Source organism: Rhodococcus erythropolis NBRC 15567, assembly GCF_001552595.1.
In the GTDB taxonomy this organism is placed as follows: Bacteria; Actinomycetota; Actinomycetes; order Mycobacteriales; family Mycobacteriaceae; genus Rhodococcus_F; species Rhodococcus_F erythropolis.
Genome location: NZ_BCRM01000016.1, coordinates 57,672 through 173,014, shown reverse-complemented (window position 1 = coordinate 173,014; position 115,343 = coordinate 57,672). Strand labels below are relative to the sequence as shown.

Annotated in this window: 109 protein-coding genes, 2 tRNA genes and 1 riboswitch (2 of these 112 cut by a window edge); of the genes, 41 read left to right on the top strand and 70 right to left on the bottom strand. The window is 63.2% G+C overall.

Going from position 1 to position 115,343, the window contains the following annotated elements:
- Positions 1 to 333 carry the final stretch of a mannitol dehydrogenase family protein gene (locus RE4_RS19970; protein ID WP_021334178.1) on the top strand. Its footprint begins 1,140 nt before the window's first position, so the window shows 333 of its 1,473 coding nt (coding positions 1,141-1,473); the start codon falls outside the window, past its left edge; the stop codon is at positions 331 to 333.
- Here RE4_RS19970 and RE4_RS19965 read toward each other — a convergent pair whose 3' ends face one another.
- From RE4_RS19965 to RE4_RS19940, 3 genes are all read right to left on the bottom strand, one after another.
- Positions 334 to 852, bottom strand: a complete 519-nt coding sequence (locus RE4_RS19965; RefSeq protein ID WP_060939194.1) for a DinB family protein — start codon at positions 850 to 852, stop codon at positions 334 to 336.
- Positions 853 to 1,615: 763 nt separating this feature from the next.
- A complete protein-coding gene (locus tag RE4_RS19950) occupies positions 1,616 to 1,963 on the bottom strand; it encodes a hypothetical protein (RefSeq protein ID WP_060939211.1) in 348 nt (115 codons plus the stop codon).
- A 1,316-nt stretch (positions 1,964 to 3,279) separates the two neighbouring features.
- Positions 3,280 to 3,353 (bottom strand) — tRNA-Ile (locus RE4_RS19940).
- Positions 3,354 to 3,530: 177 nt separating this feature from the next.
- Here RE4_RS19940 and RE4_RS31660 point away from each other — a divergent pair.
- A complete protein-coding gene (locus tag RE4_RS31660; RefSeq protein ID WP_003941659.1) occupies positions 3,531 to 3,728 on the top strand; it encodes a hypothetical protein in 198 nt (65 codons plus the stop codon).
- A gap of 131 nt (positions 3,729 to 3,859) precedes the next feature.
- Entirely contained in the window at positions 3,860 to 4,483 is a 624-nt protein-coding gene (locus RE4_RS19930; protein ID WP_238076751.1) for an HAD family hydrolase, read from the top strand.
- Between the two features lie 56 nt (positions 4,484 to 4,539).
- Here the strand turns inward: RE4_RS19930 and RE4_RS19925 are convergent.
- Positions 4,540 to 4,612, bottom strand: a tRNA-Asn gene (locus tag RE4_RS19925).
- A 136-nt stretch (positions 4,613 to 4,748) separates the two neighbouring features.
- Here RE4_RS19925 and RE4_RS19920 point away from each other — a divergent pair.
- Positions 4,749 to 5,000 carry a hypothetical protein gene (locus RE4_RS19920; protein WP_003941570.1) on the top strand — a complete coding sequence of 84 codons (252 nt, stop codon included), beginning with the start codon at positions 4,749 to 4,751 and terminating at the stop codon, positions 4,998 to 5,000.
- Between the two features lies 1 nt (position 5,001).
- Here the strand turns inward: RE4_RS19920 and dnaG are convergent, their stop codons facing one another.
- Positions 5,002 to 6,921 carry a DNA primase gene (gene dnaG, locus RE4_RS19915; protein WP_003941578.1) on the bottom strand — a complete coding sequence of 640 codons (1,920 nt, stop codon included), beginning with the start codon at positions 6,919 to 6,921 and terminating at the stop codon, positions 5,002 to 5,004.
- 84 nt (positions 6,922 to 7,005) lie between these two features.
- Between dnaG and RE4_RS19910 the strand changes: the two genes are divergently transcribed.
- Positions 7,006 to 8,544, top strand: a complete 1,539-nt coding sequence (locus RE4_RS19910; RefSeq protein ID WP_436799926.1) for a serine/threonine-protein kinase — start codon at positions 7,006 to 7,008, stop codon at positions 8,542 to 8,544.
- Positions 8,545 to 8,557: 13 nt separating this feature from the next.
- On the opposite strand, the gene RE4_RS19905 is transcribed toward RE4_RS19910, so the two are convergent.
- On the bottom strand, positions 8,558 to 9,856 hold the full coding sequence (locus RE4_RS19905; RefSeq protein ID WP_060939190.1) for a deoxyguanosinetriphosphate triphosphohydrolase: 1,299 nt from the start codon (positions 9,854 to 9,856) through the stop codon (positions 8,558 to 8,560).
- Between the two features lie 5 nt (positions 9,857 to 9,861).
- On the bottom strand, positions 9,862 to 10,551 hold the full coding sequence (locus tag RE4_RS19900; RefSeq protein ID WP_007731109.1) for a YdcF family protein: 690 nt from the start codon (positions 10,549 to 10,551) through the stop codon (positions 9,862 to 9,864).
- Between the two features lie 69 nt (positions 10,552 to 10,620).
- Here RE4_RS19900 and RE4_RS19895 point away from each other — a divergent pair, with 69 nt between their 5' ends.
- Both RE4_RS19895 and RE4_RS19890 read left to right on the top strand, forming a co-directional pair.
- On the top strand, positions 10,621 to 12,687 hold the full coding sequence (locus RE4_RS19895; protein ID WP_060939189.1) for a TPM domain-containing protein: 2,067 nt from the start codon (positions 10,621 to 10,623) through the stop codon (positions 12,685 to 12,687).
- Between the two features lie 99 nt (positions 12,688 to 12,786).
- The gene (locus RE4_RS19890; protein ID WP_003944487.1) at positions 12,787 to 13,524 is read left to right on the top strand and encodes a polyprenol monophosphomannose synthase; all 738 of its coding nucleotides are present in this window, start codon (positions 12,787 to 12,789) and stop codon (positions 13,522 to 13,524) included.
- Here RE4_RS19890 and RE4_RS19885 read toward each other — a convergent pair.
- Complete coding sequence (locus tag RE4_RS19885; RefSeq protein ID WP_060939188.1) at positions 13,499 to 14,305, bottom strand: helix-turn-helix domain-containing protein; 807 nt, start codon at positions 14,303 to 14,305, stop codon at positions 13,499 to 13,501. The genes RE4_RS19890 and RE4_RS19885 overlap by 26 nt on opposite strands.
- A 137-nt stretch (positions 14,306 to 14,442) precedes the next feature.
- Here RE4_RS19885 and RE4_RS19880 point away from each other — a divergent pair, with 137 nt between their 5' ends.
- Positions 14,443 to 14,808 (top strand): nuclear transport factor 2 family protein, encoded by a 366-nt coding sequence (locus tag RE4_RS19880; RefSeq protein WP_024487641.1) that lies wholly within the window; start codon positions 14,443 to 14,445, stop codon positions 14,806 to 14,808.
- A 48-nt stretch (positions 14,809 to 14,856) separates the two neighbouring features.
- Positions 14,857 to 15,318, top strand: coding sequence for a MepB family protein (locus RE4_RS19875; RefSeq protein ID WP_060939187.1), 462 nt, complete (start codon positions 14,857 to 14,859; stop codon positions 15,316 to 15,318).
- On the opposite strand, the gene RE4_RS19870 is transcribed toward RE4_RS19875, so the two are convergent.
- Entirely contained in the window at positions 15,293 to 15,874 is a 582-nt protein-coding gene (locus RE4_RS19870; protein WP_019748997.1) for a dihydrofolate reductase family protein, read from the bottom strand. The genes RE4_RS19875 and RE4_RS19870 overlap by 26 nt on opposite strands.
- Positions 15,875 to 15,966: 92 nt before the next feature.
- Positions 15,967 to 17,358 carry a glycine--tRNA ligase gene (locus tag RE4_RS19865; RefSeq protein ID WP_003944491.1) on the bottom strand — a complete coding sequence of 464 codons (1,392 nt, stop codon included), beginning with the start codon at positions 17,356 to 17,358 and terminating at the stop codon, positions 15,967 to 15,969.
- A 198-nt stretch (positions 17,359 to 17,556) separates the two neighbouring features.
- Here RE4_RS19865 and RE4_RS19860 point away from each other — a divergent pair, with 198 nt between their 5' ends.
- Positions 17,557 to 17,940: an ArsR/SmtB family transcription factor gene (locus tag RE4_RS19860; RefSeq protein WP_003944457.1), complete on the top strand. Its 384-nt coding sequence runs from the start codon at positions 17,557 to 17,559 to the stop codon at positions 17,938 to 17,940.
- 11 nt (positions 17,941 to 17,951) lie between these two features.
- Entirely contained in the window at positions 17,952 to 18,383 is a 432-nt protein-coding gene (locus RE4_RS19855) for a Fur family transcriptional regulator (RefSeq protein WP_020908177.1), read from the top strand.
- 40 nt (positions 18,384 to 18,423) lie between these two features.
- Here the strand turns inward: RE4_RS19855 and RE4_RS19850 are convergent, their stop codons facing one another.
- Genes RE4_RS19850 through recO form a run of 3 tightly spaced genes read right to left on the bottom strand, consistent with a single transcriptional unit; the run spans position 18,424 to position 20,433 of the window.
- Positions 18,424 to 18,846 carry a YbjN domain-containing protein gene (locus RE4_RS19850; RefSeq protein ID WP_019749000.1) on the bottom strand — a complete coding sequence of 141 codons (423 nt, stop codon included), beginning with the start codon at positions 18,844 to 18,846 and terminating at the stop codon, positions 18,424 to 18,426.
- Positions 18,843 to 19,661 (bottom strand): isoprenyl transferase, encoded by an 819-nt coding sequence (locus tag RE4_RS19845; RefSeq protein ID WP_019749001.1) that lies wholly within the window; start codon positions 19,659 to 19,661, stop codon positions 18,843 to 18,845. Before RE4_RS19845 ends, RE4_RS19850 begins: the two co-directional genes overlap by 4 nt.
- Positions 19,618 to 20,433 (bottom strand): DNA repair protein RecO, encoded by an 816-nt coding sequence (gene recO / locus RE4_RS19840; protein WP_019749002.1) that lies wholly within the window; start codon positions 20,431 to 20,433, stop codon positions 19,618 to 19,620. Before recO ends, RE4_RS19845 begins: the two co-directional genes overlap by 44 nt.
- Before the next feature lie 96 nt (positions 20,434 to 20,529).
- Here recO and RE4_RS19835 point away from each other — a divergent pair, with 96 nt between their 5' ends.
- Positions 20,530 to 21,279: a TetR/AcrR family transcriptional regulator gene (locus RE4_RS19835; RefSeq protein ID WP_019749003.1), complete on the top strand. Its 750-nt coding sequence runs from the start codon at positions 20,530 to 20,532 to the stop codon at positions 21,277 to 21,279.
- On the opposite strand, the gene RE4_RS19830 is transcribed toward RE4_RS19835, so the two are convergent.
- Together RE4_RS19830 and RE4_RS19825 are read right to left on the bottom strand one after the other, a co-directional pair.
- Positions 21,276 to 22,265: an AurF N-oxygenase family protein gene (locus tag RE4_RS19830; protein WP_019749004.1), complete on the bottom strand. Its 990-nt coding sequence runs from the start codon at positions 22,263 to 22,265 to the stop codon at positions 21,276 to 21,278. The two genes, RE4_RS19835 and RE4_RS19830, sit on opposite strands and share 4 nt — an antisense overlap.
- 104 nt (positions 22,266 to 22,369) lie before the next feature.
- Positions 22,370 to 22,810 (bottom strand): DoxX family protein, encoded by a 441-nt coding sequence (locus tag RE4_RS19825; RefSeq protein WP_060939209.1) that lies wholly within the window; start codon positions 22,808 to 22,810, stop codon positions 22,370 to 22,372.
- A 138-nt stretch (positions 22,811 to 22,948) separates the two neighbouring features.
- Positions 22,949 to 23,042: riboswitch (TPP riboswitch) on the top strand.
- Between the two features lie 17 nt (positions 23,043 to 23,059).
- On the opposite strand from RE4_RS19825, the gene RE4_RS19820 reads away from it, so the two are divergent.
- Entirely contained in the window at positions 23,060 to 23,824 is a 765-nt protein-coding gene (locus RE4_RS19820; RefSeq protein ID WP_436799927.1) for a 3-oxoacyl-ACP reductase, read from the top strand.
- Positions 23,824 to 25,104, top strand: a complete 1,281-nt coding sequence (locus RE4_RS19815; protein ID WP_060939186.1) for an LLM class flavin-dependent oxidoreductase — start codon at positions 23,824 to 23,826, stop codon at positions 25,102 to 25,104. Before RE4_RS19820 ends, RE4_RS19815 begins: the two co-directional genes overlap by 1 nt.
- On the opposite strand, the gene dinB is transcribed toward RE4_RS19815, so the two are convergent.
- Positions 25,101 to 26,399 carry a DNA polymerase IV gene (gene dinB, locus RE4_RS19810; protein ID WP_081098403.1) on the bottom strand — a complete coding sequence of 433 codons (1,299 nt, stop codon included), beginning with the start codon at positions 26,397 to 26,399 and terminating at the stop codon, positions 25,101 to 25,103. The genes RE4_RS19815 and dinB overlap by 4 nt on opposite strands.
- 121 nt (positions 26,400 to 26,520) lie before the next feature.
- On the opposite strand from dinB, the gene RE4_RS19805 reads away from it, so the two are divergent.
- The gene (locus tag RE4_RS19805) at positions 26,521 to 26,982 is read left to right on the top strand and encodes a MarR family winged helix-turn-helix transcriptional regulator (protein WP_046378750.1); all 462 of its coding nucleotides are present in this window, start codon (positions 26,521 to 26,523) and stop codon (positions 26,980 to 26,982) included.
- Positions 26,979 to 27,959 (top strand): zinc-binding alcohol dehydrogenase family protein, encoded by a 981-nt coding sequence (locus RE4_RS19800; protein ID WP_127159995.1) that lies wholly within the window; start codon positions 26,979 to 26,981, stop codon positions 27,957 to 27,959. Before RE4_RS19805 ends, RE4_RS19800 begins: the two co-directional genes overlap by 4 nt.
- Before the next feature lie 23 nt (positions 27,960 to 27,982).
- Here the strand turns inward: RE4_RS19800 and RE4_RS19795 are convergent, their stop codons facing one another.
- From RE4_RS19795 to kdpF, 6 genes are read right to left on the bottom strand one after another with little or no spacing between them, the layout of a single operon-like run.
- Positions 27,983 to 28,663: a response regulator gene (locus RE4_RS19795; RefSeq protein WP_019749011.1), complete on the bottom strand. Its 681-nt coding sequence runs from the start codon at positions 28,661 to 28,663 to the stop codon at positions 27,983 to 27,985.
- On the bottom strand, positions 28,660 to 31,200 hold the full coding sequence (locus tag RE4_RS19790; RefSeq protein ID WP_020969962.1) for a sensor histidine kinase: 2,541 nt from the start codon (positions 31,198 to 31,200) through the stop codon (positions 28,660 to 28,662). Before RE4_RS19790 ends, RE4_RS19795 begins: the two co-directional genes overlap by 4 nt.
- Before the next feature lie 7 nt (positions 31,201 to 31,207).
- The gene (locus tag RE4_RS19785) at positions 31,208 to 31,858 is read right to left on the bottom strand and encodes a potassium-transporting ATPase subunit C (protein WP_019749013.1); all 651 of its coding nucleotides are present in this window, start codon (positions 31,856 to 31,858) and stop codon (positions 31,208 to 31,210) included.
- Positions 31,859 to 31,864: 6 nt separating this feature from the next.
- Positions 31,865 to 33,970: a potassium-transporting ATPase subunit KdpB gene (gene kdpB, locus RE4_RS19780; RefSeq protein ID WP_060939185.1), complete on the bottom strand. Its 2,106-nt coding sequence runs from the start codon at positions 33,968 to 33,970 to the stop codon at positions 31,865 to 31,867.
- Positions 33,967 to 35,652, bottom strand: coding sequence for a potassium-transporting ATPase subunit KdpA (kdpA, locus tag RE4_RS19775; RefSeq protein ID WP_060939184.1), 1,686 nt, complete (start codon positions 35,650 to 35,652; stop codon positions 33,967 to 33,969). Before kdpA ends, kdpB begins: the two co-directional genes overlap by 4 nt.
- Complete coding sequence (gene kdpF, locus RE4_RS19770) at positions 35,652 to 35,750, bottom strand: K(+)-transporting ATPase subunit F (RefSeq protein WP_007731078.1); 99 nt, start codon at positions 35,748 to 35,750, stop codon at positions 35,652 to 35,654. Before kdpF ends, kdpA begins: the two co-directional genes overlap by 1 nt.
- 329 nt (positions 35,751 to 36,079) lie before the next feature.
- Here kdpF and RE4_RS19765 point away from each other — a divergent pair, with 329 nt between their 5' ends.
- Together RE4_RS19765 and RE4_RS19760 are read left to right on the top strand one after the other, a co-directional pair.
- Positions 36,080 to 37,498: an amidase gene (locus tag RE4_RS19765; protein WP_019749016.1), complete on the top strand. Its 1,419-nt coding sequence runs from the start codon at positions 36,080 to 36,082 to the stop codon at positions 37,496 to 37,498.
- 4 nt (positions 37,499 to 37,502) lie between these two features.
- The gene (locus RE4_RS19760) at positions 37,503 to 38,057 is read left to right on the top strand and encodes a TetR/AcrR family transcriptional regulator (protein WP_060939183.1); all 555 of its coding nucleotides are present in this window, start codon (positions 37,503 to 37,505) and stop codon (positions 38,055 to 38,057) included.
- 49 nt (positions 38,058 to 38,106) lie between these two features.
- Here the strand turns inward: RE4_RS19760 and era are convergent, their stop codons facing one another.
- The 5 genes from era to RE4_RS19735 form a co-directional block, all read right to left on the bottom strand.
- The gene (gene era / locus RE4_RS19755) at positions 38,107 to 39,024 is read right to left on the bottom strand and encodes a GTPase Era (RefSeq protein WP_019749018.1); all 918 of its coding nucleotides are present in this window, start codon (positions 39,022 to 39,024) and stop codon (positions 38,107 to 38,109) included.
- Between the two features lie 24 nt (positions 39,025 to 39,048).
- A complete protein-coding gene (locus RE4_RS19750; RefSeq protein ID WP_019749019.1) occupies positions 39,049 to 40,353 on the bottom strand; it encodes a hemolysin family protein in 1,305 nt (434 codons plus the stop codon).
- Between the two features lie 21 nt (positions 40,354 to 40,374).
- Entirely contained in the window at positions 40,375 to 40,917 is a 543-nt protein-coding gene (gene ybeY / locus RE4_RS19745; RefSeq protein WP_003944525.1) for an rRNA maturation RNase YbeY, read from the bottom strand.
- 48 nt (positions 40,918 to 40,965) lie between these two features.
- On the bottom strand, positions 40,966 to 42,054 hold the full coding sequence (locus RE4_RS19740) for a PhoH family protein (RefSeq protein ID WP_060939182.1): 1,089 nt from the start codon (positions 42,052 to 42,054) through the stop codon (positions 40,966 to 40,968).
- 112 nt (positions 42,055 to 42,166) lie between these two features.
- Positions 42,167 to 42,862, bottom strand: coding sequence for a TetR/AcrR family transcriptional regulator (locus RE4_RS19735; RefSeq protein ID WP_081098402.1), 696 nt, complete (start codon positions 42,860 to 42,862; stop codon positions 42,167 to 42,169).
- A 128-nt stretch (positions 42,863 to 42,990) separates the two neighbouring features.
- On the opposite strand from RE4_RS19735, the gene RE4_RS19730 reads away from it, so the two are divergent.
- On the top strand, positions 42,991 to 44,595 hold the full coding sequence (locus RE4_RS19730; protein ID WP_060939181.1) for an MFS transporter: 1,605 nt from the start codon (positions 42,991 to 42,993) through the stop codon (positions 44,593 to 44,595).
- Here RE4_RS19730 and RE4_RS19725 read toward each other — a convergent pair.
- The 5 genes from RE4_RS19725 to hrcA all read right to left on the bottom strand — a co-directional run bounded on the left by RE4_RS19725 (position 44,587) and on the right by hrcA (position 49,799).
- Positions 44,587 to 45,363: an alpha/beta hydrolase family protein gene (locus RE4_RS19725; RefSeq protein WP_060939180.1), complete on the bottom strand. Its 777-nt coding sequence runs from the start codon at positions 45,361 to 45,363 to the stop codon at positions 44,587 to 44,589. The genes RE4_RS19730 and RE4_RS19725 overlap by 9 nt on opposite strands.
- 14 nt (positions 45,364 to 45,377) lie before the next feature.
- The gene (locus RE4_RS19720) at positions 45,378 to 46,616 is read right to left on the bottom strand and encodes a L,D-transpeptidase (RefSeq protein ID WP_060939179.1); all 1,239 of its coding nucleotides are present in this window, start codon (positions 46,614 to 46,616) and stop codon (positions 45,378 to 45,380) included.
- 142 nt (positions 46,617 to 46,758) lie between these two features.
- Positions 46,759 to 47,520, bottom strand: coding sequence for a 16S rRNA (uracil(1498)-N(3))-methyltransferase (locus tag RE4_RS19715; RefSeq protein ID WP_021333396.1), 762 nt, complete (start codon positions 47,518 to 47,520; stop codon positions 46,759 to 46,761).
- A 2-nt stretch (positions 47,521 to 47,522) separates the two neighbouring features.
- Positions 47,523 to 48,674 carry a molecular chaperone DnaJ gene (gene dnaJ, locus RE4_RS19710; RefSeq protein WP_019749026.1) on the bottom strand — a complete coding sequence of 384 codons (1,152 nt, stop codon included), beginning with the start codon at positions 48,672 to 48,674 and terminating at the stop codon, positions 47,523 to 47,525.
- Positions 48,675 to 48,755: 81 nt separating this feature from the next.
- Positions 48,756 to 49,799, bottom strand: coding sequence for a heat-inducible transcriptional repressor HrcA (hrcA, locus tag RE4_RS19705; RefSeq protein WP_019749027.1), 1,044 nt, complete (start codon positions 49,797 to 49,799; stop codon positions 48,756 to 48,758).
- Between the two features lie 157 nt (positions 49,800 to 49,956).
- Between hrcA and RE4_RS19700 the strand changes: the two genes are divergently transcribed.
- Positions 49,957 to 50,280 carry a type II toxin-antitoxin system VapB family antitoxin gene (locus tag RE4_RS19700; RefSeq protein WP_003944521.1) on the top strand — a complete coding sequence of 108 codons (324 nt, stop codon included), beginning with the start codon at positions 49,957 to 49,959 and terminating at the stop codon, positions 50,278 to 50,280.
- Positions 50,281 to 50,306: 26 nt separating this feature from the next.
- On the opposite strand, the gene RE4_RS19695 is transcribed toward RE4_RS19700, so the two are convergent.
- Together RE4_RS19695 and hemW are read right to left on the bottom strand one after the other, a co-directional pair.
- Entirely contained in the window at positions 50,307 to 50,927 is a 621-nt protein-coding gene (locus tag RE4_RS19695) for a CG0192-related protein (protein WP_060939204.1), read from the bottom strand.
- Between the two features lie 35 nt (positions 50,928 to 50,962).
- Complete coding sequence (gene hemW, locus RE4_RS19690) at positions 50,963 to 52,189, bottom strand: radical SAM family heme chaperone HemW (protein ID WP_060939178.1); 1,227 nt, start codon at positions 52,187 to 52,189, stop codon at positions 50,963 to 50,965.
- Between the two features lie 503 nt (positions 52,190 to 52,692).
- Here hemW and RE4_RS19680 point away from each other — a divergent pair.
- The 7 genes from RE4_RS19680 to RE4_RS19650 all read left to right on the top strand — a co-directional run bounded on the left by RE4_RS19680 (position 52,693) and on the right by RE4_RS19650 (position 59,964).
- Complete coding sequence (locus tag RE4_RS19680; RefSeq protein WP_020908197.1) at positions 52,693 to 54,423, top strand: nitrite/sulfite reductase; 1,731 nt, start codon at positions 52,693 to 52,695, stop codon at positions 54,421 to 54,423.
- Complete coding sequence (locus RE4_RS19675) at positions 54,420 to 55,163, top strand: phosphoadenylyl-sulfate reductase (RefSeq protein ID WP_042952234.1); 744 nt, start codon at positions 54,420 to 54,422, stop codon at positions 55,161 to 55,163. Before RE4_RS19680 ends, RE4_RS19675 begins: the two co-directional genes overlap by 4 nt.
- The gene (gene cysD, locus RE4_RS19670; RefSeq protein ID WP_020908199.1) at positions 55,160 to 56,095 is read left to right on the top strand and encodes a sulfate adenylyltransferase subunit CysD; all 936 of its coding nucleotides are present in this window, start codon (positions 55,160 to 55,162) and stop codon (positions 56,093 to 56,095) included. The genes RE4_RS19675 and cysD overlap by 4 nt, the downstream gene beginning before the upstream one ends.
- The gene (locus RE4_RS19665; RefSeq protein WP_020969973.1) at positions 56,095 to 57,381 is read left to right on the top strand and encodes a sulfate adenylyltransferase subunit 1; all 1,287 of its coding nucleotides are present in this window, start codon (positions 56,095 to 56,097) and stop codon (positions 57,379 to 57,381) included. Before cysD ends, RE4_RS19665 begins: the two co-directional genes overlap by 1 nt.
- 4 nt (positions 57,382 to 57,385) lie before the next feature.
- Positions 57,386 to 58,141: a sirohydrochlorin chelatase gene (locus tag RE4_RS19660; protein WP_060939177.1), complete on the top strand. Its 756-nt coding sequence runs from the start codon at positions 57,386 to 57,388 to the stop codon at positions 58,139 to 58,141.
- A 94-nt stretch (positions 58,142 to 58,235) separates the two neighbouring features.
- Complete coding sequence (locus RE4_RS19655; RefSeq protein ID WP_020908202.1) at positions 58,236 to 59,012, top strand: DUF998 domain-containing protein; 777 nt, start codon at positions 58,236 to 58,238, stop codon at positions 59,010 to 59,012.
- Positions 59,013 to 59,067: 55 nt separating this feature from the next.
- Complete coding sequence (locus tag RE4_RS19650; RefSeq protein ID WP_019749037.1) at positions 59,068 to 59,964, top strand: universal stress protein; 897 nt, start codon at positions 59,068 to 59,070, stop codon at positions 59,962 to 59,964.
- A 125-nt stretch (positions 59,965 to 60,089) separates the two neighbouring features.
- Here RE4_RS19650 and RE4_RS19645 read toward each other — a convergent pair whose 3' ends face one another.
- The 6 genes from RE4_RS19645 to RE4_RS19625 all read right to left on the bottom strand — a co-directional run bounded on the left by RE4_RS19645 (position 60,090) and on the right by RE4_RS19625 (position 64,442).
- Positions 60,090 to 61,139, bottom strand: coding sequence for a sulfate/molybdate ABC transporter ATP-binding protein (locus RE4_RS19645; protein WP_020908203.1), 1,050 nt, complete (start codon positions 61,137 to 61,139; stop codon positions 60,090 to 60,092).
- Complete coding sequence (cysW, locus tag RE4_RS19640; protein WP_003944503.1) at positions 61,136 to 61,942, bottom strand: sulfate ABC transporter permease subunit CysW; 807 nt, start codon at positions 61,940 to 61,942, stop codon at positions 61,136 to 61,138. Before cysW ends, RE4_RS19645 begins: the two co-directional genes overlap by 4 nt.
- Positions 61,939 to 62,787: a sulfate ABC transporter permease subunit CysT gene (gene cysT, locus RE4_RS19635; RefSeq protein WP_003944556.1), complete on the bottom strand. Its 849-nt coding sequence runs from the start codon at positions 62,785 to 62,787 to the stop codon at positions 61,939 to 61,941. Before cysT ends, cysW begins: the two co-directional genes overlap by 4 nt.
- A gap of 7 nt (positions 62,788 to 62,794) precedes the next feature.
- Positions 62,795 to 63,826, bottom strand: coding sequence for a sulfate ABC transporter substrate-binding protein (locus RE4_RS19630; RefSeq protein ID WP_003944569.1), 1,032 nt, complete (start codon positions 63,824 to 63,826; stop codon positions 62,795 to 62,797).
- A gap of 196 nt (positions 63,827 to 64,022) precedes the next feature.
- Complete coding sequence (locus tag RE4_RS31860; RefSeq protein WP_309599318.1) at positions 64,023 to 64,112, bottom strand: Ms4533A family Cys-rich leader peptide; 90 nt, start codon at positions 64,110 to 64,112, stop codon at positions 64,023 to 64,025.
- Positions 64,113 to 64,235: 123 nt separating this feature from the next.
- Positions 64,236 to 64,442 (bottom strand): hypothetical protein, encoded by a 207-nt coding sequence (locus RE4_RS19625; protein ID WP_003944489.1) that lies wholly within the window; start codon positions 64,440 to 64,442, stop codon positions 64,236 to 64,238.
- An 82-nt stretch (positions 64,443 to 64,524) separates the two neighbouring features.
- On the opposite strand from RE4_RS19625, the gene RE4_RS19620 reads away from it, so the two are divergent.
- Positions 64,525 to 66,483: a glycoside hydrolase family 15 protein gene (locus tag RE4_RS19620; protein ID WP_003944557.1), complete on the top strand. Its 1,959-nt coding sequence runs from the start codon at positions 64,525 to 64,527 to the stop codon at positions 66,481 to 66,483.
- Between the two features lie 57 nt (positions 66,484 to 66,540).
- On the opposite strand, the gene RE4_RS19615 is transcribed toward RE4_RS19620, so the two are convergent.
- The 3 genes from RE4_RS19615 to lepA all read right to left on the bottom strand — a co-directional run bounded on the left by RE4_RS19615 (position 66,541) and on the right by lepA (position 70,430).
- Positions 66,541 to 67,521, bottom strand: coding sequence for an ABC transporter substrate-binding protein (locus tag RE4_RS19615; RefSeq protein WP_238076838.1), 981 nt, complete (start codon positions 67,519 to 67,521; stop codon positions 66,541 to 66,543).
- An 80-nt stretch (positions 67,522 to 67,601) separates the two neighbouring features.
- Positions 67,602 to 68,531, bottom strand: a complete 930-nt coding sequence (locus tag RE4_RS19610; protein ID WP_060939175.1) for an NAD(P)H-dependent flavin oxidoreductase — start codon at positions 68,529 to 68,531, stop codon at positions 67,602 to 67,604.
- Between the two features lie 6 nt (positions 68,532 to 68,537).
- A complete protein-coding gene (gene lepA, locus RE4_RS19605) occupies positions 68,538 to 70,430 on the bottom strand; it encodes a translation elongation factor 4 (protein ID WP_003944564.1) in 1,893 nt (630 codons plus the stop codon).
- A gap of 72 nt (positions 70,431 to 70,502) precedes the next feature.
- Here lepA and RE4_RS19600 point away from each other — a divergent pair, with 72 nt between their 5' ends.
- The gene (locus tag RE4_RS19600) at positions 70,503 to 71,036 is read left to right on the top strand and encodes a type II toxin-antitoxin system PemK/MazF family toxin (RefSeq protein ID WP_020969977.1); all 534 of its coding nucleotides are present in this window, start codon (positions 70,503 to 70,505) and stop codon (positions 71,034 to 71,036) included.
- Positions 71,037 to 71,066: 30 nt separating this feature from the next.
- Here RE4_RS19600 and RE4_RS19595 read toward each other — a convergent pair whose 3' ends face one another.
- Genes RE4_RS19595 through RE4_RS19580 form a run of 4 tightly spaced genes read right to left on the bottom strand, consistent with a single transcriptional unit; the run spans position 71,067 to position 75,389 of the window.
- Positions 71,067 to 71,840 carry an aquaporin gene (locus RE4_RS19595; protein WP_019749045.1) on the bottom strand — a complete coding sequence of 258 codons (774 nt, stop codon included), beginning with the start codon at positions 71,838 to 71,840 and terminating at the stop codon, positions 71,067 to 71,069.
- Between the two features lie 59 nt (positions 71,841 to 71,899).
- Positions 71,900 to 72,730 carry a transglutaminase family protein gene (locus RE4_RS19590; protein WP_007731033.1) on the bottom strand — a complete coding sequence of 277 codons (831 nt, stop codon included), beginning with the start codon at positions 72,728 to 72,730 and terminating at the stop codon, positions 71,900 to 71,902.
- Positions 72,731 to 72,738: 8 nt separating this feature from the next.
- Positions 72,739 to 73,710 (bottom strand): alpha-E domain-containing protein, encoded by a 972-nt coding sequence (locus RE4_RS19585; RefSeq protein WP_019749046.1) that lies wholly within the window; start codon positions 73,708 to 73,710, stop codon positions 72,739 to 72,741.
- A gap of 56 nt (positions 73,711 to 73,766) precedes the next feature.
- Entirely contained in the window at positions 73,767 to 75,389 is a 1,623-nt protein-coding gene (locus RE4_RS19580; protein WP_019749047.1) for a circularly permuted type 2 ATP-grasp protein, read from the bottom strand.
- Positions 75,390 to 75,586: 197 nt separating this feature from the next.
- Here RE4_RS19580 and rpsT point away from each other — a divergent pair, with 197 nt between their 5' ends.
- On the top strand, positions 75,587 to 75,847 hold the full coding sequence (gene rpsT, locus RE4_RS19575; RefSeq protein ID WP_003944567.1) for a 30S ribosomal protein S20: 261 nt from the start codon (positions 75,587 to 75,589) through the stop codon (positions 75,845 to 75,847).
- A gap of 666 nt (positions 75,848 to 76,513) precedes the next feature.
- On the opposite strand, the gene holA is transcribed toward rpsT, so the two are convergent.
- The 11 genes from holA to RE4_RS19515 all read right to left on the bottom strand — a co-directional run bounded on the left by holA (position 76,514) and on the right by RE4_RS19515 (position 88,085).
- Positions 76,514 to 77,491 carry a DNA polymerase III subunit delta gene (gene holA, locus RE4_RS19565; RefSeq protein ID WP_003944476.1) on the bottom strand — a complete coding sequence of 326 codons (978 nt, stop codon included), beginning with the start codon at positions 77,489 to 77,491 and terminating at the stop codon, positions 76,514 to 76,516.
- Positions 77,488 to 79,848, bottom strand: a complete 2,361-nt coding sequence (locus RE4_RS19560) for a ComEC/Rec2 family competence protein (RefSeq protein WP_060939173.1) — start codon at positions 79,846 to 79,848, stop codon at positions 77,488 to 77,490. The genes holA and RE4_RS19560 overlap by 4 nt, the downstream gene beginning before the upstream one ends.
- Positions 79,845 to 80,765: a ComEA family DNA-binding protein gene (locus tag RE4_RS19555; RefSeq protein ID WP_060939172.1), complete on the bottom strand. Its 921-nt coding sequence runs from the start codon at positions 80,763 to 80,765 to the stop codon at positions 79,845 to 79,847. The genes RE4_RS19560 and RE4_RS19555 overlap by 4 nt, the downstream gene beginning before the upstream one ends.
- Positions 80,766 to 80,846: 81 nt before the next feature.
- Positions 80,847 to 81,701 carry a DegV family protein gene (locus RE4_RS19550; protein ID WP_019749051.1) on the bottom strand — a complete coding sequence of 285 codons (855 nt, stop codon included), beginning with the start codon at positions 81,699 to 81,701 and terminating at the stop codon, positions 80,847 to 80,849.
- Positions 81,702 to 81,705: 4 nt separating this feature from the next.
- On the bottom strand, positions 81,706 to 82,488 hold the full coding sequence (octT, locus tag RE4_RS19545) for a diglucosylglycerate octanoyltransferase (RefSeq protein ID WP_019749052.1): 783 nt from the start codon (positions 82,486 to 82,488) through the stop codon (positions 81,706 to 81,708).
- Entirely contained in the window at positions 82,475 to 83,149 is a 675-nt protein-coding gene (locus RE4_RS19540; RefSeq protein WP_019749053.1) for a histidine phosphatase family protein, read from the bottom strand. The genes octT and RE4_RS19540 overlap by 14 nt, the downstream gene beginning before the upstream one ends.
- On the bottom strand, positions 83,146 to 83,592 hold the full coding sequence (rsfS, locus tag RE4_RS19535) for a ribosome silencing factor (protein WP_003944502.1): 447 nt from the start codon (positions 83,590 to 83,592) through the stop codon (positions 83,146 to 83,148). The genes RE4_RS19540 and rsfS overlap by 4 nt, the downstream gene beginning before the upstream one ends.
- 46 nt (positions 83,593 to 83,638) lie before the next feature.
- Complete coding sequence (gene nadD, locus RE4_RS19530; RefSeq protein ID WP_003944462.1) at positions 83,639 to 84,355, bottom strand: nicotinate-nucleotide adenylyltransferase; 717 nt, start codon at positions 84,353 to 84,355, stop codon at positions 83,639 to 83,641.
- A gap of 18 nt (positions 84,356 to 84,373) precedes the next feature.
- Positions 84,374 to 85,837: a vWA domain-containing protein gene (locus RE4_RS19525; RefSeq protein WP_020908216.1), complete on the bottom strand. Its 1,464-nt coding sequence runs from the start codon at positions 85,835 to 85,837 to the stop codon at positions 84,374 to 84,376.
- A gap of 8 nt (positions 85,838 to 85,845) precedes the next feature.
- On the bottom strand, positions 85,846 to 86,757 hold the full coding sequence (locus tag RE4_RS19520; RefSeq protein ID WP_019749056.1) for an AAA family ATPase: 912 nt from the start codon (positions 86,755 to 86,757) through the stop codon (positions 85,846 to 85,848).
- A gap of 41 nt (positions 86,758 to 86,798) precedes the next feature.
- The gene (locus tag RE4_RS19515) at positions 86,799 to 88,085 is read right to left on the bottom strand and encodes a glutamate-5-semialdehyde dehydrogenase (protein WP_060939171.1); all 1,287 of its coding nucleotides are present in this window, start codon (positions 88,083 to 88,085) and stop codon (positions 86,799 to 86,801) included.
- Positions 88,086 to 88,280: 195 nt separating this feature from the next.
- On the opposite strand from RE4_RS19515, the gene RE4_RS19510 reads away from it, so the two are divergent.
- The 9 genes from RE4_RS19510 to RE4_RS19470 all read left to right on the top strand — a co-directional run bounded on the left by RE4_RS19510 (position 88,281) and on the right by RE4_RS19470 (position 98,306).
- Positions 88,281 to 89,384 carry an NADH:flavin oxidoreductase/NADH oxidase gene (locus tag RE4_RS19510; protein WP_020908218.1) on the top strand — a complete coding sequence of 368 codons (1,104 nt, stop codon included), beginning with the start codon at positions 88,281 to 88,283 and terminating at the stop codon, positions 89,382 to 89,384.
- A 243-nt stretch (positions 89,385 to 89,627) separates the two neighbouring features.
- Positions 89,628 to 91,070, top strand: a complete 1,443-nt coding sequence (locus tag RE4_RS19505; RefSeq protein ID WP_060939170.1) for an MFS transporter — start codon at positions 89,628 to 89,630, stop codon at positions 91,068 to 91,070.
- On the top strand, positions 91,067 to 91,933 hold the full coding sequence (locus RE4_RS19500) for a ribokinase (protein WP_060939169.1): 867 nt from the start codon (positions 91,067 to 91,069) through the stop codon (positions 91,931 to 91,933). The genes RE4_RS19505 and RE4_RS19500 overlap by 4 nt, the downstream gene beginning before the upstream one ends.
- A gap of 69 nt (positions 91,934 to 92,002) precedes the next feature.
- Positions 92,003 to 92,824 carry a MerR family transcriptional regulator gene (locus RE4_RS19495; protein ID WP_021333411.1) on the top strand — a complete coding sequence of 274 codons (822 nt, stop codon included), beginning with the start codon at positions 92,003 to 92,005 and terminating at the stop codon, positions 92,822 to 92,824.
- A 39-nt stretch (positions 92,825 to 92,863) separates the two neighbouring features.
- Positions 92,864 to 94,963 carry a RecQ family ATP-dependent DNA helicase gene (locus RE4_RS19490; RefSeq protein WP_060939168.1) on the top strand — a complete coding sequence of 700 codons (2,100 nt, stop codon included), beginning with the start codon at positions 92,864 to 92,866 and terminating at the stop codon, positions 94,961 to 94,963.
- A gap of 160 nt (positions 94,964 to 95,123) precedes the next feature.
- On the top strand, positions 95,124 to 95,639 hold the full coding sequence (gene ectA / locus RE4_RS19485; protein WP_019749063.1) for a diaminobutyrate acetyltransferase: 516 nt from the start codon (positions 95,124 to 95,126) through the stop codon (positions 95,637 to 95,639).
- 48 nt (positions 95,640 to 95,687) lie between these two features.
- Positions 95,688 to 96,950, top strand: a complete 1,263-nt coding sequence (ectB, locus tag RE4_RS19480) for a diaminobutyrate--2-oxoglutarate transaminase (RefSeq protein WP_020969986.1) — start codon at positions 95,688 to 95,690, stop codon at positions 96,948 to 96,950.
- Positions 96,951 to 96,965: 15 nt separating this feature from the next.
- Positions 96,966 to 97,364, top strand: coding sequence for an ectoine synthase (locus RE4_RS19475; RefSeq protein ID WP_003944463.1), 399 nt, complete (start codon positions 96,966 to 96,968; stop codon positions 97,362 to 97,364).
- A gap of 9 nt (positions 97,365 to 97,373) precedes the next feature.
- Positions 97,374 to 98,306, top strand: coding sequence for a D-isomer specific 2-hydroxyacid dehydrogenase family protein (locus tag RE4_RS19470; protein WP_060939167.1), 933 nt, complete (start codon positions 97,374 to 97,376; stop codon positions 98,304 to 98,306).
- 44 nt (positions 98,307 to 98,350) lie between these two features.
- Here RE4_RS19470 and RE4_RS19465 read toward each other — a convergent pair whose 3' ends face one another.
- Positions 98,351 to 98,872, bottom strand: a complete 522-nt coding sequence (locus RE4_RS19465) for a VOC family protein (RefSeq protein ID WP_081098401.1) — start codon at positions 98,870 to 98,872, stop codon at positions 98,351 to 98,353.
- Positions 98,873 to 98,922: 50 nt separating this feature from the next.
- Here RE4_RS19465 and RE4_RS19460 point away from each other — a divergent pair, with 50 nt between their 5' ends.
- Positions 98,923 to 99,780, top strand: a complete 858-nt coding sequence (locus tag RE4_RS19460) for an NAD-dependent protein deacetylase (RefSeq protein WP_060939165.1) — start codon at positions 98,923 to 98,925, stop codon at positions 99,778 to 99,780.
- Here RE4_RS19460 and proB read toward each other — a convergent pair.
- From proB to RE4_RS19415, 9 genes are all read right to left on the bottom strand, one after another.
- Positions 99,753 to 100,856 (bottom strand): glutamate 5-kinase, encoded by a 1,104-nt coding sequence (proB, locus tag RE4_RS19455; protein ID WP_060939164.1) that lies wholly within the window; start codon positions 100,854 to 100,856, stop codon positions 99,753 to 99,755. The two genes, RE4_RS19460 and proB, sit on opposite strands and share 28 nt — an antisense overlap.
- 44 nt (positions 100,857 to 100,900) lie before the next feature.
- Positions 100,901 to 102,352, bottom strand: a complete 1,452-nt coding sequence (obgE, locus tag RE4_RS19450) for a GTPase ObgE (RefSeq protein WP_019749068.1) — start codon at positions 102,350 to 102,352, stop codon at positions 100,901 to 100,903.
- A gap of 212 nt (positions 102,353 to 102,564) precedes the next feature.
- Positions 102,565 to 102,834, bottom strand: coding sequence for a 50S ribosomal protein L27 (rpmA, locus tag RE4_RS19445; protein ID WP_003944532.1), 270 nt, complete (start codon positions 102,832 to 102,834; stop codon positions 102,565 to 102,567).
- 42 nt (positions 102,835 to 102,876) lie between these two features.
- The gene (gene rplU, locus RE4_RS19440; protein ID WP_003944533.1) at positions 102,877 to 103,188 is read right to left on the bottom strand and encodes a 50S ribosomal protein L21; all 312 of its coding nucleotides are present in this window, start codon (positions 103,186 to 103,188) and stop codon (positions 102,877 to 102,879) included.
- Between the two features lie 319 nt (positions 103,189 to 103,507).
- The gene (locus RE4_RS19435) at positions 103,508 to 106,756 is read right to left on the bottom strand and encodes a translation initiation factor IF-2 N-terminal domain-containing protein (RefSeq protein WP_060939163.1); all 3,249 of its coding nucleotides are present in this window, start codon (positions 106,754 to 106,756) and stop codon (positions 103,508 to 103,510) included.
- A 515-nt stretch (positions 106,757 to 107,271) separates the two neighbouring features.
- Complete coding sequence (gene ndk, locus RE4_RS19430) at positions 107,272 to 107,691, bottom strand: nucleoside-diphosphate kinase (protein WP_019749070.1); 420 nt, start codon at positions 107,689 to 107,691, stop codon at positions 107,272 to 107,274.
- Between the two features lie 18 nt (positions 107,692 to 107,709).
- Positions 107,710 to 108,165 (bottom strand): DUF4233 domain-containing protein, encoded by a 456-nt coding sequence (locus RE4_RS19425; RefSeq protein ID WP_019749071.1) that lies wholly within the window; start codon positions 108,163 to 108,165, stop codon positions 107,710 to 107,712.
- The gene (gene folC, locus RE4_RS19420) at positions 108,162 to 109,601 is read right to left on the bottom strand and encodes a bifunctional tetrahydrofolate synthase/dihydrofolate synthase (RefSeq protein WP_060939162.1); all 1,440 of its coding nucleotides are present in this window, start codon (positions 109,599 to 109,601) and stop codon (positions 108,162 to 108,164) included. Before folC ends, RE4_RS19425 begins: the two co-directional genes overlap by 4 nt.
- On the bottom strand, positions 109,598 to 112,279 hold the full coding sequence (locus RE4_RS19415; protein ID WP_060939203.1) for a valine--tRNA ligase: 2,682 nt from the start codon (positions 112,277 to 112,279) through the stop codon (positions 109,598 to 109,600). Before RE4_RS19415 ends, folC begins: the two co-directional genes overlap by 4 nt.
- Before the next feature lie 172 nt (positions 112,280 to 112,451).
- On the opposite strand from RE4_RS19415, the gene RE4_RS19410 reads away from it, so the two are divergent.
- Positions 112,452 to 113,153, top strand: a complete 702-nt coding sequence (locus tag RE4_RS19410; protein WP_019749074.1) for a hypothetical protein — start codon at positions 112,452 to 112,454, stop codon at positions 113,151 to 113,153.
- A gap of 72 nt (positions 113,154 to 113,225) precedes the next feature.
- Here the strand turns inward: RE4_RS19410 and RE4_RS19405 are convergent, their stop codons facing one another.
- Positions 113,226 to 115,259, bottom strand: coding sequence for a S9 family peptidase (locus tag RE4_RS19405; RefSeq protein WP_060939202.1), 2,034 nt, complete (start codon positions 115,257 to 115,259; stop codon positions 113,226 to 113,228).
- 12 nt (positions 115,260 to 115,271) lie between these two features.
- Positions 115,272 to 115,343: the end of a GNAT family N-acetyltransferase gene (locus RE4_RS19400; protein ID WP_003944518.1), read on the bottom strand. Its footprint extends 543 nt past the window's final position; 72 of the gene's 615 nt are visible here — the last part of the coding sequence; its start codon lies off the right edge, out of view; it ends in the stop codon at positions 115,272 to 115,274.

Here is a 115,343-nt window from a genome sequence, read left to right as displayed (position 1 = left end):
CGAATTCCCAAGTGGCTGTTGCCCGTCATCCGGACCCAACTCGACACCGGTGGGTCGATCAACCTGTCCACCGCAATTGTCGCCAGCTGGGCCCGCTACGCCGAGGGCACAGACGAGAACGGAGATCCCATCACCGTCGTCGATCAGCTGTCGGACGCTCTGGTGCCGCTCGCCCAGAAACAGTCGAGCGACCCGTTGGCCTTCATCGGGTACCGCCAAGTGTTCGGCGATCTCGTGGACGATCGCCGATTTGTCGCAAGCTTCCGAAAGACCCTCGACTCGTTGCACTCCGTCGGAGCCAGAAGAACCCTCGAGGAGGTGCGCGGGCTCTGACTACGCCGAGACGTCGTGCAGGTGATGGATCGGATCGTGAATGAAGTAGGCCGCCAACGATTCGACGGTGAACGCCGATCCGTCACTGCAGAGACCCCGTCGTTGGCGGCTACCCTCTGGCACGGTTTCGAAGGCATTCGCGACCTCCGCGGCGGCGTCGGACAATTCCGATGCCACCGTTGCCGGATCTTGGTCGTTGTACCGCTCGGCCTCAGCTGTTGCGTCTTGATCCCAGTTCTCGAATCGCGGATCGTCGAATTCGAGCATCTGTTCCAACCGCACCTTGAAGATCCGGAACACGTCGCGTACGTGGGCGGAATACTCCAGCGCTGACCATGTTTCGCTGTCCGGTCGCTCCGTCACATTCTCGCGCTCCAGTACCTCGGCCCACGAGACGGCATTGCTACGCACAAGATCTGGAACATCCGCGAACGCAACAGCGGACGAATCAAACCCGCACTCGCCGCATGGGCGTTCGAGGACCCAGGTCCAGTTCTTTGTATCCGGGGTGATCGGCATGGATCGAGAATAGTCCGCCAGGGCGGGGTCAGTCTGCTTCGATTGGCCGATGAAGCGAATTATGATCGGTATTGCGATTCCATTCGTGCTGATGCTTACTTCGTGTGACGGGGACGGGGGCGACGCCGAACCACACGAACTCGCCTTCACATGCGACGACGCACATGCGTACCTCGAAGTTTTCGGGACGGTCGAGGCGGCGTTGGCCCGGCTACAGAGCCCTGGATGGAACGATGTCCCTGAACTCGTGGGTTCCGCCAGCGCCTGGGCAGCGTTCACACCGCAACAGCAGACTGCGATAGTCAATTCACTTCATGCGGCTTCCCGAGGTGAATGTTGATCCGTACTTCTGTGCCGGTATCGGCATCTGACTCCGTCGACAAGATTTGCCGGTCGATACTCGGATCGGCCGAAGAACTGGGACATACTCCGACCGATTCCACGTCGCCGATCGATCGAGTCCGCGATTACATGAGCGGACCGCACGACGACTGGAGACGATTCGACGCTGAGGCGCGTCAGCGCATCCAAGAAGCCTCCGAAGCACCGGAATCGGGATCTTGCGGTTGAGCAACGCGGGGCGTCTGGTTCGCTTATCGCACAACGGAATTCCGGACAACGACGTATCAACGTCATTCCGTTGGTGACAAATTTTCGTTCGTCTGCGACGGCCGGTCACTTGAAATTCCCCAGAGCTTTCAGTTCAACGTCAAAGATCCTGTGACGCGACTCTGGCCGAGACTTCAACTGGTCTCGTCGTCCCTCAGGTGAAAGGCGTCGAGTCGACATGTACCCCCTCCGAACGCAGCAAATGCTCGGCCGCACGAATCAACAAGGAGAGGGATTCGTACGAGAGTCCCTCGGTTGCATGCATCAACCTGTCAGGCGTCGGAATCGACCGGTCGCCCGGCGAACCCTCGGATCTCCGCGCAGAAAGCACGGTCGCGAGTTCTCGTTGATTCACCACCTGACCTGTGCTGTTCGCTCGCTCGAACATGGCATTCAGCCGCTGGACGAGTTCCTCACCTTCAGCCGATCGAATAGTGTTGCCGAACAGCCTGTTTCCATGATCGGCTATGACACCAGGCGGGATCGAGTTCTTGATTGTCACAGTACGTTCTCCGTTACGTTGGTCTGTCAGGTTGATCAGGGGTGCGACCGGGAGCAACTCGCAGAGCCTTGATCTGTGCCACCCAACGGCATCGCGTCCATCGACAGCAGACCAATCTCCCCCGGCGCCCATCGGCTTCCGGTAGCGCGACCTTGAAGTTGCGGTTCTTCGTTACACTTTAACAATAGTTGTAACGACTCGACAAGTGTTTTGTTCCGATTGCCCGGTTTTGCATCCGATCGGGGCAACTACTGAGCACTCGCGGGCTGCGGATTCTGCGATTCACGAAGCACGGCAAATGGACCTGCAGAGGATGACGGCGAGACAGCCCTCGACGGCTTTCGTACCCCATATTTCCCATCACCCCTGATCAGACAACTAAACGTGATCGAGCGCGAAGTCCTCGACGCTGATGACCCAAGTCCGACAGCGCCTTTCAGACAAGGGAAGCGCCCCGCAGTTGCGGGGCCACTTCCGTTTCCAGTCCTCGAGTAGCGTCGTTCGTCGACAGTCGGCTGCCGGTCAGCGCGTCAACGAATGGCGGCGCGCATTGCTCAGCAGTGGAACGGATTTCGACTGTTCACGTTGGCCACCATCTCGTAGCTGCGCATACGATCCCGAGTCGCATTCCTCCCCGAATCGGTACGGAACTTTCAGTCGCCAGTTCTAACGCGTCCAATCGGGCCCCACCTCGCCTGTTTGGGGGCAGCCGAGCCGCGGGGGGTCGGCTCGACTGCCTGCACCTACACCAGGCGAAGATGGTTTCGTGCCAGCTATCTGCTTAACCAGCGTGCGTCGACGCTCAGGGGGGCACTGGAACGCATCGTCGTCACCTGTGGGCCGGGCTCGCGCCGGCAGGTACAGACAATTGTTCAGTGACCCCTGAGTTCGATCGTCGAAATCACCTCCGATCGCCGTGCGTAGGTACATCTAGAGCGTGACACTTCGGCTGGTTGAGCACATACGCTGAAATACCTGGAAAGGTACCTACTTTTCCTTCGTCTTCCGAGTGGTCGCCATCTCGGTCACGTCCAGAAGCGTTGCACATCCGACACTGTCGGGAAATTGGTCATCTGGATCCGAGACTTTCACCTCATCTGCGATCGACGATCATGATGCGACGATTCGTTGTGTGACCACGAACGCTCGACTCAGACGCAACCGCAGGCGCATTGCCAGGCGATTCAATCCCAACAACGTGTGGGCAACTGTCCTGGTGATTGCACTTTGCGCACTAGTCGCCTTGGCGATCGTCTGCAGCATGATCTTCGACAAAAGTCATTGGGGCTGACCCGCGGGCTCACGGCACCTGAACGTGGGGCGGGCGGGGCTCGAACCCGCGACCAATGGATTATGAGTCCACGGCTCTAACCGACTGAGCTACCGCCCCATCCGGATGCGATGCATCGCGGCGAATCCGAATGTTACCGGCACATCCGACGCGGATCACAATCGGGCAGGCGGTGACGCGTTGCACTCTTTCGAGTCGAGTCTTCCAAGGTTGGTCGGCGCAGGAGCGATGAGCCGATACCGTGGGAGTGCACACCCCACGGAACAGGATCACCACATGAAGCTTGCACTGACCGAATTCAAGAACTCGAAGGCCACGATCCGGATCATCATGTCCGACGGCGCGAAGCTGAACGGCACCGTCACCGATTTCACCGAAGACACTCTCGTCCTCAATTCTCCGAATGGTGTCTATTACATCAACCCCAGCCACATCATCCGGCTGTTCGAGCCGTCGGATCGCGCAGCGAAGTAAGCGCACCCGTCAAACAGTTCGACGGTTCCACCGAAAGCCCGACGCAGACACTTGCGTCGGGCTTTGGTGTATCTGTCGCCAATATCTACGCGTCGCGTTCACGGGTGCTGATGACGCCTATCCTCTGCGACATGGCGAACGACAGCGGACCACCTGAACTCGTGTTGTTCGACCTGGGCGGCGTGCTGTGTCGATTCGAGCCTGAACTTCGCGCCGCAGAACTGGCAGCGGCCATCGGCGTCACTGAAGAAGAGATTCACGCCCTCGTGTTCGCGTCCGGGTTCGACCATGAATGCGACCTCGGCCTTCACTCCGAAACCGCGATCCTGGAACGCTTTCGACGGCTCGGGTTTCCCGGTGACCGCGACGACCTTCGCCGAGCCTGGGCCAAGGCCTTCATCCCGGACCGCGCAGTCATCGATCTCGCAATCGCGCTTCGAAGCGAGGGCGTCGCGGTCGCCACACTCTCCGACAATGGACCTGTCCTGTTGGCCGCCATCGAAAGTGTTGTAACTCCAGTGGCAATCGACGAGCATGTTTTCTCCTGCATGCTCGGAGCTACCAAACCCGACCCTGCGGCCTTCCTGGCTGCGCTGGAGTTTCTCGATGCGCGTCCACAGCAGACCTTCTTCGTCGACGACAACCCGGTGAACGTCCTCAGCGCTCGACGGCTGGGAATTCGCGCAGAACAAGCAAACAAGGCGGCAGACGTCGAATCGGCACTTCGATCGGTGGACCTGCTGCGAGCGCACTAGGTCAGACGAATACAAGAAAGCCCCTCACCTGATTGCTCAGGTGAGGGGCTTTGCTGCTCCCCCGGCTGGACTCGAACCAGCAACCGTCCGATTAACAGTCGGAAGCTCTGCCAATTGAGCTACAGGGGATTGTCTTGCTCGCTTCGCCCGTTCCGGCGTTGCCTGAGAAACTGTAGCGAATCCTCCACCGAAGTACCAAATCGCCTGCCCAGCGAGTCATCAGGCAGGATGGAGTCAGGACGATCGGTGCTGGAGGGAAGCAGGAATGATGCGTTTGTTGATCGGTGTTGCAGCTGGGTACGTCCTGGGAACCAAAGCGGGCCGCGCACGATACGAGCAGATCAGCCGGGCCGCGAAGGCGGTGGCCACTAGTCCGGCCACCAAGAAGGTGTTGGACGCGTCACGGCAGAAGCTGGCCGACTCACTGAGTACTCAGCCCAAGCTCGAGCCGATGAAGCCGATCAACGAGGAGACCACGATTCTGGTCCCCCACGACCAGTTGAAGAAAAACCGCTAGGTCAGACGCTTTGGTCGCCGACAGCCTGCTCACGCAGCTGTCGGCGATACTGCTCCAGCGCCACGAGGTCTCCGAACAGTGAGTTGTACTCCTCGGGGGCCGCAGCAGGTGAAACGCGCTGAAGCTTGGATTTGAGGTCGGCAACCTGCTCGCCCACCCACGCTTCCTGCAGTCGTGCGAGCACTCCGTTGATGTAGCGCGGAACCGTGTCTTCGTCGCACGGCATCGGTTCGACGGCCAGCTCAGATACAACCGAGGCCACCGTCATGTCCTCGACGCCCTTGGTGACGACTTCGATCCACTCGGCGCCACCGAGCCCCTTGCTCGTTCCACCGGCGTCAGCCATTGCCTGTCTGATGACAACGTAGGCGGGGTGGGTGAATGTCTCGGGAGGCAACGAGTCGAAGACACTGCCGGCGATGCCAGGGTGCTGCAATGCGGCCTTGAGGACAGCTCGCTGCGTCGAGAGCGCCGGATCGTTGGGCCGTGGCCTGGAAATTCCGATCGGCAGCGCAAGCGCATCGGCGGCAGGTGCCTCGACAACCTGACGACGCTTGGGCGCCGGTGAAGATCCGCGCGTCGACGCCCGTTTGCGAGCTTCGTCACGCACGCGTCGTCGAACCGACGGAAGATCGTCCCAACCGACCCATCCGCACAACAGATTCGCGTAGCTGTCGCGCAGAGTTGATTCCTTGATCTGCGCAACGACGGGGACGGTACGACGCAGTGCCTCGACGCGACCTTCAGCGGTCTCCAGATCGTGTTCGGTGAGGATGGACTTCACCACGAACTCGAACATCGGAGTGCGCCGTGCCACGAGGTCGCGAACGGCGGCGTCACCAGACTTCAGACGCAGATCGCACGGGTCCATTCCGTCGGGCGCGACGGCGACGAACGTCTGCCCGGCCATCTTCTGATCACCCTCGAACGCCTTCATCGCAGCGGCCTGCCCCGCGGCATCACCGTCGAAGGTGTAGATGATCTCACCGCGAAAGTAGCTGTCGTCCATCAGGAGTCGGCGGAGCATCGCAAGGTGCTCCTCACCGAAGGCGGTTCCACACGAAGCGACGGCGGTCTTGACGCCAGCCAAGTGCATCGCCATGACGTCGGTGTAGCCCTCGACGACTACCGCCTGGTGCCCCTTGGCGATGTCGCGCTTGGCGAGGTCCAAGCCGAACAGGACCTGAGACTTCTTGTAGAGGATCGTTTCCGGCGTGTTGACGTACTTACCCGGCATGGTGTCGTCGTCGAAAAGCTTGCGGGCACCGAAGCCGATGACGTCACCGGCGACGCTGCGGATCGGCCACAGAAGACGGCGATGGAACCGGTCGATCGGACCTCGTCGCCCCTCTTTGGACAGCCCGGCTGCTTCGAGTTCCTTGAATTCGAAGCCCTTGGACATCAAGTGTTTTGTGAGAGTGTCCCAACCTTCGGGCGCGTATCCACACCCGAACTGCAGTGCTGCGGCACCGTCGAAGTTTCTCTCGGTGAGGTAGTCGCGAGCCGCCTGGGCATCGGGTTCGCGCAGACGAGCGGCGTAGAACTCCTGAGCCGCCGCGTTTGCCGCGATCAAGCGTGCACGAGTGCCGCGATCGCGCTGAACGGAAGGCCCACCGCCCTCATACGAAATCGTGTAGCTGAGCCGATCCGCCAACTGCTCGACAGCCTCGACAAAGCTGATGTGATCCATCTTCTGCAGGAACGAGTACACGTCCCCGCCCTCACCGCAGCCGAAGCAGTGGTAGAGGCCGTGGTTGGGTCGCACGTGGAACGACGGCGACTTCTCGTCGTGAAAGGGACACAGACCTTTGATCGAATCGCCACCGGCACGCTTGAGTGAAACGTATTCACCGACGATGTCCTCGATGCGAGTGCGTTCGCGAATGGCCGCGATGTCTCTGTCAGAAATTCGGCCCGCCACGTACATCAGTCTAGGCGGTCCCCCGGCACCTCCTGACAACGATATGTTGATGGCCGACTCTGCACCGCAGCGATGGGACCGACGATGACTGAAAACGCCTCGAGCTCGCACGAAGGGCGATCAGGAACCCGATTCGGCGTGTACGAGTTGCGTCGCCTCCTCGGCCGAGGCGGAATGGGTGAAGTGTACGAGGCGTACGACACCTCGAAGGATCGCCTGGTCGCACTCAAGTTGCTCCATCGCGAACTTGCGGCCGACCCGTCATTCCAAGCTCGTTTCCGCCGAGAATCTCGCACCACCGCCGCCTTGAACGAACCGCACGTGATCCCGGTACACGACTGGGGCGAAATCGACGGAGTCCTCTTCATCGACATGCGTTTGGTCGAAGGTCATACGTTGCGCGCCGAGTTGGCCGAATTCGGCCGACTCACGCCTATACGAGCCGTCGACATCGTCTCGCAAATCGCCTCGGCGTTGGACGCCGCACATGCCCGCGGGCTCATCCATCGCGACGTCAAACCAGACAACATCATTCTCACGAACAACGGCTTCGCCTACCTCGTCGACTTCGGAATCGCATACTCACAGACGGACACGAAGATCACCACCGAGGGAAGCGCAGTCGGTTCCTATGCGTACATGGCGCCGGAGCGGTTCGGAATCGAAACGCCGACGGCCGCAGCGGATGTCTATTCCCTGGCTTGTGTCCTCTACCAATCACTTACCGGAACAACACCTTTCAACACCACAAGCATCGAGCATCTGGTCAATTCGCACCTGAACGCTCCGCCGCCACGCCCCACGCTGACGGTTCCATCGCTCCCGCAAGGTTTTGACGCCATCGTGGCTCGCGGCATGGCAAAGGATCCCGCACACCGCTATCCGACTACGGGAGCGCTCGCACTCCAAGCGCAGCAGGCCCTCTCGACGACCGACACCCCCGGCGCCGCCGGCAAATTGCACCCCACGATCGTCGCGCCGCCCATCTACACCACGGCGAATCCCGCTCACGGGAACTACACGCACATCGCGACAAAGACCAAGCGAAACCGAGCCCCGATCGCGATCGGTGCGGCTGGAGTTGCATTCGTTCTGGCCGCAGGAGGCACGGCGGCCTGGGTGATGCGGGGGAACTCGGGACCCGAATCACCCACCACTGCAGCAGCTTCCATCGCCACGTCGGCACCGGCACCCACTCAGGAGCCGGCCAGAACGCCGAAGCTCGAGCCGCTACCCACCGCCGGACTGCAGGCGACCACGACCACCCGGGCGTCGAACCCGGGCGCGAGAAATGGCGACCTCGGGGTCAGCAAGCCGATCACCGTCCCCTCATGCAAAGGAACCGGAATCGTGGTGTTGGCCAATGCCACCGATCCGGCAACGTACGCCAGCGAGATCCAGAACTACCTCGACGCGTTCCCCGGCTCGAAATACCTACGCACAGACCAGTCCTGCCCGTCACTGCGTCAAGTCTCCGATTCGGGGACGGCGATCTACACGGTGTATCGCGAATCCGGGAACACCGAGTCGAAGATCTGCAAGGACGTTCGCGCAGCAGGCGGCGACGCTTACGGCAAGTGGCTCGATACCACTACCGACCCGTCGACGCGGATGACCTGCTGAAGGCGTAAGCGGCTCAGCCCCAGCTGGCCTGCGCGCCCAGGCTCGCTTTGTCCACCCGTTCCAGCCGACTCTCCGTGTACGACGCGATCTGATCCACCACTACCCGGACCCGAGCACCGTCGTCCGCGGCGTGTTCCCACGCGGGCAGCAGGATCGGATCGAGCCCGGCCGGCGCAGTCGCCAGCAGCCATTCCGCGACGCGATGAACACGATCACGCTGCCGATCCTGACGCGCCTTGTGTCCGGCGTCGGACATCACGTAGTACAGCGCCACGGTCTTGAGCAACGCCACCTCGGATGCGACGGCCTCGGGTATGTCGAGGTCGGCTTGATACCGCGAGAGGGGTCGGTCACCGTGTGTCAGCCGGGTGCTGGCGATCGCTGCGGTGGCGAAGCGACCCACCAATTCACTCGTGAGATTCTTCAACGCGACGGAACTTCCGAGTGTGCCGTCGAAACTTCCGACCCCGCGTACGACGGGGAGTTCGGACAACCGTTGAGCGGCGTCGATCAGATCGTCGACTACCAATCCCCGAAACTCGGAGGCCCCCAGTTCTGCCAGTGCGCGCTGCTCGGACGGATCGGCAAGCGAGCGAAGGTCGATACGGCCTGCGATCACCCCGTCCTCCACGTCGTGCACGGAATACGCGATGTCGTCGGCCCAGTCCATGACCTGAGCTTCCAGACATTGCCGACGCTCGGGCGCCCCCTCGCGCACCCAGGCGAGCACCTCTGCGTCGTCGTCGTATGCCCCGAACTTCGCGCCGGGCTGCGGCCGGGTCCAGGGGTACTTGATGGCTGCGTCGAGTGATGCCCTGGTGAGATTGAGGCCGGCACTCAGACCGTCGGGGCGCAGGATCTTGGGTTCGAGGCTGGTCAATATACGCAGATTCTGCGCGTTGCCCTCGAAACCTCCGCAGTCCTTGGCGACTTCGTCCAGGGCCTTCTCGCCGTTGTGACCGTACGGCGGGTGCCCGATGTCGTGCGCGAGACCGGCGAGGTCCACCAGGTCCGGATCGCAACCGAGTCCGTCGGCGATCCCTCGCCCGATCTGTGCGACCTCCATCGAGTGCGTCAACCGCGTACGAGGTGTGTCACCGTCGCGCGGGCCGACAACCTGGGTCTTGTCGGCCAAGCGCCGCAAAGCCGCGGAGTGTTGGACACGCGCCCGATCTCGCGAGAAGTCCGAACGATGCTGCGCCGCTGCGATCTGCGAACCCGGCAACCCCGCACGCTTCGGCGCCTCGACGACACGACGTTCGAGGTCGTGTTCGGAGTAGGTGCCGCCTCCGTAGGTGGTGTGAGCTGTCATGGTCGCTATTGCCCTGCCGTGTAGGGGAAGTCTGCGGAGAAGTGCGTGAGCTGATACCAGAGCAGCGCGCCGGTTTCGCGAGCGATTCCGTGCAACTGGGATTCGCGAGTGAAGACAGCCGGGCCCTGACGAGTAGGTGCGGTCCACGCCTGGAGTCCTGTGTCGCGGGCCATCGTCCGCGTTCGCAAGGAGTGCCACGGGTCACTGACCAGGACAGCGGAATTGATTCCCTGCGAGGACATCTCGGCGCTCACCGCGTCGATACTGAGAAGTGTGTCCGAACCGGTCTCCACTGCGGTGATCGCACTCGACGGAATTCCGCGATCGGTCAGATACATCTTTCCCGACGCCGCTTCGGTGTACTCGTCACCTTCTTGTTTACCGCCGACAGTAATGATCTGCGGCGCCACTCCGCGCTTGTACAGCTTGTACGCCTGCTCGAGTCGGGCCTCGAAGACGGACGACGGAGTGCCGGAATACTGAGCCGCGCCCAGAACGACTATCGCGTCGGCCGGCCGCGTATCGTCGATGCGCGCCACCTGCCACACCCGGAACGCAGTACCCCCGACCAGAACCACGGCCATCAACACGGCACCGGCGATCAGTCGGCGCGTCCAACGAGCCAATCCTGCCCCGAAGCCGCCCGCCCGTGAGGGTGATGGGTCGTGGGGGCGGTTACCGAAAGCAGGTTTCACTCCCGCAATTCTGCCAGTTCGCGGCGATCACCTCCGATGCCGACGCGCCACAACGGATAGATTTGCGTCATGGCCCTCGCACCACACTTCGCGCAGTTGTCCTCGGTAGAGCAGAGTCGGACAATCACCCGACCCGTTCGCCGTCGGGGAAGCGCCGCCGCCGCCGCTGCGATTTTCGCTCTGCTGGCGCTCGTCTTCAGTCCTGCGCTCGCCTCGGCAGACGCCCCGATGGTGTTGCCGAATCACATCACCGACACCTCCGGGGTTCTCGACGCCGGGCAACGCAGCGACATACAAGCCGCGATCGATCAACTCAGCGAGGACCACCAGATCGATCTGTGGGTCGCGTTCGTCCCCGATTTCAACAACCTGGGTGGCCAGGCGTGGGCACAGCAGACAGCCACGAAGTCGACGCTGAGTACCAAGTCCGTCCTGCTTGCAGTTGCCACGGCGGAGCGTGCTTACTACCTCGACGTCCCCGCTGAGCTGAGCAACATCACCGATTCCGACATCGAATCGATCAATTCCGACGCGGTGGAACCGGCTCTCGCCGAGGATGATTGGACCGGCGCGGCAATTGCCGCAGCTGGAGCACTCGGCGACGCGAACAACACGAGCGGCGGAATGGGAGTCGGAACACTCCTCATCGCGGGCGGCGCTGTGGTGGTCGGGACGGGTGGTGTGGTCCTGTACTCACGTAAGCGCAAGAACGACAAGAACAAGGCAAGCGTCGAAGCCGCGAAGAACATCTCCCCCGACGACATCGCCAGCCTCAACGCACTCCCGCTGCCGACGCTCGACGAACGCGCGAAGGAGATCCTCGTCGAGACGGATAACGCGATCGCCGGCAGCCAGGAGGAGCTCGATCTGGCCCGCAGCGAGTTCGGAGATTCCGCCGTCGCACCCTTCTCGGCAGCATTCGACAAGGCCAAGGCCACCCTCGCCGAAGCCTTCGCGATCAGGCAGCGACTCGACGACGCCATCCCGGAAACTCCCGATCAACGCCGCCAGATGCTGATCGACATCATTTCCTCGTGCGGTCGAGCCGACCAAGAACTCGAAGCTCGCGTCGAGGAGTTCGACGGGCTTCGCGACCTTCTCATCAACGCCCCCGCACGTCTCGATGCGTTGACGCAGAGTGTTGTTTCTCTCAGCGTGCGCTTGCCCGAATCCGAGGCGATTCTGACCAAATTGAAGGATCAGTTCCCCGCGCCGACGCTGGCATCTGTCGTGAACAACGTCACGATGGCCAGCGAACGCCTGACGCTCGCCGAGAAGTCGATCGAGGAAGGCCGCGATGCCACCGCGCTGCCGGCCGGTAAGCAAGGCGCTGCCGTCACCGCGATTCGCACTGCCGAAGCGGCTCTCGATCAGGCACGCAAACTGCTCGACGGCGTCGATCACGCCGCCGACGACATCCGAAACGCCATCGCGACTCTTCCGTCCGCGATGGACGACGTCCAGCAGGGCATCACTGCTGCGGACGCTTACCTGGCGCAGGGCGGGCAGAAGTTGGCGGACGCGAAGGCCGCAGCCCAGGCAGCGTTGGCGAATGCTCAGACGTCGAAGGACAGCGATCCGCTGACAGCCTTCAACCAGATCGTCGCGGCCGACGCCCAACTCGACGCGCTGCTTGCCGACGCTCAGGAGCAGAAGCAGCAACTCGAACGTGCACAGCAGCGCCTCGCCCAGGACATTCTGGCCGCACAGGCTCAGGTGACCGCTGCAGGCGACTTCCTCGGAACCAGGCGCGGCGCGATCGGGGCGGAGGCGCGCACTCGCTACGCGGAGGCTCAGCGGCACCTGCAGGCGGCCCAGCAATTGCAGGCTTCGGATCCGTCGAAGGCACTGCAACACGCCCAGGCCGCGACCACCTTGGCGACGCACTCACTTCGCGCCGCGCAGAACGACGTCAACACCTGGGAAGCAAACCAACGACCCCGCGGTGGCGGCGGCGATGCGACGGGAGCGATCCTCGGCGGCATCCTGATCAACAGCATTCTGCGAGGTGGCGGCGGGCCCCGCTCGTACGGCGGACCGAGCAGCAGCGGACGCTCCGGTCGCGGTGGCGGCGGCGGTGGTTTCGGCGGTGGCGGCGGCGGCCGAACCAGTCGAGGCGGCGGCGGCCGGTTCTGACGGATCCCGTCGAGGTAGTAAAATCCCTACTTTGTTCACGACCGCACTCGTCGTACGCTTCATCCGGCAAGTCGGGATCACAGATCATACGAAGGTGTTATGGAAAGCGTCGCCCCGCAGATAACCGTCGTTGTACCTACATACAACGAGCGTGAGAACCTGCCAAAGCTCGTCGATCGCCTCGCCGCGTTGAAGATCCCGAACCTGCACGTCCTCGTGGTCGATGACAACTCCCCCGACGGCACGGGCGAGGTTGCGGACAAGTTGGGTATCGATGGACCCATCCCGGTCGGAGTGCTTCACCGCACGGTCAAGGACGGACTCGGCCGTGCTTATGTCGCGGGCATGAGCCGGGCTCTGGCGGAGAACGCCGACATCGTCATTCAGATGGACGCGGATCTCTCCCATCCGTCCGAAGCGATCCCCGCCATGATCGAGATCCTCACCACGACCGATGCGGCAGTCGTTCTCGGCTCCCGTTACGTCGAGGGTGGCGCAGTTGCCGGCGACTGGCCGTGGCATCGCAAGGCTTTGTCCGCCTGGGCGAACTTCTACGTCAACGCTATTCTGCGACTGCACGTCAAGGATGCAACTGCAGGCTTCAAGGCGTGGCATGCAAAGACCTTGCGCGACATCGACGTCGAATCGGTGCAGAGCAACGGCTACGCGTTCCAGGTCGAGATGAACTACCGAGTTGTTCAGCGCGGCATGAAGATCGCCGAAACGCCAATCCGCTTCGAGGAACGCACCGAAGGTGTCTCCAAGATGAGCCTCTCGGTTCAGTTGGAGTCCGCTCTGGTGCCGTGGAAGCTCAAGTTCGGCAAGAAGTCTCTCTGACCTGCGCGGCTGATCGAAAATAATCGGCGGTCTGCGTGTCCGACGGGTAGAACGACTCAATCGCGATCTCTGCGAGCGTGACGTCGCGCGGCGTACCGAACACGGTGGTGGTGCTGAACATCGCCAATTCGGTATCGCCCGCGCGTACGCGCAACGGAACCAGCAGGGAATTCGCGCGGTCGTCGTGCCAGTCTCCGCCGCTCGGATAGGTGCGCAACTCGTCGAGCAACGACGCCAACTGCGCATCCGCACAGACCTCCACTTCCCGCGCCAACCTGGCGAGCAGGTGGGTCCGCCACTGCGCGAGGTTCACGATCCGCGGCGCCATGCCCTCGGGATGCAAACTCAAACGCAATACGTTCACCGGTGGTTCCAGGAGGAATTCAGCGGCCCCCTCGGTCAGGATTCTCACGGCCTGGTTCCCGGCGATCATCTCCCATTGCTGATCGACCACCACGGCCGGATAAGGGTCATGCGCGTCGATGATGCGATCGATGGCCTCGCTCACCGCTGACATCGGCGCTTCCGCCAACGATTTTTGCGAGTACTCCGGCGAGTGGCCACTTGCCAGCAGAAGCGTATTCTGTTGCCGTAGAGGAACATCCAGACATTCGGACAGGTGAAGGACCATGTCCCGGCTGGGTTTGGAGCGGCCGGTTTCGATGAAGCTCAGGTGCCTGGTCGACACTCCTGCCGCTGCCGAGAGACCCAACTGAGTGAGCCTTCGCCGCTCCCGCCACCGCTTGAGTTCGGTGCCAACGTCCATCGTCTCGAAGGTCATTCTTTCAAGTTAGCGACCCGAGGTAGCCGAGACCATGACCTCGGAGGTAATCGACCCGAAGCAGTTTCGGAGGAACAGTGGTCTCAGCCGGCGAGACCGCCGGATGTTCACCACAGGAACTGATCAAGGGAGCGACCATGAGCGACTTCGACGCAATCGCCGACGCCTATATCGACATGTGGAACGAAACAGATACCACCGCCCGTAGAGCACGGATCGAGCAATTGTTCGCACCCGGCGGCCGCTACACCGATCCGCTCGCGGACGTCACCGGACACGATCAGATCGACGCGATGATCAACGCTGTGCAGCAACAGTTTCCGGGCATGCACTTCACCCTCATCGGACCGGTGGACGCGCACCACCGACAGGCTCGATTCGGTTGGGCTCTCGGCCCGGCGGGGGCCGAGTCACTGATCGACGGGTTCGACGTACTCGAACGCGACGACGACGGCCGGGTGACGCTTGTCCTCGGGTTTCTCGACAAGGTACCTACGGCCTGAAGTGCGTCTACCACCGACAGCCTTCGCCACGAAGGCTGTCGGTGGTCCGTGGAATCATCGTTGCCGATGAACGCCGACGGATTTACCTGGTCCACACCGATTCCCGAGTCCGAGGGTGCTGAGTACGGCGCTCACACGCTGACCGTCAACGGCCTTCCCTCCGTCTATCGATCCGCCAAGACGACGCCGACCAAGCTCGGTCAGTTCGTCACGCTGTGGCGCCGTTCCGAGGCCGGGCCCATCCGCCCCTTCGACACCAGCGACGGCGTCGCGCTGTTTGTGGTGAAGGTCTACGACGAAGAACATCTGGGTCACTTCGTCTTTCCCACCGAAACCCTCGTCGAACACGACATCGTGTCGACGAACTTCTCGGGCGGCAAGCGCGCTATCCGGGTCTATCCGCCCTGGGTCACGCCGACCAGTGTGCAAGCCGTCAGAACCCAGCGTTGGCAGAAGCAGCATTTCGGCGAGTTCCCTGATGTATTCAACTCACCTGATACGTCGCGATGATGACGCCTGTTGTCGTAGGAACACTTTCGGTGAGGGTGAACTGAGCGAGCGCAGCACCGTCGGGGAACAATCTGCGCCCGGTTCCGAGAACCAGCGGATGAATCAGCAGAGTGTAGGTGTCGACGAGACGCCGTTCGGCCAATGACGTGATCAGGTCGCCACTGCCCAGAATCACCAGATCCGGGCCATCGCTTTCCTTCAGCGCGGCGACCGCGTCGGCGGCATCGCCTTTCAACACAGTCGAGTTCTTCCACGGCAGCGGTTCACCCAAAGTCCTTGACGCTACGTACTTCTGCGTGTTGTCGAGCACCTCGGTAAACGGATTGTCGGTCTGAAACGGCCAGTACGAGGCGAAGTTCTCATAGGTTCGGCGTCCGAAGAGCAACTCTGATTTCTTCGCCATCCCCTCCCCCATTTTCTGTGCCATGACGGAATCGTTGAAGGGTGCCGCCCATCCACCGTGCTCGAATCCGCCACGACGATCTTCGTCCGGCCCGCCAGGTGCCTGCATGACACCGTCGAGAGTCACGCTGTTGGTCACGCTGAGTTTTCTCATAACTTCGATCCTGCGCCTGAAGATCCACCATGGAAAGAGAAAACGGGCGGTCCTTCTCGAATGAGAAGAACCGCCCGTCAGCTTCGAACGAATCAGGAACCGATCAGCCGCGCAGCCAGGTAGCTTTCCACCTGATCGAGGGCGACGCGTTCCTGCGCCATGGAGTCACGCTCACGCACCGTCACAGCCTGATCTTCGAGAGTGTCGAAGTCGACCGTGATGCAGAACGGTGTGCCGATCTCGTCCTGGCGACGGTAACGACGACCGATGGCACCGGCGTCGTCGAACTCGACGTTCCAGTTCTGACGCAACTGCGCCGCAAGATCTTTTGCCTTCGGCGTCAGATCCGCATTGCGCGAGAGCGGCAGCACTGCGGCCTTGACGGGAGCGAGTCGACGATCCAGTCGCAGCACCGTGCGCTTGTCGACGCCGCCCTTGGAGTTGGGTGCCTCGTCCTCGGTGTACGCGTCGACCAGGAAGGCCATCAGCGAACGCGTGAGACCTGCCGCCGGCTCGATGACGTACGGCGTGTACCGCTCGCCCGTCGTCTGGTCGTAGTAGTTCAGCTCGGTGCCCGAGTGCTTGGAGTGCGTCGAGAGATCGAAGTCGGTACGGTTCGCGATACCTTCGAGCTCGCCCCATTCGCTGCCCTGGAAGTGGAAGCGGTACTCGATGTCGGTCGTGCCCTTCGAGTAGTGCGAAAGCTTTTCCGGCGCATGCTCGTACAGCCGCAGGTTGTCCTTGTTGATGCCGAGGCCGGTGTACCAGTCCAGGCGGTAGTCGATCCAGTACTGATGCCACTGCTCGTCCTCGCCCGGCTTGACGAAGAATTCCATCTCCATCTGCTCGAACTCGCGGGTGCGGAAGATGAAGTTGCCCGGGGTGATCTCGTTACGGAAGCTCTTGCCGATCTGACCGATGCCGAACGGCGGCTTCTTACGCGAGGTGGTCAGCACGTTGGCGAAGTTGACGAAGATGCCCTGTGCGGTCTCGGGGCGAAGGTAGTGCATGCCCTCTTCGCTCTCGACAGGGCCGAGGTACGTCTTGAGCATCATGTTGAAGTCGCGCGGCTCGGTCCACTGGCCGACGGTGCCGCAATCGGGGCAACCGATGACATCCATCGAGACGTCGTCCGGGTTGTCGAGCTTCTTCTTCTCCGCGTACGCCTCCTGCAGGTGATCCTGACGGTGACGCTTGTGACAGTTGAGGCACTCGACGAGCGGGTCGTTGAAGACACCGACGTGACCGGATGCGACCCACACCTCGCGGGGCAGGATCACCGAGGAGTCGAGGCCGACGACGTCCTCGCGGCTGGTGACCATGTTGCGCCACCACTGACGCTTGATGTTCTCCTTGAGCTCGACACCCAATGGGCCGTAGTCCCATGCGGACTTGGTACCGCCGTAGATCTCACCGCACGGGTAGACCAGGCCTCGCCGCTTGGCGAGATTGACAACGGCTTCGATCTTGGACTTGGGTGCCACTCGATTGCTCTCCATCTGGGTAATAGATGCATGATTTTCGTGCGCTTTTCGCACCATCAGCCTATCTGGCGGCTGCCACGCACTTCCGTCCAAGGTTGACATGCATACTTGTGCATATCAAAATGAAAGTGATTTGCAATAATGTGGTGAGATGGCTATGCCCGGACATCATGATCTACCCCTCGAAGGAGCCTCGCTGTGAGCATTGCGGATACCGGCGATCTCCACAAAAGCCATGATCATTCCGACCTCGGACACACGCACGACCCGTTCGAAGCCGCACCCCCCGCGCCCGTGCCGCCCAAGGAAACTTTGGCGGCCGCCGGCGAAATTCTGCGGGCGCTGGCTGCACCCGTTCGCATCGCGATCGTGCTTCAGCTCCACGAGTCGGAGCGTTGCGTTCACGAACTCGTCGGCGCTCTCGGCGTCACTCAGCCACTCATCAGCCAGCATTTGCGCGTTCTCAAAGCAGCGGGCGTCGTCCGCGGCGAACGCAACGGACGAGAAGTTCTCTATCGACTCGTCGACGATCACCTCGCACACATCGTCGTCGACGCTGTCGCCCACGCCGAAGAAGGATGAGATTCCACCGCATGAACACCCCGGGCAGTACGACCTCGAAACGTGGACCGGCCACCGTCGGCGTTCGTTCCACGAAACAGCGCAGCGCCATCTCCGCCCTGCTCGACGACATCGACGAATTCAAGTCGGCACAGGAACTGCACGACGAACTGCGCAAGCGCGGTGAAGGGATCGGCCTGACCACCGTCTACCGCACGCTGCAGGCACTGTCCGACGCCGGAACCATCGACGTCCTGCGCACCGACACAGGTGAGTCCGTCTACCGACGCTGCTCCTCCGGACACCACCATCACCTGGTGTGCCGCAACTGCGGATTCACCGTCGAGGTCGAGGGCCCGACGGTCGAGCAGTGGTCACAGACCATCGCCGAGGACAACGGTTTCACCGAAGTGAGTCACACCGTCGAGATCTTCGGCACCTGCCGCGACTGCGCCGCCAGCTGACAGCTGACAGCTGACAGCTGACAGCTGACAGCTGACAGCGTCAGGGAATCAAACCCTGACGCGCGGTATCGGCGCCGGTCAGCGCGAGTAGCAACATCGTGGTCAGTGCTTCGTCGTCCAGTCCGGCCGCCGGGAACGTGTATCGCAGGATCACGTCCGCCAGACTGCCGTGGCCGAATACCGCGATCGAACCGAATTGAATGGTCCGGTTCCGCTCGGCCACCTTGCGATGCAGTGCCGCGCTGACCGGTCGGTCCCACGCGAGGACACACGTCATGGACAGCACGTCCAGACCCTCGGACAAATTCATCGCCTGGATCGAGCACAGCGCGCCGGAGTACTGGAAACCAAGCGAGCCGTCCGCAGCCACATCGACCGTCACGAAATGCGCCAGCGAGGCGGCCGCGCGTTCTTGCAGGCGGGCTGCTTCGTCGGTGGTGTCGGTCATGTTCTCCCCTGTCATTTGACGCCACCGAATCTACGGTCGCGTGAGGCGTATTCGACGCAGGCGGCCCAGAGATCGCGGCGGTCGAAATCGGGAAACAGCTTCTCCTGGTACACCATTTCGGCGTAGGCGGATTGCCAGATCAAGAAATTGGACGTCCGCTGTTCCCCCGACGGACGCAGGAAGAGATCGACGTCGGGCATGTCGGGTTCGTCGAGGTACTTGGCAACCGTCGCCTCGGTGATCTTGTCCGGATTGATCTCACCGGCCGCGACACGCTTCGCGATTTCCTTTACCGCATCGGCAATTTCGGCCCGCCCGCCATAATTCACACACATGGTCAAGTTCATGACTGTGTTGTTCTTGGTCAGTTCTTCGGCGATCTCGAGTTCCTTGATCACACTGGCCCACAGGCGCGGCTTACGACCGGCCCAGCGAACACGCACACCCATTTCGTTCATCTCGTCGCGTCGGCGGCGGATGACGTCACGGTTGAAGCCCATCAGGAATCGAACCTCGTCGGGACTGCGCTTCCAGTTCTCGGTGGAGAAGGCGTAGGCGGAGAGCCACTCGACACCCATCTCGATGCAACCGCAGACGGTATCCATCAGGACAGCTTCACCGCGTTCGTGCCCGGCGGTTCGCGGCAGACCGCGCTCCTGCGCCCACCGTCCGTTGCCGTCCATCACCAACGCGACGTGGCGCGGGATGAGTTCGGTTTGCAGGATCGGCGGGGTCGCCCCGGACGGATGTGGGTCCGGTGGCCGGATCACCCGTTCAGCAGCAGGATCAAGCGGAGTTCGCGGTTCGCGTCGTCGAATCACGGGTTCCATCCTGCCTCACGGACAAGTCGACCTCGACGGCTGCATGCGGCCTCGAACGCTCGATCAGCGGCAACGTCCGCAATTGACGCTCGAGATGCCACTGCAGGTGTGCCGCGACCAGTCCGCTGGCTTGCGTCCGCAGCGTCGCGGGCGCCGAATCGGTGCCCTCCCACTCCCCTCGGAGCAGGGCTTCCATCAAGTCGAGCACTCCGGGCGACGGCGTCGCAGCACCCGCCGGGCGGCAGTAGGTACAGACGGCTCCGCCTGCGGCGACATGAAATGCACGGTGCGGTCCCGGAGCGCTGCAGCGGGCGCACTCTTCGAGGGCAGGCGCCCAACCCGCGTACCCCATGGCTCGCAACAAGAACGCGTCGAGCACGAACTCGACCGGCCGCGCCTGCTCGGCGATCGCACGCAGTGCTCCCACCGTCAATCGCTGAAGCTGCGGGGCCGGCGCGCGTTCCTCGCCGGCCAACCGCTCGGCAGTTTCGAGTACGGCGCAGGCCGTGGTGTACCGACTGTAGTCGTCGACGATGTCAGTGGCGAAGGCATCGACCGTCTGCACCTGAGTGATGATGTCGAGATTCTTGCCCGGAAGTAGTTGCACGTCGATGTGAGCAAACGGTTCGAGTCTGGCACCGAATTTGGAGGTGGTCCGGCGGACACCTTTGGCCACGGCACGTACCAACCCGAACTGACGGGTGAGCAACGTGACGATGTGGTCGGCTTCGCCCAGTTTGTGCAGGCGCAGCACCACCGCCGTGTCTCGATACAACCTCACTCGACCAGTGTCCCACGTTGTACCGACGACCGATCCCGATGCCGCGCCCGATGACAAGTCGGAAATACGGCGGGTCCGTCCGGATAGACTGGCCCGATGCCGAGCGACGCAATTGCGCAACCTGTCACTGCAGAGTTGACCGGTCGCGAAGCGCGGTGGGAGCGACACAACTCCGAGCGTCAGAAACGGATACTCACCTCGGCTGTCGAACTGATCGAAGAGCGCGCGGCAGGTGCCGAGGTGTCCGTCCAGCAGATCGCCGACCGTGCAGGCCTCGCCAAGTCGGTGGTGTACCGACAATTCAGCGGCCGAGACGACCTCGATCGACGAGTCCGAGCGTTTGTGCTCGGCCAATTTGCGGCGGCCCTGGATGCGTCGATGAGCATTTCGGTAGGCACTCTCGACCAGATCCTGACCCGAACCATCAGCGCCGTCGCCGAGTGGATCACCGAGCATCCACGGATTCACGAGTTCATGGGTACCGGCCCCACCGACTACGACGACGAGAGCATCGACGCGATCAGCAGCCTGAAGGCGACAATCGCCGACTCGGCCCTCACCACTATCACCGAAGTCGGTCGATCCGTGGGGATCGACTCCTCACCCTTCGATTCACTACCGTTCGCAGTGGTGACAATGGTCGAGGGCACGCTCACCCACTGGGTCCGAAGCACCGATCCGAAACCGAGCCGCGAAGAGATCGTCGCCGACCTCGCGAAATACACCTGGTACATGTTCGACGGCGTCGCCCGCTCGAGCGGGCTACAGATCGATCCCCATGTCGAATTGTCCACGCTCATAGCCGAGCTGGTGTCCTCCGACGGAGGAACTTCGCGGCCGGACTAGATCCGGGTCTTGTCGGAACGCTTCGGCTCGCCGCGGTAGCGGGCGTAGTCGCCGTCGATGCGCAGCTTTCGCCACGCACGCTTCGACACCGGATTCATCAATCCGAGTTCGTCTGCCAGGGCTCGCATTTCACCGAAGTAGTTACCCAGGATGCGGCGTGAATGTGGGCTCCCCCAGAAGGCGCTCTTCATCACCTCGTCCGGGATTCCGAATTCTTCGGCGAATTCCTTTGGCGGTGACATGATTTCGCCCGCAAGCCAACGCATCGTGCCGGGGAAGGCGACCGATGTGATGGCGCGACTCGTACGACTGAGTCTGGGGACGTGATTACGCAGGAACTCGTGAGCAAACGAGATGTGTCTCGCTTCTTCGGCGATGTGAATCTCCATGGTGCGGAGCATCGCCGGCGGCGTGTCCTTACCCTCGCGGATGAGATCCTTCTGGAAGTGGTCGATCGGTTCTTCACCAGCCAGAATGCCGATGAAGAAGATGACCGGGAACTTTGCTCCCAGCACTCCGATGATCGGCGACAGCCGCCGGAACATCGGACGCATACCCGGTACGTCGATGTCCATACGATTGACGAGCTCTTGGAACATCTGGATGTGATTGCACTCTTCGGTCATCTCGTGCAGGCAGTACCGGAACTCAGGCGACTGGTTGGGTAGCGCCATGATGTATTGCAGCATTCCCCGGATCAAGATGCTCTCGAATGCCGAACCCACCTTGGTCACATTCGCCTGACGCCACATTCCCATGGCGATTCGACGCTCCAACGACTGATCCTGGTACCACTGCGTCGCTCCGAGCGGATCCGACACGGATGAGAGTACCCACCTCGGATCATGCGGATCGATCGCGAACTCTGGTGAATCCCAGTCGATGTCGAGATAGGGATCGAAACTGCGGGCAACTGAGCCCTCGGACAAAGTCTGCAGTACCTGGCGGTACGGCTTTTCCACTTCGATCGACGCTGACCGAGCCATCGGTGTCTCCTCACGGCCAGTCCGTCGATTGGAGTCGACGGACTTGAATGAGGTCAAACATAATGGGACACCGCGTCCCACGCAACCCCTTCAGGGGCCTGATTTCAGGCCCGCCGCACCGGGATGATCTCGCGAACCTTCTCGTCTCGGAGATACAGACCCGCCCACATGACGATTCCGGTATAGACGGCAAACAATGTCGTGCTCAGCAGAGGCTGTTCCGCTCGAAGGTTGGTCAACACGGCTCCACCCAGGTAACCGGTGAGCAGAATCGCGCCGAGTATCGACGTTCGCGGAATCACGTACAGCGCAAGGCAGATCAGTTGCACCACCCCGGCCGTCAATGCCAGCGAGTCCGGCAACCCAAGTTCGGCGGAGGCATCCTTGACGGTCTGAAGGTTGAGAATGTGGATGATGCCGTCGAAGAGCATGAAAACGACGAACAGCCCACTCAGGACAAATCCGACCTTGCGAGCCGTGGCCGAAGGTGTCGTCGTCGTGGCGTTACCGGAAACAGTTTCGTTGTGGACGGGCTGGGTGGTCATCGGAATCTCCTGGGGCGAAGGCGAGCGGCCGGTTGCCACTTCGCTTGCAATTACGACTCCCGAGCGATCGAAAACTCATCGCGCCGGCCGTTACTACGCACCCGGCGTTCAGGACGATTCACCTCACGTGGTCTGATGGACGGTGACACGGGGTGCCGAAAAAGTCGGCTGAGATCAGACCCGATGAACCTGACCAGTTAGCACTGGCGGAGGGATGTCGACATGACCGAACAGCAATTTCAGCGCGCATTGAACCTCGACGAGCAGATCGTTCTGATCACCGGTGGCGCCCGCGGGCTCGGCGCCGCACTGAGCCGAGCATTCTCCCGCTCGGGCGCCCGCGTAATCGTGAACTACAACAAGAGCCGCGATGCCGCCGAGGCCCTGGTCGCCGAACTGGGTGAGAATCGCACCTTCGCAGTCCAGGCGGACGTGACGGACCGCAGTTCCGTCGACCAGTTGTTCTCCGCTGCACGCGAGAGATTCGACGCACCGATCTCGACCGTGGTCGACAATGCACTGGTCGACTTCTCGTTCAACGGCGATGCCCGGCCGAACGCGGACACGATCACCTGGGCCGACTTCGACTCTCAACTACGCGGAGCTGTTGCCGGAACACTCAATACCACCCAGGCAGCGCTACCAGGCATGCGCGAACTCGGCTTCGGCCGAATCATCACTGTCGGAACCAATCTGGTCCAGAATCCGGTAGTTCCGTACCACGACTACACCGCTGCCAAGGCCGCACTGCTGGCACTGACACGGACGCTGTCCGCCGACCTCGGTCCGGACGGGATCACAGTCAACATGGTCTCCGGCGGCTTGCTCCGCACCACCGATGCGAGTGCCGCGACACCGGAAGCCGTGTTCGACATGATCGCGGCAAGCACTCCCCTGCGCCGAGTCACGACGCCGGACGAATTTGCCGACGCTGCACTCTTTTTCGCCTCCCCATGGTCGCGGGCCGTGACCGGCCAGAATCTGGTTGTCGACGGCGGACTCGTCAAGAACTGATGGGCGCACAGCTACGGATAGGTGCGTTCCTGCTCGGTTGCGGGCATCACAGTGCGGCGTGGCGACACCGCGACTCACCGGTCGAAAGTCTCGGTGACATCACGTATTACGAGTCGCTCGCGCAGATCGCCGAACGCGGCAAGCTGGACGCCGTTTTCTTCGCTGACGGTCACAGTGTTCGAGAACCCGAGTCTGGTGCGTCGTGGTTTCTCGAACCGATCACCGCGTTGACTGCCATGGCACGAGCGACGGCGAACGTCGGCCTGGTCACCACCATCTCCACGACCTTTTACACGCCATTCCACGCGGCACGACTTTTGGCATCGCTCGACCACATCAGCGGCGGACGGGCCGGATGGAACGTCGTGACCTCGATGTTCGACCAGGAGGCGCGCAACCACGGACTCGAGGCGATGCCCGATCACGCATCCCGATATGAACGAGCCGACGAATTTGTCGAAGTGGCCCTCGCATTGTGGGATTCGTGGTCGGAAGACGCGCTGATCCTCGACCGGGCGGGACGTTTTGCCGACGCAGGCAAGATTTCTCGCATCGATCACGACGGCAAGCATTTTCGTGTCGACGGCCCGTTGACGGTTCCTCGATCCCCGCAGGGCAGGCCGGTCTTGTTTCAGGCCGGGGCGTCCGAGCAGGGTCGCGATCTGGCTGCGCAGCGCGCCGAGGCGATCTATTCGGTTGCCTACGACCTACCCAGCGCGCAGAGCTACTACGCGGACATGAAGTCGAGAATCGAGCGCGCCGGCCGGGATTCGAACTCGGTCGCCGTCATGCCGGGGCTGGTCACCTACGTCGGAAGTACTGTCGCCGAGGCACGGGCCAAGAAGGCCGAACTTGGTCGCCTGCTGCCCACCGAACAGTCGATACGCCAACTCTCGTTGTTCACCGGACAGGATTGCGAGGACTGGGATCTCGACGGGCCCGTGCGCCCGTTGCCTCCACTCGAAGCATTCAGCGGGCCGCAAGGACGCTACGCAACCATTCTGCGGATCGTCGAGAAGGACGCACCGACTGTGCGGGAACTCCTCGGGACGCTCGCTGCGGGTGGTGGTCACGCAACGATGATCGGCACACCGGAGTCGATTGCCGACGAGATGGAATCCTGGTTGGACGGCCGCGGTGCCGACGGTTTCAATCTGATGCCGCCGACCTATCCGCAGGGCCTGGAAGATTTTGTCGATCACGTGATTCCAGTGCTGCAGGCGCGTGGGTTGTTCCGACACGAATACGAGGGAGCGACTCTGAGAGAAAACCTCACCTAGTCCGGCAGTAGCGGCACCGACAGGTCCGGATCGCGTCCCAGGAGCACTCCCCTCGTGAGAGCCGCCGAGCCGAACTTCTTCCGGACGCTGTCCATCGCCGAGTCGAGGGCGGCAGTGTCCGGACCCGCGAATCCTGGACCGTCGAAGGGCAATTCGAGTTGTTCGGCGCCGTCCCGATCCAGGTTGGAGACAGCGACACCGATTAACGTGATGCCCTTGTCCGCGATCATCGGTATCGCTTCGTCCAGCAGCACCATCGAGGCGTTCAGCAATTCCACTGTGTCGGCGGTGGACCGGCGCAGTGTGTGAGATCGAGTTGCCCGCGTGAAATCCGCGAAGCGAAGCCGGAGCGTGACCGTGCGCCCCGTCCGCTGCGCCGAACGCATGCGTCGACTGACACGGTCGACAAGGGACATCAACGACGCATCGAGTTCTGCGCGGGAATGGGATCCGCGACCAAGCGCATGCTGAGCACCCATCGAACTGCGGCCACGATAGGCGCGGACGGGGCGCGGATCTCGATTGTGCGAGAGCGCGTAGAGATGGCGACCGGCGCCGCCCCCGAGAATCGAGACGATCGAGGATTCGTCGTGCCGAGCGATGTCACCCACCGTCACGATGTCGAAGTTTCGCAACTTCTGGGCCGTGATCTTGCCGACGCCCCACAGCTTCTCGACCGGCAACGGATGCAGGAATTCGGTCTCGCCCTCCGGCGGCACTCGCAGCAATCCGTCGGGTTTCGCGAATGCACTCGCGACCTTGGCCAGGAACTTGGTGCGTGCGATCCCGACCGTGATCGGGAGTCCGACCTGCTCGGCCACGTCGCGCCTGAGGTTGGCCCCGATCTGCAGCGGGTTTCCCACGATTTTGGCGAGCCCGCCGACCTCGAGAAAGGCCTCGTCTATGGAGATTCCTTCGACCAGCGGCGACGTGTCGTGAAAGACGTCGAACACGTCTTTGCTCGCCTGCGAGTACGCCGACATTCGCGGGGGAACGACGATCGCCTGGGGACACAGTGATCGAGCCTGACCACCACTCATCGCAGTTCGAACCCCGAACGCCTTGGCCTCGTAGCTTGCCGCCAGGACCACGCCACCACCGACGATGACCGGCCTGCCCGCCAGAGTCGGGTCGTCACGTTGCTCGACCGATGCGTAGAACGAATCGAGGTCCGCATGGAGGATCGTTGCGTCACCCGTAGGTCGACTACCCCCAGAATGATTACCGCCAGAACGAGCACCGCCAGGGTGATTACCTGGCGTTTCTCGATCCAGCGGTTCATGCGACACGAACATATGTTCCCATGCGCCACCGACACAACGAAAGGCCGCAAATAGATTCCATGGAATTGATCACGAATCGGGCGTACGGTGAAAGAATGATTCCACGGAATGCATATCGGTTCGGGGTCTGCTCATGACGGGGTCGGACCTGAGCGGTCACTTCGACAACCTCGTCCGCTTCGAAACCGAACTGTGGACGGCCGTCGACCAGCGACTACGAATCGAGCACGACCTGCCACTGAGTCGATTCGAGCCGATGCAGATCATCGACAGGCTAGGTTCCTGTCGGGTCTTCGACATTGCCGAAGCCCTCGCGATCACCGTCGGTGGCACGAGCAAATTGGTAGATCGGATCGAGTCCTCGGGGCACTGCCGTCGACAATCCAATCCCGCCGACAAACGATCCTCACTCATCGCGTTGACCCCCGACGGCATTGGCCTCTTGCAGCGGGCGAAGTCCACGTTCGACGACGAACTGGCACGCCGTCTCGGTTCCGTGCTGACGCCCGAGGCTCTCGATCGGTTCGGCGCCACACTGGCCACGCTGCGCGAAGCCAACCGTCGACTGACACTCATCACCAAGGAGAAAGCATGACCGACACAATGCGCGCAATCGTGCTCGACGCCCCCGGCCCGCCAGAAGCATTGACGATCAAGGAGATTCCCATACCGGCGCCTACCACCGGCTGGGTACTGGTCCGCGTGAAGGCCTTCGGCCTCAATCGATCCGAACTGCACACCAGGCTCGGCCTCGCCGAAGGCGTGACGTTCCCGAGGGTGCTGGGCATCGAGGCCGTCGGCGAAGTGGTGAACTGCCCCGGCGGGGAGTTGACCGAAGGGCAGCAGGTCGCCGCCATGATGGGCGGGATGGGTCGGGTCTTCGACGGCGGATATGCCGAGTACACGTGCGTTCCCGTCAGCCAGGTCGTTCCCTTCTCCAGCAAACTGGACTGGTCGACAGTGGGAGCTGTTCCCGAGATGCTGCAGACGTCGTACGGCTCGCTGACGGTGGGACTGGATGCGAAATCCGGTCAATCCCTACTGATTCGAGGCGGAACCTCCTCGGTCGGCATGGCAACCGCAGTCCTGGCGAAGCAGTGGGGGCTCACGGTCCTTGCGACCACCCGCGATGCGAGCAAGACGTCATCGTTGACCGCGATCGGGGTCGACCACGTTGTCCTCGACGACGGTGCCGTGGCAGGCCAGGTGCGAGACATTTTCCCGGACGGTGTTGATCTGGCTCTCGAATTAGTCGGAACACCAACACTTCCCGACACGTTGCGCGCCACTCGCGTTCACGGGACCGTGTGTTTCACGGGCATGTTGTCCAACGAGTGGACAGTCAAGGACTTCTATCCGATCGACTACATTCCACGCGGAGTGCGATTGACCTCGTACGGCGGGGACGCGTCCGACCTGCCTGCCGACGTACTGCAAGACTTCCTCTCCGCTGTCGCGTCAGGCGAGGCGGTGGTACCGATCGACGAGGTGTTCGCATTCGAGGACATCGCGCAAGCGCATGCCAAGATGGAAGCCGGTACGGCTCGTGGCAAATTGGTGGTGATGATCTGACCTGGTTTCTCACACCTGGTTTCTCACACCACGAATCGATAACCCATCCCCGCCTCGGTGATCAGATGCTTGGGGTTGGCCGGGTCGTCCTCGAGCTTGCGACGAAGTTGAGCCAGGTAGACACGCAGATAGTGAGTCTCGGTGTCGTAAGCCGGTCCCCACACCTCCCGAAGCAATTCCTTCTGCCCGACCAGCTTTCCGCGGTTGCGCACAAGCATCTCGAGCATGCCCCACTCGGTCGGAGTCAGGTGCACCTGTTCACCGCGCCGACTCACCGTTTTGGCAGCCAAGTCCACCGTGAACGACGCGGTCTCGACCGACGGTTCCGAGGTGTCGGCCGCCGAGGTTCCACGCCTCGCCGCTGCGCGCACGCGGGCCAGAAACTCGTCCATCCCGAAGGGCTTGGTGACGTAATCGTCGGCACCGGCATCGAGGGCCTCGACCTTGTCCGCGGAGTCGGTGCGCGCCGACAGCACGATGACCGGCGCCGTGCACCAGCCACGCAGGCCTGCAAGTACTTCGGTGCCGTCCATGTCCGGCAGTCCGAGATCGAGAATCACCACGTCCGGCGGCCGTTCCGCTGCAGCGCGCAAGGCCCCTGCTCCGGTGGACGCCGTCACCACGTCATATCCACGCACAGTGAGGTTGATGCGTAGTGCCCGCAAGATCTGCGGTTCGTCGTCGACAACCAGTATCCGGCTCATGACTCGCTTCCATTCGTTCCTGCACCGGCCAGTTCGACCATCATCGTCAACCCACCGCCCGGAGTGTCGGTGGCACTGACCGTTCCGCCCATCGCGTCGACAAATCCGCGCACCACGGACAACCCGAGTCCGACGCCGCCCGTGTTGTCGCGATCCCCCATTCGCTGAAACGGCTCGAACATCGATTCGGCTTCACCACGGGGTACACCGGGGCCGGTATCTGCGACGGTGATGACGGTGCGGTCTCCGACGCGTGCTGCTCCCACTCGCACCGGTGTTGTGCCGCCGTACCGCAATGCGTTGTCGACGAGGTTGGCGATCACTCTCTCGAGCAAACCCTGATCGGCCTGCACGGCAACAGTACCCACGTCGACGATCACACTGTGAGACCGGGAGTCCGACCGGCCGCCGATGCCTAATCCCAGCAACGCCCGGTGAACAACTTCGTCGAGGTACACCGCCCGCAACGTCGGCTTGACCACTCCCGCAGCCAGTCTGGACGAATCAAGAAGGTTGCCGACCAGCGCGGTCAACTGATCCGCAGACTCCTCGATGGTGGCCAGTAGTTCTGCCGTGTCCTCAGGTGAGAACTCGATGTCGTCGCTGCGCAAGCTCGACACAGCAGCCTTCACGCCGGCGAGCGGTGTCCGAAGGTCATGGCTCACAGCCGAAAGCAATGCTCGGCGCAGTTGATCAGCCTCGGTCAATGCAGCCGCCTTGCTCGCTTCGACCGTGAGCTTGTCCTGACGGATCATGCCGACCGCCTGGTGCGCGACAACGGTCAACACCCGACGATCACGCGCACTCAACTCCGGCCCCGACAGCATCAGTGCGTATTCGCCGTCGTTCACCTCGCATACGGAATCCGCATCAGCTTCACGTGCCGGCGGTTCTGCACCCACGGCCGCGACTACGCCATCCTCATGATGCACCACCGAAACCCCACGTTGACGGTAGATTTCACGAGCTTTCTCGAGCAGCGTGGACAGGTCAGCACCGCGGAGAACCGACCCCGCAAACAGTGTCAGAAGTTCCGCTTCCTCCGAAGCACGCTTCGCTTCCCGAGCCTTTTTGGCGGCAGCGTCCACCAGAACGGCCACTGCCACAGCCACTATCAGCAGCACCACCGTCGTGATGAAGTTGTCGGGTTCGGCGATCGTGAAGCTGTACCTGGGGTCGGTGAAGAAGTAATTGAGCAGCAGTCCCGATAGCAGAGCAGACAGCATTGCCGGCCCGACACCACCGAGCAGCGCGACCAGAACCACCACCACGAAGAACAACGCGTTTTCACCCTGCACGCCGGAGATCCGGTCGATCAGACCCATGAGTCCGGCTGCGGCCGTCGGAACCACCACTGCCGCAATCCACGACAGCAAGCGGTACTCGGATCGGCCGAACAGCGAGATCCGCCGACGGACAGTCGTTTCCTCATGGGTGACCATGTGAACGTCGATGCCGCCGGACTGCTGAACCACCGCGGCGCCGATCCCCTCGTCGAGGATGCGCGCCAGCCGAGAACGTCGAGACGTTCCCAGAACCAACTGTGTGGCGTTCTCCTCGCGGGCGAATTCGAGAAGCGTCGACGGTACGTCGTCACCGACAACGGTGTGAAGCGTGGCGCCGACCCCGACGGCCAACGCGCGCACCTTGCCCATCTCCGGAGCCGAGACGCCGGTGAGTCCGTCACCGCGCACGACGTGGACCACCATCAGCTCGGCACTCGATTTCGACGCGATACGGGATGCGCGTCGTACCAGCGTTTCCGACTCCGGTCCCCCGGTCACGGCAACGACGACACGCTCGCGCGCCTCCCAGGTATCGGTGATCTTGTTCTCGGCCCGGTACTTCGCCAGGGCGGCGTCCACCTGATCGGCCACCCACAGCAGAGCCAGTTCGCGTAGCGCCGTGAGGTTTCCGCGTCTGAAGTAGTTACCCAATGCCGCATCGACACGCTCCGGCGAATACACGTTTCCGTGAGAAAGTCTGCGGCGCAGCGCCTCCGGAGTGATGTCGACCAACTCGACCTGCGCCGCACTACGCACTATCGCGTCCGGAACCGTCTCCTGCTGAACCACGCCGGTGATGTGCGCGACAACGTCGTTGAGGCTTTCGAGGTGTTGCACGTTGACCGTGGACAGGACGTCGATCCCGGCTTCGAGCAGTTCCTGTACGTCCTGCCAGCGCTTGTGATTCTCACTCCCCGGCGTGTTGGTGTGTGCCAACTCGTCCACGAGGACAAGGGCCGGCCGCCGAGCCAACACCGCCTCGACGTCCAGTTCCGGCATCCGTGTTCCGCGATAGTCCACCAGCTTCGGCGGAATGATCTCGAGGTCACCGATCTGCGCCGCCGTGCGGGCGCGGCCGTGTGTCTCCACAACGGCCGCGACCACGTCACAGCCACGATCTCGACGTCGATGAGCCTCACCGAGCATCGCGAAGGTCTTTCCGACGCCGGGGGCAGCGCCGAGGTAGATACGCAATTCACCACGTTTGCGTGCCCTACCGAAAGATTGACCGACCTTCTCCGAAGAACTCACGTGACAATCATCCACCAGTCGTCGGCGCAGCACACGTAGGTGCCGTCAATCCGAGTGCCAGGTTCAATTCCAGGACGTTGACTCGCTCGGCTCCGAGAAATCCGAGTTGCCGACCGTCGGTGTGCTCAGCCACCAAGTCCCGCACCTGGTCTTCCGAGATGCCGTTGTTCGCCGCCACCCTCGCGACCTGCAGCTCGGCGTACGCCGGACTGATGTGGGGATCGATACCCGAGCCCGAACCGGTGACTGCGTCGACGGGAACCGATGCCGGGTCGACGCCCTCACGTGCCGCGATGGCTGCCCGGCGCTCGATGATGAATCCGGCCAGAATCTCGCTGCTCGGCCCCTGGTTGGACGGCAGTGCCGCAGCGGGATCACCGGTGGCAAAAGGATCCTCGTCCGAAACGGATCCGACAACGCGGTTGTGGAAGAACGGGTCCTGCTGCCCTTCGGCAACCTGCGGATCAACACCCACCCAGGCACTGCCGACCACGCAACCGGCGGCATCAGTGACCGGTGAGCCTTCGGCAGATCCGGAGCTGATCCGGCTGACCCCCCACACCGCGGCGGGATAGATCACACCGAGAACGACCGTGAGTGCAAGTAATACGAGCAAACCCGCCCATACCTGTTTGGCAAAACCGATAGTGAAACGCATGTCAGGTCACCCAATTCCAGGAATCAAACGCACGACGAGATCGATCAACCAGATACCGACGAACGGTGTGATCACACCGCCGAGACCGTAGACGAGCAGGTTACGTCCGAGCAACTGCGATGCTGTCGACGGTCGGTATCGAACACCCTTGAGCGCCAACGGAATCAACCCGATGATCACCAAGGCGTTGAAGATCACGGCCGAGACGATCGCCGATTCGGGGGTGGCGAGCCGCATGATGTTCAACGCGTCCAGCTGCGGGTAGATGCCGCTGAACAATGCCGGCAGGATTGCGAAGTATTTCGCCAAGTCGTTCGCCAACGAGAATGTGGTCAAGGCGCCGCGGGTGATCAGCAATTGCTTGCCGATTTCCACTACCTCGATCAACTTGGTGGGATCGGAATCGAGATCGACCATGTTCCCGGCCTCTTTGGCTGCCGAGGTTCCCGTGTTCATCGCGACCCCGACATCCGCCTGGGCAAGGGCGGGCGCATCATTGGTCCCGTCACCGGTCATCGCGACGAGACGTCCGCCTTCCTGCTCCTTCCGGATCAGGGCCAGTTTGTCTTCCGGGGTGGCCTCCGCCATGAAGTCGTCGACGCCCGCCTCATCGGCAATCGCCTTCGCAGTCAACGGATTGTCGCCGGTGATCATGATCGTGCGAATACCCATCGCCCGGAGTTCGGCGAACCTGTCAGCCATTCCCGGCTTGACGACGTCGGACAACGCGATCACGCCGAGGATCGAGGTGCTCTCACCGTGCTTGACGGCAACTACCAGTGGTGTTCCGCCGGCTTGGGCGATGTCGTTCACGGTATCGGTCACCGCGGTCTCTGCATGTCCACCGCCACTGACGACCCAGTGCATCACCGCATCTGCTGCACCCTTTCGGATTTGGCGTCCGGAGTGGTCGAGTCCGCTCATCCGCGTTTGTGCCGTGAAGGGAACGAACTCGGCGCGTTCCTCGTCGAGCGTCGGTTCGGCCGCGAGAGAGAACTCTGCTGCGCACAACTCGACGATGCTCCGTCCCTCGGGAGTTCCGTCGGCCAGGCTCGACAAGCGCGCTGCCGCAGCAAGATCGTCGGCGGATACGCCGGGTGCCGGGTGGAGCGCGGTCGCCCGGCGGTTGCCGAAGGTGATGGTTCCGGTCTTGTCCATCAACAGGGTGTCGATGTCGCCCGCAGCTTCCACGGCACGCCCCGACATCGCGAGAACGTTGCGCTGGACGAGGCGGTCCATGCCCGCGATACCGATCGCCGAGAGTAGCGCTCCGATGGTCGTCGGGATCAGGCAGACGAGGAGTGCGATCAGCTTGATCGGATCCTGCTCGTGCCCCGCGTACAAGCCCATCGGGCCGATGGCTACGACGGCGAGGAGGAAGATGACCGTCAACGACGCGAGCAGGATGTTGAGCGCAATCTCGTTGGGTGTCTTCTGACGCGAGGCGCCTTCGACGAGCGCGATCATCCGGTCCACGAACGAACTGCCCGGTGCTGCGGTGATTTCCACGACGATCCGGTCGGAGAGAACCGTCGTACCACCGGTGACGGCGCAGCGGTCGCCACCGGATTCACGGACTACCGGGGCGGATTCACCGGTGATCGCCGATTCGTCCACGGAGGCAATACCTTCGACCACGTCGCCGTCGCCGGGGATGACCTCGCCGGCAACCACGATCACCCGGTCGCCGACCACCAGTTCGGTGCCGGAAACCGATTCGATCGCGCCGCTCATCGTGATCCGATGTGCTGTGGTGTCCTGCTTGACCTTGCGCAGGCTGGCCGCCTGAGCCTTGCCTCGCCCTTCGGCCACGGATTCGGCGAGGTTCGCGAAGATCACCGTGAACCAGAGCCACAGGGTGATCACCCATGAGAACACCGAGGGATCGGCGATCGCCATGACGGTGGTGATGACGGAACCGACGAACACCACGAACATGACCGGGTTACGCGCCAAGTGGCGTGGATCGAGTTTGCGTACGGCCCCCGGCAACGCGGTGATCATCTGCCGCAGGTTGAATACGCCTGCGTGTACTTGACGGGACTGCCCTGGATCAACCTTGTCGGCAGCGTCTTGCGCTACCACGGGTTTCTCACTGATACGCACGGTCATTGAAGAGCCTCCGCTAGCGGGCCCAGCGCGAGGGCCGGGAAGAATGTAAGTGCAGCAACAAGAACGACGGTTCCGGTCAACAGGCCGGTGAACATCGGACCGGATGTGGGGAGGGTGCCGGCCGTCGGCGCCACCTTCTTCTGAGAGGCCAGCGCACCGGCCAGAGCGAGAACGAAGATGATGGGCAGGAATCGGCCCAGAAGCATGCAGATTCCGAGAGACGACTGGAACCAGTCGCTGGTGACGGTCAGACCGCCGAACGCGCTGCCGTTGTTGTTCGAGGCGGAAGCGAAAGCGTAGAGCACCTCGCTGAACCCGTGGATCGATCCCGGCGTGCCCGGATCTCCCCCGTTGCCTTGATAACCGGTGGTCGAACCGAGGATCACGGTGATGGCGGTACCGATCAGGACCAGTGCGGGCATGACCAGGATCGACAGCGCTGCAAGGGTTATCTCGCGTCGACCCAACTTCTTGCCGAGGTATTCGGGCGTGCGACCGACCAACAGTCCGCCGACGAACACTGCGATCAGCGCCAGCACAAGAATCCCGTAGAGGCCGGTTCCGACTCCGCCCGGCGCGATTTCGCCGAGCAACATGTTGAGCAGGACCGCGCCGCCGCCGAGGGGCGACATGCTGTCGTGGGCCGAGTTCACCGCACCCGTCGACGTTCCCGTGGTCGCCACCGCGAACAATGCCGATCCGGGGATTCCGAAGCGAACTTCCTTGCCCTCCATCATCGAACCAGCTGCTGTGGCGGCAACACCGCGTGCGCCGGATTCGGCAGCGAGCGTCACCGCGAGCAGTCCGCTCCACAGGATTCCCATCACTGCGAGCAGGGTGAGGCCTTGCCTACGATCACCGACGAGAGTTCCGAATGTTCGTGTGAGGCAGACCGGAATCAACAGGATCGCCAGAATCTCGACAATATTGCTCAGCGGGGTGGGGTTCTCGAACGGGTGCGCCGAGTTGGCAGCCAAGATCCCGCCGCCGTTCGTGCCGAGTTCCTTGATCGCTTCCTGGGACGCGACGGGAGCGAGTGCATTGGTCACCGCATTGCCGTCGAGGCCAGTGGAGGCGAAACCGCTGTGGAACGACTGGATCACTCCCTGGCTCAACAGGATCAGGGCGATCACGAAGGAGAACGGGAGGAGGATGCGCAGAGAACCACGCGTCAGATCGACCCAGAAGTTGCCGATTTCGCCGCCCCGGGCAACCCGAATGAAGCCACGAACCAATGCGATGGCCACCGCCATCCCGACTGCGGCAGAGACGAAGTTCTGCACCGCCAGGCCGACGGGCTGAACGAAGTTGCTCATCGTCGTTTCCGGCGTGTACGACTGCCAGTTCGTGTTCGCCACAAAGGAAATCGCGGTGTTGAAGGCAACGGCAGGGCTGACGCCGGACAGTCCGTCACTCAGCGGTAGTACACCCTGAATCCGTTGGACAAAGTACAAGAACAATGCGCTCGCCAACGAGAATCCGAGAACGCTTGCGGCGTAGCCGTACCACGTCTGCTCGGCCCGCGAGTCGATCCGGCCGACGCGGTAGATCACACTCTCGACCCGCAGATCCCGCGTCGACGAGTAAACGCGTGCCATGTAGTCGCCCACCGGAACGTAGGCAATTGCCAGAACGGCGAGGACAAAAGCGATCTGCAGGCCGGCTGCAAGAGCGGGCGACATCAGAACCTCTCAGGATCTACGAGTGCAACGAGCAGATAAATGACCAATGCCGCGGCGACGGCGATCAGAACCACGCTGACCACACCGGCAACCGTCATTTGGGAGCGCTCGCCTGTAGGGCGCGCAGCACCAGCGCGCACACGAGAAAACCACCGAGAATCAGAGCAACGTAGGCCAGATCGGCCATGAGCTTCCCTCTTCGAAATCTTTTGCCGTGCTGCTGTGCATCGCAGCCATGACGCTCGGTCGCCCTCGACCGGATGCGCTCTCTCAGCTTCGACCTCCAGAGAGGCCGATTCCGTGTCTCTGACGATCCACTTACGCACTGACCTGGCGTCTTGACGCGATCTTGACGCGGAACCCAAGTTCGCTAATACTGAAACAAGTTACTGTTCGTTCGAACGAACAGTTTTGCGAAGGGAACCTGATGACTTCTCGAACCGACCACGATCTCGCCCCCGGCCTTGTCGACCAGGTTGCGAGTCTGGCTTCGGGTGCTACCTCGTCCGTCGCGGCCACGGAGGCAACGCTGAGCCGGATCGAGGCCACTCAGCCTCACCTCAATGCGTTCAAGATCGTGCGGCGCGAGAAGGCACTCGAAGAAGCAGCCGAGGCCGACAGGCGTCTCGCACTCGGCGAGCGCCTACCTCTTCTCGGCGTGCCGATCGCAGTGAAGGACGACGTCGACATCACCGGCGAACCCACCGCCTTCGGTTGCCCTGGCGATTTCCCGGCCAAGACCGAGGACTCGGAGATGGTTCGACGCCTCCGCGACGCCGGCGCAGTGATCGTGGGCAAGACCAACAGCCCGGAACTGGGCCAGTGGCCGCTCACGAGCGGTTCAGCCTTCGGTTACACGCGCAATCCGTGGTCGCGTCACCACACTCCAGGCGGATCGTCGGGCGGCACCGCGGCGGCCGTCGCTGCCGGATTGGTCAGCGCCGGAATCGGTTCCGACGGAGCCGGTTCCATCCGAATCCCCGCGGCCTGGACCAACCTCGTCGGAATCAAACCGCAGCGCGGGCGCATCTCCACCTGGCCCGACGCCGAAGCCTTCTACGGCCTGACGGTCAACGGCCCGCTCGCTCGCACCGTCGCCGACGCGGCACTGCTGCTCGACGTCGCTGCCGGCAACCACGACGGCGATCTCCACAAGCCGACACCGGTCACCGTCAGCGACGCGGTGGGACGCGACCCCGGAAAGCTGAAAATCGCTCTTTCCCTTCGTAATCCGTTCACCGCCACTCCTGTGAAGCTGGACCCGGAAGTGCGCCTGGCCGTGCATTCGATCGCCGACACGCTGCGGGAACTCGGACACCACGTCGTCGTCGACGATCCCGCATACGGCCTGATCTTCGGCCTGAACTTTCTGCCCCGCTCACTCGTCGGGGTCCACGACTGGCTCGGACGCGTTCCCGACCCGACACTGGTCGATGCCCGAACACGCGGAAATGCACAGAACGGCAAGCTACTTCGTGGTGCGCCACTGCGCGCGGCCCGCGCGGCCGAACCGCGGATGCGAAAGCGGATCGGGGCGATCTTCGACACCTACGACGTCGTCCTGGCACCCACGACGGCAACTCCACCGATCATGGCGACCGCGATCGACGGCATCGGTGGTTGGGACACCGACAAGGTCATGACCGGCGCCTGCCCGTACGCGTGGCCGTGGAACGTCCTCGGCTGGCCCTCGGTCAACGTGCCGGCCGGATTCAGCAAGGCCGGCCTGCCCATCGGTGCGCAGTTGATGGGCAACGAGAACACCGAACCTCTGTTGGTCTCCCTCGCTTCACAATTGGAATCGGTCCTGCGTTGGGATCAGGTCCGCCCCGAGCCGTGGTGGTGACCCGATGAGTAACCGGGACGTTCGCGAGCGAATACTCGACGCCGTTCTGCACGTCGTCGGTACCGACGGCATCCCGGGTGTGAGCAACCGGCGCATCGCCGCGCAGGCCGGCGTCTCACTCGGATCGATCACGTATCACTTCGCGAGCCAGTCGGACATGCTCCGCGCTGCTCTGTCTCGTTTCGTGACAGACGAGACGACGCGCCTGCGCGCCTTGGCCGAGGAGTACCGCGACAAAGGTCTCAGCGTCGAGGATGCCGCGGCAATAGCTGAGAAGGTGACGCGAGATCTTTCGTTCTCGGCCGAGCGGATCGCGCCGTTCGAGATGTACATCGCCGCCGGCCGCGACCACGAACTCCATGAAGTGGCGGTCGAATGCTTTGCCGCCTACGACGATTTGACCGTCACGATTCTGACGGCACTCGGCGTACCGGATCCCGAATCGATTGCATCGACGCTCGTTGCCGTCATCACTGGATTCCAGCTCCGACGCCTGGCCACCGGCGTCGACGAGCAGGACATCGGCGCGGCGATCCTCAGGGTCCTCCGGCCCCTGTGAGTGGTTAGGCAGTCCCTGGACTCCCTAACCGCTCACGGGGCCGGAGGCCCTAGAAGCCCAGCCGGCCGAGCTGCTTCGGGTCGCGCTGCCAGTCCTTGGCGACCTTGACGTGCAACTCCAGGAAGATCCGCACACCGAGCAGCTTCTCGATCTGCAGGCGCGCACTGGTACCGACTTCCCGCAGACGCGCTCCGCCCTTACCGATGACGATGCCCTTCTGGCTGGGCCGCTCGACGTAGAGCAACGCGTGGACGTCCAGCATCTCGCCCTGCTTCTCGGTGCGTCCTTCGCGCGGGATGACCTCCTCGATCACCACGGCCAGGGAGTGCGGCAATTCCTCACCGAGACCCTCGAGCGCAGCCTCACGGATGAGTTCGGCCATGAGCACCTCTTCGGGCTCGTCCGTCAATTCACCGTCCGGGTAGAAGGCCGGGCCCTCGTCCATCAGACCGGCGAGGACGTCGACCAGGATCTCGACCTGTTCGCCCGACTTCGCGGACACCGGAACGACCTCGGATTCGGGACCGAGCAAGGTGGACAGCGCAAGCAACTGCTTTCCGACGGCGTCGCGGCTGACCTTGTCGATCTTGGTGACGATGCCGACCAGCTTGGTCTTGGGCGCCATCTGACGGATCTGCTGCACGATCCAGCGGTCTCCGGGCCCGATGGCCTCGTCGGCCGGGATGCACAGGCAGATGACGTCGACCTCGGAGTACGTGTCACGAACCAGGTCGTTGAGGCGCTGCCCGAGCAATGTGCGCGGCTTGTGCAGTCCAGGGGTGTCCACCAGGATCAGCTGCGCATGCTCGCGGTGAACGATGCCACGAATCGTATGGCGCGTCGTCTGCGGGCGCGAGGACGTGATCGCGATCTTGCTGCCGACCAACGCATTGGTCAGCGTGGACTTACCCGTATTGGGTCGACCCACGAAACACACGAAGCCTGACCGGAATTCGTTCTTGCTCATAACTGCTCCTCGCTGAACACTCGCTCAGTCATCGGTGTCTTCTGTCTCTTCGTCTTCGGACCGCGGGATGCGCTGCACGAACACCGTGCTGATGCGTACCCGGCCTCGGCCCGTGTTGGTTCCCTCACCGCGCAGGATCAAACCGTCGTATTCCACCTCGGAACCAGGAAGCGGAACTCGGCCGAGTACGTATCCGATCAGCCCGCCGACGGTCTCCACCTCGTCGAGTTCGAGTTCGAGATCGAACAATTCGCCGAGGTCTTCGATGGGAAGCCTCGCGGATACGCGGAACATTCCGTCGCCGAGATCCTCGATGGGCGGCGTCTCGTCCTCGTCGTACTCGTCGGCGATCTCACCGACGATCTCTTCGATGACGTCCTCGATCGTGACCAGCCCGGCGATTCCGCCGTACTCGTCGACGAGGATCGCCATGTGATTGCGGTCGCGCTGCATCTCGGCCAGCAAGCTGTCGAGTGGCTTCGAATCGGGAACGAAGACCGCCGGCCGCATGACGTCGCAGACGTTGACGTTCCGGCCGCCGTCGGGCAGGTGGTAGGTCTGCTTGACCAGATCCTTGAGGTAGACGACACCGAGCACGTCGTCGACGTTCTCCCCGATGACCGGCAAGCGCGAGTGACCACTGCGCACGGCCAACGACGTCGCCTGTCCGGCATTCTTGTCATTTTCGATCCACACCATGTCGGTGCGAGGCACCATCACCTCGCGTGCCGACGTGTCTCCGAGTTCGAAGACGGACTGGATCATTCGGCGTTCTTCGTCGGCGACGACGCCGCGTTCCTGCGCCATGTCCACGAGTTCACGCAACTCGATTTCCGAAGCGAACGGACCGTTGCGGAAGCCCTTACCTGGGGTCAAGGCGTTACCCACGAGGATCAGGACGCGACTGATCGGCCCGAGCAGAACACCGATCCACAGCAGTGGCAACGACGCGGCCATCGCGATGGAGTACGCATGTTGGCGCCCAAGCGTTCTCGGTCCGACGCCGATGACCACGTACGAGACGAGAACCATGATCACCGCGGTGACGGTCAGCGCCCAGCCCAACGAGAGGATGTCGATCAGACCGCCCACGAGTACGACGGTGGCCGTGATCTCGCACAAAATGCGAAGCAGGACCATCAGATTCACGTATCGCGGACGATCGGTCAGAATGCGCTGCACGCGCGCGGCGCCGGCTCGCTCTTCCTTTGCCATCTCGTCGATGCGCGCCGACGAAATGGTGTTGAGCGCCGAGTCGACGGCCGCGAAGACACCACCGACCGGGACAAGAGCAATCGCCAGAACAAAGAGCGCTATGGCGCTACTCACTACAGAACCCCCGGATGCCTGTTATCGGTCCACTCCGTCGACGAAACCGGTCTTGCCGAGCAGCTTCTGATCGCGTTCGGCCAGTGCTGCTTCGCGGTCGATGCGGCGAAGGTCTTCGTACCACTCTTCGAGGAGGCTGTTCTGCAAGCCGAACATCTCCTTCTCCTCTTCCGGCTCCGCGTGGTCGTAGCCGAGGAGGTGCAACACACCGTGGACGGTCAGGAGGGCAAGTTCGTGGGCCAGTGAATGCCCGGCCTTGTCAGCCTGATCCGCGGCAAAAGACGGACACAACACGATGTCGCCGAGCATCGACGGTCCAGGCTCCGGGGAATCAGGACGGCCACCCGGCTCGAGTTCGTCCATCGGGAACGACATGACGTCGGTCGGGCCCGGCAGGTCCATCCAGCGAACGTGCAGATCCGCCATCGTCGCGGAGTCGACGAGAACCATCGACAGCTCGGCCGCCGGATGGACATCCATCCGAGCGATCACGAAACGGGCAACGCTGATCAACTCCGGTTCGGAGATGTCCATGCCCGATTCGTTCGAGACCTCGATGCTCATGTGCGACGCTCTTTCCTGGGAAAAGTAGGGGTTGATGCGTCGATCAGCCTACCGTCGCGGTGAATGAGCATGTGCAGCGCGGCGCTGCGCCCGGTTTCCGACGGCCAACTCGCCGGACCGATCCGATTCGTGACGCTCGTAAGCGTCGACGATGTGGGAGACCAGCCGATGACGTACGACGTCACTGCTGTCGAGGGTGGCGAAATGAATATCGTCGATCCCGGTGAGGATTTCGGATGCCGCACGCAGACCCGAACGGGCCCCACCAGGTAGATCGACCTGGGTCACGTCTCCGGTGACCACGATCTTGGAACCGAACCCGAGACGGGTCAGGAACATCTTCATCTGCTCGGCCGTGGTGTTCTGCGCTTCGTCCAAGATGATGAAGGCATCGTTGAGCGTCCGGCCGCGCATGTAGGCGAGCGGAGCGACCTCGATGACTCCGGCCTGCATCAACTTCGGAATCGCCTCGGGATCCATCATGTCGTGCAATGCGTCGTGCAGCGGGCGCAGATACGGATCGATCTTCTCGTGCAATGTGCCGGGCAGAAAGCCCAGTCGCTCGCCTGCCTCGACTGCCGGCCTGGTCAGGATGATCCGAGAGACCTGCTTGGCCTGCAACGCCTGAACGGCCTTGGCCATGGCGAGGTAGGTCTTGCCGGTGCCGGCCGGGCCGACTCCGAACACGATGGTGTTCTCGTCGATGGCGTCGACGTAGCGTTTCTGGTTGAGGGTCTTGGGCCGAATCGTCTTGCCCCGACGCGAAAGAATGTCGAGGGAGAGCACCTCGGCCGGAGACTCGCCGACCTCGTTGGTGAGCATGCCGATGGTTCGTCGAACAGCATCCGGTGCGATGGGTTGCCCCCGACCGGCCAGCGACGCCAATTCACTGAACACACGTTCTGCCAGCGCAACGTCTGCAGCCGTCCCCGACAAGGAGACAGTTCCGCCACGTACGTGAATGTCGGCACGAAGCTCACGTTCGATCGCGGTGAGATTCTCGTCCGTCGCCCCCAGGATTTGGCGCACGGTCTCCGGCGCCAGATCCATACTCGAACGGACGGTGCGCTCTGCGGGCAGAGCGCGATCGGCGATGGTGGTTACACGGTTCCCGTCGAGTTCACTGTGTTCACTCACGTGGTGAATATGGCCTGCTTTCTGGTCCGATCAGCCCACTCGACTCGTGAGCCTCGATACTTCGAAGTCTAGCGCCAGAGTCGGACACGGCCCACTTGTTAATCGTCCCGGCCTAATCCGCGCGGCGACCGGACGGCAGCGATTCTCGGATCCATTCCGACGCTTCGGCGACGACCTCGGCGCTTCTGTCCGGACTGATACCCGCGATGACCAGGCACACGGCGGCAAAGGATTCACCAGAGTCGGTGATGAGCCCACTGTTGGCCTGATCGAACAAAGTGATCGTGATCGCCTCGGTCATCGCTACCAGAGTCTCGGCCGGCAGGTATGTCGAGAAGGTGCCGTCACGCTGACCTCGCTCGACGACGCTGATACTCACCGCGCGCGCGGGCTCCATCAAATCGAGAATCCGCTGCTCCCCCAACTCTTTGCGGGCAAAGCTGAGCAGCATCCGGAATCGATCGCCGACCGGCCATGACAACAATGCCAGAACGGCAGTCGCCAGATCCGGGCGCTCGGGCGGCTTACCGGCTTGGCTCAGCGCAGCAACGAGATCGGTCGACGCCTCGTCCACGATGCCGTTGATCAGCGCCTCACGGCTGTCGAAATGCGCGTACACGGTTCGTCTGACCACACCGGCAGCCTTTGCGACGTCGTCCATGCTCGCATCCGGATCAGCAGCGAACGCCGTGATCGCCGCCTCGATGACGCGATTGCGATTCGCCGCGGCCTGACTACGACGCTGCCTTCCGCCCGATTCGGCAGTTCCCGAAACGACTGTGCCCGAATGCGTCAACGCGCGTTCCACCTCTTTCGACTGCCCAACTGTGATCTAGGTCCATCATAGTTGCACATCGGTGTGCAAGTTATTAACTTACACATCAGTGTGCAAATAGATCGAGGAGTCTCTTCGATCATCAGGAACGGAGTCGCGTCATGACGACACTCATGAGCAAACCTGTCTCGGAGATGGACCAGCCGTACTCACGGCGGTGGGCCGCGCTCGGGGTGTTATGCCTGAGTTTGCTGATCGTCGTGATGGCGAATACCGCGCTGATCGTCGCGGCGCCGGACATGACCAGAGACCTCGGGCTCACCAGCACTCAACTGCAATGGGTCATCGACGGCTACACAGTCCCCTACGCCGCGCTGATGTTGCTGTTCGGCGTGATCGGTGACAAGTACAGTCGCCGCGGAGCGCTTCTGGCCGGACTCGCCGTGTTCGCCGGCGGCGCCGTCTTCGGCAGTATCGCGGACACCACCAACGCCGTCATCGCGGCACGAATGATCATGGGCGTCGGCGCCGCGATCATCATGCCCGCGACGCTTTCGCTTCTGGTCGCGACCTTTCCCAAGGCGGAGCGATCACGCGCCATCGCGGCGTGGGCGGCGACGTCGGGTCTGGCGATTGCCCTCGGCCCGCTGTTGGCCGGATGGATTCTCGACAGCCATTCCTGGAGCATCACTTTCCTGATCAACGTCCCGATCGCCGCAGTCGCTGCCGTCGCCGCCGTAATCCTGGTGCCTCCGAGCAAGGCCGAGCACCTGGGCCGGATCGACTGGATCGGCGGAGCACTCTCGGTGGTCACCATCGGCTCGCTCGTGTACTCGATCATCAACGGATTCCACTTCGGGTGGACCGGCGGACCCATCGGCGCCGCCGTGCTCGCTGCGATCGGCCTCGTCTCGTTCGTCGTCTGGGAACTGCGTCACCCGCAGCCACTGCTCGACGTCCGCAAACTCGGCCAGCGCATGGTCGGCGGCGCGACACTCGCCGTACTTCTGCTCTTCCTGGCCGCCTTCGGTGCCATCTACTTCATCTCACAGCAGTTCCAGTTCATCCTCGGCTACGGCGCACTCGAAACCGGTGTTCGTCTGCTGCCCTTGGCAATTGCCGTTTCGATCGGCGCCGTGGTCAGTGGCCGGATCACTCCGCTGATCGGCGTCCGGGCATCCATCGTCGGCGGCATGGTCGTCGCCGCGGTCGGTGTTCTGATTCTCACGCAGGTAGACGGCGATTCGGGCTACTGGATGTTCGCTGTCCCACTGATCCTGCTCGGCCTGGGCATCGGCTTGAGTGAACCGCCGGCCACCGACGCCATCATGGACAACTTCTCCGAGGACGATCTCGGCGCTGCTGGTGGCCTCAACGACACCGCCATCGAACTCGGCGGCTCTCTGGGAATCGCGATCCTGGGCTCGATCCTCGCTGCGAGCTACAAGGATTCGATCGCAGGATTCATCAGCGGTATGCAGGTTCCACAGTTGACGGGTGAGCTGGCGCAACAGGCCGCGTACGCGATGGAGGTGTCGGGAGAATCCGTCGGCGGCGCTTCGTTGGTCGCCGAAGAGATGGCAGGCAACCCCTTGGCTGCAGCTCAGGCAGCGCCGTTGCTCGACGCCGCCGGCAGTGCCTACGCCGACGCGATTTCGGCGGCCAGCTGGGCGGGCGGCCTTGCACTGTTCGTGGGGGCAGTTGTCGTGGCGTTCATCCTGCCGGGCAAGAAGGCCCCTGTGCAAGAAGGCCCCGTGTCAGTCTGACGTGCTCGGAGCCAGCGGGTCTTCGGCGAGAACCAACTCGCGGGAGACCCGCCAGGACTCGGTCGAGGGTGAGAGAAATGCGTCGTGCCCTTCGCCCTCGATCACACGCAGTGCCATGGGATCACCAGCCGCTTCGGCAGCCTTCGCATACCGGGAGCTCACCTTGGCCGGCACCTGCAGATCCTCCGCACCCGTGACGCACACAACGGGAACGCCGATCGGCAGTCGATGCTGTGGCGACGCATTGCGATACAGATCCGGGTCCGCTTCGAACGGAACGCCGAACAGATCCTCGATGAAGCTGATCCGTCGTCCACGCTCGCCTGCCGACGCCAGATCGAGTGCGGCAGCCTGCGCGATGACCCGTTCAGGCCGGGTGAACGTGTCCTTCTCTCCCGCCAGCCACACTGCAAGATGTCCGCCGGCCGAATGCCCGAGCAGGCGAATCTGATTCAGATCGAATTCGGCCGAGGACTTCGCGGCAACCAGTCCGGGGATTTCGTCGTACGCCGTTTTCACGTCGGCGGACATTTCCGGCCAACCACCGCCCGCCCCGAGGCGGCGGTATTCGATGTTCCACACTGCGACGCCGTGCCGCGCGAGTTCGACGGCAAATGCGGTGCCCAGATTCAATCCGTACTGCCCGCTCCAGAAGCCGCCGTGGATCTGCATGACGATCGGGATCGGGCCGTCAACCGCCTCGTCGGGAACGTAGAGATGCCCGAACTGTTGCTCGTGTCGGCCGTACGGAATCTTGAATCGAGGCACCGAGGAAATCTATCTCAGGCGAGGGCGCTGCCTGCGGCCCAGTCTGCCCACGAGAGGGTCCAGTCGCCGTTCTGCCACACCTCCAGCGGAGCCCCGCCGGTGTTCTTGATCTCGACGACATCTCCTGGCTGCGAGAAATCGAAGAACCATTTGGCATTGGCCGCACTGAGATTGAGGCAACCGTGCGAGGTGTCGGTGTTTCCCTGCGCCCAGACGGTGCTCTCCAACTCGTGAAGATAGATACCGTCCGTGCTGATGCGGGTGGCCCAGTTGATGGATTCCTTGTAGCCCAGGCGCGAGTTGATCGGCAGACCGTAGGTCGACGAATCCATGATGACGGGATTGGCCTTGTCCATCACGGTGTACGTGCCGGGCTGGGTCCAGAACGAGAGCGTCGTGCCGCCGATCGTTTCGGTGCCGCCCATTCCCATCGAGGTCGGCATCTCCTTGATCACCTGACCGTTTTCGTAGACGGTCACCATCTTGGTGTTGTCGTCGGCGACCGAGACGTGGGAGTCGCCGATCTTGAAGGACACGGTGTCGTCCTGTTGGCCGTACAGTCCGTTGCCGAGTTGCTTGCCGTAGATGTTCGCGTTCACCGAGACCGTCGTGCCTGGTGCGTAGTAATTCTGCGGACGCCAGTGAACGTTCTGACCGTCGACCCAGTACCACGATCCTTGTACGGGCGGATTGGTGGTGACCACCAGAGACTTCTCGGCCGTGGCTTTGTCACCGATCAACTCGTCGAAATGAACGGCGACGACCGTGCCGACGCCGTACGTGCCACCGTCCGAAATCGAGGCGCCACCGGTGGTGTTGATGTACGCGCGAGTCTGATTACTCGGCGCGACGGTGGTCAGCGTCGTGTTCTTGGTCGTGGCAACACCATTCGCGTCGACGGCATCGACGACAAGCTTGTAGGTCTTGCCGTATCCGAGTGGTTCGCTCGGCTTCCAGGACGTCTTGTCAGGCGTCGTGATACCGGCGACTTCCTTACCTTCGGGATTGGTCAGCGCGACGGTCGTCAGTGTTCCCTTCGCGACCTGGACCTCGATGGGATCGAGGGGGCTCACGGGGGTTCCGCCGTCGGCGGGAGTGACGGTGACGAGCGCCTCGCTGGTCGGTGTGGTGGTGACGGCACTACCGGAAGAGCCAGGATTGTCTCCGGTGGAGACGGTGCACCCCGCAACCAGCATCATCGCCGCCGCGGCACACACCGCTCCGGCAATTCGCATATGCGCACGTGACAACATCTGGCCTCCTGAAATCCCCGAACCAACTCACGCCGAAGGCGACCCCCGACGTCCTTACGATAGTGCGCAAATCTGACACTTCGCTGAGCGCCGGATCCGATTCAGCTCGGGATCACACAACGTCAGTGCAGTCACAACAAGATCAGTGCAGTGGCCGTGGTCCCCAGCGATCGGTCAGCACTCCGATCGCGCCGAGAGCAACAGCCCCGGCGGTCGACGTGCGCAGGACCGTCGGCCCGAGAAGCACCGGAGTGGCCCCGGCCTCCGACAACGCACTGATCTCCGAATCGTCGAGCCCACCTTCGGGACCGACAACGAGAAATACCTCGTCCGCGCTCGCCAACGGCAAGCCGGCCAACGGCGTCGTCGCCGATTCGTGAAGCACCGCAACCACAGCGCCGCGGGCAACGGCGTCGCGAACCAACGCGATCACCGCCGCCGTCTTGTGCAGATCCGAAATCTCCGGGACGAACGCGCGTCTGGACTGCTTCGCCGCAGACACTGCGGCACTTCGCCAGCGTGCGACGCCCTTGGCGAGCTTCGGGCCTTCCCATTTGGCGACACAACGCAGGGACTGCCACGGAATCACGGCGTCGATACCAGCCTCGGTGGCCAGTTCGACGGCCAACTCGGAGCGCTCGGCCTTGGGCAGTGCCTGAATCAGGGTCACCAACGGCTTGGGCTGCTCGAGAACCTGAACGTCGCTGACCAACAGTTCGAGGCGATCCTTGCCGACGCTCGTCACCTCGGCGTCGGCTACCCGGCCACGGCCGTCGGCCAACACCAAACGCTCGCCGACACCGATCCGGCGGACAGTGGCCGCGTGGCGGCCCTCCTGCCCGTCCAGAACTGCGATTTCACCGACGCCGGGAACCGGGTCGAGAAAGAAGACCGTTGCGGCCACCGTCAGCGGCCGCTGAATGCTTCGCGAAGACGCGAGAACAGACCACCGCTGTTCTGCGACGTCGTCGAAACGACCTCGGCCTCGTCACGATCGCGGAGCAGCTTGAATTCCTTGAGCAGCTTGGACTGCTTGTGATCGAGGCGGCTCGGGATGACCACCTCGAGGTGAGCGTGGACGTCGCCGCGCACTCCCGACCGCAGTTTCGGCATACCGTGACCGCGAAGAACAGCAACGTGCCCGGGCTGGGTGCCTGGCTCGATGGTGATTTCCTTGGGGCCGTCGATGATGGTGTCGACGGTGACGCTGGTACCCAGTGCTGCGTCGACCATGGGAACACGGATGGTGCAGTGCAGGTCTTCACCGTCCCGAACGAAGACGTCGTGCTGCTGCTCGACGATCTCGACGTAGAGGTCGCCGGGGTGTCCGCCGCCTGGGCCGACTTCACCCTGCGCAGTCAAACGGATGCGCATGCCACCGGCAACGCCCGCCGGAACCTTCACCGTGATGTCGCGCTTGGCCCGAACTCGGCCGTCGCCGCCACACTTGTGGCAGGGATCCGGGATGGTCTCACCGGCACCGCGGCACGTCGGGCAGGGACGCGAGGTCATGACCTGGCCGAGGAATGAGCGCTGGATGGACTGAACTTCGCCGGCACCGTTGCAGGTCTCACAGCGGACAGGCTTGGAGTCGCCGTTGGTTCCGGCTCCGGTGCAGCTGTCGCACAGAATGGCCGTCTCGACGGTCACGTGCTTGCTGACGCCCGTCGCACATTCTGCGAGGGTCAGCTTGGTGCGAAGCAACGAGTCGGCTCCGGGCTGAACGCGACCGCGCGGCCCACGACCTGCGCCGCCACCGCCGCCGAAGAAGGCTTCGAAGACGTCGCCGAGGCCACCGCCACCGAATCCGCCGCCGAAGCCACCACCTCCGCCGCCACCGGACTCGAGCGGGTCTCCGCCGAGATCGACGATGCGACGCTTCTCCGGGTCGGTCAGGACCTCGTAGGCCGTCGAGATCTCCTTGAACTTGGCCTGCGCCGCCTCGTCAGGGTTGACGTCCGGGTGCAGTTCGCGTGCCAGCTTGCGGTAAGCGCGCTTGAGCTCCTGGTCTGTCGCGTTCTTGCCGACGCCGAGCAATCCGTAGTAATCCCGTGCCACGTTGAGTCTCTCGTCCTTCTCTTACTTCTAGGTTTTCCTCAGTCCTCGCGAGGAGGTGTGCCGACCAAATGTCGACGTCCGTCATCGCTCGGAGAGAACTTCGCCGATGTATCTGGCAACGGCGGCAACCGATGCAATTGTTCCCGGATAGTCCATCCGAGTGGGTCCGAGCACACCGACACCACCGAAAACGGTACCGGCCGCGCCGTAGCCAGTCGAAATCACGGAGGTTCCGCGCATCTGTTCGACCTGCGTCTCTTCACCGATCTGGACGGTGACCGTGCCGGAATTCTGAGTCGCAGCGAGCAGTTTGAGGACCACTACCTGCTCTTCCAGTGCTTCGAGCACTGCGCGCAGCGAACCGGGGAAGCCGGCCAGACCGGAGAAATCGGCGGCGTTGCGCGTGAGGTTGGAGGTTCCGCCCAGAACGAGGCGATCTTCCGGATGTTCGACCAGGGTCTCGACCAGAACCGTTGCCGACCGGATCACGGCGTCGCGCAGGTCGGCCGGAGACTCGTCGGCCAGTTCCGCCACGGCAATCGACGCGGCGGCCAGGCGCTTACCTTCCAGGGCCCCGCCGAGAAGCGCGCGCAACCGGGAAAGGTCTTCGTCTTCGAGGACGTCCCCGAGCTCGACGATTCGCTGATCGACTCGCCCGGAATCGGTGATGAGAACGAGAAGCAGGCGCGCCGGCGTCAATGCGACCACCTCGAGGTGGCGAACCGACGACGCGGACAGCGACGGGTACTGGACAACCGCGACCTGACGGGTCAGTTGCGCGAGCAGTCGCACCCCACGACGCAGAACGTCGTCGAGGTCGACACCCGACTCCAAGAACTCCAGGATCGCTCGGCGCTCGGGCCCGGACATGGGCTTGACGTCGGCGATGCGATCGACGAATTCGCGGTATCCCTTGTCGGTCGGAACGCGGCCGGAACTGGTGTGCGGTTGGGCGATGTAGCCCTCGGCCTCGAGGAATGCCATGTCGTTGCGCACAGTGGCGCTCGACACTCCGAGGTTGTGACGCTCGACCAGGGCCTTGGATCCCACCGGGTCCTGGGTGGAGACGTAATCGGCCACGATTGCACGTAAGACCTCGAAACGCCTGTCGTCGGTACTCGACATCGTTGCCACCTCCGTTTCCTGAACAGAACGAACACCGACATTTACACATCGGTTCCCACTGGCAGTCTAATCGCCCGAGCGCCAGAGACGGCTGTTGCCCTTACTGTGGAGTGAGATCGGCGAAGGGTCGATCGCACAACCATGGACAAGGCGGCACATGATCTTCAAAGGCGTGATGGACGGCAAACCGTATCCCGATCACGGACTGTCTCTACGCGACTGGTCGAAGTTCCCTCCACGTCAGGTTCGACTCGACGAGATCGTGACCACCACGAAGGTCCTCGAACTCGATCGCCTGCTGTCGGAGGACTCGACCTTCTACGGCGATCTGTTCCCTCACGCAGTGCAGTGGCGCGGCACTCTCTACCTCGAGGACGGCCTGCACCGAGCGGTTCGTTCGGCCCTGCGAAACCGCGTCGTGCTGCACGCGCGTGTCTTCGACTTCGACGCGATGCCCGGTGTCATCGAGGGCGTCCGCTGACGCTCACGCGACTCAGGCGCCGAGACTCAACCGACGAACGCGAGCAGTGCGGGATTCGGCTGCCCCGGCCAGGTTCCGGTGAGCGTCGCCGAGCCTGACACTCGATCTGCGTCGATCACTCTCACCACGGTCAATTCCAGTTCTCCCGCGCTGATGATCGTGTCGGTGCCGACTGTCGAGCAGGTCACCGATTCGACGTCCGGTACGGAAGCGCCGGCCGTACCGCTGCCTACTACGTGAGCCGTCACCGGGATGTGATCGGCGGAGTCCGCGAAAACCAGATCGACTCCGGCCCCACCGGTCAGAATCGCGGTCGCCACCGCGCTCACGTAGACCGGATCGCAGCAAGCGTCGTACACCCACCGCTCGCCCAGTACCGAATGATCCATGGTTGCGATCAGCGCAGTCTCCGCCCCGTCCAGCGGAGCACCACGATAAGTGAGCGGGACCTGAAGAATTCGACCGTCGGCAGAGCGGAGCAGGTGCGTCTCGATTCCGACCTCGCCGTCCGGGTCGTCGAAACGATAGGCGTCGACGCGTTCGAGCGTCGAACAGTCGACCGACCCGATCCATGGCTGCTTGGGCACCCACGCTCGGAGCAGGTCGTTCTTGGACGGATTCAGCTGCGCACGATGAATGATGGCCACCACGGCCACATTACGCGGCGAAGGATGGTGCCGCGTCAGGTCAGGATCGTGCGAATCACCGCATCAGCGAGCAGGCGACCACGGTCGGTGAGAACCACGTGATCGTTCTCGATCACGGCCAACCCGTCGACTACCACCCGTTCGGCCGAAAGGCGTTCGGATGCAGACAGTTCCGACAACGGAAGTCCCGTACGCAACCGCGCGGTCAACATGACGCGCTCCATGTGTTCGTCCTCGGCGGTCAGTTCTTCGCTGCCGCCGACGGGAAGTTCACCGAGGGCCAACTGTTCCGCGTACCGTGCCGGGTGCTTGACGTTCCACCACCGCACTCCGCCGACGTGACTGTGCGCGCCCGGTCCGGCGCCCCACCAGTCACCGCCGTCCCAGTAGCCGAGGTTGTGACGGCAGCGGGTGTCACCGGAGTCCGCGGTTTCCGCCTTTGCCCAGTTGGAGACCTCGTACCAGTGCAAGCCGGCCTCGGACAGGCGTGAATCGATTCGTTCGTATCGTGAGGCCAGCACGTCGTCGTCCGGCGCGGGCAGCTCGCCGCGCCTGACCTTGCGAGCCATGGCGGTGCCGTCCTCGACGATCAACGCGTAGGCCGAGACGTGGTCGACATCGGCGGAGAGAACCGCATCGAGTGAGGCGTCCAGATCTTGGTCTCGCTCCCCTGGCGTTCCATAGATCAAATCCAAGTTCACGTGCGAAAAACCAGCTGCGCGAGCCTCTTTCGCGGCAGCGACGGCGCGGCCGGGAGTGTGGGTGCGGTCGAGGATCTTCAGGACGTGCTGAGCCGCGGACTGCATGCCGAGGGAAATGCGGGTGAATCCCGCACTGCGGAGAGCGTCGAAGAATTCCGGCGACGTCGATTCGGGGTTCGATTCCGTGGTCACTTCGGCGCCGGACGCCAAGCCGAAGCTGCTGCGAACCGCCGACAACACGTCGGACAGCCCGTCGCCACCGAGCAGCGACGGCGTTCCACCGCCCACGAACACCGTCTCTGCCGCCGGGGCGCCCGTCATCTCGGCCGCGAGATCGAGTTCGCGTCGCAAACCCTCCAGCCACGACTGCGGCGACGCCGAGGTTCCGAGCTCACCGGCCGTGTAGGTGTTGAAATCGCAGTACCCACACCTGGTGGCACAGAACGGGACGTGGATGTAGATCCCGAACGGCCGTTTCCCGACACCCTCGAGCGATCGCGCGGGCAAGGCGAAGGGCGTCGCCTCGCTCTGTCGAGTGGGAGTCGTGCTGGTGGCATTCACGCCTCCAGTGTCCCAGCATCCGGAACGCACACCTATTCAGCCTGCGATGCAGGTCGGCGCGTGGCCTGAACTCGATATTTCCCCCGTTTTTCGTGGAAATATGCGCCCGAGTCGGAATTATCGAGTTGACGTGGCACAATGGTCCGCATGACCGGACTCGGAGTGCGACTTGTGGCGCGTCGCCATGTCGACTTCAAGCGTGTGTGCAGCTCGTCGTGTCTGCACCTGTGTAGCTGTTGATCTTTCACTGATCTTCCAGCCTTTCCCGCTCATCTCCATCTGCTTCACCGAAACAACTCTCTGCAGAGACACGTCGTTTCAGAGATACAGCTTCTCCAGCTGTTCGTTTTCGTGAGCACACCTGCCGGCCGCGAGCTTTCCGAGACCGAGGACAGCCCCCTCGATTTCCGACACGGACCGGTGCGTCCCGATCAGACACCGCCACAGTTCGTCGATAGTGCGTGCCGCGTGCCGATCAACCGCCCAGATCCAGGAGTTCATCGATGACGTCGACCACCGACGCCGCCACACCCGCCGATTCGGCAGCACCTGCCGAAGCCCGGCCCGCACGCGCTGCACGTCCCGCCAAGCGTCGCGCCGAAGGTCAGTGGGCCCTCGGTTACCGCGAGCCGCTCAACGCCAACGAGCAGGCCAAGAAGGACGACAACCCGCTCAACGTTCGGGCCCGCATCGAGAACATCTACTCCAAGCAGGGCTTCGACAGCATCGACAAGGGCGACCTTCGCGGCCGCTTCCGCTGGTGGGGTCTCTACACCCAGCGCGAAGAAGGCTACGACGGCACCTTCACCGGCGACGAGAACATCGACCTGCTCGAGGCCAAATACTTCATGATGCGCGTGCGTTGCGACGCCGGCGCTCTCAACGTCGAGCAGCTGCGCACCATCGCCGGCATCTCGAAGGAATTCGGCCGGAACACCGCCGACCTGTCCGACCGCGAAAACGTCCAGTTCCACTGGATCGAGGTCGAGAACGTTCCGGAGATCTGGAAGCGGCTCGAAGCCGTCGGACTCAAGACCACCGAAGCGTGCGGTGACTGCCCCCGCGTCGTCCTCGGTTCTCCCCTGGCCGGCGAATCGCTCGACGAGGTCCTCGATCCCACCCCGGCGATCGACGAGATCGTGCGCCGCTACATCGGCGACCCCAAGTACTCCAACCTGCCGCGCAAGTTCAAGACCGCCATCTCCGGTCAGCAGGACGTCGTTCACGAGATCAACGACATCGCCTTCATCGGCGTGAACCACCCCGAACACGGCCCGGGCCTCGACCTCTGGGTCGGCGGCGGACTGTCCACCAACCCGATGCTGGCGCAGCGCGTCGGCGCCTGGATTCCGCTCGACGAGGTCCCCGATGTCTGGGAGGGTGTCGTCTCGATCTTCCGTGACTACGGCTACCGCCGTCTGCGCGCGAAGGCAAGGCTCAAGTTCCTCATCAAGGACTGGGGCATCGAAAAGTTCCGCGAGGTTCTCGAGACGGAGTACCTCGAGCGCCCGCTCATCGACGGCCCCGCGCCGGAGAAGCCCAAGCGCCCGATCGACCACGTCGGCATCCAGAAGACCCGCAACGGCCACAACGCAGTCGGCTTCGCTCCGATCGCCGGCCGCGTCTCGGGAGACATCCTGGCTCAGGTCGCCGACGCCGCGGAGAAAGCCGGCAGCGACCGGATCCGCTTCACGCCGTACCAGAAGCTGATCATCCTCGACGTCGCCGACGAGACCCTCGAGCCGCTCATCGCCGATCTCGACGCGCTGGGCCTTCCCGCCCGACCGTCGCACTGGCGCAAGAACCTGATGGCCTGCTCCGGCATCGAGTTCTGCAAGCTCTCGTTCGCCGAGACACGCAAGCGTTCGCAGGTGCTCGTGCCCGAACTCGAACAGCGTCTCGCCGACATCAACAGCCAGCTCGACGTGCCGATCACCATCAACATCAACGGTTGCCCCAACTCCTGCGCTCGCTCGCAGATCGCCGACATCGGCTTCAAGGGCCAGCTCGTCGACGACGGTGAGGGGAATCAAGTCGAGGGTTTCCAGGTTCACCTGGGAGGCAGCCTCGGATTCGACAGCGCCTTCGGACGCAAGCTGCGCCAGCACAAGGTCACCAGCGTCGAGATGGGTGACTACATCGACCGCGTCGTACGTCAGTTCGTCAAGAACCGCAACGAAGGTGAACGGTTCGCCGAATGGGCAGTGCGCGCAGACGAAGGAGATTTGCGATGACAGTGGACATTTCGCGAGCAACCGCCGACGAGCTTCGGTCCATCGCCGAGCGCGGTGCCGTAGAACTCGACGGAGCCAGCGCACAGGAACTGTTGCAGTGGACCGAGGACACGTTCGGTGACGGGGCGAGCGCAGCAACGGGGGATCGTAGCGGTTACATTGTTGCGTCGAACATGCAGGATGGAGTGCTGGTTCACCTTGCCGCACAAGTTCATCCGGGCGTCGACGTACTCTTCCTCGACACCGGCTACCACTTCCCCGAGACCATCGGCACGCGTGACGCGGTCGAGCAGGTCTACGGCGTCAACGTCATCAATGCACGCGCGCTGGCAAGCGTCGCCGAGCAGGATGTCGCCGAGGGCAAGGATCTGTTCGCCCGTGATCCCAACCGCTGCTGCGCATTGCGCAAGGTCGCACCCCTCAAGCAGACACTGTCCGGCTACAGCGCGTGGGTGACCGGCATCCGCCGCGTCGAAGCGCCCACCCGCGCCAACGCTCCCTTGATCTCCTTCGACGACGCCTTCGGCCTCGTGAAGATCAACCCGATCGCTCCGTGGTCGGACGAGGAGATGCAGAACTACATCGACACCAATTCCATCCTCGTCAATCCTCTTGTCGACGAGGGCTATCCGTCCATCGGCTGCGCACCCTGCACCAGCAAGCCAGCCCCCGGCAGCGATCCGCGTAGCGGTCGTTGGGCCGGTGCCTCCAAGACAGAATGCGGGTTGCACGCATCATGACAGTTGACTTGACACTTTCACGTCCTCAGCTCGACGGCACACAGTTCGATACTCTCGACGCCCTCGAGTCCGAAGCGATCCACATCTTCCGAGAGGTAGCCGGCGAGTTCGAACGCCCGGTCATTCTCTTCTCGGGCGGTAAGGACTCCACCGTGCTGCTGCATCTGGCGATCAAGGCCTTCTGGCCTGCGCCGCTGCCGTTCACCCTGCTGCACGTCGACACCGGCCACAACCTGCAGGAAGTTCTCGACTTCCGCGATCACGTCGTGGCCAAGTACAACCTGCGCCTGCACGTGGCCAGCGTCGAGGAGTACATCGCGGACGGTCGCCTCACCGAGCGTCCCGACGGTATCCGCAACCCGCTGCAGACCGTTCCGTTGCTGGACGCGATCTCCGAGAACCGCTTCGACGCCGTCTTCGGTGGCGCTCGCCGCGACGAGGAGCGCGCCCGCGCCAAGGAGCGGATCTTCTCGCTGCGCAACGCTTTCGGCCAGTGGGATCCCAAGAAGCAGCGCCCGGAACTGTGGAACCTCTACAACGGTCGCCACTCCCCCGGCGAGCAGGTGCGCGTCTTCCCGCTCAGCAACTTCACCGAGCTGGACATCTGGCGTTACATCGCCCGCGACAACGTCGAACTCGCCAGCATCTACTACGCCCACCAGCGTCCGGTGTACCAGCGCGACGGCATGTGGATGACCCCCGGAGTCTGGGGTGGTCCGGCTGACGGCGAAGAGCTGCAGACCCTTTCGGTGCGTTACCGCACCGTCGGCGACGGTTCGACCACCGGTGCTGTTCTCTCCGATGCGGCTGACAACGAAGCGATTCTCGCCGAAGTTGCGGCATCACGTTTGACCGAGCGCGGCGCGACCCGTGGCGACGACCGAGTTTCCGAAGCGGCCATGGAAGACCGCAAGCGAGAGGGCTACTTCTGATGAGCGATCTGCTCAGACTGGCAACTGCCGGCAGCGTCGACGACGGAAAGTCCACACTCGTGGGCCGCCTGTTGTACGACACGAAATCCGTTCTCGCCGACCAGATCGACGCCGTGACCCGTGCGTCGGTGGACCGCGGTCTCGACACCCCTGACCTGTCGCTCCTGGTGGACGGACTGCGCGCCGAGCGTGAGCAGGGCATCACCATCGATGTGGCGTACCGCTACTTCGCGACCCCCAAACGCACCTTCGTGCTTGCCGATACACCGGGCCACGTGCAGTACACCCGCAACACGGTCTCCGGTGCCTCGACGGCTCAGCTCGTGATCCTGCTGGTCGATGCTCGCAAGGGCGTCATCGCGCAGACTCGTAGGCACGCAGCGGTTCTCGCGTTGCTCGGTGTCCCGAAGCTCGTTCTCGCCGTGAACAAGATCGACCTCGTCGAGAACCCCGAAGAGGTATTCACCTCGATCTCCGCCGAGTTCAACGAACTCACCAGCTCACTGGGCTGGGCAAGCGAAGACGTCGTCGAGATCCCGGTATCGGCACTGCACGGTGACAACGTCGCCATCCGCTCCGACAAGACCCCGTACTACACCGGCCCCACGCTGATCGAGCACCTCGAGTCGATTCCGGTCGACGCCGAGCCGCATCGCGTCGGCCTGCGTTTCCCGGTGCAGTACGTGATCCGTCCGCGTACCGCCGAGTTCCTCGACTACCGCGGATACGCCGGCCAGGTTGCCGCCGGTTCCGTCGTACCCGGCGACGAAGTGGTGATCCTGCCCTCGGGTACGCGCACCACCGTCACTCGTATCGACACGGCCGACGGCGAACTCGACGTCGCCCACGCGGGGCGCAGCGTCACGCTGATCCTGGCCGACGACGTCGACGTCTCTCGCGGCGACACCATCGCCTCGCCGTCTGACGCACCCGAGCCGATCGGCGAATTCGACGCCACCGTCTGCTGGTTGGCCGAGAAGTCGCTGCGCCCCGGCGCACGTCTGCTGCTCAAGCACGGCACGCGCACGACGCAGGCCATCGTCGGCAGCTTGGTGGAGCGCTTCAACGAGCAGGATCTCACCACGGATCAGGGCCCGGACACTCTCGAGCTCAACGAGATCGGCAAGATTTCGATCCGCGTGGCCGAGCCGATCGTGGCCGACGACTACGCAGTGAACCGCCACACCGGCAGCTTCCTGTTGATCGATCCCGCTGGTGGAAACACTCTCGCAGCCGGCTTGGTCGGCGACGTCATTTCCGCTGTCGAATTGGGCGAGCGCGTCTAAGTCGATGGTTCCGCTCATTGCTGTTGCGCACGGCAGCCGTGATCCCCGTTCTGCTCGGGTGATCGCGGCTGCCGTGGCGGCTCTTCGTGAAGCCCGGCCAGACCTCGATGTCCGGCTGGCGTTTCTCGATCTCAATGCACCGTCCATCGATCAGGTCCTGGACGGAGTTGCACACGACGGCCACACTCACGCCGTTGTTGTTCCGATGCTGCTGGGCAACGCCTTCCACGCTCGGGTAGATCTGCCCGGGCTCTTGGCCGCTGCCGCGACACGCCACCCCCAACTGACCGTGTTCCAAGCAGACGTACTAGGTCGCGATGCTCGGCTTATCGAGGCAGTGCGCGAGCGAATCCTCGAAGCGGGCGCCCGGCCGGACGATCCGTCGGTCGGTGTCGCTCTTGCGGCAGTCGGCTCGTCCGACGCGCGTGCCAACGCCGCGACCGCAGAACTGGCGTCCACTCTCCTGAGCGGAACCAACTGGTCGGGCGTTCGAATCTGTTTCGCGACATCCGCGGAACCAACAGTTGCCCAGGCGATCTCCGCTATCGAGCAGAACGGCGCCGAACGCGTTGTCGTCGCACCCTGGTTCTTGGCTCCCGGCCTACTGACCGACCGGCTCAGCGCTGCAGCAGCAACGGTATGTCCGCGCGCGCGTTTCGCCGAAACGATCGGTGGGCACTCTCTACTGATCGAAACGATGATCGACCGTTACCGACAAGTCGCTGATGCACTACCCGACCGTCTGGTCCGCTCCGCCTGATCCGGTTTCACAGGCCGTTATCAGATTGTTACCGTAGTGTTGGATCTGTCCAGCCTGCGAAGGTTCATCCTTCGCCTGCGAAACAGATCTTTGGGTGCAATCCCCTCAGAGCGCCGCGAGAGGGAACACCATCACTCACAATCTTCGCCTCGGCACAGCCGGCACCGCCTGGGTCCTGTCGGTGCTCTACCTGCTTGTCGAGATCTTCACGGCCGGAGCCTGGAAGACGCCGTACAGCTTCGCGCGTGACTCCATCAGTTCGCTGGGCGTGACGACATGCAGCGTGGATTCGTGTTCGCCGATGCACGACGTCATGAACGCGGCCTTCATGATCCTCGGTGCGCTCACCATCCTCGGTGCAGCCTTGCTGCACAAGTACATTCCGGACGGTCGTGCGAAAAAGTGGATTCTCGGCCTTGCCGTCGTCGTTGCACTGAGCACCGCGGCTACCGGCCTCTTCCCGGCCAACGACGGGACCTTCGTTCACTGGACCGCAGTACTTCCCGGCTTCGTCGCCCGCCATGCCGTTCTCGTACTCATGGCAATTCAATTCTGGAAGCACAGCAAATGGATCGCAGTATGGTCGGGACTGTGCGCGGCCACCGGAATCGTCGGCGCCGTACTGCTTCTCGGACGAACCCTCACTTTCGGCTTGGGTGAACGCTTGACGCTGTACCCGCTGCCGATGTGGATGGCAGTCACCGGCGTCGCAGCCCTGCTCGCGTTGATGCGCCGAACCGTGTTGAAGAACGTGGAATTGACACTGCCCGGTAACGGATTCATCACCGCTCTGTTGTCGTTGCGCCCGCGTCGAACTCGCGCAGCAGTGCCTACCGACGTTCTCGCACCGCGGGAGCTGACGAGTTTGTAGCGAACCCGGGGTGACCAGGGACACACTGGTAGGGAGGCGACGCGAGGAGACTTCCATGACCAGTGCATCTGTTCGACACGGAATCGTGGCCGGCATCGACGGCTCGGCAAGCGCGGTCAACGCCGCGAGGTGGGCAGCATCGGCTGCAAAGAGATTCGACGAACCATTGCGACTGACCCACGTTCTGCCGGGACAACCCGAGTCAGGTGGCGGTACCAACGTCACCGACGAAGAGATGTTCGACCACCACCTTCGCGTCGAGGGTGCAAAGTTACTCGACGAGGCCGAGGACGCCATTCGCGACGATCACACCGACGTCACCGTCGAACGCGGCCTCGTGACCGGCACTCCCGCAACCACACTCGTCGAACTTTCGAAATCCGCTCGCATCGTTGCACTCGGTCAGGCCGGTACCAGCGAAATGCAATCGGTGTTTCTCGGTTCCGACACCATTCGGGTGGTCAACCGGGCGCACTGTCCCGTGGCGGTGTTCCGCGGTACCGGCGAGCACGCGGTCGCCGACACCAGGCCCATCGTCGTCGGCGTCGACGGAAGCAAGCTCAGCGAACTCGCCGTCGCGCATGCTTTCGAGTTTGCCGCGTTCCTCGGCGCGCCCTTGGTTGCGGTTCACACCTGGAACGAGCACGCCTCGCTCGGCGGGTACTCCGAAGCCAGGCGCTTCGTCGACTGGGGACCGTACGAACAGCATGAGCACGCTCTGCTGTCCGAGTGCCTCGCCGGCTGGACGGAGAAGTACCCCGATGTCGAAGTCACCCGGAGTGTCCAGCGCAGCGGACCGATGAAGGCACTGCTCGAGCACTCGGCGGAAGCGCAACTCGTAGTCGTCGGTAGCCACGGCCGCAGCCCGTTCATGGCGTCGATAGTCGGATCGACCAGTCAGAGCCTCATCCACCACGCCCAATGCCCGGTCCTCGTCTGCCGAGAGGGCTGAACTGGTCTCGCTGTTGCCCGGCCCCCACCTCTGAGCGAACGGCACTTTCGGCGCCATCAGGAGACCGAAAGTGCCGTTCGCTCAAACAGGAGTGGGGGTGAAACAGGTCAAACAGGGCTAGCGGGTCATACCTGGCCGACGACGCTCACCGTCACCGGCTCCTGCTCCGGCGTCACCACCGGAGTCTCCGGCAGATCCGGCACCCGGGTAGCCCGGGCGTAGACCGTCTCCCCCGCCTCGAGGTGCAGAGCTGCACTGTCACCGCGGGTGACCTGAGCCGAGAACAACTCACCGGTTGCCTCGTTGCGCAGGTCGACTCGAACCTCGAAGCCGAGATACACGACGCGCTCGACGGTTGCGCGTGTGACGCCGAGGGACTCGGCCGTTCCGGACTCCTGAGCGAGAGCCATGCTCGGATCGCGGCCGAGACGGATGTCATGCGGACGGACCAACTGCCCGTTGAGCTTCGCGACGGATCCGAGGAAGGACATCACGAAGTCGTTGGACGGACGGTCGTACAGGTCGGCAGGTTCACCGATCTGCTCGATCCGCCCCTTGTTCAGCACCGCGATGCGGTCGGCGACGTCGAGAGCCTCTTCCTGGTCGTGTGTGACCAGGACGGTGGTGACGTGCACCTCGTCATGCAGGCGACGCAACCACGTGCGCAGGTCGGCACGGACCTTCGCGTCGAGGGCGCCGAAGGGCTCGTCGAGCAGGAGCACCTGCGGATCCACCGCCAGAGCGCGCGCCAACGCCATGCGCTGACGTTGACCACCGGACAGCTGCGCGGGGTACCGATGCTGAAAGCCGTCGAGGCCGACGATCTCGAGAAGTTCGTTGACCTTCTTCTCGATCTCCGGCTTCGGGCGCTTGCGGATCTTGAGCCCGAAGGCCACGTTGTCTCGCACCGTCATGTGCTTGAACGCTGCGTAGTGCTGGAACACGAAACCGATGTCACGCTTCTGCGGCGAGACGCCGGTGACGTCCTTGCCTGCGATGGTGATGGTTCCCGAATCGAGCTCTTCGAGCCCTGCGATCGAACGCAGCAACGTCGACTTTCCCGAGCCACTTGGCCCGAGCAATGCCGTCAACGAACCCGAGGGAATGTTGACCGTCACGTCGTCGAGCGCCGCGAAATCACCGTAGTTCTTGCGGGCCCCGGTCACTGTGATCATGTGGTGCTCCTCTTACGGTCCAGCAGCGTCATCAGCAACAGGACAATGATGGCGATGCCCATCAGCAGCGTTGCCGCCGAATACGCACCAAAAGTGTTGTGGTCGTCGATGTATCGCGAATGCACCAGCAATGTCAGTGTCTGGGATACCCCCGGGAAGCCGGAAGAGACCATGATGACTGCGCCGAATTCACCGAGCGAACGCGCCACCGTCAACACGATTCCGTACGTCAAACCCCAGCGGATCGCGGGCAAGGTGATCCGCCAGAACGTCTGCCAACCAGAGGCACCGAGCGTCGCGGCTGCTTGTTCCTGCTCGTCGCCGATCTCGTGAAGTACGGGTTCGACTTCCCGGACGACGAAGGGCAGCGTCACGAAAATCGTCGCGATCACCATGCCTGGCAACCCGAAGATGACCTTGAACCCCAACGATTCGATGCCGCCGAACCAACCGTTGGCACCCCACAGAAGAATCAACGACACACCGACGACGACGGGCGAGACCGCGAAGGGCAGATCGACCACCGACTGCAGTACGCCCCGCCCCGGGAAACGCCCACGCACAAGTGCCAGCGCCGTGACGACACCGAACACGACGTTGATCGGAACCACGATCGCCACGATGATCAGCGAAAGATTCAGCGCGGAGATCGCTGCCGGCGTCGTGATCGATTCGAGGAACGGGCCGATTCCGTTCTCGAACGTTCGCGTCAGGATCACACCGATCGGCACGACCAACAACACGAACAGGTAGACGAGAGCGATGGTCCGCAGACCGATCTTCGATCCTCTGGACACGTTCATCGGGAACTCTCCTCACGTCGCTGTCCTCGCGAGGCGAAGATTCGCAGGACGAACAGCGTCACGAATGCGATGGCCAGCAACGCTACCGAGACGGCAGCGGCGTTGGTCGGACGATCGATTTCGATCTGCTGCTGAATGTACTGCGACGTCATCTGTGTCACGCGTGGGATGTTGCCGCCGATCAGAACGACCGAGCCGTATTCACCGATCGCTCGGGCGAATGCGAGCCCCGCGCCGGAGATGACGGCAGGCGCCAGCGTCGGAAGAACGACGGAACGAAAGATCGTCCAGTTGGAAGCCCCCAACGATGCAGCGGCTTCCTCGACTTCGCGGTCGACCTCCATCAGCACCGGCTGCACCGAGCGAACCACGAACGGCAAGGTCACGAAGGCCAATGCCACGATCAGTCCGGGTTGGGTTGCATTGAGGTGGATGTCGATCGGTGACTGCGGGCCGTAGAGAGACAGCAGCACGATCGACGCCACGATGGTCGGTAGTGCGAACGGCAGATCGATCATCGAGTTGACGATGCGCTTGCCCGGGAAGTCGTCCCGGACCAGCACCCACGCGATGATCGTGCCCATCACGACGTTGATCAATGCCACGATCACCGAGACCAACAACGTCACGCGCAACGACGCCAAGGCGACGGGTGCGGTGATGGCGTCCCAGAATCCGGAGATCCCCTCGTCGAACGCGGTGGCGGTCAACGCGGCGAGCGGAAGCAGAACGATCACGGAGAGCCACAGGGTGGCCACTCCGATTCCGAGCGGCCCCACACTCCCCGTGACCCGCGCGAGTTTTCGCCGACGAGCCACGGGGGTGGGGTCAATAGTGTCAGTCACGTCAGTCTTACTTGGTCGCGTTGTCGTAGATCACTGCGATCGAACCGGTGTCCTTGGTGAACAGAGCACTGTCCACGGCCTTCCAGCCGCCGAGATCTGCAATGGTCCACAGCTTGGTCGGCTCGGGGAACTTGTCGGTGAACTTGGCAGCGACGGCGGGATCAACGGGACGGAATCCTGCTTCGGCCCAGAGCGTCTGACCCTCGGTCGTGTACAGGTAGTCCTTGAACGCGGTCGCCTTGTCGAGGACCTTGCTGTTCGAGATCACGGCAACCGGGTTCTCGATCTTGAAGGTCGTGGGCGGGGTGACGTGCTCGACCGGGTCGCCGTTGCCTTCGATGAACAGTGCCTCGTTCTCGTAGCTGATCAGAACGTCACCGCTGCCCTGCAGGAAGGCTTCCGAAGCCTCGCGTCCCGACTTGGGCTGGATCTTGACGTGATCGTTGACCAAGGCGGTGACGTAGTCGAGACCCGCCTGCGGGTTCTTGCCACCGTCGCTCTTGGCGGCGTACGGCGCCAAGAGGTTCCACTTGGCCGAGCCGGAGCTGAACGGGTTCGGCGTGACGACCTCGAGGCCGGGCTGAAGCAGGTCGTCCCAGTCCTTGATGCCCTTCGGGTTCCCCGGACGCGTCACGATGGTGACTACCGATCCGAACGGAATTCCGTTGTAGGCGTCCTGGTTCCAGTTCTGATCTACCAGACCGGCATCGACCAGGCGGGTGATGTCGGGCTCGACGGAGAAGTTGACGAAGTCTGCCTCGGCGCCGTCCTTCACCTTGCGCGACTGGTCGCCCGAGGCGCCGTACGAAGGATTGAAGTTGACGTTCTTGCCCTCGTCTGTCGCCTGGAAGGCTGCGGTGAGCTTGTCGAAGCCGGGCTTCGGCACGGCGTAGGCGAACAGGTTGATCGTGCCGGCGCTACCGTCGCTGGCGGCGCTGTCACCACCCACGGTGTCGCTCGAGCCACCACTGCACGCTGTGAGTACCACGGCCCCCATGGTCGCGATAGCAGTGAGAAGTGTGCGGGAACGGCGTTTCATTGCAGATACCTTCCTGAAAGGACTGACAAACGAGGGTTGGTCAAACGACAAGTCCGAGACCTCTGGGGCTGATTCCATCGGGATGTTCAGACATGGAGAGCCGACGGGCAATGAGCCCTGAATCGGGGGCGCGAGTTACGCGCAGAGAAGTTCGAGTGGGGTGCGCAGCACCACCGGAGAGGTCGAACTCAGGAAATCAACAACAGGCGACGTCAGCGACGTCGAGCATGCCGACAGCAATCAACGCCAACTGGTGGCGGATTACGGGAGCTGTTGCTTCGGACACGCGGTGGACTTTAGCAGAGCACCAGCGCCCGCTCTAATCGGGAGAACTAACGGGTGAGAAGCCACGCGACGATCACGAGGAGAATCAGGGCTATCAGGGCGAGAGTGACCCGTGAGCGGGGCATCAGCTTTCCTCTACTTCTCGAGAATTCCTACGCAACCAGCCGAAGAGCGGCAGAGCGAGAACGGCGGCCAACGCGCGATCCAGACCGATGGCCACCAGGCGGCACAGCGGAACGACGACGATCAGGACCAACGCGACCTGCGGGATGAACGGGAGCCCCGCCATCCACAGCTCGAAGCTGTCCCACCAATCCGCTATCCGATCCACGCCAACACCCTATCCTTCGGACGATACGGTCCCGACAGCGTGTGGATTGGACGTGTGTCGATTCTGGCCGGATGATGGCCGAATGAGTGCTGACGACGAAGTGGTGCAGACTATTCCTCCCGCCTCCACGGGTCACCATCGAAGCAACTTTCCCCCTATCGACGACTACGCGTTTCTTTCCGATTGCGAAACCTCGTGCCTGATTGCCCGTAACGGATCTGTCGAGTGGATGTGCGTTCCCCGCCCGGACTCCCCCAGCGTGTTCGGTGCCATCCTCGACCGCAGCGCAGGCCATTTCCGCATCGGCCCGTACGGCCAGAACGTCCCGGCCGCCCGACGCTATCTGCCGGGTGGACTCATTCTCGAGACCACCTGGCAGACCGAGACCGGCTGGCTCGTCGTACGCGACGCCTTGGTCCTCGGTCCTTGGCACAACGTCGACAAGCGATCGAACACCCACAAGCGCACACCCACAGACTGGGATGCCGAACACACCCTTCTCCGTACGGTCAAATGCGTCAGCGGCACCGTTGAACTCGAGATGAGCTGCGAGCCCGCGTTCGACTATCACCGCGGCACGGCGAATTGGGAGTACACCGGAAAGGTCTACGAGGAAGCAACGGCAACGTGTCGCTCCGCCAAGCCCGGAGACCACCCAACTCTGCGCTTGACCACCGACCTACGACTGGGCCTGGAAGGTCGTGAGGCACGGGCCCGGACGCGACTGGTCGAAGGCGACAACGTGTACGTCGCGCTCTCGTGGTCGGATCTTCCCGCGCCGCAGACGTTCGACGAGGCCGCCGACAAGATGTGGCAGACGTCCAAGTCGTGGCGCGAGTGGGTGACGATCGGCAAGTTCCCCGATCACCCGTGGCGCGGATACCTGCAGCGCAGTGCGCTCACACTCAAGGGGCTCACCTACGCACCGACCGGAGCCTTGCTCGCGGCTTCGACAACATCGCTACCGGAAACACCAGGCGGAGAACGTAACTGGGACTACCGCTACGCATGGGTTCGCGACTCTACTTTTGCACTGTGGGGCCTCTACACGCTCGGGTTGGACCGTGAGGCCAACGACTTCTTCAACTTCATCTACGACGTGTCGAGTTCTGACAACGGTCAGCCACATCCCTTGCAGGTGATGTACGGCATCGGCGGCGAGCGCACACTCGAGGAATCCGAACTCAACCATCTCTCCGGATACGACGGTGCCCGTCCCGTGCGCATCGGCAACGGCGCATTCGATCAACAGCAGCACGACATCTGGGGCACCATGCTCGACTCGGTGTACCTCCACATCCGCACCCGCGAGCGTGTCCCCGAAGCGCTGTGGCCGCTACTCAAGAAGCAGGTCGAGGAAGCGATCAAGCACTGGCGCCAACCCGACCGTGGGATCTGGGAAGTGCGCGGTGAACCACAGCACTTCACGTCGTCGAAGATCATGTGCTGGGTCGCACTCGATCGCGGCGCCAAGCTGGCGGAGATGCAGGGCGAGAAGAGCTTTGCGCAGCAATGGACGGCCATCGCGGACGAGATCAAGGCCGACATCCTAGCGCACGGAGTCGACTCGCGTGGAGTTCTGACGCAGCGGTACGGCCACGATTCACTCGACGCGTCGCTCTTGTTGGCACCGCTGCTGCGCTTCCTGCCGGCCGACGATCCGCGGATCCGGGCGACGGTGCTGGCGATCGCCGACGAGCTCACCGAGGAGGGGCTGGTCCTGCGCTATCGCGTCGACACCACCGACGACGGATTGAGCGGCGAGGAGGGCACGTTCACCATCTGTTCCTTCTGGCTCGTCTCCGCCCTCGTCGAGATCGGCGAACTGGATCGGGCAAAGCATCTCTGCGAGCGTCTGCTCGGGTTCGCGAGCCCGCTCAAGCTGTACGCCGAAGAGATCGACGCCCACACCGGTCGTCATCTGGGTAACTTCCCGCAGGCGTTCACACACCTGGCGCTGATCAACGCCGTGGTCCACGTGATCCGCGCCGAGGAAGCTGCCGAAGCCGGAGCTTTCCAGCCCGCGCACAACGCGACCTAGACCCCCTGCTGTGCGCCTTTATTAACCGCCCGCGGTTAATAAAGGCGCACAGCAGTGCTAGCCGGCCACCGCTTCGAGCTGCGGCGTGATCGATTCGAGCGAGTACTTCAGCGACAGCGACGACGGAGTGTTCAACCCGGCAACTGTCGGATAGTCGACGATCGCCAGACCGCCACTCTTGACTGCGGGTAGGTCGGCGAACCCCGGCAGCTTCATCATGTCTTCAAGCGTTCCGCCGTTCGGCAGCAACACCACGACGTCGGCGCTCAGAGCGTCGACCCGTTCGGGGCTGAGCATCAGCCGGCCACCGGTAACGCCCGCCTCTTCGACGAGCTTGGGCGGCAACGACATTCCCAGGCTAGTGAACAATCCCGATGCGCCGTCCTTGGGATCGGCGACGATCACCAACTGCGACGTCGGGAAGACGTACTGCGACAGAAGCGCCGTCTTGCCCTTCAGGCCTGGCAGCCGCTGCGCGAGCGCATCGATCTGCCCGCTTGTCGCCTCGACGATCTCGTCGGCGCGCGACTCCTTGTCGAGAACTCGACCGAGAATCTCGACCTGGTCCTGCCACGGATCGACCTGGACGTCGGACAGACCGGCAATTGTCGGAGCGATCTTGCTCAACTGGTCGAAATCGTCTTGATCGGCGACGGAGAACCCGCCGAGAATCAGATCGGGATCCAATGCTGCAATTTCTTCTGCTTTGAGCGGGACACCGAACTGCTGGATCGCCGAGCGATCAAGTTCCTTCGCCGACGCGTCCACGCCGCTCTCCCACGGGAACAGGCCACGCTCGTCGCCCATCGGGCCGGCAGCCAGGTACCCCACCGGCTGGATTCCGAGTTCGAGCAGAGCGTCGAGCCACTGGATGTCGGCCGCGACGATACGCGTCGGCGTCCCGGTGATCGTGGTGGCGCCGAACTTGTGATCGATCGTGGTGACCCGACCGTCCGCGATCTCGTCGGCGTCCGAGGACGAACATCCACTGATACCTACGACCAGTGCTCCCAAGAGAGCCACCGCCGAGAACTTCATCGCACGCACGAAAATACTCCTCCACTAGTTAGTAGAGGCTTACCTTCTCATATGGGACCCGGCTGTGTCCGACCTTGCTTTCAGGCGAAACGAGAGAGCAGACGCTCCGCATCCGCGCCGATGCGTCGAACCACATCGCCGGCCGGATGGGTTCCGTGCACGAGTCCGACAGCTTCTCCGGCATAGACGACTCCGCTGTGCGGATCCGACGGGTCGTACGCCTGTGCCAGCGTTTCCTCGTCGGCGTCGACTCCGTGCCACGCGGCAGTGAACTCGTTGGCCACCGCGCGGCCACCCCACCGCTGCGGCCACGGTTGACTGCGCGCTCGGTCGAATACCGAGGTGTAAATCGTGTCCGCACTTCCGGCTTCGACGACGCGGTCGCGGGCATAGTCCGGCCCGACCGTCTCCGGGCTGGCGAGCAGCGCCGTTCCGATCATCACGCCTTCGCCGCCGGCTGCCAGGACGGCGGCCAAACCGCGTCCGGTTCCGATTCCGCCGGCTGCCAGCACCGGAAGTGACGTCGCTTCGAGGATCTCCTGCAGCAGCGGCAAGGTTCCGATTCGGCCCGTATGGCCGCCTGCCTCACCGCCTTGCGCGATCACAGCGTCGACACCTGCGGCCTCGACAATACGAAGGTCCTCGAGCGTATTGACCTGTGACACAACGGGAATGCCCGCATCGTGGATTCGTCCGACATACGCGGCGGGATCACCGAACGACAAGGTGATCATGGTCGGCTCGACGGCAATCGCGGCATCGAGCATCAACTCGTTCTCGGGCAGCGACCACGTCATCAGGCCGACGCCGAATTTTCCGCCGATCGAGCGGGCCACTTCGGCTTCGGCCTCGATCCACTCCGGTGTGTTGTACCGAGCCGCGCCAAGCAGACCCAACCCACCGGCCGCCGATACAGCTCCGGCGAGCGCGCCGCCCGCGCGACCACCCATGGGCGCCCCGAGAACCGGGATTTCGACTCCGAACTCTCGGGACAACCAGGTGGTGACCATGCGCTCCTACTTCTTGGGCTTCTCGCCGACCGATTCCGACGTCAGAGCCGCCACGAATGCTTCCTGCGGCACCTCGACGCGACCGATGGTCTTCATGCGCTTCTTGCCTTCCTTCTGCTTCTCGAGCAGCTTGCGCTTACGGCTGATGTCGCCGCCGTAGCACTTGGCAAGAACGTCCTTGCGGATTGCGCGAATGTTTTCGCGCGAGATGATCTTCGCGCCGATCGCGGCCTGAATCGGAACCTCGAACTGCTGGCGAGGAATCAGCTCACGAAGCTTCGACGTCATGCGTCCGCCGTAAGCACCAGCGTTGGAGCGGTGCACGATCGACGAGAACGCGTCGACGGCCTCGCCCTGCAGAAGGATATCGACCTTCACCAGGTCGGCCTGCTGCTCACCGGCCTCCTCGTAATCGAGGCTGGCGTATCCCTTGGTGCGGGACTTGAGGGCGTCGAAGAAGTCGAACATGATCTCGCCCATGGGCAATTCGTAGCGCAGTTCGACGCGAGTCTCCGACAGGTAGTCCATGCCGCCGAGCTCACCGCGACGGGACTGGCACAGCTCCATGATGGCGCCGACGTACTCGCTCGGGGCGATGACGGTGCACTTGGCGACCGGCTCGTAGACCTCGCGCACCTTGCCTTCCGGCCAGTACGACGGGTTGGTGACGATGACCTCGGCCCCGTCCTCCATCACGACGCGGTAGACGACGTTGGGCGCAGTGGAAATCAGTTCGAGGCCGAACTCACGTTCGAGGCGGTCGCGGGTGATCTCCATGTGCAGCAGGCCGAGGAAGCCGCAGCGGAAGCCGAATCCGAGGGCAACCGACGTCTCCGGCTCGTACGCCAGGGCGGCGTCGTTGAGACGGAGCTTGTCGAGAGCGTCGCGCAGCACCGGGTAGTCCGAGCCGTCCATCGGGTAGAGACCGGAATAGACCATCGGCTTTGGATCGCGGTAGCCGACCAGCGGTTCGGTCGCGCCGTTGCGGGTTGTGGTGACGGTGTCACCGACGCGCGACTGGCGGACGTCCTTCACACCTGTGATGAGGTAGCCCACCTCGCCGACGCCCAGACCGATACTGGCCTTCGGCTCGGGCGAGATGATGCCGACCTCGAGCAGTTCGTGTGTGGTGCCCGTGGACATCATCGTGATCTTCTCGCGGGGACGGATCCGACCGTCGACCACACGCACGTAGGTGACCACGCCGCGGTACGCGTCGTAAACGGAGTCGAAGATCATCGCGCGGGCGGGGCCGTCTGCATCGCCGACGGGTGCAGGTACCTGCTTGATCACCTCGTCGAGCAGTTCCTTGACGCCCATGCCGGTCTTGCCCGAGACGCGCAGGACATCGCCTGGCTCGCAGCCGGTGATGTGCGCAATCTCTTCGGCATAGCGGTCGGGATCCGCGGCCGGGAGGTCGATCTTGTTGAGGACGGGAATGATCTTGAGATCCTTCTCCATCGCCAGGTACAGATTGGCCAGCGTCTGAGCTTCGATGCCCTGAGCTGCGTCGACCAGCAGAATTGCACCCTCACATGCTTCGAGCGCGCGGGAGACCTCGTACGTGAAGTCGACGTGGCCGGGTGTGTCGATGAGGTGGAGGACGAATTCTTCGCCGTCGACGGTCCAGGGCAGACGAACGTTCTGGGCCTTGATGGTGATGCCGCGTTCACGCTCGATGTCCATGCGGTCCAGGTACTGCGCACGCATCGCCCGCTCTTCGACCACTCCGGTGAGCTGAAGCATGCGATCTGCCAGCGTCGACTTACCGTGGTCGATGTGCGCGATGATGCAGAAGTTCCGGATCTGCGCAGGATCCGTGAACGTCTTGTCGGCGAAGCTGCTGATGGGAGACCCCTTAGTCGGACCGGCACCGGCCCGGATCCGGGCCACTGTCAACCCTCAGGATATCCAAGTCTCGGCGCCGCCGTACCAGGGGTTCCCACGGGTGGGTGATTATGCTCGAACGCTATGGCAAGCATGTGGAAGCAGATCGGCAGAACCCTCGGCGCCCTCGCGGTGGAGAAGGGCCCTGCGTTGCTGCGCCAGTTGCAGTCGTCCACGTCTCAGTCGTCTGCCTCGAAGCCGGGTCCGTCCGGCCGGCCGATCGCCGCGCGGACGTCTCCGACCGCACATCGCGCCCGCAAGGTCGAGTACTCCCCCGACCTCGACGGCAAGGCCGATCCGGGCGAGATCGTCTGGACCTGGGTTGCCTACGAGGAGGATCCGACCCAGGGCAAAGACCGCCCGGTGCTGGTTGTCGGCCGTGACGGCAACACGCTGCTCGGTTTGATGCTGTCCTCGCAGAGCAAACGCGAAGGCGAGCGTGATTGGCTCGCAATCGGTTCGGGCCCGTGGGACGGCGAGGGAAGGCCCAGCTGGGTCCGGCTCGACCGGGTGCTCGACGTTCCCGAGAGCGGGATTCGGCGCGAGGGCGCCGTCATGGATCACAAGAAGTTCGACGCGGTCGCTGCAAAACTTCGGGCCGACTTCAGCTGGAGCTGAAGCCGACCCGAACGATGGAAACAGTATCGATCAGCTGTCCAGACGGTTGAACCGTCCGAAGAGTGCTCGATAGATGAGTGCACCGAGCGCACCGCCGATCAGCGGGAACACGATGAACAACCACACCTGACCGAGTGCACCGTCCTGGAACGGCGCGACAGCGAGACTTCGAGCGGGGTTGACGGAGGTGTTGTCGATCGGGATCGAGATCAGGTGAATGACGGCCAGGGTGAAGCCGATGGACACCCCGGCGAGCGGCACGTCGGAGATCTGGTCGGTCGACGCGAGAACGACGAATACCAACAGTGCGGTCAGGAGGATCTCGATGATCATGGCGGCACCGATGCCGTAACCGTCGGAAACCACCTGTCCGAGAAGATTCTTCTCGGCCGACGGACTGTGCGCGCCCCAACCGTTTGCGCCGAGTCCGTCTGCGGCCCGGTTGTACGCCGGGAGACTGTTGGCCACCGTGTAGATCACGACGCCGGCGACCAAGCCGCCGATCACTTGCGCGACAACGTAAATCGCCGCATTGACGGCCGAGATGCGCCCGATCACGAATTGGCCGAGAGTCACGGCTGGGTTGACGTGGCAACCGGAAATCGGTCCGATCGCATATACGAGGAACAGCAGGGTCAAGCCGAATGCGAAGGCAACTCCGAGATTGCCGACTTTCGCACCTGCGAAGACGGCAGTTCCGACCGCGGAGAACACGAGCACAAATGTCCCCACCGCTTCGGCCGCATACTTCTTCACATCCGAGATCGGTTCGATCTCAGTCAATTCCTGTGCAGTTGGAGACATATTCCCACCTTCTTCTCATCGAACGGTAGTAATGCTCACGCGCCTAGATTTGCCGGACTTTACGCAAGCCTGGTGATCTCCACAACAACTTCGAGATCTGTGGAGCGTCCACCGGAAAAGATTCCCTTCAAAGGCGGCACATCCGAATAGTCCCTTCCTATTCCGACCGAGACATGCTGTTCATTCACAGCTATCGCATTGGTCGGGTCATATCCCCACCACGCGCCGGTCCACGCTTCGATCCACGCGTGCGATTCCCCGACCACCGTGTCCCCGACTGCCGCATCACGTTTGGGGTGGAGATAGCCGGAAACGTACCGACAGGGAATGCCCATCGTTCGAAGCAACACCAAGGTCAGATGTGCATAATCCTGGCAGACGCCTTTCCTGGCCGACCAGGCCTCGACCGCCGACGTATGCACTCCGGTCGTACCCGGAACATATGACATTTCACCGTAAACCCATTGCGACGCAGCCACTACTGCATCTTCAGGTGATTTATCTTTGCGCAATTCCTTGGCAATTGTCGCCAGCTTACGATCACGCGGAACATATCTCGTGAAACTCAGTTGTTCGTTGAATCGATCTTTAATCGCGTTTCCCGACAATTCATCCCAGTCGACGGTTTCCTCGGGCTGAACAAACGGTTCCGTCTCCACCACCGACAGTCCGGTCACTTCCAACTCCGTGTGCGGCGCGTGCAAGTCGAAGGCGGTCACCGCGGTGCCCCAGTAATCGGTGTACCGATAGGAACGCGTTGCCGGCTGGGTTTCGACGCGCGTGAGGATCACCGTCTGCCTGGTGTCGCCGCGGGGTGTCAATCGCGCTTCGTTGTACGACGACGTCACCGGGGCGTCGTACGCATATCCCGTGGTGTGCACGACCCTCATTCGCCAGCTCACAGCTCTCCCTCCACCGTCGACTCCGCATACGCGGCGCCGGCATCCGTCCACGCGACCCACGGCGCAGCGTGGAAGTACTGCAATGCAATCGCCTCACCCAGTTCGCGACAGGTCTCCTGCCAACCGAGCAACCGTCCTTGCAGATCTTCGAGCAACACGCCCTGCGGCAGAAACTCCAGTTCGCTGCGTGCGCGGCCGAGAAGCCGCGGCGCCTCCGCCCGGATTCCGACGCGACTGCCCGGCTGCGGGTCGAGTTCCTGCAGGCACTTCTCGGCCTGCCTGATCGAATGGAACACCGAGCGCGGAAAGAGTCTGTCCAACAAGATGAACTCGACGACGCGGTTGGCGTCGAGCGCTCCGCGATACGTACGCAAATACGTGTCATGTGCGCCTGCCGAGCGAAGAACACTGACCCACGCCGGCGACGACGGGCGGTCACCGGCGCGCGCCAGGAGCATCCGCACAATCATGTCGACACGTTCGATCGACCTGCCCAGCAGAAGGAACCGGTAACCGTCGTCGCGGCTGAGCGTGGAATCCGCCAGCCCCGCGAACATCGCTGCGCGTTCCTCCACATAACGGAAGAACTCGTGTGGCCCCAGCCTGCGTGACGCGCGTTCACGCTCCGCCAGTCCGTTGTACGTGGTGTTCAGGCACTCCCACATCTCACTCGACGTGACCTCACGTGCTCCGCGAGCATTCTCACGGGCACTTGCCAGCGAGTCCACGATCGATCCAACCTGATTGCGGCTGAACGCAACCAGGTCGGTGAGCGAGCGTACGTCGAGCTTCTCCTCCGGCGCTTCGATGCCGAGGACACGCAGGAGCAGACGCGACGTGCGGTCCGGGTCGACGGTTGCGTCGTCGAGCAGTTGGTGGACGGCGACGTCGAGGATCCGAGCGGTGTCGTCGGCGCGCTCGACGTAGCGGCCGATCCAGTAGAGGGACTCTGCGTTGCGAGCAAGCATCGGTCACCACGCTCCGTTCGCTGATAGTTCTTGGTAGCTGGGCACTTCTGAGGTGTTCACTGTTGTTGCTGCTGCTGTTGAGAGGTGCTCAGTTCGGGTCCCTGCACCGGCTCCGCGGATTCCGGGGGCTCGGACACCAGTTCCTCACCGGACAGCTCTGGGTCCTCGTCCGAGCTGCGGCTGGCGAGCACCCATGTGTCCTTGCTTCCGCCGCCCTGGCTCGAGTTGACCACCAGCGAACCTTCCGGAAGTGCCACCCGGGTCAGGCCGCCGGGCAACACCCACACGTCCTCACCGTCGTTGACGGCAAAGGGTCGCAAGTCCACGTGGCGCGGCGAGAGAACGTCGTCGATCTTGGTCGGCACCGTGGACAGCTGCACGAGAGGCTGCGCGATCCACCCGCGCGGGTCTGCCTTGATCTTGCGGGTGATCGCGGCCAGTTCCTTGGGACTCGCGTCCGGTCCGAAGACGATTCCGTAGCCGCCGGACCCTTCCACCGGCTTGATGACGAGTTCGGCGACGCGGTCGAGGACTTGCTCGCACTCCTCGTCCAACCAACAGCGGAACGTGTCGACGTTCTGCAAGAGCGGCTTCTCACCGAGGTAGTAGTCGATGATCTGCGGAACATAGGTATAGACGAGTTTGTCGTCACCGACTCCGTTGCCGACGGCACTCGAGATCACCACGTTGCCCGCTCGCGCCGCATTCAGTAGGCCTGCGACGCCGAGAATCGAATCCGGACGGAAGTGCATCGGGTCGAGATACTCGTCGTCGATGCGGCGATAGATGACGTCGACCTGACGCTCGCCTTCCGTCGTGCGCATGTACACCATGTTGTCGCGGCAGAACAGGTCGCGACCTTCGACGAGTTCCACACCCATCTGACGAGCGAGCAATGAATGCTCGAAATAGGCGGAATTGGCGATACCCGGTGTGAGAACAACCACTGTCGGGTCCGCTTCGTTGAGTGCAGCACCCGCACGCAGCGCCCTCAGCAGGTGTGTTGCGTAATCACCTACCGCCCGCACCTTGTGGGACATGAACAGATCCGGGAACACCCGAGTCATGGTGCGACGGTTTTCCATCACATAGGAGACACCGGACGGAGATCGCAGATTGTCCTCGAGAACTCGGAACTCTCCCGCCTCGTCTCGGACCAGGTCGATACCCGCGACATGGATTCGCACACCGTTGGGCGGCACGATGCCGGCTGCTTCACGGTGGAAGTGCTCGCACGAGGTCACCAGGCGGCGCGGCAATACGTGATCGCGCAGGATTCGTTGCTCGCCGTAAATGTCCGCAAGGAACAGCTCGAGCGCCTTCACCCGCTGCTTGATGCCCTTTTCCAGCCGCGACCACTCCTGCGCGGCGATGACGCGCGGCACCAGATCCAACGGAAACGGTCGTTCCTGCCCGGAAAGCGAGAACGTCACGCCCTGGTCGATGAATGCGCGTCCGAGTGCGTCGGCACGCGCGGCAAGGTCGGCGCTGCTCGTCGGCGCCAGGGCTTTGTACACACCCTTGTACGGGGCACGCACCGAGCCGTCGGGCTCGAACATCTCGTCGAAAGCCAACTCGTAGCGACCGATGTCTGAATATCCGTCGAACACTGCGGCAGGACGCGCTCGGGTGGTGGTCGAACCTGTTTTACTCGAACTTTTCGAAGGCGGCGGCGTCATAGGGCAACATGCTGCTACAAGTGGGGCTATTCGGCAGCGCGGCGAGAAATCGGGCGCTCGGTGTACTCTTCTCGACAGACGCAACGTGCGACGGTTTGGGTTCTTGGGCCCTCGGCTGGTAATCTTGCCAGTCGGTGCATCAGTGCGCCCACAGCTTTCTCGACCGTAACCAGCTAAAGACGACAAGGATTTTACGCGTGGCCAACATCAAGTCCCAGGTGAAGCGAATCCGTACCAACGAGGCGGCCCGACTCCGTAACCAGTCGGTGAAGTCCTCGCTGCGTACCGCGATCCGTTCATTCCGCGAGGCTGCGGCAGCCGGTGACAAGGACAAGGCCAACGAGCTCCTCGTCTCCACCAGCCGCAAGCTCGACAAGGCAGCCAGCAAGGGCGTCATTCACGCCAACCAGGCTGCCAACAAGAAGTCTGCACTCTCGCAGGCTGCCAACAAGCTCTGACGTTTCCACTGTGACGGTTCGCCGTCATACTGGTTCGTCTCGATAGCCGCCAGGTCGAAAGACCAGGCGGCTATTTTGCGTGCTCAATCGGATCAGAGCAAAAACCCGCCATCCATGTCTTGCACGGAATATGTGGATCGGGCTGCGACCATCTGATGATGGCGGTCAACGGGAAACGCCCTCGCAGCTGGTTGTTCACGACTGTCTTCTGGGCGGTCGTCGCTTTCGGCGTATTGGCAGCCCTGGGGATCCCTCGTTGGTGGGAATCATTGACGGTTGCAGTCGTCGGAGTCGCAGCAAGCTACGGATGGTGGAAGCGCAGGCAACGGAGCGAATCCTGGATCTTCTTCGGCGTGATGTGTTCACTCGTTGCGATTCTGGCGTTTCTCGCCACTGGACGAGCGCTACTCACCACCGTGAAGGTGCCGGTAGACAGCATCGGCCAAGAAACAATTGTCTGCGGCAGTGTGATGAATCCGGCGCCGAACGACTCCCTACGAGTGACCGACATCAGGACTGGTGAACCAACGACACGGCCTCAGGCCATTCCGCACACCCAGTTGGAGCAAGCCTGCGTGAAACGCCTCGACTACCGGGTGGCCGAGGCCACGGCCGCCACTGTCGTCGGACTACTTCTGGCCGGCCGCGCGATCGGCCATGTTGTCCTCAGTTCTTCCGCAACGCGCACACTTTCCGCACTGCCATCTCCAGAGCGAAGGACGAGTCGACTGCGGCGCCCTTCACGTCGGCATTGAGAGCGGCGACGATCTGCATCGCAGCGCCGATCGACGTGGGATCCCAACCGCCGACTTCCTTGATCGCCTTCTTGACCTTCCACGGCGGCATCCCGAGATCCGACGCCAACCGGAACGGGTCACCGCCCCGTGCAAACGGGCCGACCTTGGCGATGGTGTGGACTGCATCGGCGAGGGCGTCAGCGAGCAGAACGTGCGCAGTTCCGATCTGGTCAGCCCATCGCAGAGCCTCGAGCGCACCCCGGGTATCGCCGACGATAACTTTGTCGGCCACATCGAATCCGGAAACCTCGGCCTTGCCCGAGTAGTACTTGTGGACTGCATCCACGTCGATCTTGCCGCCGGTATCTGCCGCCAATTGCGAGCAGGCCGACGCAAGTTCGCGAAGGTTGGAGCCGACGCTTTCGATCATCGCGGCGATCGCATCGGGAGCAACCCTCACGTCGGCGGTCCGAAACTCACCCCGGACGAAGTCGACAAGCTGACTCTTGTTCAGTTTTCCGCAGTTGTGAACCGTCGCGCCGAGCTTCTCGAGGGCCGGCGCCAACGCCTTCGCGCGACCGCCGCCCGAGTGCACGACGATCAGAACGACGCCTTCTGCCGGCTCACGCGCCGCCTCGAGAACAAGAGCTACGGCATCTTTGCCTGCTTCTGCGGCCGATTCCAGGACGATCACACGGTCTTCGGCAAAAAGAGAGGGGCTGAGCAGCTCAGCCAACTCGGGAGCATTGGTGTCTCCGGCACGCATCTTGGTCACCGGGAGATCCGAAATACCCTGGCCGCGGTCACCGCGGACGGCTCTGATGAGCTGCGATACCGTGCGGTCGATCAGGAACTCGTCGTCCCCGAGAACAAGATGCAGCGGATCGACTCCAGACGGATTACTCACCCGAAGATGGTCCCACGAGGAACCGACACGATCGACACAGACCCGCCGCCCCCGCCGTACACAGCGACGGTGCCGTCGGCGTCGGTCCGAACCACCGCCCCGCCCAACGAAACCAGTTCGTCGAGAACCTCCTCATTCGGGTGCCCGAAACTGTTGCCGTCGCCGACGCTGATCATCGTCAACCTCGGACGCACCGCTTCCAGAAATGCCGACGATGTGGTCCGAGAACCGTGATGGGGCAGCTTCAACACATCGGCCTTCACGTCCGTTCCCGATCGGAGGATGGCCTTCTCCCCCGCAACTTCGGCGTCGCCCGTCAACAGAATTCGACCCGCGTCCGTGTGTGCCATCACCACCAGCGACTGATCGTTGGCGGCGTCCGCGCCGTCCCCCGTATCGCGGGGAGCCGGAAGCAACGGTCCGAGAACCTCCATGTTCACCGATCCCAACGTCAACTCCATACCTGCACGCAACGAGACAACCGGAACGGCCTGCGATTCGGCCGCATCCTTCACCGCCCGAAAACCTGACTCCGGCAACAACATCGACCCGACTCCGACCGCAGCGACCGAACGCCCACTCAGGACTGCTTCCAATCCACCGATGTGATCGGCGTGAAAATGACTGATCATCAGCAACGCGATGTCGTTGACGTCCAACATGTTCAGGCAACGATCCATCGACGTGGGATCAGGACCGACATCGATGACGATCACCCTGCCGTCTCCAGTCGAGAGCACAAGACCGTCCCCTTGACCGACGTCGCACATCACCAGTACCCACCCCGGAGCAATACGACCACCGCCGAACACGTGCTGAAAGACGAGGGCTAGAACAACTCCCAGAACGAGGACGCCGACGACCCATCTCGAGATCCGATTCCACAGCGTCAGGGCCGCGGCCAGTAAGACGCCCACGACGATCAGAGCACCGATGAGCCCTGACGGCACCACCACCGACGCTCCGGGAAGCGCCGCCGCCCGCTCGGACACGTACAGCAGCCACCCCATCGGCGGCCGGACCAGCGGCGTGATGAACACCGCGATCGGTGGACAGATCAGCGCACACAAGGCAATCACCGCACCGAACACCGTGATGATTCCGATCACAGGCGCCACGGCCATGTTCGCGGCAATCGTAACCACACTGAAGGTTCCCGCCATGGCGCCCACCAGTGGCGCAGACACGACAAACGCAGCACTCGAGACGGCTGTCATCTCCGAAAACCAACGGGGCCAACCTCGTCGACGAAGCACCTCCACCCACACCGGAGCAATGATTACCAACGCGCCCGTGGCCGTGGTCGACAGCGCAAACCCCCAGTCGACGGCAAGTTCGGGCATCACGACAACCAGAACGATGACGGCTGCGGCAAGAGCAGGCAGTGCCTGTTTGCGTCGACCGGTCACCAGACTGAGCAGGCCGATCAGGCCCATCACCGAGGCGCGCAGAACACTCGGCGACGGCCTCGCGACGACAACAAACGCAACGAGGGCTACCAGCGCCAAAGCAGCACCGACGCGCGGACTGAGCGCCGCGGCTCTGACCAGCAGCAGAACCGCCCCGAGCAGAATGCTGATATTGGCGCCGGACACCGCGGTCAGATGGGAAAGCCCGGCAACGGTGAAGTTGTCCTTCACCACCGGCGACAACGCCGATGTGTCTCCGACGACGAGGCCAGGCAGCAGACCTGCCTGATCCGGCGGGAGCGCAGCCGAGCACGCAGCGGCGAAACGAGTACGCACTACACTCGCCCATCGCTGATACCAGGGCACTTCTCCCACCGCGACGGGAGGCCCTTCGGACGTGATCACCGCGAGTGTGGAATCGCTACGCCATGGCTGACTCGCCCGGCCGCGAACCGTGAGGCTCTGCCCTGGAACAACTTCGAGCCACGACGAACTGGGTGCCCGGATGGTGACCAGGCCGCCTCCGGAGTACCTGTGATTCTGGGAAGTCACCGAATTGACGGTTGCCCTGAAGAAAATCTGACCTTGACCCGCCGCGCCAGAGACTGCTTGCGGATCCTCCGAGGGTTCCACTTCGACACTCACCCACGCTCCTTCGAAGGCAGCACGGGTCAGTGGGTGCCCCTCGACCTCGGACGCCCGCCACCCGCTGACGACACTGCATCCGGCACCGAACAGCAATGCAACCAACATGATTCGTACCCACACCGCTGATGTCCGGCGCACAACCGCGTAAGTGAGGATTGCCGCTGGAATAGCGCATGCCACCGCCAGTACCCACGCGGCGACCGCGCCGAACAGGATCCCCACCGCACTGCTCCCCCACACTGCGACGGCCGACGGTAGCAGTCGAGCGTCGAGGACCGGCGAGACTTCCGGTTCGTTCACACCGATACCAGCACTCGCAGTTTGGCCAACCTTGCCGGGCCGATCCCGTCGACTTCCCCCAATTGTTCTATGTCCGTGAATTTTCCGTTGGAAGTTCGCCAGGAGATGATCGCCGCAGCCGTTACCGGCCCTACCCCGGGAAGGTCGTCCAGTTCGGCCTCGGTAGCGGTGTTGAGGTTCACCAGACCAGCCCCGCCGGATTCCCCCGCGGCGGCGGGGCCGGTCCCTCCCGCAGTGGTACTCGAACTCGCTGAAACACCACCGGACTGATCGGCGGCCCCCACCACGATCTGATCACCATCGGCAAGCTTCTGTGCCAGATTCAGGCCCACCGTCTCTGCGCCCTCGAGCACTCCACCTGCCGCAGCGAGCGCGTCGGCGATGCGCGAGCCCGAATGTAGGTTGACGAGCCCAGGCGTGCGCACGAGTCCGACGACACTGACCACCAAAGCCTCAGGCGGCTGCTCCGCTACGACGCCGGTCCGTACGGGACTGGCTGATTCACCATCGTCGGCAGTGACATTCTGCGCCGTGACATTCTGCTCCGTGACATTCTGGGGCGAGGGCAACGGTGGGACCGCCTGCAAACTCGGAGAATCCCACCACACCGTGAACAAGCCGATTGCCGTGGCCAGAACTGCAACGATCGCCAACACCCAGGTCGCCGATCGGCTCGGGCGCCAACGTGTACCGCGCCAGCGCTCGGGCAGCCGATCGAACCGTGACGAGTCGGGTTGAGCCTCGTATTCGTCTTCGTCGAAGTCCTGAAGCCACTCGGGGGACCTCTCGAATGGCTGCGGGGACCTCTCGAAAGACGCTGAATCCTCGAAGTCGTCGACGGCCTGTCGCTGCCGGTAGTTCCCGTCCATCGCCGCGAGGCGATCACGCGCCCGCTCGCGCTCCTCGCTGATCCTCATGACTGGACGCTAACGAGAGACCATGCCGCCGAAGACGAGCAATTTCAATCTGTGGAGAACTCGCGGATTGTGGAGAAACGATCAGGTGTTCGCGTCCACCGCGCTGTCGATCTCCGGCAGCGGACACACGACAACACCGATCGCGCCGACACCGACGTGCGCTCCGATAACCGCGCTGAAGTCGGTGACCACGGATTCCGCCACATCGGGAATGCGCTCGGCCAACTGTTCCGCTATCGCGTCGGCACGCTCTCGCGCTCGCATGTGATGCACGGCTATCGCCACGCGGCCGAGACCGGCGCGCTCGACTGCCGAATCCACCAAGCGTGCAAGCGCTTTGGTGGTCGTACGTGTTTTTTCACCGAGCACGAGCTTGCCGTCCACCAGATGCAGGATCGGCTTCATCGCCAATGCAGTACCCAACAACGCGGCTGCGGTTCCGATTCGTCCGCCCCGACGCAATTGATCAAGTTTGTCGACGACGATGTAGCAGCGCCCACGACTCGCGACGTCGACCGCCCGGCCGTACGCCTCTTCGAGTGACGCGCCCTTCTCGGCCAAGCGCGCAGCTTCGAGAGCGGGATAGCCCAAACCCATTCCGGCCGACTGCGAATCGACGATCCGGACGGCTCCTCCGAACTCCTGGGCTGCGACTCGTCCGGCTTCCCACGTTCCCGAGAGTTGCCGTGAAATGTGCACGGCGAGAACGCCGTCACCGTCGCTCATGTCCAGGGCGCGTGCATACGCTTCGGACAACTCGGCGGGCGACGCTCCGGCCGTTGTCACTCCTGACAGGTCGCTCGGCATTGCGTCGACACCCTCACGCAAGTCGCAGCCGTCACGGAGCACATGGAGCGGAACCACCTGAATCCCACATGCGTCGGCCGACTCCTGCGGGATGCAGGCGGAGGAATCCGTGACGACGACGACCGGCATTCTGCTACCCGACTTCGCTCGGCGGTGATACCAGTTGCGGCGAAACCACTTTCTTCGACTCCACCCCGCGAATCGCAGCGATCATCGCGCGGGCTACACCGACATGACCGTCCCAACCCCAGTGAATACCGTCGGGGTTGCCGTTCTCGGAAAAGACGTTGTCACGCACTGCATCCGCGAGATCGACTACGGGAACGTCTTTCTCCGTAGCCCACTCGGTGATCGCGGACACCGCGGCAGGTCGTCCGGCGTGCACGCTCGCGTAGGCATCGCTGCGGTGCACCGACGGCAGGGTCGCGATCATCGGCAGTTCCGGCCGCATGTACTCCAACGCATTTCGCGAGCTTTCCAAATACTCGACGCTCAGCTTGGGCGGAAGTGCGACCGGGCGGCCCAGAGGTGCAAGCCGCGGCTGCAGCCACTGATAACCCTCGCGCACCACGCGTCGAAGCGCCGGAGGACGAACGTAGCGGATGGTCTCGCGGAGCGCGGTAGGCAATGGGGACGGTAGCGAGTCCATACCGCCGACCGCGAACACGACGGCGCCGGCCCGCGGCACCGCCGCCCACACACGAGGATCCTGAGTCAGTGCCCACCACGCGTCGCGGCACGTCCAGCCGATACGGGCGACCAACTCGACGTCCCAGCCGAGTTCGTCGGCCACGATGTTGGGCCAGATGCGTGGATGATCTGCCGCGAGGCCGCCCTTGGGGCCGAAATACGACAGCGAATCCGCGAGCACGAGGAGGACGGGGCGCTGCCCGTCGGCACTTTCAGAGGACGTCATTTGCGACACTCGCAGAAGCATTCCATACGTCGAGTCGCCACTCGATCGACTTGACGTCGCCGTGTCCGCTGAGTTGCACCCAACTGGTGTTTCCCAATCCGCCGAGGACGGCCCAGCGATCGACGGGTAGGTCGAGCAATGCCGCTGTCAGTGCCGCGATCAAGCCTCCGTGCGCCACCAGAACTACGGGCCGCTCGGCCCAGTCCGGGTGCGTGTCGAGCAATTCGTGAACTACGGGGAGGCTACGATTCGCGACGTCGATTCGGCTTTCGCCGCCGGGCGGCGCCAACGTGGCATCCGCTCGCCAGGCAGATCGCACACCGGGAGTGCGCTCGTCGACGTCATGATGAGTCAGGCCTTGCCATTCACCCAGGTGTGTCTCACGCAGACGCGTGTCGGTGAGGACCGGAAGTCCGGCGGCGTCACCGACAGCGACTGCCGTGAAATACGCGCGCCGCAGATCCGAGGACACGATCGTCAACGGTCTGCGATCGGCGATCACCGGACCTGCACTCTTGGCCTGCGTGCGTCCCAACTCCGACAGGTCGGTGTCGAGTTGCCCCTGCATCCGAGAGTCGGCGTTGTATTCGGTCTGTCCGTGACGCAGCAGGATGAGCCGGCGGACAGGGTTCGACGCCGCACTGGGCGCCGACGAAGTCACAGCGAGGGATCCTGCGCGTCCGGCTCGGAAACCGTGTCGGTCTCGAACACCGTGTTGGCATCGGCGGGGCCGGGACGGTTCTGTCCGAGGCCTTCGACCTCGACCGTCGGGCAGTCCTTCCACAGACGATCGAGAGCGTAGAAGTTGCGCTCCTCGTCATGCTGGACGTGGACGACGATGTCGGCGTAGTCGAGCAGTGCCCAGCGGCCCTCGCGGGTGCCTTCACGGCGGACCGGCTTGTGTCCCGCTTCGCGGAGGCGGTCTTCGATGTTCTCGACAATCGAGTTGACCTGACGCTCGTTGGTCGCAGATGCGATCACGAAGCAGTCCGTGATGACCAACTGTTCGGACACATCGAGCACCACCACTTCGGTGGCCAGCTTCTCGTCGGCTGCCAAGGCCGCGATGCGTGCCATGTCGATGGCTTCGGTGTTTGCACTCACTCGATGTTCTCCAGTTTCGTCTTCAGAAAGTACTTGTTGTTCTCGGCTAGCTCGATTCGGCGCCCGGGACGGCTTCCGACTTCCCCGGTGCGGGCTCCGACATCGTTGTAGCTCCGTCGCGGCGCTCCGCGTCGACAGGTCGATACAGGTTCCGCTTCGAGATGTACTGCACCACTCCATCCGGCACCAGGTACCAGACAGGGCGGTCTTCACTTGCCCGACGACGACATTCGGTCGACGAAATGGCAAGTGCCGGAATCTCTATCAACGTGACCGCGTCGGCGGGCATGGTGTCGAGGTGACCGGCCAGGTGCTCTGCATTGAGATCGAAACCCGGTCGCGATACCCCGACGAACTTCGCCAATGCGAACAACTCTTCCCAATCTTGCCAGGAAAGGATGCTGGCCAGCGCATCGGCACCGGTGATGAAGAAGAGTTCGGCGTCGGGATGGTAGGCCCGGAGGTCTCGCAGTGTGTCCACGGTGTACGTCACTTTTTCACGGTCGACGTCGACCCGAGAGACGGAAAACCGCGGGTTGGAGGCGGTGGCGATGACCGTCATGAGGTACCGGTCCTCGGCAGGACTGACGCCCTTCCCCTGCTTCTGCCAGGGCCGCCCGGTGGGGACGAAGATCACTTCGTCGAGTCCGAACCGGTCGGCGACCTCACTGGCCGCAACGAGGTGGCCATGGTGAATGGGGTCGAAGGTGCCACCCATCACTCCGAGGCGTCGAGCACGTTCCACCGATAGTCCCTTCTGCACGAGTGTCGAGCTTACGGGTCAGACCGGCAGCAGACGGGACACGACGTCGGCAAGCTGCTGGGCCGAGCGGCACTCGTGCATGCTGATGACCTCGTTGTACACCTTCGCCGCGGAGTCACCCGTTCCCCATTGCCCCTTCGGCTCAGGGTTGAGCCAGTGTGCGTGCTTGGCAACCGCAACCATCTGCGACAGCGACTGGAGGTTGGGATCGCGATAGTTGTTGCGACCGTCGCCGAGTACCAGCAGCGACGTGCGACTGGTGATCGACTGCGCGAACTTCTCCTGGAAGACCCCGAAGGCGTGCCCGTAGTCGGAGTGGCCGTCGTAGGTGATCAGTTCGGCTTCACGCACCATCCGTGACATCGCGGACCCGAGGTCTGCGTTCGAGTCGAAGAACCGCGTGACCTCGTCGGTCGTGTCGATGAACGCGAACACCCTCACTCGTGAGAACTGCTCGCGCAACGCGTTGACGAGGAGCAGGGTGAAATGGCTGAACCCCGCTACCGAACCCGACACGTCACACATCACCACAAGTTCCGGCCGCGCTCGCTTCGGCTTGCGCTGCACCAGATCGATCGGCACTCCGCCCGTCGACATGGACTTGCGCAACGTGCGACGCAGGTCGATCGAACCCGAGCGGGAGCGGCTACGACGCACCGCGAGACGGCTGGCCAACAGACGAGCGAGTGGTGCGACGTTCTTCTTCAGTGTGGTGAGTTCGGCGTCGGAGGCCCGCAGGAAGTCGACTTCCTCGGCGAGTTTCGGAACGCCGTACGTGGCGACGCGTTCCTTACCCAAATTCTCGGCGGTGCGTCGACGCGTTTCCTTCTCGACCATCTTGCGGAAGTCCGCGATGCGCTGCGCTGCCGTGCGCTTGGCGACCTCGGACTGATAGTCGGAATTGTCCTTGCCCTCGGACCCGGCGCCTTCCTGGTTGCCGAGTAGACCTTGCAGGATCTTGTTGAGCAACGTCTCCGGGGCGACGTCACGCAGCGCCTGATAGGCGGAGAACGACGGGCCGTTACTCGACTGGTACTGCCCGAGTTCCTCGACCATCGCGGCGGTCAAGAGTTCGGTCATCTCCATCGCCTCGTCACTGCCGTCTGTCAGCAGTTCGGCGATCAGCTCACGCAATGCCTGCAGGTCGATCGAGCCGTCTGGCTTGCGCGGCAGTGTGACGTCGACGTCGCCGACCGCACGGTCACCGATCGCCTTGGGGAACCACAGGTCGAAGACGGCGTCGAACGTCGCCCGGTGGGTAGGTCGGCGCAGGAGCGAGCATGCCAGCCCTTCACGAAGCGCTTCACGATCGAGCAGGTCGAGAACCGACATGACCTGACCGGCGTCGACGGTCTCGGACGGGCCGACCATGATTCCGCGTCGTCGCAGAGCCTCGACAAAATCGACGAGGTGACCGGGAATCCCGTGCGGCGCTGCCAGGCCGCCGGGTGAGAGCGGCGACGTCGATCCTGCGGGAGCCATGTCAGACCTCAGTTCAGCCGAAGTTCAGCGGCGGCGCGCACCTGATCGGACTGGTGCTTGAGGATGACACCGAGCGTGGCGCGTACGGCGTCGTCGTCGAGCGTGTCCATGCCCAGAGCGAGAAGGGTGCGTCCCCAGTCGATGGTTTCGGACACCGACGGAACCTTCTTGAGCTGCATTCCGCGAAGAACACGAATGGTGTTGACCAGCTGCTCGGCAATCGCTTCAGGAAGCTCCGGCACCCGGCTTGCGAGGATGCGACGCTCGAGGTCGGCGTCCGGGAAATCGAGATGCAGGAAGAGGCAACGACGCTTCAGAGCCTCCGAGAGTTCGCGCGTGGCGTTGGACGTCAGCACCGTGAACGGCTTGCGGGTGGCGGTGATCGTTCCGAGCTCGGGGATCGTGACCGCGAAGTCGCTGAGCACTTCGAGGAGCAGACCTTCGATCTCGACGTCTGCCTTGTCCGTCTCGTCGATCAACAGCACCGTCGGGTCCTCGCGGCGAATGGCCTTGAGCAGTGGACGTGCGAGCAGGAACTCCTCCGAGAAGACATCCGCCTTCGTCGAGTCCCAGCTGTGGTCGACCGCGACATCACCCCTCGCTCCGCTCGCCCCGCCCGACTGAATCCGAAGAATCTGCTTCGCGTGGTTCCACTCGTACAGCGCACGAGCCTCGTCGACGCCCTCGTAGCACTGCAGACGCACCAGTTCTGCGCCCGTGGTCTGGGCGACTGCGCGGGCGAGTTCCGTCTTTCCGACACCGGCCGGTCCCTCGATGAGCAGGGGCTTGCCCAGTCGGTCGGCAAGGAACACTGCCGTTGCAGTGCCCTTGTCGGACAGGTAACCCGTCTCGGCCAAACGCTCGATCACGTCGTCGACGCTCGAGAAGAACGGTGTTGTATCGGGAAGAGCTCGGTCCACGGTTAACTCCTAAAAAGGGTGGGGCAAGTCTGGTGAACTTTTCAGGCGGGTCGGGTGTGCCCGTCGCCCCAGACGATCCACTTGGTGGACGTCAGTTCCGGTAGCCCCATAGGGCCACGCGCATGCAGTTTCTGGGTGGAGATGCCGATCTCGGCGCCGAATCCGAACTGCTCACCGTCGGTGAAGGCAGTCGACGCATTGACCATCACTGCCGCGGCGTCGACGCGAGCGGTGAACTCACGGGCAGCCGAGAGATCGGAAGTCACGATGGCTTCGGTGTGGCCGGTCCCGTACTGGTCGATGTGCTCGACGGCAGCGTCCAGGTTCTCGACGACCTTGAGGGCGACGTCGAGGGTGAGGTACTCCTTCGACCAGTCGTCCTCGGTCGCGGGAACCAGTCCCGGCAGATCACCGTGCACGACGACGTCGTGCATCTGGAGCGCTTGGAGCAGCTTCGGCACGGCCGTCTCGGCGATGGCGGCGTCGACCAGGACGGTTTCGGCTGTATTGCAGACACTGGGCCGACGGGTTTTGGAGTTGAGAAGAATCTTCTCGGCCATCAGTAGATCGGCGGCCGAGTGAACATAGACGTGGCAGTTACCGACACCGGTCTCGATGGTGGGCACGGTGGCATCACGCACGACGGCGCTGATCAGGCCGGCGCCACCGCGCGGGATGACGACGTCGACGAGGCCACGGGCCTGAATCAAATGAGTGACCGTGGAGCGATCCGCACTTGGCAGAAGTTGAACGGAATCCTCGGGCAGTCCCTGATCAACCAACGACGCACGCAGAGCCGCCACCAACGCTTCGTTGGACTTGACCGCCGAGGACGAACCACGAAACAGCGCAGCATTTCCCGATTTGAGGGTGAGCCCGAAGGCATCGACGGTCACGTTGGGACGAGCCTCGTACACCATGCCGACGACACCGAGCGGAACGCGCTGCTGCCGTAGTTCCAAACCGTTCGGCAGAGTGGAGCCGCGAAGAACTTCGCCGATCGGATCGGGTAGTCCGGCAACCTGGCGCAGACCTGACGCGATGCCCTCGATGCGGTCAGCGGTCAGACGAAGACGGTCGAGCAGCGATTCCTCGGTGCCACCCGCCTTCGCGGTGTCGATATCGAGAGCGTTGGCCGCGAGAATCCGATCACTTGCCGCGAGAACTGCGTCGGCTGCGGCGTGGAGAGCAGCATCCTTCTGCGCCGTGGTCAGCAGAGCCAGGACGCGCGAAGCCTTACGGGCTCGGCGTGCGGCGTCGTGCACGACGGACTTGGTGTCGGACGCATTCGAGTCGACGGTTTCTGCGTTGGAAGTCACAGCGGTCATGAATACACATTAACCACCCACCTCCGCGGCCTGCTCGGCGGAACGAGGCTGTGACCACCCGGGAACATTCCGACGGACCGCCTGCGAACATTCCGACGGACCGCCGGGCAACATTTCGGCGGACCGCCGGGGAACAATTCCGACGCGCGGCGCTGTTGCACCCACCGACCTTCTTCTTCGAGTCAGGAGCCATCCGTGAGTGTGTTGTTCGAGCCTTTGACCCTGCGTGGCGTCACCATCCCGAACCGCGTCTGGATGGCACCGATGTGCCAGTACTCGGCCGACGTCATCGGCGACCAGGTCGGAGTGCCCAACGAATGGCATCGCACGCATCTGGTGAGCCGTGCAATCGGCGGCACCGGTCTGATTCTCACCGAGGCGACGGCCGTCAGTCCCGAAGGCCGCATATCGGCAGCTGATCTGGGGATCTGGAACGACACGCAGGCGCAAGCCTTCGCCGAGATCAACGCGCAACTCGCGTACTTCGGCGCAGTGCCCGGAATTCAGCTGGCCCACGCCGGACGCAAAGCGTCGACGCAGGTTCCGTGGCGCGGCGGCAAGAGTCTGCCCGCCGACGACCGACTCTCGTGGCAGACGGTTGCCCCGAGCGCGGTTCCGTTCGGTCACCTTGCCGATCCGGTCGAGCTCACCACGGAGGGCATCGAGAAGGTCGTCGCGGACTTCGCAGCGGCGGCTACCCGCGCATTGAAGGCCGAATTCAAGGTCGTGGAAATTCACGCGGCCCACGGATACCTGATCCATCAGTTCCTCTCCCCCGAGAGCAACAAGCGAACGGACCGCTACGGAGGCAGCTTCGAGAACCGCATTCGATTGCTCCTCGAAATCCTGACAGCAGTCCGCGAGGTGTGGCCGGCCGAGCTACCGCTCTTCGTCCGGGTCTCGGCGACCGATTGGCTGACGGAAGAGCGTGGGCTCGAGGTCGACAGCTGGACCGCGGATCAGACCGTTGCCCTGGCCAACATCCTCTCCGATTACGGGGTCGATCTCGTCGACGTCTCCACTGGCGGCAATTCACCGGCGGCACAGATTCCGGTGGAACCGGGATACCAGGTTCCGTTCGCCCGTCGCCTGCAGAACGAGAGCCTGCTACCGGCCGCCGCCGTCGGCCTCATCACCGAACCCGAACAGGCCGAGAAGATCGTCGAAGACGGAAGCGCAGTGGCGGTGCTCCTCGGCCGCGAACTGTTGCGTGATCCGTACTGGGCGCGCCGGGCGGCGCGGGAACTGAACGCCGAGGTTGGACCACATATCCCGTCGCAGTACGCCCGCGCCTTCTAGCCCGAAAATCGGCTCCCGCGCCCAACTTTGATAGCGTAAGCGTCTTACTTGCCGGTAGTCCGGAGCCCTGTGGGCTCCGGACACTGCCGCGGGCCAGAGCCGTGCGACGGGGGTCGCAACGAGCCACAGGGCACGCGGACGCTCGATTTCCCGACCGGCTCATCGGCGAGTGGGCAACGAAAAGATGCGTGCATCAGGTACGTGCCCCGCTCGGTTCGATGATTGCGCTGGGGAGCGCATGTCATGACTACACCAGAGAACTCGATCAGCGCTCTCGAAGTGGCCGAATCACCCGATGTCTGCGTCACCGACAATGCGTCCGTCAAGCGCGCTGTCAAGGCGACGATGCTCGGAAATGCCATGGAGTGGTTCGATTTCGGCGTTTACGCATATCTAGCTACCACTATCGGAAAAGTGTTCTTCCCGGAGGCGAGCGGCAGCGCTCAACTCCTGTCTACGTTTGCAATTTTTGCGGCTGCCTTCATCGTCCGCCCTCTCGGCGGATTGTTCTTCGGCCCACTCGGTGACCGCATCGGACGCAAGAAGGTCCTGGCCACCACCATCATTCTGATGGCGGGCAGCACCTTCGCCATCGGCCTCATCCCGAGCTACGAGTCCATCGGTATCGCCGCCCCGATCCTGCTGGTACTCCTACGCCTGTTGCAGGGCTTTTCCACGGGCGGCGAATACGGCGGGGCCAGTACGTTCGTTGCCGAATACGCGCCGGACAAGCGGCGCGGTTTCTTCGCCAGCTTCCTCGAATTCGGGACTCTGGCAGGATATGTGGCGGCAGCGGGCATCGTGACGATCATCCAGACCGTCGTCAGCGCCGAGGACCTCCTCCAGTGGGGCTGGCGCATCCCCTTCCTCATTGCCGGACCGCTGGGTCTCATCGGCCTGTACCTCCGTCTACGTTTGGAGGAAACTCCCGCATTCCAGATGATGGAGCAGGCCGAAGAGCGTTCCCTCGCAGACGAATCCACAGGCAAGAAACTACGCGAAACTCTCGTCGACAACTGGCGTCCGCTTGTTCTGTGCATCGTCCTGGTGGCCACATACAACATCGCTCACTACGGGCTGCTCAGCTACATGCCGACCTATCTGACCAACACGTTGGGTTACGACGAATCCCACGGACTCGTTCTGATGATCATCGTCATGATCGTGATGATGATGGGAATCAGCTACGTCGGAAAGTTCTCGGACCGCGTCGGGCGTAAACCCTTGCTGCTCAGCGGTTTCATCGGATTCTTCGTCCTGTCCCTGCCTGCCTACCTGTTGATCGGCATCGGCAACTACGTGACGGTCTTCCTGGGACTCGCAATTCTCGGCGGCTTGCTCCTGCTGTTCGTCGGGGTGTTCCCGTCCGTGCTTCCCGCACTCTTTCCGACCGGAATCAGATACGGCGGCTTGGCAATCGGATACAACCTCGCGGTCTCCATCTTCGGCGGGACCACTCCCCTGGTGCTCACCGCCCTCGAAAGTGCAACGGGCAGCAACTTGGTCGCACCGATGTACATGATGATCGCCGCCGTGATCGGCGGTATCGCAGTCCTGATGATCCCCGAGACCGCACGCAAGCCACTCGACGGCTCTCCGCCCTCCGTCGCCACCGACGAGGAAGCACGTCGGATCATCCGCAAGGTTCGCCGCAAGAGAATGAAGGCCGATAACCTCGAGGTATGAGCACGCCTCGAATCGTCGTCGTCGGCAGTATCAACATGGATCTGACCACGTCAGTGTCCAGATTCCCCGCTCCGGGAGAAACGCTGCTCGGCACTGCCTTTGCCACCGCGGCGGGAGGCAAAGGCAGCAACCAGGCCATCGCCGCCGCGAAAGCCGGTGGGGACGTGTCGTTCGTCGGCGCGGTCGGCGACGACGGTTTCGGCACCCAATTGCGCGAGACCCTACAAGACGCCGGGGTCGACACCGCACTGCTACGTAGTGTCGACGGCCCGAGTGGCGTCGCGGCCATCACCGTGAGCGAAGACGCGGAGAACAACATCATCGTCGTCCCGGGCGCCAATTCCTCGATCACCTCGTTGACCGAAGCAGACCTCGACGCGATCGCACACGCCGACATCCTCCTGTGCCAACTCGAAATCCCGGTCGAGACAGTTACAGCAGCAGCCGAGCACGCACATGCTAACGGGACGACGGTCATCCTCAATCCGTCTCCTGTGCAAGAACTTCCGGATCCACTGATCGATGCAGTCGACATCTTGATCGTCAACCAGACCGAGTCGGAGCAGTTGGCCGCGGTCACCGGTCGCGTCCGATACCTCGTCACGACGCTCGGGGCCGGCGGCGCGGATCTCCGGTCGGGCGAGGAGACAATCCACGCCGACTCCCCGGCCGTGACACCCGTGGATACAACTGGCGCAGGCGATGCTTTCACCGGCGCCTTCGCCGTGGAGTGGGTACAGGGCCAGGACCGCGCCCTGCAGTTCGCTGCCACGGCGGGAAGTCTGGCGACGACGGTCCGCGGCGCTTCGGTGTCGTCACCCACTCGCGCTGCGATCGAGAAAGTGCTGAAGCGTCAGGCTTGACTCTGACACCGTGTGAGGTCGTAAACCTGTAGGTGTCGGGTTCGTGAGGGAGAAACGGGGCAAGTAACCATGTTGAGCATCGGAGACTTCGCGAGAGCAGGTCGCGTGTCCGTGCGCATGCTCCGCCACTACGACGCCATCGGCCTGCTCGCGCCCGCGAGGGTCGACGCATCCACCGGGTACCGCTCGTACACCGCGGGCCAGTTGGCGCTGCTCAACCGCATCGTCGCACTCAAGGAGTTGGGCCTGACCCTGGCCCAGGTCCAGCAGGTGGTGGAGTCGGCAGTCACCGTCGACGAAATCCGCGGGATGCTCACGCTTCGCCGAGCAGAACTCGAGACCCGAATCCAGGAAGACACCGCGCGACTGGCGCATGTACAGGCGCGCCTACGCATCATCGAAAGTGAGGGACAGATGTCCGCATACGAGGTTGTGATCAAGTCCGTTCCGGCGCTGCGGGTCGCGGAGTTGACCGGTACCGCCAAGACGATGGATCCGTCGTCGATCGGTCCGGTGGTTCGCGGGCTGTACGAGCGCCTGTGCACCGGTTTGGATCGTGCCGGTATCGCCGCGATCGGACCTGCGCTCGCGTACTACGAGGATGCCGGCGACGACGAGAACGTCGTCGTGCATGCCGCGCTACCGGTCGATGCGGATCCCGAGGGCGACTACGAGTTCGCGGTCGTCGAACTGCAGGCCGAAGCTCAGGTGGCCTCGCTGCTGCACAAGGGGTCGATGGACAACTGCCTGCCCGCCTATCAAGCCTTGGCTCAGTGGATCGACGCAGCGGGATACCGCAATGCCGGCCCCAGCCGGGAGGTCACGCTGGCGTGCCCGGAGGACGTCGACGGCTGGGTCACCGAGCTGCAGGAACCTGTTGCCAAGGCCTGAAGCCCGCACGTGTCGGCAGGGTCGTGCACCATGGGGTCCATGACCACCACCACTGCCCCAGCCATGCGCGACGAAGCCGAGCGACTGCTCCGTGAACTCGCGGGGCCGGATGCCCGCCTACGCGAGGACCAGTGGACGGCCATCGAGGCGCTGGTGGTGCAACGCAAGCGTGCCCTCGTCGTCCAGCGGACCGGCTGGGGCAAGTCGGCGGTCTACTTCATCTCGGCGAAGCTGCTCCGGGCAACAGGTCACGGCCCCACGGTCATCGTCTCTCCGTTGTTGGCCCTGATGCGAAACCAGGTCAGTTCTGCCGAGCGTGCCGGGGTGCGAGCCGCGACCATCAACTCGGGCAATGTCACGGAGTGGGACGACATCCACGCCCGCGTTGCAGCCAACGATCTCGACGTACTGCTGGTCAGCCCCGAGCGCCTGAACAACCCCGACTTCCGCGATCAGGTCCTCCCGTCCCTGGCAGCTGATGCCGGCTTGGTAGTGGTCGACGAGGCTCATTGCGTTTCCGACTGGGGACACGACTTCCGTCCCGACTATCGGCGTATCAGGACTTTGATCGCCGAACTCGGCGAGGGCATTCCCGTCCTCGCGACCACGGCTACGGCCAACAACCGCGTCGTCGAGGACGTGTCCGCCCAACTCGGCGTCGGCGGCGAGGAAACGCTCGTACTTCGTGGCGGGCTCGAGCGCGAGTCACTTCACCTTTCCGTGGTTCACATTCCCGAGGCGACGGCGCGCGCTGCCTGGCTCGCCGACATGCTCGAGACGCTGCCGGGATCGGGCATCATCTACACGCTGACGGTTTCGGCCGCTCGCGACCTCGCAAGCCTGCTCTCCGAGCGCGGTCATACCGTCGCCGCCTACACGGGCCAGACCGATCCCACCGAACGTGAATCCCTCGAGCAGGACCTGTTGGGCAATCGCGTCAAGGCTCTGGTGGCCACCTCGGCCCTCGGGATGGGCTTCGACAAGCCTGATCTCGGGTTCGTCGTCCACCTCGGCGCACCGTCGTCACCTATCTCGTACTACCAGCAGGTGGGCCGCGCCGGGCGTTCCACCGACAGGGCAGACGTGATCCTGCTGCCGGGCGCCGAGGACAAGCAGATCTGGAGCTACTTCGCCTCGGTCGCCTTCCCCCGCGAGCATCTGGTCCGCAGCGTCATCGAGCACCTCGACACCGAAAAGGCCACGTCGACACCGGCACTCGAACCGCTGGTGGAGCTCAATCGCACCCGTCTCGAAATGGTCCTCAAAGTTCTCGACGTCGACGGCGCGGTCAAACGAGTCAAGGGCGGTTGGATCAGCACCGGAGAACCTTGGGTGTACGACGCCGAGCGTTACGGTCGACTCGACGACGCTCGCCAGGCCGAGCAGGCTGCAATGGTCGAGTACCAGAGCATCACCACGTGCCGAATGACCTTCCTGCGTGAACAACTCGACGATCCTGGTCTGACATCGGAGAACTCACAGTGTGGACGCTGTGACAACTGCACCGGCAATCGCTACGACACCACTGTCGACACCACCGCCCTCGACGAGACTCGGGCGCGCTTGCAGCGCCCCGGATTCGACCTGGAGCCGCGCAAGATGTGGCCGACCGGCCTGAGCAAGCTGGGCGTCAAGCTGTCCGGGAAGATCACCGAGGGACCGGAAACCGGGCGCATTCTCGGACGGATGTCGGACCTGGGCTGGGGCCAACGTCTCCGCGCGCTTTTCGACGGTCCCGACGCCGAGGTACCCGATGCGGTGGTCAGCGCGTGTATCAGCGTTCTGGCCGCCTGGAATTGGGCCGAGCGCCCCACCGGTGTGATGGCCCTCGAATCCACGACGCATCCGTTGCTGGTGTCGAGCCTGGCTGCCAAGCTGGCCGAGGTCGGGCGATTGACCGACCTGGGCACCCTTCGCTTGCGACCCGACCACCCTCCGGTGTCGGCAGCGAACTCCGCCTATCGCGTGTCCGGACTGGTCGATGTTTGGGAAGTTCCGGACATGAGTATCCATCAGGGACCGATACTTCTTGTCGACGCAATCGCCGACACCGGTTGGACTTTCACGATGGCCGCACGCGCACTTCGGCAGGCAGGTGCGCATTCGGTCCTCCCATTGGCGCTCGCGAGCCCCAAATAGCGAGTTTTGGCCCGAAATAGTCGCTCGGACAACACCAAAAGTTACATAATGTGAGCACGATCACATTCATGTCCTCACCTGGGGCGCAACGGGTTCCGCACGGCCCGAAACGGACATCTGCATGACTTCGACAGCAATGATTGTTACGTTCAGATGACCGATGAAGCCTGTTGATACGAGAGCTATCCCGACCACCGCGCCGGACGCGGTGTTGTTCAGAAGCCCACAGATCGATGACGGAGTCCGGCTCTGGGAGATCGCACGTGATTCGAAGGTGCTCGACCTCAATTCGAGTTATGCATACCTGTTGTGGTGCAGGGATTTCAGCGCGACGTCCATCGTCGCAGAGGTAGACGGCCGCGTAGTCGGATTCGTTTCCGGTTATACCCGTCCCAGCGCGCAGGAAACCCTGTTCGTGTGGCAAGTCGCGGTCGACGAGGACCAGCGCGGCAAGGCAATTGCTGCCCGCATGCTGTCCGACTTGATGGATCGCACTGCCCCACTGGGTGTTACACATCTGGAGACGACGATCAGCCCCGACAACGAGGCTTCGATCGCACTCTTCACTGCGCTCGCACGTCGACGCGAAGTACCGATAACCAGGCAGAACTTGTTCTCGCCCAAAGATTTTCCCGATGGACACGAAGCCGAAGATCTTTACACGATCGGCGCCTAGCGCACTTCGCGCTCGGCATACAGCATGCCCCGGAGGAACAAAGAAGATATGAATATCAACGAAGCAAGCATTTTCGAAACCCTCGAGTCCGAGGTCCGCAGCTACTGCCGTGACTGGCCTGCAGTGTTCACCAGCGCATCCGGATCCTGGATTCGTGACGAAAACGGACGCGAATATCTCGATTTCTTCGCCGGTGCCGGCGCCCTCAACTACGGCCACAACAACCCGGTGCTCAAATCGGCGCTGGTCGACTACATCATGAGCGACGGCATCACGCACGGCCTCGACATGTCGACAGTCGCCAAGCGCGAGTTCCTCGAGACCTTTCAGCGCAACATCCTCGAGCCGCGCGGCCTGGACTACAAGGTCCAGTTCCCCGGCCCGACCGGATCGAACACCGTCGAGGCTGCACTGAAGCTGGCCCGCAAGGTGACCGGACGTTCGGCAGTCATCAACTTCACCAACGCATTTCACGGAATGACACTTGGTGCACTCTCCGTGACCGGCAACTCGATGAAGCGCGCGGGCGCCGGTGTTCCGCTCGTGCACACGACACCGATGCCCTTCGACAACTACTTCGACGGCGTCACCGAGGACTTCCAGTGGTTCTCCCGCGTTCTCGATGATTCCGGTAGCGGCATCAACCGTCCCGCGGCAGTGATCGTCGAGACCGTTCAGGGTGAAGGCGGCGTCAATGTCGCTCGCCCCGAATGGCTTCGGGCGCTGGCAACACTGTGCTCGGATCGTGGCATCCTGCTGATCGTCGACGACGTCCAGATGGGCTGCGGCCGCACCGGGCCGTTCTTCTCCTTCGAAGAGGCCGGAATCGTTCCCGACATCGTCACGCTGTCCAAGTCGATCAGCGGTTACGGAATGCCGATGGCGCTCACGCTGTTCAAGCGTGAACTCGACGTCTGGGGACCGGGCGAACACAACGGCACCTTCCGTGGCAACAACCCGGCGTTCGTCACCTCCAAGGTTGCACTCGACCACTACTGGTCCGACGACGCACTGACGAAGACAACCTTGAAGAAGGGCGCACGCATCAGCGAATGCTTCGCCAATCTCTCCGATCAGTTCCCCGGCGAGGTCTCGCACCGCGGACGCGGCCTGGTTCAGGGCCTCGTTTTCGATCAACCCGAGCGCGCCGGCAAGGTCTGCCAGCTGGCATTCGACGAGGGATTGCTCGCGGAGACCTCCGGACCCTCCGACCAGGTTGTGAAACTGCTTCCGGCACTGACGATTACCGATGACGAGCTCGAGCACGGCCTCTCCATTCTGGCCGAGGCGACACTCAAGGTCTGCAGCTAGAGGAAGGACTCTCCCATGATCGTTCGCACCACCACCGAGATCACCGACACCGACCGCGACATCACGAGCGAGGACGGCAACTGGCGCAGTAAGCGCATCGTCCTCGGCGGCGACCGCGTCGGGTTCTCGTTCCACGAAACCACCATCAAGGCAGGTTCGGTCAACGAGTTCCACTACGCCAACCACGTCGAAGCGGTCTGGCTCGTCGAGGGCACCGGCAAGCTGATCGACCTGGACAACAACAAGGAATACGATCTCGCACCGGGGTCGATGTACCTGCTCAACGGTCACGAGCGTCACCGCGTCGAGCCCGATACGCAGATGCGCATGCTCTGCGTTTTCAATCCGCCGGTCACCGGGCGTGAGGTACACGACGAGAACGGTGTCTACCCACTGGTGGAGGTCCCCGCGTAGCGTCTAGTCATGGCGACTGACACCTCTCCACGCGTAGCGATCGGCCCCGTCCCCGATGCACTGCTCGACAGCGCGGTGCTTCGGGGCGGAGGTCTGATCAGTCCGATCGACACTGCCGACGCCCTGATCTGGGCGGGCTCACCCGAAACTTTTCCGTCGGAGTTACCGGCGTCGGTCAGGTGGGTGCAGCTGCCGTCGGCGGGAATCGAGGATTGGTTCGACTCCGGTGTGATTCCGAAGGACACCGAAATCACGTGGACCTCGGCGGCCGGCGCGTTTTCGGCCTCGGTGGCCGAGCACGCGCTCATGCTGCTGTTGGCCGGAGTTCGTCACCTGCCCGCACACATCGAAGCTCGAACGTGGCGTCAGTTCGAGTTCTTTCCCAAGATCGGCACCCTTCGTGGCTCGACGGTTGCGATCATCGGCGCAGGCGGTATCGGCCGCGCGCTGATTCCGATGCTGGCCGCGCAGGGGGCGGACAGCATCGCAGTCAATCGTTCCGGTAGCCCGGTTCCCGGGGCCATCTCGACGTACCCCGCATCCAGGATGGATGAAATCTATTCTCGCGCAGATCACTTCGTGATCGCTGCGCCCGCCACCCCGGCCACCCGTCACCTCGTTGGCCGCGCGCAGTTGGCGGCGATGCAACCCCATTCCTGGGTGATCAATGTCGCGCGCGGATCACTGGTCGATACCGACGCGCTGGTCGAGGCAATCGAGTCGGAGCAGATCGGCGGCGCCGGTCTCGACGTCACCGACCCCGAACCCCTCCCGGACGGTCACCCGCTGTGGGATCTGACGAATGCGATCATCACACCCCACGATTCCAATCCGCCGGGACTTCGCCCCGCCGCGTTTGCGGATCACGTCTCCAAGAACGTGACCCGCTTCGCGAAGGGCGAGGCACTGGCTGCCCTCGTCGACCCGGTCGCCGGATACTGAGCACGCCGCCGCAGCCTGAATGATCCGGCGAAAGCTGCCGAAAGTTACTGTGGCGAATCCGTATCCGGGAAGAAGAGCGCCCGCGCCCGGCGAGCCACCTCCTCCGCAGGTACGTCCTCGACCTTCGTGCATACGGCCCACCGATGGCCGAATGAGTCGAGAAACACTCCATGCCGGTCACCCGAGAACGTATCGGCGACCGCCGTGACCAGCGTGGCTCCCTCGGCGACGGCCCGAGCGACGAACTCGTCCGTGTCCTCGGTGTAAACGACGATGGACGAATGCACCCAGCCGTCCTGCGGCGACCTGAGACCGAAGTCCGGCATCTCCTGCGAAAGCTGCAGCATCGAATCACCGATCCGAATCTCGGCATGCATGAGAGTGCCGTCAGGTGCATTCATCGCGTCGACGATCTCAGCTCCGAGTGCTCGTTTGTAGTAGTCGAGTGCGGCATGCCCGTCCGGCACCGCAAGGTAGGGAGTGATCGTGCGGTAACCAGCGGGAATTGGGTTCACTGTGTTCATGTCTACGAGTATCGACAGTCGTACACGTGTTCTATTGAACATTTCGGACTTCCTCCGCGCCGCCGTCTCGCACACGCGCCTATCCTGGAACGGTGCCTACCGACAACAGCCGCCTCGACGCCCTTCCCGAGCTCCTGGCCGGCCGTCGCCTGGCAGTTCTGACGGGTGCAGGCATCTCCACCGACTCCGGAATCCCGGACTACCGTGGCCCCGATTCACCCCCGCGCAATCCGATGACGTTCCAGCAGTTCATCGGGGATCCGGCGTTTCGACGTCACTACTGGGCGCGTAACCACATCGGCTGGCGATACATGGACAGCTCGCGGCCCAACCAGGGCCACCGGGCCGTCGCGGCACTCGAGCGAACAGGGCGAGCCGTCGGTGTGATCACCCAGAACGTCGACCTCCTGCACACCAAGGCCGGCGCGCGAAACGTCATCGACCTCCACGGCACCTACGCGCAGGTTCGATGCCTGAGCTGCCAGCGGCTGATCTCCCGCACCACTCTCGCCGAGAGACTGGAGGAAGCCAACCCCGGATTTGCCGAAACTGTGGCTGCTGCAACGGGAGTCGAGATCGCGCCCGATGCGGATGCCGTGATCGAATCCACCGCACACTTTAGCGTCGTGGATTGCGCCGTGTGCGGTGGGCTACTCAAGCCGGACATCGTCTACTTCGGTGAATCCGTCCCCAAGGAACGTGTGGCCCGGGCGTACAGCCTCGTCGACCAAGCCGATGCACTGTTGGTAGCCGGGTCGTCGTTGACGGTGATGTCCGGTCTGCGTTTCGTGCGGCATGCCGCCAAGACCGGGAAGCCGATCGCCATCGTCAATCGCGGAACGACCCGAGGTGACGAATACGCCGACCTCAAGCTCGAAGCCGGTTGTGCTGAAGCACTTTCCGCCCTGGTCGAGTACGACAGCTACAGCGCCACCAAGTCGTCCGCGTGAACCACGGGACGCTGCATGTCGGCCGGTAGATCGGCGGTGGAACGCCCCAGTATCTCCTCGATCTCCGTAGCGTCGAACGCAACGACACCCCGAGCGACGGGCTTCTCCCCCGGTCCCATCAGCGACACGACATCGCCGGCGTGAAAATCGCCGGACACCCCGACGATGCCCGCGGACAGCAGGCTTCGACGCTTGGACACCACCGCGCGAACGGCGCCTTCGTCGAGGTGAAGGTCACCCGATGTGTCAGCGGCGTGACGTACCCAGAATCGGCGAGCCGACAATCGCGTCGGACGGGGCGCAAATGCCGTTCCGACATCGGCACCACTGAGTGCCTGCGCAGCGTCCGATGCTGCCGCGAGCAGCACCGGCACTCCGGAATCAGCGGCCAGGCGTGCTGCTGAGAGCTTTGACGCCATGCCTCCGGTACCGAGAGCGCCACCCGATCCGGCAACCACACCGTCGAGATCCTCCGGACTGTTGACCTCGGGAATCAGTGTGGCATCGCCCTTTCGGGGATCCCCGTCGTACAGGCCGTCCACATCCGACAACAGGATCAACGCGTCGGCGCCGACGAGATGAGCAACCAGAGCAGCCAACCGATCGTTGTCACCGAATCGAAGTTCGGTGGTGGCAACGGTGTCGTTCTCGTTCACGATCGCGACCGCGTGCAATGCCCGTAGACGATCGAGTGTCCGTTGGGCGTTGCGGTGCTGCGTCCGTCGAGCGATGTCGTCCGCCGTGAGTAGAACCTGCCCGACGGTACGCCCGTAACGGGCGAACGACGTACCCCAGGCGTGAGCCAGCGCCAACTGACCGACGCTGGCCGCGGCCTGCTTGGTCGCGAGATCCCGCGGTCGCTTGGTCAGTCCCAGCGGCGCCAGTCCGGCGCCGACGGCACCGGACGAGACGACGACAACATCGGAGCCCGCGCGCATGCGGGCCTCGATGGCATCGGCCAACAGATCAAGTCGGTAAGTGTCGAGTCCCGCCACCAGACTGGTGAGCGCAGACGACCCGATCTTCACGACGATACTGTGAGCCGACGCTATCGACTCCCTGGTGGACCCGAGCACAGTCCCGTTCCCTCTCTTCGGTTTTCGTCCTGAAATCGCGTGAGTCAGGCGTCTTCGTCGAGCAGCCCGCGGCGGACGCGACGAGCATGCTTGCGCTCGTCGGCGCCGATGCGCTCCACCTGATCGAGACGCGGGTCGGTTCCACGGCCCGTACGGGTCAGATCGATACCGGCCGGCGTCATCGGCTCCCACTCGAAGCTGACGTCACCGATGGTGACGGAAGCCCCTGGCTGAGCGCCCTTCTTGACCAATGCGTCCTCGACGCCCAAACGTGCAAGACGGTCGGCGAGGTAACCAACGGCCTCGTCGTTGTCGAAGGCGGTCTGACGAATCCACCGCTCCGGGCGGGTGCCTCGGACGACGAACCCACCGGGGATATCGGGATCCTTCTCGATGGTGAAGCTGGAATCCTTGACCTTGACCGGGCGAATGACCTGGCGCTTCGGCTCGGGCTTCGGATGGGCTTCGCGATAGTCGCGGACCATCTTCGCCAGCGCGAATGTCAACGGTCGCAGACCTTCTCGGCTCACAGCCGAGATGGTGAAGACCGGCCATCCGCGAGCTTCGATCTCGGGTGTGACCATTTCGGCCAGCTCGGCTGCCTCCGGAACGTCGGTCTTGTTCAGGATGACGACGCGCGGGCGCTTGTCGAGGTCACCGAGTCCCGAGTCGCCGGAGAGCGCGGGCGTGTACGCGGCCAGCTCTGCTTCCAGGGCGTCGATGTCGGATATCGGGTCGCGCCCCGGATCGAGGGTGGCGCAGTCGATCACGTGCGCCAATACGGCGCAGCGTTCGATGTGGCGCAGGAAGTCCAGGCCCAAACCGCGGCCTTCGCTGGCACCGGGGATCAGCCCGGGCACGTCGGCGACGGTGAAGGTGGTGTCACCGCTCGAGACGACGCCGAGGTTGGGGACCAGAGTGGTGAAGGGGTAGTCGGCGATCTTCGGCTTGGCCGCCGAGAGAACGGACACCAGCGAAGACTTACCGGCAGAGGGAAATCCGAGCAGACCGACGTCGGCTACCGACTTGAGTTCGAGAACCAGGTCACGCTCGACACCGTCTTCACCGAGGAGTGCGAAACCTGGGGCCTTGCGAGCCTTCGAGGCGAGTGCTGCGTTGCCGAGTCCGCCGCGGCCGCCCTGAGCGGCGTCGTAGCGCGAGCCGACACCGACGAGGTCGGCAAGGACGTTGCCGTCGGTATCGAGAACCACAGTTCCATCCGGGACCTTGAGGATGAGGTCTTCACCGTTTGCACCCTCGCGGTTACTGCCGGCGCCCTGCTTGCCGTTGGTCGCCTTCGCGTTGGGATGGAAGTGAAAGTCGAGGAGGGTGTGGATGTTCTCGTCGACCACGAGGATGACGTCGCCACCGCGACCTCCGTTGGCACCGTCCGGACCGCCGAGCGGTTTGAACTTCTCGCGGTGTACGGAGGCGCAACCATTGCCGCCTTTTCCAGCGCTGACGTGCAGCACAACACGGTCAATGAATCGGGACATGACTGCCGGATCCTTCCTCAGTCAATTGCGGGTCTCACGCGATGAGCTGAACTTCTGGTGAGCAGGGTTGCTCGGGGTAAAACTGGCACTGCTTAAACAAACGATAGGGGCGGACCGGGTTATTTCAACCCTGGTCCGCCCCTATCGGGAGCTTGGAACGCGTCACTCTCTTACCGAAAGTAGAACCGGTGACGCACAACTAGCGAGAAAGACTAGACCTCAGCCGCAACGACGGCCGGAACGATGTTCACGGTCTTGCGTCCACGCTTCTGGCCGAACTCGACTGCACCGGCAGCGAGAGCGAACAGGGTGTCGTCGCCGCCACGGCCGACGTTGACGCCGGGGTGGAAGTGCGTGCCGCGCTGGCGAACCAGGATTTCGCCTGCGCTGACCGACTGGCCGCCGAAGCGCTTCACGCCGAGGCGCTGGGCGTTTGAATCGCGACCGTTACGGGAGCTGGATGCACCCTTCTTATGTGCCATGCTATTGACCCTCCTCGGGTGAAATTAGCTAGAAAGAACTGGTTACTTGATGCCCGTGACCTTGAGCACCGTGATCGGCTGCCTGTGGCCCTGACGCTTGTGGTAACCGGTCTTGTTCTTGAACTTGTGGATGCGGATCTTCGGGCCCTTGGTGTGCTCGACGATCTCACTGGTGACTGCGACCTTGGCCAGCTTGGCCGCGTCGGTGGTCAGGTCAGATCCGTCGACCACGAGAACGGGAGCAAGCGAGACAGCAGTGCCGGGCTCACCCTCGATCTTCTCGACCTTGACGAGGTCACCAACAGCGACCTTGTACTGCTTTCCGCCGGTCTTGACGATCGCGTACGTTGCCATCGGAGGGCTACCCCTTGCTTCTTCGAACTTGCTCGCGCTGCTGCCTGAGGCTTCAAATGCATCGCGACTGGTCTGGTTTATGTCACCTCGGCTCGGCACTGACGTACCGGGACATTCACGCGCACTCTAGGCACACGGAATCTCTACCGCCGGGTGGCGACCCTCCAAGGTTACGGGAAAGCAACCGTCAGGGTCAAACCGCCCCGCCGAGGGGTGGTGCTCACTACTCTGTACTGCTTCTACCAGCTGAAACTTCGGATAACGGTTGGATGTCCTCGCTCATCGCGAAGTCATCCAACCGACCGAAAGCCAGTAGTTCTTACTCTCCGTCTACCGGAGGACCTGCGGGACGTGCTGCTGCACGCCTGCGACGGGGTCGCTTGACGACGACAACTTCTTCCTCAGCCGGAACTTCGGTGGCCGGAGCCGGAACGTTTTCCACGACCGCTTCTGCCACGGGTTCCGGAGTCGGAATCACGAAGACCGTACCCACCTCGGGAGCTGCCTCGGCAACCGGTGCCGACGCTGCCCGCGACGCCCGGCGACTACGCCGACGAGCGCGCGGAGCTGCTTCGGTCGAAGCTGCCGCCGACTCGTTGTCCACTGCGGATACTTCTTCCGCAGCAGAGTCCACAACAGGAACGTCATGGCGCTCAGTAGCAGCAGGAGTATCGATCGGCCGATCCTGTTGCCGATCGGCACTTTTGGATGCATCATCCCCCGAAGACGTACCGGTGGAATCAGACTCGATCGAGCCGGCCGCGACGGTCTCGTCGTCGTCGTGGTGGTGCGAGGCCATCGCCAATGCCACCGGATGAGCCCGCTTGACGGTCGCGTCGACAGCCGGAACCTCCGGCGCCGGAACTTCCTGTCCGTTGGACTCGGTCGAAGGCGACTTGTCTCCGCGGCCACGCTTGTTCTTGCGCGAGGTGCCGGATTCGCTTCGCTGCGAGCCCGAACGCGATCCCCCGTCGTCCGAGGACTTCACCTCGACCGGCTCGGAGTGGACGATGATGCCGCGGCCGTGGCAGTGCTCACAGGTGGTCGAGAAGGCCTCGACCAATCCGGTGCCCAACTTCTTGCGCGTCATCTGCACGAGTCCGAGTGACGTGACCTCCGACACCTGATGGCGCGTGCGATCGCGACCCAGGCATTCGGTGAGCCGACGCAGGACCAGGTCCCGGTTCGATTCGAGGACCATGTCGATGAAGTCGACGACGATCATTCCGCCGATGTCCCGCAGGCGCATCTGGCGAACGATCTCCTCGGCTGCTTCGAGGTTGTTGCGGGTAACGGTCTCTTCGAGGTTTCCGCCGGCTCCGGTGAACTTTCCGGTGTTGACGTCGACGACGGTCATGGCCTCGGTGCGATCGATCACCAAGGTGCCGCCGGACGGCAGCCACACCTTGCGATCGAGTGCCTTGGCCAACTGCTCGTCGATACGGCGAGCGGCGAAGACGTCGATACCGTTGTTCGGCGTGTACTTCTCGAGTCGCGGAAGCAGATCGGGCGCAACGGAGTTGATGTAGTTCTCGACCGTCGTATGCGCCTTCTCGCCCTCGATGACCAGCTTGGAGAAGTCCTCGTTGAACAGATCGCGAATGACCTTGACCAGCATGTCAGGCTCTTCGTACAGCGCCTGCGGGTTGCCGGACTTACCGGTGTCCGCAGCCGCGGCCTGCTCCTCGATGCCGGCCCACTGAGCCTGCAGACGAGTCACGTCGCGCGCCAACTCTTCTTCGCTGACGCCCTCGGACGCCGTGCGAATGATCACGCCGGCGTCGGCGGGAACGATGTCGCGCAAGATTTCCTTGAGACGCTTGCGCTCGGTGTCCGGAAGCTTGCGGCTGATACCCGTGGACGTACCACCGGGCACGTAGACGAGGAAACGACCGGCAAGCGAAATCTGTGTGGTCAGTCGAGCACCTTTGTGGCCGACCGGATCCTTGCTGACCTGAACGAGCACCTGATCGCCCGGCTTGAGGGCCTGCTCGATCTTGCGCGAGTTGCCACCGAGACCGGCAGCCTCCCAGTTGACCTCACCGGCGTAGAGAACGCCGTTGCGGCCACGTCCGATGTCGATGAACGCCGCTTCCATGCTGGGGAGCACGTTCTGGACACGTCCGAGGTACACGTTGCCGACCATCGACGCGGACGCCGAGTTGGTGACGAAGTGCTCGACCAACACTCCGTCTTCGAGGACTGCTACCTGTGTAGTCGCATGCGGCTGACCGCTGTCTGCTCGATCACGCACAACCATGACGCGATCGACGGCCTCACGACGCGCGAGGAACTCCGACTCGGTCAGAATCGGCGGGCGACGACGGCCGGCGTCACGACCGTCGCGGCGACGCTGACGCTTGGCTTCCAGACGTGTCGAACCACTGATGCCCTGGACCTCGTCCTTGACGCGGGTCTTGTTGCGAGGTTCGCGCTCGTGAACGACGGTGTTCGGCGGATCGTCCTCGGACGTCGCAGTCGCGTCGGTGGCGCCGTCGGTGCCGGTCTTGCGACGACGACGACGGCGGCGACGGCGACTCGATCCGTCGGCATCGAGATCGGAATCGTCGGCATTCTCGGAATCCGCATCAGCGGTGGACTCGGACTTATCACCGGATTCTTCGCCGGCAGCGTCGTCGGTTTGCTTCTCGACTGCCGCAGGGGCAGATTCCTGCTCCGATTCGGTAGCGGTATCCGACTCTTCGTCCGAGCCCTGCTCGCCACCCTGTTCACCGCGACCACGTCCACGTCCACGGCGTCCACGACGACGGCGACGCGGCTGATCGTCGTCCTCGTCCTCGGACTCGGCGCTCTCGCCCTCGGTTTGCGGTGCGGTCACAGCCGGCTCTTCGACGGCAGGAACTGCAACCGGTGCTGCCTCGGGAACGACGGTTTCGGCTTCCGCAGTTGTCTGCTTCTCTTCGACGACCGCCGGTGCAGCGGGCTCGCGGCGTGCGCGACGGCGACGCGGAGCTACCTCGGCGGCTTCGAGATCCGGCTGCAGGAACAGCGGGACCTGCGGCGCGGCGGGAGCCACCTCGGGCTGATGGGTCTGCGGCGCCTCGAAGGAAGTGAACAGATCGGACTGCTCGGCTTCCTTGCTCTGCAGCGCAGCAGCGGCGTCGAGTCCAGCGCTGATCTCGGCGACAGCCGGATCCACTGTTTCGTCGGCGGCAGGTTCTTCGGCGGCCGGTTCTTCGACAACGACCTTTTTGCGGGTGCGACGAGCCCTGACAGGCTTCTCGGCCGGAGCCTCTGCAGCAGGCTCTTCCGCAACAGGGGCCTCGGCAACCGGGGCCTCGACAACCGGGTCTATGAGGCTATCGAGCTCGGCGACGACCGGCTCGATGGCCTCGGCCGCGGAAGTCAGCGAGGCGTGAATCCGCTGGGCAACGTCACGTTGGAGACTCGACTGCGCACTGCGCAATTCGGTACCGAGCGCTGCGGCTTCGGCAAGGACCTGCTTGCTGGTGACACCGAGCAGCTTCGCCAGCGCGTGTACGCGCATCTTGTCGGGAAATTCCGGGGTGGTGCTGGAATCTGATTCGGTTGGGGATTGATCGGCCACGTAAGTCTCCTCAGCCCCCGGGCGCGTCCAACCCAGAAGTCGAGTTGTCACGCGGCCACGCGGGAGCGTGCTGTGTGTACTCGCACTCAGAAGTGAGTGCGAGATTGTAAGGTCTCGCTCCGCATGGTCCGCAATGCCCGTTATTCACTGCGAGCACATGAAGTGCCTGGCTGGATGGCCGTTGTCCTGTGCGCGAGCGCCTGATCATCCAGCGTGCAGAGGTCCAGGGATTTCCTGTTGACCTGGAGCAGCGATGAAAGGGCATCGAACCTAGGTGTCATCCGGTTGAACGTGCGTAAAACAAATTGCGGTTCAACTGAAAGCAGTATCCCACACCAACGCGCCTGCAACTGCAAAGGGCGCACCGATGTGGGATACGTGCCGAGAATTCGCTGTGGAGATGTGGGCCGAAGGCCCGTTCATGTGGGCCAGAGGCCCGTTACATGTGGGCCAGAGGCCCGTTACATGTGGGCCAGAGGCCCGTTACATGTGGGCCAGAGGCCCCGATCGAAGATTCAGATGGACGACAGCGCGGGGAACCACAGAGCGATTTCGCGCTCTGCCGACTCCACGGAGTCACTGCCGTGAACGAGGTTCTGCTGCGCTTCGAGTCCGAAGTCGCCACGGATGGTGCCCGGAAGAGCTTTGTCGACCGGGTCGGTTCCGCCGGCCAACTGACGGAAAGCAGCGATGGCGCGGGGGCCTTCGAGCACTGCGGCCACCAGCGGACCGGAGGTGATGAACTCCAACAAGCTCGGGTAGAACGGGCGCTCGGCGTGTTCTGCGTAGTGGCTACCAGCCACCTCTTCGGAAGCTACACGGAGTTCGAGTGCTGCAATTGTCAGGCCTTTGCGCTCGATACGGCTGAGGATTTCTCCTACGTATCCACGGGCAACGGCGTCGGGCTTGATCAGTACGAGGGTGCGCTCAGTCACAGCGGACAGCCTAAATGGTCAGTCCCGCTGGCCGGGAAGCAGGCCCTTGTCCATCCGGCGCTTGATGTCTCTCTGCAGGTAGACGAGGTATCCCCAGACGATCCCGAAGGTGATCGCCACACCGGCAATCGACGGGTGGACGAAGAATCCGAATAGAAGAATCACCTGCAGTGCGACGTTGAACCCCATCGCCCACGGCTTGCCCTGGACGCCGGCTCCCAGAATCATCAGTACCGCCAACCCGATGATGAATCCCGCGGAGGCCGCGGTGAGGCCACCGCCGACGACCGCGACAACCGGCAAAGCCAGCAGCACGACGATCGCCTCGAGGATCAGGGTTCCGGCCATCACTCCGCGGAAACTTTTCCAGGGGTCCTTGGTCGGAGGCCCGAACTCGCCGGCAGTGTCTCCGGACTCGGGGTCTCCGGGCTCGTGGCCTCCGGACTCGGGATTGGCATCTGACGGGGTACTCACGCGGGGTCCTTTCCGAACAGCGTGCGGGCGGCGCCTGCGGTCACGACGGATCCCGTCACCACCACACCTGCCCCTGATACGGCTTCGCCGGGTTCGGCGACCTGCTCGGCGATTTCGATCGCGACTTCCAGCGCGTCGGCAAGCACCGGCGCCACGACGACGCGCTCGTCGCCGAACTTCGCGACGGCAATGTTCGCCAGCTCCTCGACATCCATCGCCCGGGGTGACCCGTTGTGGGTGACGACGATCTCGTCGAAGACGGATTCGAATGCGGTCAAGATGGCGTCGACGTCCTTGTCCGCCATGACGCTGACAACTCCCACGAGCTTGCGGAAGTCGAACTCGGCGGCCAGTGCGGCCGCGAGAGCGCGGGCGCCGTCGGGATTGTGGGCGGCGTCGAGAAAGACCGTCGGCGCACTCCGAACACGTTCGAGGCGACCGGGATTGACGATCGAGGCGAACCCGTTGCGGATTGCGTCCTGATCCAGTTGTCGATCCGGACCGGCGCCGAAGAACGCTTCGACGGCAGCGAGCGCGAGCGCGGCGTTGCGCGCCTGATGCTCACCGTGAAGGGGGAGGAAGATGTCGGTGTACACGCCACTCAAGCCTTGAAGTTCGAGCTGCTGTCCGCCTACCGCGATCTGGCGAGCAAGCACCTTGAACTCCGAGCCTTCACGCGCGACCGCGGCCTCGACCTCGACAGCACGGCGCAGCAATACCTCCATCACTTCTGGAGTCTGCTCGGCGATGATCGCGACGGTGTCCACCGGAACCAGGTCCTCGCGGCCCTTCTTGATGATCCCGGCCTTCTCCTCCGCGATTCCGGCCAGGTCGGTGCCCAGGTACTCGGCGTGATCGAGGCTGATCGGCGTGATCACCGCGACCTGTCCGTCGATCACGTTCGTGGCGTCCCAGCGTCCGCCGAGGCCGACCTCGACCACGGCGACGTCCACCGGAGCCTCCGCGAATGCCGCATAGGCCATCGCAGTGAGCACTTCGAACTTGCTCATCGCCGGTCCCCCGGCTTCCTGCGACTGTGCGTCGATCATCTGCACGTACGGCTCGATCTCGCGGAACGTGTCCACGTAGAGCCGCGGGGAGATCGGATGACCGTCGATGCTGATCCGCTCGGTCGCGATCTGCAGATGAGGGCTGGTGGTTCGGCCGGTACGACGATGCAGAGCGCTCATCAAGGAGTCGATCATGCGGGTCACCGACGTCTTGCCGTTGGTTCCCGTGACGTGCACCGACGGATAGTTGTGCTGCGGTGAGCCCAGGACATCCATGAGCGCCTCGATACGAGTCAGTGACGGCTCGATCTTGGTCTCTGGCCAACGCTTGTCGAGTTCTGCTTCCACCAGCGCCAGTTCGGCGATGTCGACCGGGGTCGGAACCGGACTCTGAGCGTCGAATTGGGACGGCTCGTACGAACTCACTTGTCGGCCAACTCCTTCAGACGTCCTGTGATGCGCTCGATCTCTTCGACGGCGATCTGGCGACGTGTCTTGATCTTGTCGACGACGGCGTCGGGCGCCTTCGCCAGGAAGGCCTCGTTCGCCAGCTTGTTGTCAGCGGTGACGAGCTCCTTCTGCGCTGCCGCGAGGTCCTTTTCGAGCCGCTTCTTCTCCGCGCCGAGGTCGATGGTGCCCGAGGTGTCGATGTCGACCGTGACGGTGCCCTGGCTCAGACGCACCTCGACGGAGATCGACGCGGTGAATCCCTCTTCGGGTTCGGTCAGCTTGGCAAGCGCCGCCACGTAGGCGAACTGGCCGTCCATGCCTGCCTCCGAGAGCCCGGACGCACGAGCCGGAACCTTCTGGGAAGGCTTGAGCCCCTGATCGTTTCGGAAACGTCGCACCTCGGTGATCAGCTTCTGGGTGTCTTCGATCCTGGTGGCGGCCTGGGTGTCGACTGCCACACCGGACAACGTCGGCCAGTCGGCGACGACGACGGATTCGCCACCGGTGAGCACCTTCCACAGGGTTTCGGTCACGAACGGAATGACGGGGTGCAGGAGGCGGAGCAGTGCATCGAGAACGTTGCCGAGCACGGCGCGGGTGTTCGCGGCGACAGCCTCGTCGGCGGCGAACTGCACCTTGGCGAGTTCGAGGTACCAGTCACAGACCTCGTCCCACGCGAAGTGGAACAAGCCTTCGCACGCCTTGCTGAACTCGTAGCGATCGAATGCGGCGTCCGCCTCGGCCTGGACCGTGCCGAGACGGTCGAGGATCCAACGATCGGCGTCGGTCAGTTCGCTTCGAGCGGGCAGCGGCGCGGGCGCAGCGCCGTTCATCAGAGCGAACTTGGTCGCGTTGAACAACTTGGTCGCGAAGTTGCGCGAGGACTGCGCCGAATCCTCACCGACGGACAGGTCACTGCCCGGGTTGGCGCCGCGTGCGAGTGTGAATCGCAGGGCGTCGGCGCCGAAACGATCGACCCAGTCGAGTGGGTCGATACCGTTGCCGCGAGACTTCGACATCTTCTTGCCGTACTGATCGCGGACCAGTCCGTGCAGGAACACGTCCTTGAACGGCATCTGCGCGCCGGACTTACCCGGACCGGCGGTGATCGACTCGTCCTCGGACACGTAGGTGCCGAACATCATCATGCGGGCGACCCAGAAGAACAGGATGTCGTAGCCGGTGACGAGAACGCTGGTGGGATAGAACTTTTCGAGTTCGGGCGTGTTGTCGGGCCAGCCCATCGTCGAGAAGGGCCACAGTCCCGAGGAGAACCAGGTGTCGAGGACGTCGGGATCCTGGACCCAGCCTTCCGGTGCCGTTTCGTCGGGACCGAAGCACGCAACTTCACCCTCGGGGCCGTACCAGACCGGAATGCGGTGACCCCACCAGAGTTGGCGGGAAATGCACCAGTCGTGCATGTTGTCGACCCAGTCGAACCATCGCGGTTCCTGGCTCGCCGGGTGAATGACGGTGTCCCCGTTGCGAACCGCGTCACCCGCAGCCTTGGCGAGCGTCTCGACCTTGACCCACCACTGCAACGAGAGACGAGGCTCGATGGCCTCGCCACTGCGCTCGGAGTGCCCGACGCTGTGCAGGTACGGGCGCTTCTCGGCGACGACGCGGCCCTGCTCGGCGAGAGCTTCGCGAACCTTGACGCGAGCCTCGAAGCGGTCCATACCGTCGAATTCGGTTCCCGTGTCGGCGATCTTGCCGGTCTTGTCCATGATGGTGGGCATCGGCAGGTTGTGCCGCAGGCCCATCTCGAAGTCGTTGGGGTCGTGAGCCGGCGTGATCTTCACTGCGCCGGTTCCGAACTCGGGGTCGACGTAGTCGTCCGCGATGATCGGAATCTGACGCCCGGTGAACGGATGATCGAGAGTGGTTCCGATGAGGTGCTTGTAGCGCTCGTCTTCGGGATGGACCGCCACTGCGGTATCACCGAGCATCGTCTCGACGCGAGTGGTCGCGACGATGACGTGCGGCTCGTTGTCGTCGAGCGAGCCGTAGCGCAGGGAAACCAGCTCACCCTCGACGTCCTCGAACTTCACCTCGATGTCGGAGATCGCGGTCTGCAGCACCGGCGACCAGTTCACGAGACGCTCGGCGCGGTAGATCAGACCCTCGTCGAACATGCGCTTGAAGACGGTCTGAACGGCACGCGAGAGGCCCTCGTCCATCGTGAAACGATCGCGACTCCAGTCGACACCGTCACCGATGCGCCGCATCTGGCCCCCGATGGTTCCACCGGATTCGCGCTTCCAGTCCCAGACCTTGTCGATGAAGAGCTCGCGGCCGAAATCTTCCTTTGTCTTGCCGTCGGCAGCGAGCTGCTTCTCGACGACGGACTGCGTGGCGATACCGGCGTGATCCATGCCAGGTAGCCACAGCACCTCGTAGCCCTGCATCCGCTTGCGACGGCTGAGCACGTCCATGAGGGTGTGATCCAGGGCATGGCCCATGTGCAAGCTGCCCGTGACGTTCGGGGGCGGCAGCACGATGGAGTAGCCGGGCTTGTCGCTGGTCGCGTCGGCCTGGAAGTACCCGGCGTCTACCCAGCCTTGATACAGATCGGCCTCTACAGCGCTGGGGTCCCAGCTCTTGGGTAGGGCGTCGGCGGGGGTCTGGGGGTTCTCTGGAGCTGCACTGGTCACCACTTGATCCTAATGACTCCCCCGTCGTGAACGAATTCGCCCGTCGGCCGCCGCGGCGCACACGAACGACTGTCCCGCAGTCCGGGGTCAGCCGAACAAACGATATTCACCGATCCGCTCCGCTGACAGGATCGCTCTGAAGGACGACCGACCAACTACCTGTGGAGCAAATATGTTGAACAACTGGAGTTCTCGCCGTCCCGGCGTTCGAACCTTGGCGGCGGCCGCGACGATCGGAGCGGCGGTTGCCCTCGTGCTTCCGGCGACTGCGTCCGCTGCCCCCGGCATCGAAGAAAGTGTGCAAGGAAGCATCGACAGTGGCAGCGCCACGATCAACGGAAGCGTCGGCGATATCGGGAACGACATCGCAAACGGCATCGCCAGCGGCAGCGTGGGCGACATCGTCGGCGGGATTGCCACTGGGAACCTCAACGACGTCCTCGGCGGCCTGAACGCCGGCTCGACCAGCGCGACGGACATCGTCAACGGCCTGGCCAGTGGCAATGTCAGGGACATTCTCAGTGGGCTGGCCAGCGGCAGCGGCGGCGGCGGATCGTTTGCTCCGACGCAACGGTGTGACGCCTCGACGGTCTCCGGCGGCGCAGGAATCACCAGCACCAAGCACGAGCTCGGCCGCGGCGGACCGACGTCGTTCGTACTCGGCTACGAGACCGAAAACGTCCCGGACCTGATCGAGGTGTACTACGAAGGTCGGTTGATCCACAGCACCGGATACATCGGCGACAACATCAACGAGGGAACTGGTTCAGCTGTCGTCAACGTGCCCGCCGGTGGGGCGTCGTCCGTTCTGGTTCGCGTCACGGGCCCTGACCACACCGAGTGGTCGTACACCGTTCGTTGCCCCGGCGCCTGAGTCCGGTCCGGATCCGCGCGAAGACGATCGTGCCTCGTTCGGCTGCTTCAGCCGAACGAGGCATGCGCGCGTTCAGCCCAGAATCTCCGGCAGCGCGACATCTTCGCCGAGAACGTGCTCGGAGAGGAACGCGGTGACCACCTCGTACCAGATCTTGGTGTGCTGCGGCTTGAGCACCCAGTGATTCTCGTCGGGGAAGTACAGGAAGCGATGGTCCGTTTTCCCGTCGTCGTCGGCGGGCAGACCTGACTCGGCGAGCAGTTCGTACCAGAGTCGCAAGCCCTCACCGATCGGAACCCGGTAGTCCTTGTCGCCATGGATGACCAGCATCGGAGTCGTGATGTCCGCGACGTACAGGTGTGGCGAGTTCTCGACGGCCATCTCCGGCGACATCTCGCGTTGCCAGTACCAGGCCGCGTCCGTCGTCGGGCCGAATTGATCGAGTGCCCAGAGGCTTGCGTGGGTGACGATCGCGTCGAAACGGTTGGTATGGCCGGCGATCCAGTTGGCCATGTAACCGCCGAACGAACCACCCATCGCGCCGGTTCGCTTGGGGTCGATCTCGGGCTGCGCGACGGCAGCATCGGTGATCGCCATCAGATCGGTGAAGGGCGCCTTGCCCCACTGACCCCACCCGCGCTGGACGAAATCCTGCCCGTATCCGGTCGAGAGTGCGGGATCGGGCAGCAGTACGGCATAGCCCTTGGCGACGAGCAGCCACGGGTTCCACCGCCAGGACCAGGTGTTCCACGAACCGAGTGGGCCGCCGTGGACCCAGAGGAGCAACGGCACCGGCGCGTGCGGTGCGGCGCCGGTCGGCAGTGCCAACCAACTCCGGATTGTCGAACCGTCCTCGGCGCGAGCGGTGATCTCGGTCAGTGTTCCCGGCAGCTCCGGCAATGCGTCGGGTCCACGAAGTGCGGTGATCTCACCGGATCCCAGATCCACCCGCACCACGTGCGGGGGCGCTTCGTACGAGGCTCGCAACGCGTAGATCGACTCGCCGTCCGGCGCCACTCGAACATCGGTGTACGCCGCGTCGTCGGCTGTCAGGCGCACCGGCTGACCCCACAGGTCGATGGTGAAGATCGGCCCTCGGCCGCCGTCGTCAGCGGTGACCACCAGCCCGGATCCGTCGGGTAGCCAGGCAAGTGAGGTAGGCCAGCGATCCCAGCCGTCGGCCACGCCGGTCACGGCACAGGATCCGAAGTCGTAGAGCTGCAGAGTCATTCGCGGTGCGGACTCCGGCGTGGTGAGAGTCTCCCGGATTAACGCGAGCTTGGTTCCGTCCGGCGAGAGCACCGGGTTGTAGACGTCCGCGTCGGCCTCGTCGACAAGGGTGGTTCGGTCGCCGGTCACCGTGTCGATCCGAACCAACGTCGATCGGCGGGCGGCACTAGCCGCGCCGACAGCCCACGTGGTCACGACGAAGAGACCGTCGTCGGAAATCGTGGTCGACGTCTCTCGCAGCGCCGCGCCTGCAGTTGGTGTGATGTCCCGCAACTCGACGGATTCCTTCGAATCCGTCTCGGCGACAACCAGATGCGGATGATCGGGGCCCAGGTCGTGGTCCCAGTGGCGCACCGGATATCCGGTGTGCAGCATCGCCGTGACCTTCTTGTCCTTGCGCGCCGATCGCACCTGATCGTCCTGGTCGAGGCTGATCGCCGAAGCCATGACCGACGTCTGGGCCACGAACGTCGGCGCCGCCTTGGCCGCTGATACCGACGAGACACCACCGGGACGTGAGATCAACAGCTGAGCTTCTCCGCCCGCCGCGGGCAAGCGCCAGAGTGCGGGTTGCGGATCACTCTCGCCCGGCACGGCTCGCGTGGCGGTGAAGAGCACGTCGCCGTCGAACGCGAAGGCAGCACCCGACTCGCTGGTCGAGCCCCAGGTCAACCGACGCGCCGGACGCCGACCTTCCGGGTCGATCTCCCACAACGAGGACACGTATTCGGCGCTCTTGTCGTCGAGAACGGCGCGCGCGCAGATCAGCAGCGAGCCGTCGGGTGACAACAACAGGCCGGACAACCTGGCCAAGGCGATGTAGTCGTCGAGTTCGTCGAACGGTGTGCCTGCGTGGAGCTCGGGAATCTGGGTCACCACTAGTTGGTATCACGCGCCCCGCGGTTGACGCATCATTGCGTAGATCGTCGGCCCGCCGCCTGGCATGACGATGTCACGGGT

Excerpts from the sequence above, each read along its gene's own strand:
- octT (WP_019749052.1), bottom strand. The coding sequence starts at position 82,488 with ATGACGTCCTCTGAAAGTGCCGACGGGCAGCGCCCCGTCCTCCTCGTG.
- RE4_RS19490 (WP_060939168.1), top strand. The coding sequence starts at position 92,864 with ATGACCACCACCACTGCCCCAGCCATGCGCGACGAAGCCGAGCGACTG.
- RE4_RS19805 (WP_046378750.1), top strand. The coding sequence starts at position 26,521 with ATGACGGGGTCGGACCTGAGCGGTCACTTCGACAACCTCGTCCGCTTC.
- RE4_RS19965 (WP_060939194.1), bottom strand. The coding sequence starts at position 852 with ATGCCGATCACCCCGGATACAAAGAACTGGACCTGGGTCCTCGAACGC.
- RE4_RS19720 (WP_060939179.1), bottom strand. The coding sequence starts at position 46,616 with ATGTTGTCACGTGCGCATATGCGAATTGCCGGAGCGGTGTGTGCCGCG.
- RE4_RS19495 (WP_021333411.1), top strand. The coding sequence starts at position 92,003 with ATGTTGAGCATCGGAGACTTCGCGAGAGCAGGTCGCGTGTCCGTGCGC.
- RE4_RS19630 (WP_003944569.1), bottom strand. The coding sequence starts at position 63,826 with ATGAAACGCCGTTCCCGCACACTTCTCACTGCTATCGCGACCATGGGG.
- era (WP_019749018.1), bottom strand. The coding sequence starts at position 39,024 with ATGAGCAAGAACGAATTCCGGTCAGGCTTCGTGTGTTTCGTGGGTCGA.
- RE4_RS19920 (WP_003941570.1), top strand. The coding sequence starts at position 4,749 with ATGATGCGTTTGTTGATCGGTGTTGCAGCTGGGTACGTCCTGGGAACC.
- RE4_RS19465 (WP_081098401.1), bottom strand. The coding sequence starts at position 98,872 with ATGTTCAATAGAACACGTGTACGACTGTCGATACTCGTAGACATGAAC.
- rplU (WP_003944533.1), bottom strand. The coding sequence starts at position 103,188 with ATGGCAACGTACGCGATCGTCAAGACCGGCGGAAAGCAGTACAAGGTC.
- RE4_RS31660 (WP_003941659.1), top strand. The coding sequence starts at position 3,531 with ATGAAGCTTGCACTGACCGAATTCAAGAACTCGAAGGCCACGATCCGG.
- RE4_RS19620 (WP_003944557.1), top strand. The coding sequence starts at position 64,525 with ATGAGTGCTGACGACGAAGTGGTGCAGACTATTCCTCCCGCCTCCACG.
- RE4_RS19880 (WP_024487641.1), top strand. The coding sequence starts at position 14,443 with ATGAGCGACTTCGACGCAATCGCCGACGCCTATATCGACATGTGGAAC.
- RE4_RS19470 (WP_060939167.1), top strand. The coding sequence starts at position 97,374 with ATGGCGACTGACACCTCTCCACGCGTAGCGATCGGCCCCGTCCCCGAT.
- RE4_RS19795 (WP_019749011.1), bottom strand. The coding sequence starts at position 28,663 with ATGAGCCGGATACTGGTTGTCGACGACGAACCGCAGATCTTGCGGGCA.
- RE4_RS19680 (WP_020908197.1), top strand. The coding sequence starts at position 52,693 with ATGACGTCGACCACCGACGCCGCCACACCCGCCGATTCGGCAGCACCT.
- RE4_RS19850 (WP_019749000.1), bottom strand. The coding sequence starts at position 18,846 with ATGACAGGGGAGAACATGACCGACACCACCGACGAAGCAGCCCGCCTG.
- RE4_RS19500 (WP_060939169.1), top strand. The coding sequence starts at position 91,067 with ATGAGCACGCCTCGAATCGTCGTCGTCGGCAGTATCAACATGGATCTG.
- RE4_RS19585 (WP_019749046.1), bottom strand. The coding sequence starts at position 73,710 with ATGCTTGCTCGCAACGCAGAGTCCCTCTACTGGATCGGCCGCTACGTC.
- RE4_RS19600 (WP_020969977.1), top strand. The coding sequence starts at position 70,503 with ATGGCAAGCATGTGGAAGCAGATCGGCAGAACCCTCGGCGCCCTCGCG.
- obgE (WP_019749068.1), bottom strand. The coding sequence starts at position 102,352 with ATGTCCCGATTCATTGACCGTGTTGTGCTGCACGTCAGCGCTGGAAAA.
- RE4_RS19595 (WP_019749045.1), bottom strand. The coding sequence starts at position 71,840 with ATGTCTCCAACTGCACAGGAATTGACTGAGATCGAACCGATCTCGGAT.
- RE4_RS19675 (WP_042952234.1), top strand. The coding sequence starts at position 54,420 with ATGACAGTGGACATTTCGCGAGCAACCGCCGACGAGCTTCGGTCCATC.
- RE4_RS19645 (WP_020908203.1), bottom strand. The coding sequence starts at position 61,139 with ATGATCACAGTGACCGGGGCCCGCAAGAACTACGGTGATTTCGCGGCG.
- RE4_RS19835 (WP_019749003.1), top strand. The coding sequence starts at position 20,530 with ATGCCGAGCGACGCAATTGCGCAACCTGTCACTGCAGAGTTGACCGGT.
- RE4_RS19890 (WP_003944487.1), top strand. The coding sequence starts at position 12,787 with ATGGAAAGCGTCGCCCCGCAGATAACCGTCGTTGTACCTACATACAAC.
- RE4_RS19505 (WP_060939170.1), top strand. The coding sequence starts at position 89,628 with ATGACTACACCAGAGAACTCGATCAGCGCTCTCGAAGTGGCCGAATCA.
- RE4_RS19590 (WP_007731033.1), bottom strand. The coding sequence starts at position 72,730 with ATGAGGGTCGTGCACACCACGGGATATGCGTACGACGCCCCGGTGACG.
- RE4_RS19870 (WP_019748997.1), bottom strand. The coding sequence starts at position 15,874 with ATGAGAAAACTCAGCGTGACCAACAGCGTGACTCTCGACGGTGTCATG.
- RE4_RS19660 (WP_060939177.1), top strand. The coding sequence starts at position 57,386 with ATGGTTCCGCTCATTGCTGTTGCGCACGGCAGCCGTGATCCCCGTTCT.
- cysD (WP_020908199.1), top strand. The coding sequence starts at position 55,160 with ATGACAGTTGACTTGACACTTTCACGTCCTCAGCTCGACGGCACACAG.
- RE4_RS19700 (WP_003944521.1), top strand. The coding sequence starts at position 49,957 with ATGATCTTCAAAGGCGTGATGGACGGCAAACCGTATCCCGATCACGGA.
- RE4_RS19580 (WP_019749047.1), bottom strand. The coding sequence starts at position 75,389 with ATGACGCCGCCGCCTTCGAAAAGTTCGAGTAAAACAGGTTCGACCACC.
- RE4_RS19830 (WP_019749004.1), bottom strand. The coding sequence starts at position 22,265 with ATGGCTCGGTCAGCGTCGATCGAAGTGGAAAAGCCGTACCGCCAGGTA.
- ectA (WP_019749063.1), top strand. The coding sequence starts at position 95,124 with ATGAAGCCTGTTGATACGAGAGCTATCCCGACCACCGCGCCGGACGCG.
- RE4_RS19910 (WP_436799926.1), top strand. The coding sequence starts at position 7,006 with ATGACTGAAAACGCCTCGAGCTCGCACGAAGGGCGATCAGGAACCCGA.
- cysW (WP_003944503.1), bottom strand. The coding sequence starts at position 61,942 with ATGAACGTGTCCAGAGGATCGAAGATCGGTCTGCGGACCATCGCTCTC.
- kdpA (WP_060939184.1), bottom strand. The coding sequence starts at position 35,652 with ATGTCGCCCGCTCTTGCAGCCGGCCTGCAGATCGCTTTTGTCCTCGCC.
- RE4_RS19825 (WP_060939209.1), bottom strand. The coding sequence starts at position 22,810 with ATGACCACCCAGCCCGTCCACAACGAAACTGTTTCCGGTAACGCCACG.
- ectB (WP_020969986.1), top strand. The coding sequence starts at position 95,688 with ATGAATATCAACGAAGCAAGCATTTTCGAAACCCTCGAGTCCGAGGTC.
- RE4_RS19515 (WP_060939171.1), bottom strand. The coding sequence starts at position 88,085 with ATGACCGCTGTGACTTCCAACGCAGAAACCGTCGACTCGAATGCGTCC.
- RE4_RS19475 (WP_003944463.1), top strand. The coding sequence starts at position 96,966 with ATGATCGTTCGCACCACCACCGAGATCACCGACACCGACCGCGACATC.
- RE4_RS19550 (WP_019749051.1), bottom strand. The coding sequence starts at position 81,701 with ATGCCGGTCGTCGTCGTCACGGATTCCTCCGCCTGCATCCCGCAGGAG.
- kdpF (WP_007731078.1), bottom strand. The coding sequence starts at position 35,750 with ATGACGGTTGCCGGTGTGGTCAGCGTGGTTCTGATCGCCGTCGCCGCG.
- RE4_RS19760 (WP_060939183.1), top strand. The coding sequence starts at position 37,503 with ATGAGTAACCGGGACGTTCGCGAGCGAATACTCGACGCCGTTCTGCAC.
- RE4_RS19815 (WP_060939186.1), top strand. The coding sequence starts at position 23,824 with ATGGGCGCACAGCTACGGATAGGTGCGTTCCTGCTCGGTTGCGGGCAT.
- RE4_RS19410 (WP_019749074.1), top strand. The coding sequence starts at position 112,452 with ATGTTGAACAACTGGAGTTCTCGCCGTCCCGGCGTTCGAACCTTGGCG.
- RE4_RS19730 (WP_060939181.1), top strand. The coding sequence starts at position 42,991 with ATGACGACACTCATGAGCAAACCTGTCTCGGAGATGGACCAGCCGTAC.
- rpmA (WP_003944532.1), bottom strand. The coding sequence starts at position 102,834 with ATGGCACATAAGAAGGGTGCATCCAGCTCCCGTAACGGTCGCGATTCA.
- RE4_RS19650 (WP_019749037.1), top strand. The coding sequence starts at position 59,068 with ATGACCAGTGCATCTGTTCGACACGGAATCGTGGCCGGCATCGACGGC.
- RE4_RS19765 (WP_019749016.1), top strand. The coding sequence starts at position 36,080 with ATGACTTCTCGAACCGACCACGATCTCGCCCCCGGCCTTGTCGACCAG.
- ybeY (WP_003944525.1), bottom strand. The coding sequence starts at position 40,917 with ATGAGCATCGAGGTCTCGAACGAATCGGGCATGGACATCTCCGAACCG.
- RE4_RS19845 (WP_019749001.1), bottom strand. The coding sequence starts at position 19,661 with ATGGAACCCGTGATTCGACGACGCGAACCGCGAACTCCGCTTGATCCT.
- RE4_RS19855 (WP_020908177.1), top strand. The coding sequence starts at position 17,952 with ATGAACACCCCGGGCAGTACGACCTCGAAACGTGGACCGGCCACCGTC.
- RE4_RS19610 (WP_060939175.1), bottom strand. The coding sequence starts at position 68,531 with ATGGTCACCACCTGGTTGTCCCGAGAGTTCGGAGTCGAAATCCCGGTT.
- RE4_RS19800 (WP_127159995.1), top strand. The coding sequence starts at position 26,979 with ATGACCGACACAATGCGCGCAATCGTGCTCGACGCCCCCGGCCCGCCA.
- RE4_RS19785 (WP_019749013.1), bottom strand. The coding sequence starts at position 31,858 with ATGCGTTTCACTATCGGTTTTGCCAAACAGGTATGGGCGGGTTTGCTC.
- RE4_RS19615 (WP_238076838.1), bottom strand. The coding sequence starts at position 67,521 with ATGAAGTTCTCGGCGGTGGCTCTCTTGGGAGCACTGGTCGTAGGTATC.
- hrcA (WP_019749027.1), bottom strand. The coding sequence starts at position 49,799 with ATGTCGAGTACCGACGACAGGCGTTTCGAGGTCTTACGTGCAATCGTG.
- RE4_RS19665 (WP_020969973.1), top strand. The coding sequence starts at position 56,095 with ATGAGCGATCTGCTCAGACTGGCAACTGCCGGCAGCGTCGACGACGGA.
- RE4_RS19905 (WP_060939190.1), bottom strand. The coding sequence starts at position 9,856 with ATGACAGCTCACACCACCTACGGAGGCGGCACCTACTCCGAACACGAC.
- RE4_RS19895 (WP_060939189.1), top strand. The coding sequence starts at position 10,621 with ATGGCCCTCGCACCACACTTCGCGCAGTTGTCCTCGGTAGAGCAGAGT.
- RE4_RS19885 (WP_060939188.1), bottom strand. The coding sequence starts at position 14,305 with ATGACCTTCGAGACGATGGACGTTGGCACCGAACTCAAGCGGTGGCGG.
- kdpB (WP_060939185.1), bottom strand. The coding sequence starts at position 33,970 with ATGACCGTGCGTATCAGTGAGAAACCCGTGGTAGCGCAAGACGCTGCC.
- RE4_RS19525 (WP_020908216.1), bottom strand. The coding sequence starts at position 85,837 with ATGGCTCCCGCAGGATCGACGTCGCCGCTCTCACCCGGCGGCCTGGCA.
- RE4_RS19930 (WP_238076751.1), top strand. The coding sequence starts at position 3,860 with ATGGCGAACGACAGCGGACCACCTGAACTCGTGTTGTTCGACCTGGGC.
- dinB (WP_081098403.1), bottom strand. The coding sequence starts at position 26,399 with ATGTTCGTGTCGCATGAACCGCTGGATCGAGAAACGCCAGGTAATCAC.
- RE4_RS19555 (WP_060939172.1), bottom strand. The coding sequence starts at position 80,765 with ATGAGGATCAGCGAGGAGCGCGAGCGGGCGCGTGATCGCCTCGCGGCG.